We start from the raw sequence: 114,423 nt of genomic DNA, 5'->3' as shown, positions 1-114,423 counted from the left end.
CCTGCGATCGGCTAGATTCCCGGAGAGGCGGGCCTGCCAGTTCCTAGTGGAACTGGCCCTCCTCGGTCGAGCCCTTGAGCGCGGTGGTCGAGCTCTCCGGGTCGACGGTGGTGGCGATGCGGTCGAAGTAGCCGGCGCCGACCTCGCGCTGGTGCTTCGTGGCGGTGTAGCCACGGGCCTCCGACGCGAACTCCTTCTCCTGCAGCTCGACGTACGCCTTCATCTGCTCACGGGCGTAGCCGTAGGCCAGGTCGAACATCGAGTAGTTGAGGGCGTGGAAGCCTGCCAGGGTGATGAACTGGAACTTGAAGCCCATGGCGCCCAGCTCGTTCTGGAACTTCGCGATGGTCGCGTCGTCCAGGTGCTGCTTCCAGTTGAAGGACGGCGAGCAGTTGTAGGCCAGGAGCTGGTCCGGGAACTCGGCCTTGACCGACTCGGCGAACTTCTTGGCGAGCTCGAGATCCGGGGTGCCGGTCTCCATCCAGATGAGGTCGGCGTACGGGGCGTAGGCCTTGGCGCGAGCGATGCAGGGCTCGATGCCGTTCTTGACGTTGTAGAAGCCCTCGGCGGTGCGCTCACCGGTGACGAAGGGCTTGTCGCGGTCGTCCACGTCCGAGGTGATCAGGGTGGCGGCCTCGGCGTCGGTGCGCGCGATGACGACGGTGGGGGTGTTCGCGACGTCCGCGGCCAGACGGGCCGAGGTCAGCGTGCGGATGTGCTGCTGGGTGGGGATGAGAACCTTGCCGCCGAGGTGGCCGCACTTCTTCTCCGAGGCGAGCTGATCCTCCCAGTGGGTGCCGGCGGCACCCGCGGCGATCATGGCCTTCTGCAGCTCGTAGACGTTCAGCGCGCCACCGAAGCCGGCCTCGCCGTCCGCGACGATCGGGACGAGCCAGTTGTCGACCGACGTGTCGCCCTCGACGCGGGAGATCTCGTCGGCGCGGAGCAGCGCGTTGTTGATGCGACGCACGACGGCCGGGACCGAGTTGGCCGGGTACAGCGACTGGTCGGGGTAGGTGTGGCCCGAGAGGTTCGCGTCACCGGCGACCTGCCAGCCGGAGAGGTAGATGGCCTTGAGGCCGGCGCGCACCTGCTGCACGGCCATGTTGCCGGTGAGGGCACCCAGGGCGTTGATGTAGCTGTCGTCGCCCTTGGTCACGCCCTCCCAGAGGATCTCGGCGCCACGGCGCGCGAGGGTGTGGTCCTCGACGACGGTGCCCTGAAGCTCCTCGACCTGGGCGGCGGTGTAGTCACGCTTGATGCCCTTCCAGCGCGGGTTGGTGTCCCAATCCTGCTGGATCTCGGCGGCGGTCCTCGGCTGTCCGACGGTGCTCATTGGCTCCCCGTTCTTCTCTGCGTCGATGTGGATCTGATCGGCCACCAGGCGGCTGAGCGAGGGGTCATCGCTAACCCGATTCGCAGTCCCGGCGTTGCGCCTTCGCCTACTGTGCCACACCTAAAGCTGCAGGCCAAGACGGTCGATGATGCCAAAGCAAGCCATGAAATCACGCCGATCTTGCTAATCCTGCGAAGGTCCAGAGCGAACCTCGCGGGAAAAAGTACGCCCGTACTGGGAGTTTGCGGGCCCCGGCATTCGGGCCCCGTCGCCCGTTCCCGACGGTCCGCCGCCGCCCCGCCGCGCATCACGGGCGCTCCGGTGTGACACACCTCACTGCGAAGCCGTGCGTGAACCGCCGGAACCCGACGGTAGCTGGGCGTCCGCGACTAAACTTCGCTCCATGTCCAAGACCTTCGTGGGGGCACGACTCCGCGGTCTGCGCAAGGAGCGCGGGCTGTCGCAGGCGTCCCTCGCGGAGGCGCTGGAGATCTCGCCGTCGTACCTGAACCAGATCGAGCACGACGTGCGGCCGCTCAGCGTGCCCGTGCTGCTGAAGATCACCGATGTCTTCGGGGTCGACACCTCCTTCTTCAACTCCCAGGACCAGACGCGGCTGATCGCGGAGCTGCGCGAGGTCACCATGGACGTCGACGCGCCGACCAGCACCGACGAGCTGTCCGAGCTCGCCCGCGACCATCCCGGGTTCGCCCGCGCCATGGTCGCGCTGCACCGCCGCTACCTGGGCGCCGCCGACCAGCTGGCGCAGGTCACCGACGGCCGCAACGACCCCGGGGCCCGCGGCGCGATCCCCAATCCGCACGAGGAGGTGCGGGACTTCTTCTACCAGCGGCAGAACTACTTCCACGAGCTCGACGTCGCCGCCGAGGAGCTCACCGCGCGGATGCGCATGCACAACGCCGATGTCCGCACCGAGATCGTCACGCGCCTCGAGGCCGTCCACAACGTGTCGATCCGCCGCCGCGTCGACCTCGGGGAGACGGTGCTGCACCGCTACGACCCCCGCACCCGCGTGCTGGAGATCAACCGGCACCTCTCCACCGGGCAGCAGGTCTTCAAGATGGCCGCCGAGCTCGCCTATCTGGAGTGCGGCCGGGAGATCGACGCCCTGGTCGACGGTGCCGGCTTCGGCTCGGAGGAGGCCGGGCGGCTGGCGCGGCTGGGGCTCGCGAACTACTACGCGGCGGCCGTCGTGCTGCCGTACACGCAGTTCCACGGCGCGGCGGAGGAGTTCGAGTACGACATCGAACGGCTGTCGGCGTTCTTCTCGGTGAGCTACGAGACCATCGCGCACCGGCTGTCGACACTGCAGCGGCCGAACCTGCGCGGCGTGCCGCTCTCGTTCGTCCGCGTCGACCGCGCGGGCAACATGAGCAAGCGGCAGAGCTCCACGGGCTTCCACTTCTCCGCGTCCGGCGGCACCTGCCCGCTGTGGAACGTCTACGAGACCTTCGCGTGGCCGGGCAAGATCATCACGCAGATCGTGGAGATGCCCGACGGCCGCAACTACCTGTGGGTCGCGCGCACCGTCGAGCGGCGGGCGGCGCGGTACGGGCAGCCCGGGAAGACCTTCGCGATCGGCATCGGCTGCGAGCTGCGGCACGCCCACCGGCTCGTCTACGCCCGCGGCCTGGACCTCTCGGACGCCAACGCCACCCCCATCGGCGCGGGCTGCCGCGTCTGTGAGCGCGCCGGCTGCCCCCAGCGCGCCTTCCCCGCGATCGGCAAGGCTCTGGACATCGACGAGCACCGCTCCACCATCTCGCCCTACCTCGTCCGGTAGGGCTCCCGCGGGGCGGTAGCGTCGGGTCATGACACCGCGCGTGACTCCCGGCGGACTCCGCCAGCTCGGCCCGATCAACTACGCCATCGCCCGGATCGGTGCGAAGGCCATCCGCGCCGACGACATGCACCTGTTCTCCACGCTCGGCCGCACCAAGCGGCTGTTCGTCGGCTGGCTCGGCTACTCGGGGATGCTCATGCCCTTCGGCGCGCTGAAGCGCTCGGAGTCGGAGACGGTGATCGTCCGCGTCGCGTACCTGCGCGGGAGCGACTACGAGCTGGGGCACCACCGCCGCATCGGGGCCCGGGCCGGACTCACCGAAGCGCAGTTCGAGCGCATCTTCGACGGCTCCGGCTGGGACGAGCGCAGCGCGGCGCTGCTCGACGTGGTCACCGAGCTGGTCGACGAGAAGGCCGTCACCGACGAGTCGTGGGCCCGCCTCGCGGCGTTCTACGACGAGCGCAGGCTGGTGGAGATCGTCATGCTCGCGACGAACTACGACGGTCTCGCGACCGCGATCGACGTCCTCGGTATCCAGCCGGAGAAGCCCTGATCATGCGACATCGACGCCGCCCGCCGAGCGTGCAGGTGGTCACCACTGACCGTCGCGAAAGTCGAATCCAGCGGCGCATCGCGACGGCATACGTCGCGTCGCGCCGCAGGATTCGACTTTCGGAGGGCGTCAGCGGGTCGCCAGGTACTCCGGGCGACGCGCGTCGGCGGCGAACGGCTCCTGGAGCGCGTTCGACACCGCGTTGAACACCACGAACAGGTTCGACCGCGGGTAGGGCGAGATGTTCCCCGCGGAGGCGTGCAGGCAGTTGCAGTCGAAGTAGAGCGCGCTGCCCGCGCCGCCGGTGATCTGCTCGATGCCGTACTCGTCGGCCATCGAGGCGATGTCGCTCTCCTCCGGCGTGCCGAAGGGCGGCCGGTAGGACTTCAGCGACTCGAGGTGGTACTCGCCGGGCGTGCGCCCCACGCAGGAGACGAACTTGCGGTGCGAGCCCGGCATGATCATCAGCGAGCCGTTGAAGGGCGTGTTCGGCGTGAGCGCCAGCGAGACGCTCACCGCACGCGGGGAGGGCATGCCGTCCTCGGCGTGCCAGGTCTCGAAGTCGCTGTGCCAGTAGAAGGGGCCGCCGGCGAAGCCCGGCTTGAGGTTGACCCGGCTCTGGTGCACGTAGACGTCGTCGCCGAGCAGCTGCCGGGCGACGCCCGACACCTCGTCGCGGGCGATGATCGCCGCGATCTTCTCGCTGAGCTCGTGCACCGCGAACACCGACCGCACGCTGCCGTCGGAGGTCTCGCGGATCACCCGCTCGTCGTCGCCGAGCCGGGTGGTCACGGCGTCGATCTCGGCGCGCACGTCACGGATGTCGTCGGCGCCGAGCACACCCTCCACGCTGCGGAAGCCGTTCGCGGCGAAGTCGTCGACGGCGGTGTCGGACCAGGGGCCGGAGCGGCCGGGCCAGACGACGGGGTCGTGGCGGTCGTGGATCTCGCTCTGGTCGACGCGCGTCGGGTAGTTGTCGGTGAGCGTTGCTGCGTTGTTCATCGATTCCTTCCGTCCGGGCAGTGCGCTTTCCACTGCGTGCCTCGCGGCGAGGACGTGAAGACGGTGACCGATGCCCTTTCTCGACCCGGCGCCGTGGCCACGCCACGCCGCGGTCCCGACCATGCCAGGGTCCGGCACGAGTGTCCAACTCGGCCGCTCAGTCCCACCAGAAGTCCCAGCGCCTCCATTCGCTCAGCCCGGTGCGATAACTGCTGAAGACGTCGTGGCTGTAGTTGTCCGAGCAGAAGGCGTAGTGCTCGTAGGCCAGGGCGTCCAGCTGCGCACGCGTCTCGGGGCGCCGGGTCACCTGGAGCGACATCGTGTCGAGGCCGAGACTCAGGAGGACCGCCCCGAACCGGTCCTCCCAGGAACGGACGACGGCGGTCACGTCACCCGCGTCCAGGTCGGCGTTGACGGCGCCGTCCCATCCGAGCGCGGCGGGAACGTCGGCCGGCCGGGCGACGGGGACCAGGAGCAGCGCTCCGTCCTCCGGAGCGTCGAGCTCGCCGGCCTGCGGGTCGGGCCCGCGCTGCACGGGCGCGAGGCCCGTCACCGGCGGCGGGGAGGTGGGGTCGTCATCGTCGTCGTCGATCGCCGCCGCGTCCTCGGCAGCGTAGCGGAGCACGACGTCGAGCGGGTCGGGGATCTCGGTGACCGGCGGTTCCGGTCGCCCCTCGCGCCACGGCACGTCCGGGTCGGACCCCATGTACTGCTTGGGCACCTGCACCGGCCACAGGCCCGTGCGGTCGAACACGCCCGCGAGCCGGCGTACGAGATCACCGAGCTCATCCGCGGTGAGGACGTCCTCGCTGATCCAGGCCACGGCACGGCCGTCTCCGCCCGATCCGGCCACGGTCCGCCCCCGGGGCAGGTCGATCCCCGCGATCTCCGTGGCGCCCGCTTCCGGAAGGTCTCCTGGTGTCGCACTGAACATGGTGTCGCCCCTCGTGGTGATCGGTCGTGCAGGTTCGTCCCTGCCCACGGACGAACCTAGGAATCGCCGGTAGGCGCCCACCAAAGGCATGCTTACGCCGTGAGCTCGCCGAGGACCGATCCCGGAAAGCACGACGGCCCGGCACCGTCGATCGGTGCCGGGCCGCCGGGAAGCGCGATGGCTACAGGTTGATCATGTGGCCGGCGAGGCCGTGGATGGACTCCTGCAGCGCCTCGGACAGCGTCGGATGCGTGTGCACGTTGCGGGCCAGCTCGTTGACGGTGAGGTCCCACTTCTGCGCGAGGGTCAGCTCGGGCAGCAGTTCGGAGACGTCGGGGCCGATGAGGTGGCCGCCGAGCAGCTCGCCGTACTTGGCGTCGGAGACCAGCTTGACGAAGCCGACGGCGTCGCCGAGGCCCTGTGCCTTGCCGTTCGCCGAGTAGGGGAACGTCGCGGTCTTGACGTCGTAGCCCTCGTCGCGGGCCTGCTGCTCGGTGAGGCCGAACGAGGCGACCTGCGGCTGGCAGAAGGTGGCGCGCGGCATCATGCGGTAGTCGCCCAGCGTCTGGGTCTCCGCGCCCGCGATGGTCTCCGCGGCCACGACGCCCTGCGCCTCGGCGACGTGCGCCAGCTGCAGCTTCGCGGTGACGTCGCCGATCGCGTACACGCCGGGCACGTTGGTGCGCATGTAGTCGTCGATGGCGATGGCGCCGCGCTCGGTCAGGGCGACGCCCGTCTTCTCCAGGCCGAAGCCCTCGACGCGGGGCGCGAAGCCGATCGACATGAGCACCTTGGAGACGGTGATCTCGCCGGGCCCCTTGGGGCCGGTGTACTTCACGACGACCTGCGAGCCCTGGTCGTCGACCGACTCGACCTTGGTGGAGGTCAGGATGTTCACGCCCAGCTTCTTGTACTGCTTGGCGATCTCCTTGGAGACGTCGGCGTCCTCGTTGGGCAGCGCGCGGTCGAGGAACTCGATGATGGTGACGTCCACGCCGTAGTTCTTGAGGACGTACGCGAACTCCATGCCGATGGCGCCGGCGCCCACGATCGCGATCGACGCGGGCAGGTCGCGGGTGAGGATCTGCTCCTCGTAGGTGACCACGTTGTCGGACAACGTGACGCCCGGCAGGAGGCGCACCGTCGAGCCCGTGTCGATGATGATGTTGTCGCCCGTCACCGTCTGGTCGCCCACCTGGATGGTGTGCGCGTCCACGAAGGTGCCGTAGCCGTTGATCTCGGTGATCTTGTTCTTCTTCATCAGGAAGTGAACGCCCTTGACGATCCCCTCCGACACCTTGCGGCTGCGGTCGAACGCGGCCCCGAAGTCGAAGGAGACGTCGCCGGAGATGCCGAACAGCTGCGCCTTGTGCGTGAAGGTGTGCGCCAGCTCGGCGTTCTTCAGGAGCGCCTTCGACGGGATGCAGCCCACGTTCAGGCACACACCGCCCCAGTACTTCTCCTCGATGACCGCGACCTTCTGCCCGAGTTGGGCGGCGCGAATTGCGGCGACGTAGCCTCCTGGGCCGGCGCCGAGAACAACAGTGTCAAAGTGATCAGCCACGGCATTCAGGGTAGCCCTAGTGTGGAGTCCATGGACCAGTACGCATGGCTCGAAGACGTGGAATCCGCCACTGCCCTGGATTGGGCCCGGGAACGCAACGCCGCGAGTACCGCGCGCCTGACCGGACCGCGGTTCGACGAGCTGGAGGCGGGCGTCCTCGCCATCCTCGACACCGACCAGCGCATCCCCTACCCGGTGCGCCGCGGCGAGTACCTGTGGAACTTCTGGCGCGACGCCGATCACCCGTACGGGCTGTGGCGCCGCACGACCCTCGAGTCCTTCCGCACGGACGCCCCCGAGTGGGACGTCGTCATCGACGTCGACGCCCTCCGCGAGGCCGAGGGCGAGAACTGGGTGTGGGGCGGGGCCGCCGTCCTCCGCTCGGAGTCGCCCGACGGTGCGCCGTACGACCGGGCGCTCGTCTCCCTCTCGCGCGGCGGTGCCGACGCGACGGTGGTGCGCGAGTTCTCCATCTCGCGCCGGGAGTTCGTCGACGACGGCTTCTCCCTCCCGGAGGCCAAGAGCCGCATCTCGTGGATCGACAAGGACACCGTGTACGTGGGCACCGACTTCGGTCCGGGCTCGCTCACCGATTCCGGGTACCCGCGGCTGGTGAAGCGGTGGCGCCGCGACACCCCGCTCGGCCACGCGGACCTGGTCTACGAGGGCCACCACTCGGATGTCTCCATCGGCGCCGGCTACGACGACACCCCCGGATACGAGCGGCATTTCGTCTCGCGCGCCATCGACTTCTACAACAGCGAGATCTACCTCCTCGACCCGGACACGCTGGCGCTGGAGCGGATCGACGTGCCGACGGACGCCGATGCGGACGTGCACGAGTCGCGGCTGCTGGTGCGCCCGAAGTCCGCATGGGAACTTCCCGGCGGCGTGGTCGAGCCGGGTGCCCTGGTGGCCTTCGACTTCGACGCCTACCGGGCGGGTTCACGCGAGTACAGCACCGTCTTCACCCCCGACGCGCACACGGCGCTCGCGGGGTACTCGTGGACCAAGTCCTACCTCCTGTTGTCGACGATGCGGGACGTGCGCTCGGAGCTGCACACCCTCGAACCCGGCACGTGGGAGACGCGGGAGACGCGCGGCTTCCCGGAGCTCGCGGAGATCGGCGTCTACTACACCGATCCGCGCGAGGGCGACGAGATCTTCGCCACTGCCAGTGGTTTCACCCTGCCGCCGACACTGTTGCACGGCGAGGCGGGCGGTTCGGTGGAGCCGCTGAAGGCCGCGCCCGCGTTCTACGACACCGAGGGCGTCACGGCCGAGCAGTTCTTCGCCACGAGCGACGACGGCACGCGGGTCCCCTACTTCGTCGTGCGCAAGCCGGCGGACGGTCCGCAGCCGACACTGCTCTACGGCTACGGCGGGTTCGAGGTCTCGCTGACGCCGGATTACACGCCGGTGTCCGGGGTCTCGTGGATCGAGCGGGGTGGCGTCTACGTGCTGGCGAACATCCGCGGCGGCGGCGAGTACGGCCCGGACTGGCACACGGCCGCGCTCAAGGAGAACCGGTTGCGCGCCTACGAGGACTTCGCCGCCGTGGCGCGGGATCTCGTGGCGCGGGGCATCACCACGCGCGAGCAGCTGGGCGCGCAGGGCGGGAGCAACGGCGGCCTGCTGATGGGTGTGATGTACACGCGGTACCCGGAGCTGTTCGGTGCCATCGTCTGCCAGGTCCCGCTGCTCGACATGCGGCGCTACCACCAGCTCCTCGCCGGGGCGTCGTGGATGGCCGAGTACGGCGACCCCGACGATCCCGCGCAGTGGGCGTACATCAGCGAGTACTCGCCGTACCAGAACCTGCCCGACGGTCCGGGGGACCTGCCGGCGCTCCTTGTCACCACGTCGACCCGGGACGACCGCGTGCACCCGGGCCACGCCCGCAAGTTCGTCGCGGCGCTGCGCGAGCGCGGCATCGAGGTGGACTACTACGAGAACATCGAGGGCGGCCACGGCGGCGCGGCCGACAACAAGCAGGCCGCCTTCAAATCCGCCCTCGCGTACGAGTTCCTGTGGCGCGAACTGGGATCCGCGGACCGGTGACGCCCGTCCGCAGTGCGCGCTCGCCGGCGGTCTTCATGGGCGCGATGACGGTGCTGTGGTCCGTCCTGAGTTTGCGCGCGGTGCCCGTCGTCGGTGCTGTGCTCGCGGTGGCGGGCGCCGGGGTGATGGTCAGCGCTGTCGCCCTCGCCCGCGGCCGCGGCCGGGCCGACGCCGCGGCGACGACGGGGCCCGGATCGTCCGGAAGGACCGGCCGGCCGCGGGCAGGGGGCGCATCGCGGTCCGTGTTCCGGACCGCCGTCGCAGCCGAGATCGTGGCCGCGCTGATCGCCGTCGTCTCGCTGAACCGCACCGGTCACTCCCAGTACATCGCACCCGCGATCGCGCTCATCGTGGCGCTGCACTTCTTCGTCTTCCTGCTCGATGGCCCGCAGCCGATGCACGTCGCCACCGGCACCGTCGGCACCGTCGCCGCCGGGACGGCGATCGGTCTCATGGCCGCGGGCGTCGTCACTCCCGGAACCGGCCACGCGATCGCGGGCGGCGCGCTCGCCCTCTGCACCCTCGGCTACGGCCTCGGATTCCTCCGCATCCTTGCGGATTCGCACCGCTCGACCACCGATCCCGGCACCGCCCGGAACTGAAAGGACTCCTCATGCTCGCTGCATTCTCGATCAGCCCGATGGGCGGCGACCAGAGCGCCGACGGCGGCGTCGCCGCGGCGGTCGCGGAGGCGGTCGCCATCGTGCGCGCCTCCGGCCTGCCCAACGAGACGACGTCGATGTTCACCACCATCGAGGGCGAGTGGGACGAGGTGATGGGCGTCATCAAGGCGTGCGTCGACCGCCTCGCGGAGACCGCGCCCCGCGTCTCCCTCGTGGTCAAGTGCGACATCCGTCCCGGGCACACGGGCCAGCTCACCGCGAAGGTCGAGCGGGTGGAGCATCACCTGCGCTGAAGCCGGGCCTCCACGCCGAAGGGCTCGTCGAGGGCGAACCGGCCGGGGCCGGCACCCGCGAGGGCCAGGAGCACCAGGAGCAGCAGCCATTCGGGGCTGTAGAAGAACTGGCTCAGGAAGCCGGTGAAGGTGGTGGAGGCCTCGGTCGCCGCGGGCCACACCGAGTAGTAGATCGCGCCCAGCATGGTGACGGCGAGGCCCGCGGCCGCGAGCCGGGTGAGCAGCCCCAGCACCAGGAGCGCGCCGAGGACCAGCTCCGCCCACGCCGTGGCGGTCGAGGCGAGGTCGGGCTCGGGGATGCCCCAGGCCGCGAAGTCGGCGGCGAACCTCTTCGGGTTCGCCGCCTTGCCCCACCCGCTGAGGAAGAACATCACCCCGACGCTCGCCCGCGTCACCAGCAGCCAGAGGTCCCTCGTCGTATCCACGCCCTCGAAGAGTACGGAAGGTGGGGCACCGTCGCAGCCGACGCGGCCGGGCCGGACGTCCTAGGCCCCACCCCGCACCCGGGTCACGACCACCAGCACGGCCGCGGCGCCGGCGAAGGCCGCGGACCACACCGCGGCCGCCGCCAGGCCTCCCCCGGCGAAGTAGACGGAGCCGATCACCGCCACGCCGATCGCGCTGCCCACCTGGAACATCGTGGTGACCACGCCGCTCGCCTCCGGCGCCCGCTCGGGCGCGACCGACCGCAGGGCGACGGTCAGGATCGGGCTGAACATCGCGCCGAACCCGGTCCCGAGAACCAGCAGCGAGAACGCGAAACCGACTCCCACCACAGCGGATTGCGCCGCACGCCACAGCAGGAGATCCCCGACCGCGACCACGACGGCCCCGGCGGCGACGAGCGGGCCCAGCAGCCGCGCGGGCACCCGCTTCCACCCGATGGTGACCGCGACGAACCCCGGCGTGAAGCACAGGAACCACAGGCCCGAGGCGAGCGGTCCGTAGCCGTGGTCGGCCTGGAGGAACAGGGTCGTGGTGAAGAGGAACCCCGCGTAGTTCGCGAACACCAGTAGCACCACCGCCACGGCGGTCGGGAATCCCTGCGAGCGCACCAGTTCCGCGGAGACCAGCGGGCTTCCACCGCGCCGGGCCACGATGCGCTCGACTCCGAAGAAGGCGGCGAACGCGGGCACGGCGAGAGCGAGCAGCCCGATCACCCACGGCGCCCAGCCGTAGGTGCGCCCGAAGGTCAGCGGCGCGATGAGCAGCAGCAGCGCCGCGGCGCCGGCGACGACACCCCCGGCGTCCATCCGCGTCTGCGGATCCCCCTCGTCGGACGGGAAGTGCCGGCGTAGGGCCAGCAGCAGCACGACGCCGATCGGGAGGTTCACCAGGAAGACGAGCCGCCAGCCGAGGCCGGCGAGGTCGAGGGCCACGAGCAGGCCGCCCCCGACCTGGCCGAGGATGAAGCCCGCCGCGGTCGTCAGGCTGAACATCGACAGTGCGCGCGCCAGCGCGGGGCCGGCGTAGTTCCGTTGGATCAGGCTCATGACCTGCGGCATGATGGCCGCCGCGGTCACGCCCTGCACCGCCCGGGCGGCGATGAGCACGACGGCGTTCGGTGCCAGGCCGCAGACGGCGGACGCGAGGACGAACCCCGTCGTGGCGGCGCGCAGGGCCCGGACGTGGCCGTGGCGGGCGCCCCACCGCGAGCCGGTGATGATGAGCGCTCCGTAGGCGAGCAGGTAGCCGCCCACGACGAACTGCAACTGCGTGGAGGTCGCGGGGAGGTCCCGAGCGATGGACGGCGCCGCGACGTTGACGATCGTCGCGTCGATCATCGGCATCGTCGAGAATCCGAGGAGGGCGAGGAGCTTCGCGGTGCCGCCCCGCGACGCGGGGACGGCGGCGGATTCATCGGTGGCGGTGCGGTTCACGGTCTCGACTCTCCGCATCGGCCCGCGCCGGCACCAGGAGGGGAATCATCCTGGTACCGCCACCACCACCCGGGCGGCGCCGGCCGCCATGACAATCGCGGCGATCCACGGAATGCTGGCACGGTGGGCGGCGAACGGAACGGCGAGTTGGGCGCCTTCCTGCGTGCGCGGCGCGACGCGCTGACACCGGAGGACGTGGGCCTGCCCCGGACCGGTGCCCGCCGCGTGCCCGGCCTGCGCCGGGAGGAGGTCGCGGCCCTCGCCGGTGTGGGCCTCACCTGGTACACGTGGCTCGAGCAGGGTCGCCGGATCTCGGTGTCGACGCAGGTCCTCGACGCCCTCGCGCGACTGTTCCGGCTCACGGGCGAGGAGCACGACTACCTGTACCGCCTCGCGGGCGTGCCCGTGGCCCGCCGTCCGGACACGGCTCCGGCGGACGTGGACGCCGTCACCCGTCGGGTCCTCGACCGGTTCGGCACCAGCACGCCCGCGGCGGTGTTCAGCGAGCGGTACGACCTGATCGCGGGGAGCCCCGCCTTCCACCTGCTGTTCCGCGGGGTCGCCACCACCGCCGGGCTCGAGCGCAACGCGCTGTACAAGATGGGCCGCGCCGCCGATACCCGGCACCCCGTCGCCGATCCCGAGTACCTCGCGGCGATGGTCACCCAGGTCAGGCACGCGTACGGCCGCCACGTCGGCGAGCCGGAGTGGGAGCGGTTCATCGCCGAGGTCACGGGCAGCAGCCCCGTCATCGCGGCGGCGTGGGAGTCGCAGGAGGTCGGCGTCGCCCCGGCCGAGCACCGCTTCCGCTGCCCGCCGGTGGGGTGGATCCGGTTCGCCAGCGCGCGCTACCTCCTCGACCGGTTCGACGGTGCCTTCCTGGCCGTCTACCTGCCCTTCGACGACGAGGCGCAGCGGCAGTTCGACGAGGTGGTCCGCCGCGGCGGCGTCAGCTTCACGTGAAACTCCAGCTCGTGCCATACTGTGACGCATGTTGCTCAAGAGGCGTCAGGTGCTGGTGGGACTGGCAGCGCTGCCCGCCGCCGCGGTCGCCACGTCGCTGACCGTCCCGCACGCCGCTGCGGCGGACGCCGACAAGGCGCTGCTCGACGCCGCCGTCGCGGCCGCACCGACCGCCCGCGAGGTCATCACGGTGGCGGCACCGTCGTTCTCCGCCACCGATGTCCAGGTCTCGGCGTGGGCACAGCTCGAACAGGGCTGGACCAAGGTCTACGGGCCGGTCCCCGGCAAGGTCGGGCAGCAGGGCATCGGCGAGGGCAAGGACGGGGTGCCCCGCACACCGTTCGGCGTCTTCCGGCTCGATCTCGCCTTCGGCCGGCAGGACAACCCCGGCACCACACTGCCGTACACGAAGGTGACGAATCAGCACTGGTGGGACGGGAACGTCAACTCCCCCACCTACGACCGGATGGTCGTGCAGGCCGCCAGCCCCGGGCCCGAGAGCGAGAACCTTTACGACGCCGGCCCCGTCTACGACTACGCCGTGCACTTCGACAACAACCCGAGCCACACGCCGGGCAAGGGCGGCGCGATGTTCCTGCACGTCACCGACGGCAAGCCGACGCTCGGCTGCGTCGCGATCAGCCGCGAAGGCATGATCACCCTGCTGAAATGGCTGGCGCCCGCCCACAACCCGGTCCTGGTCACCGGCCTCGCGGGCTGATCCGTGACCTCGGGCTTGGGGGTGTAGTCGCGCAGAGAAGCGATGCGTGCGACGCATACCCTAGAACCCCCTGGTCAAAGACAGATTTCGCGGATCAGGCTATGCGAGAAACGCATTCCCACCACGGATTCCCTCGCACCGATCACCGATTCCGTCCCGAGCGACGTTCCCGCGCGGTACACCCCACGCGGGTCGTCCCCACGCCACGCCGACTCTCCCGAACGCCGGCCCCCGGTCGACGCCTGCGCGTCGCCGTATGCGTACCGCGGCCAATCCGCGAGAGGCTATGCAGCCCTTGCATGGCCCGATCGTCAAGTTACCGCGCTGACCAGCACATTCACAGGGCATGCGTCGCGCGCATCGCTTCCGTGCGGGACTACTCACCGGCGCGGCGGACTCGGTAGCCGGTGCCCCTCAGCCGCGCGGCAGTGACTGCGCGATCCACCCCGACAGCGCGGGAATCACGGCATCGGGCGAGAGGATCCACTGGTTGTGCCCCAGGGGATCCGAGATCCGGCGGTGCGTCGACTCGGGGAACTTCTCCCCCACGAACCGCGACTGCTTCTCCGACACCAACTCGTCGCCGGCGATCGCGACGGTGAGCACGGGGGTTCGTGTCCCGGCGATGCGCGCCTCGTAGTCCACATCGGCCCCGGAGACGTTGAAGTCCCCGGTCTGCACCAGGTGGTCGAAGTCGCGGACGATGCCCTTCGGGACCTCGCCGAGGCCGTCCGGGCCGGACCAATGGCCCCGTCGAGCGGCGGCGCGCGCGGCGACGGACGTCCCGATCCGGCGCGCGGTACCCGACAGCCCGTCGAGCTTGTAATAGCCCGTGCCGCAGGCGATGAGGATCACCCCGGCCAGGTTACGGCGGGCCCGCGCTGCGTACATGACCCCCATCAGCCCGCCGAGGCTGTGCCCCAGCAGGATCCGCGGCGCGCCGGGGAACTTCTGCCGCGCCAGCGCGGAGACTGCCGGGTAGTCCTCGGTCACCACGTCCTGGAAACCGTGTGTGCCGGTGGCACCGCGGGGCCGCGAATCCCCCTGGCCCCGCAGCTCGGAGACCACGGCGTTGAAGCCCGCGTCGATGAGCCCGCGCCCGAAGTCGTCGAAGTACCCGGCGGGCACGTTCACACCGGGCCAGATCATCAGCACGGGCGCCGCGGGATCGGGCCCGCGGAATATCCGCACGGGGTTCGTCGTCCCGTCCTTGTACGTGAGCGTCGCGACGGTCGGCCGCGCGGTCGACCTCACCACGCGCGCCGTTCCGCCCGCCGCGCCGCGACGGCGCCGAGCCCACCGAAGATCAGTCCCAGCAGCGCCAGCGCGCCGCCGATCGCCGCCTCGGTCACGATCCACGGTGTCAGGCTCTTCGTCACCTGCCCGAGCGCGGCGTCCACCACGGGGCTCAGCCCGCCGGTCCCGCTGCGGCTGGTCACGTACGACGGTGCCGCGACGCACAGCATCCAGGTCACTCCCGCCGCGACCGCGACGCCGAGCCCCAGGTAGAACATCATGAAGCCGCGGCGATGCGCGGCCAGCAGCGCGAGCAGCGCCGCGGCCAGCGCCGTCAGCGGGGCGATCCACGCCGCCGACCGGATGGTGTCGGCGATGGACGCGTACCGTCCGGCCCGGAACAGGTCCCGGTTCGCGCCGGTCCCGGACAGGTCGATGGTGACGCGCTCCGGCACGGTGACCTTCACGTTGTTCGCGGCGGCCACGTCCCGGATCATCGGCGCGAGATCGATCTCCGCGGTGGTGGCGCCGCGCAGCCGCTGTTCCGCGGTGGGCCGCACCAGGAGCCACGTGTGCACCTGGCCCACGGCCTCGGTGAACGCGCCCGGGAACTGCGGTCCGTGCACGTAGGTCGAGACGTACGGCGTGATCGCCTCGAGCGGCGGCCGGGCGTCGCCCTGCTCGGTGAGCAGCCGCTGCACCTGCTGGGCGATCTCCTGCGCCATCGCGTCCTGTACGGACGGATCGCGGCCCAGCGGCTCCATGAGCTTCGTGAACTCGGCGCGGTCGAGCACCGTGTTCTTCGCCCAGGCGGCGGGGACCGCCACGAACGTGGCCGCTATCGCCACGAGAACGAGGAGGAAGGCCGTCAGAGAACGCACGGCCACAACGGTACTCGACGGTGCCGCCGGGCCCGGTCCGCTCGGCGCACGGTCAGTCGCTGATGAGGTCGCGGCCCCGCCCGACGATGAGCGGATCGGGTCCGGTCGCGAGGACGTCCATGTCCTTGTTGTCGTAGTCGAACTTGTCGAGGATGTAGCGCATCGCGTTGAGGCGGGCGCGCTTCTTGTCGTTGCTCTTGACCACGGTCCACGGCGCGTAGTCGGTGTCCGTCGCGGCGAACATCTCCTCCTTCGCCGCGGTGTACGCGTCCCACTTGTCCAGCGAGGCCAGGTCCATCGGCGAGAGCTTCCACTGCCGCACGGGATCGATCTGGCGGATCGCGAAGCGGGTGCGCTGCTCGAGCTGCGTCACGGAGAACCAGAACTTGGTCACGTCGATGCCGTCCTCGACCAGCATCTTCTCGAACAGCGGCACCTGGTGCGTCCAGCGCTCGTGCTGCTCGTCGGAGCAGAAGCCCATGACCCGCTCGACGCCGCCGCGGTTGTACCAGGACCGGTCGAACAGGACGATCTCGCCCTTGGTCGGGAAGTGGTCGATGTAGCGCTGGAAGTACCACTCGCCCGCCTCGCGCTCGGTGGGCTTGACCAGCGCCACCACGCGCGCGCCACGCGGGTTGAGGTGCTCCATGAAGCGCTTGATGGTGCCGCCCTTGCCCGCGGCGTCGCGGCCCTCGAACACGATGACCAGGCGCTGCCCGGTGTCCTTGACCCAGCGCTGCAGCTTGAGCAGCTCGATCTGCAGCAGCCGCTTGTCGCGTTCGTACTCCGAGCGCGGCATCCGCTCCGCGTAGGGGTAGCCCTCGCGCCAGGTGTCGACGACGTGCCGCTCGGGCGTGAGCAGCACGGGATCGTCGTCATCGTCGTCGTTCACGGAGAAGCCCTCGGTCGCCCGCAGGTCCACGATCCGCTGCAGTGCCTCGCGGCCGCTGACCGCGCTCAGGTCGATGCCCACGGGCAGGTCGAGATCCATCACGGGCGGAACGGTACGGGCACGCTCGGACCGGCGGGTGAACGTCGCATGAACGGGCGGTGTGCCACGGTCGGTAAACTGTGCGGAATGCCGACCACCGCCAACCGCGGGCGCCGCCGCGCCGAGCACCTCGGGCCCGAGCGTCGCCGCCCCCAGGTCCTCGACGCCGCGCTGGAGATCGCCGCGCGCGACGGCCTCGCCGCCGTGACCATCGGCACCGTCGCCGATCGCCTGCAGGTCACGCGCCCCGTCATCTACTCCTGCTTCCCGGACCGCGTCGCGCTCATCACCGAGCTGCTCGACCGCGAGACCGAGACGATGATGACCTACGTCCTCACGTCGCTGCACAACGCGCACGGCGAGGATCCCGAGACCGCGTTCATCATCGGCATGCGCGGGCTGCTCGACGCCGTGAACGAGCGGGCCGACACGTGGCAGCTGCTGTTCTCCGGCGTCACCGATCCGGAGGTCGTGCACCGCGTCCGGGGGGCCCGCGCGACGCTGGCGAAGCAGGCCGAGGAGTGGATCCGGCCCGCCCTCGTCCGCTGGTGGGACATGCAGGACCTCGACGAGAAGCTGCCCATGCTCATGGAACTGTTCGTGTCCGCCTGCGAGGCCGCCGTGCGGTCGATGCTCGCCGGCCGCCCCGACGACGCCGGGCCGGGATGGCGCGGCGATTCCGAGCGGATCGGCGCGTTCTACGGCTCCGCGATCTACCGCGCCTTCCACGGCGCCTGACGGTCCGCCGCCGGGCGACGGCCCGCCGTCACCTCACCGGTGCCGGCTCCACGCGGCCCACAGGGCGGCGTACCGTCCGCCCGCGCGCCGCAGCTCGTCGTGCGTGCCCTGCTCCACGACGGCGCCGCGCTCCATCACGAGGATCCGGTCGGCCCGGGCCGCCTGGCTGAGCCGGTGCGCCACGACGAGGGCGGTGCGCCCGGCGAGCGCGGCCTGCGCGGCCTCCTCCAGTACATCCGCGTCGGCGCTGTCCGCGTCGGCCGTGGCCTCGTCGAGGATCGCGACGGTCGGGTCCAGTAGCACGAGGCGGGCCAGCGCGAGCTGCTGCTCGCGCTGCGGCGTCAGGGCGTGGCCGCCGGCGCCGACCACGGTCTCGAGCCCGTCGTCGAGCAGCGCCACCCACTCGGCGGCGCCCACCCGCTCGAGTGCAGCGCGCAGGTCCGCGTCGGAGGCCGACGGTGCCGCCATCCGCAGGTCCTCGGCGAGGGTGCCGGCGAAGACGTGCACGTCCTGCGTGAGCAGCACGGGGGCCGCGGCGTCGGGGAGGTCCGCGAGGTCGGTGCCGCCGATCCGGATCGTCCCGGCCCGGGGCACGTGCACGCCGGCGATGAGCGCAGCCAGGGTGGTCTTGCCCGCGCCGGAGGTGCCGACCACGGCGACCGTCTCCCCCGGCTCCAGGTGCACCGTCACCCCGTCGAGCACGCGGCGCCCGTCGCCGTAGCCGAACGCGAGCCCGTCGACCTCCACGCGGGGCGGGCCGTCACTCACGTCCACCGTCCCCGACGGTGCCGGGCCCGCGGCCTCGTCGTCGGCGAGGCGGATCACGCCGACGATCCGCGCGAGCGAGGCGCCCGCGGACTGGATGTCGTCCATCACCATGAGCAGCGCGCCGATCGGCCCGAACAGCCGCAGGAACAGCAGCATCGCGGTGGTGACCGCGCCGACGGTGACGAGGTCGCCGGCCACCAGCGCGACGCCGAGCAGCAGAATCGCCGCCATCCCGACGAACTCGGCGAGGTTGACCCGCCCGAACAGGCGGTTCTGCACGATCCGCGCGCGCATGCTCCACCGCACGACCCGCCAGGAGCCGTCACCGACACGCAGGCTCGCGCGGTCCATGAGGTCGTAGGCGTGCACGGTGGGCAGGCCTCGGATCGAGCCGAGCATGTGGTGCGCCCGTTCCGCCATGGCGGCCCGCTCGGACCGGTACACCGGGGGCGCGGTCCGCACGTACATGCGGGCGCCGAGCACGTAGACCGGCAGCACGACGAGCACCACGACGAGGAAGCGCCAGTCGAGGGCGGCGAAACCGGCGACCGTCACCGCGACGGAGAAGCCCGAGCGGGCGAGCGCCGGTACGCCGCGGGAGATGGCCTGGCTGACCACGCCGACGTCGTCGGTGGCGCGGGAGACGAGATCCCCGGAGCCGGCGTCCTCGACGCGGGCCTGGGACAGCCGCAGGGCGGCGCCGACCATGGACTCGCGGAGCCGGGCGAGCGCCGTCTCGAAGAGTCGCGCCGAGAGCGCGATGCCGGCGCCGGTGAGGGCCGCGGACGCGATCGCCGCGGCGGCCATGAGCCCGCCGATCCGCAGCACGGCGGGGTACCCGCCCCCGTCGATCGCCACGTCCACCATGGCGCCGAAGCCCCACGGCACCGCCAGGCCGAGCGCCGCCCCGGCGAGCAGCACCACGACGACGAGCGCGAGGGTGCCCCGCTTCCCTGCCAGCAGGCCGCGGGCGTAGCGGAAGGTCTCGGCACCGTCGGCGACGGGCAGCGTGCCGGTGGCTCCGGTCGGGGGAGCGCTCACGCGTGCACCTCCGCTCCGGCCGGGGTCACGGTGAGGACGGTGTCGGCGGCGGCGATCAGCGTCGGCGACGACGTGAAGATCACGGTGGCGAGGCCCTCGCGAGCGGCACCCAGCCGGTCGGCGATAGCGGCCTCGGTGACGGAGTCGACGGCGCTGGTGGGGTCGACGAGCACCAGCGTCCGGGTGTCGGTGGCGAGCGCGCGGGCCAGCGCGACGCGCTGCCGCTGGCCGCCGGAGAGCAGCCGCCCGGCCTCGCCGACCGACGTCTGCAGCCCGTCGGGCAGCACGTCGAGGACGTCGTCGCAGGCGGCGGCGAGCAGCGCCGCGGCGACCCGGTCGGGCGCGCCCCCGGCGGCGACGTTCTCCTCGACGGTGCCCTCGAACAGGGTGGTGGCGTGGGGCGCGACGCGCACCGTCCGCAGCGCCGCGGGCTGGGTGAGCGTGTAGAGGTCGGTGCCGCCGACGGTGACCGTCGCGCCCGGTCGCGGCGCGCCGGTGCGCGCGAGCAGCGCGGTCGCCGCGGCGGTGGTCTCGGCGCCGCACACGACGGCGGTGACCCCGGCGGGCGGGAACTCCAGGTCGACGACGCCCTCCCCGGCGGGGACGCCGGTGACGCGCACGGGGACGTCCTCCCCGTCGTGCGCGTGCAGCACGCCCTCGTCGCGGGCGAAGGGCGCCTGCAGCACCATGAGCACGCGCGTGGCCGAGGCATTGCCCGCGACCCAGAACTTGCCGACGTTGGTGCCCATGGCCTGCAGCGGCGCCATCACCACCTGGGTGAGGCCCACCACGGTGATGAGCTGGCCGACGGTGAGGTCGCCGTGCACGGTCTTGAGCCCGGCGAGCACGCCCACCAGCACGACGAAGACCGCGGCGACGGCCTCCATCGCGCCCACGTACACGCCCTCGGAGCGGCGGGCCCGGATCACCGCGGCGAGGGCGCGGGCGCTCGCGGACCGGTAGCGACGGTCCGCCTCGGCCTCGGCGTGCATGCCCTTGACCACGCGGAACCCGGCGACGAGGTCGGCCGCGGCGCCGGCGGCCTCGCCGGCGGCGCGCTGTTCGGCCTCGCTGCGGGCGCGGAGGGAGCCGCCGGCCTTGTCGAGGCACCACAGCATCGCCGGTGCGCCGAGCAGCACCAGGAGGCCCAGTTGCCAGGAGATGGACAGCAGCACGGCGCCGCAGAAGACGATCGCCGCCAACTCGCCGACGGGGTAGAGCCCGAGCGCGACGGACATGGCGAGGCGCTGCACGTCGGAGGTCGCGATGGACAGCAGCACGCCCGGCGAGTGACCGCCGCCCAGGCCGCGGGGATCGAGGATCCGGTCCGTGACCTGCGTGCGCAGCCGGTGCTGCACGGTGTTCATGCCGAGGAAGCCGATGCGGGAACCGAACCGGAAGCTGAACGAGAGGAACGCGAACAGGACCGCGAGCACGAGCACCCAGCGGAGCGTGGCGGCCCAGTCCCCGGTCCGGACGGCGCGGTCGATGGCGAGGCCCATCACGACGGGAACCAGCGCCTCGCCCACCTGGTGCCCGACGATGAGCAGGCCCGCGGGCAGGGTGCGCGCCCGGTCGCCGAGCATGGTCCGCAGCACCAGCTGCCGCGGCGTGGTGTCGGCGTCCACCGGGATCGGCCGGTGCTCCGGCTGCCGCTCGGGCGCCTCGAAGAACACCGGCAGCCGGCTGCCGGTCCAGTCCGCCACGCTCAGCTCCGCGCGGTCTCGGTGAGGCGGAAGGGCCCCAGCACGGTCCGCAGCTTGTTGCGGGTCTCGGCGAGCTCGGCCTGCGGGTCCGACGCCCCGACGATGCCGCCCCCGGCGTAGGCGCGCAGTCGCGCACCGTCGAGCTCGGCGCACCGGATGCTGACGCGCCAGTGCCCGTCGCCGTTCGCGGTGGTCCAGCCGACGGCGCCGGCGTAGAAGCCCCGCTCGCCCTCGATCTCGGCGATGGCGCGGGCGGCCGTGCGGCGCGGGAAGCCGCACACGGCGGGGGTCGGGTGCAGGGCGAGCGCGAGGTCGAGCGCGCTGGTCGCGGGGTCGGCGAGCCGGCCCTCGATCTTGGTGCCGAGGTGCCACACCGGTCCGGCGCGGGTGACCGACGGCGCGGCGGGCACGTCCAGTTCGGCGCAGAGCGGCGCGAGCGCGGCCGCGATCTCGTCGACGACGTAGGCGTGCTCCTCGCGGTCCTTCTGCGAGTCCAGCAGGCCCTCGGGCGAGGTCGCGGTCCCGGCGAAGGGGTGGCAGAAGACGGTGTTGCCCATGCGGCCCACGAGGATCTCCGGGCTCGAGCCGACGAGCCAGCGGCCGCGGTAGCCGCCGCCGGCGGCGCGCAGGTCCACCGCGAAGGCGTTGCCCTCGAGGTCGCGCTGCTCGAGCGCGGCGGCCACCGCGAGCGGATCGAGCGGGGCGTCGGCCTCGAAGTCGACGGCGCGGGCGAGCACCACCTTCTGCAGCTCGGAGGCGTCGATGAGGGCGACGGCGCGGCGCACCCGGTCGACGTGCTCGGCGGGCGCGGGGTGCTGGGCGGTCTGGGTCAGGGTCGGCAGGTCGGCGGGTGCGCCGCCCGCCGGGCGCCCGGCGCCCGGCGCCGCGTCGCCGAACTGCTCCGGCACCGTCAGCGCGGCGGGATCGTCGAGGTCGAACGGCAGCGCGCCCACCACTGCGGGGGCGGTGCCGGCGCGCAGGGCCGCGGCAGCGGCGTGCGGGTCGACGAAGGTCGCGACGGTGCCGCGGGCGGCGAGGCGCTGACCGGCGGCGGTCAGCAGGAAGTGCGGATGGCCGCTCTCCCCGCTCGTACTCGCCGTCATCGCAGTGCCTCCAGAACCTTGCTCGTAGTCTCCACTCTGCCGCATCGGCCCGCCACATAGGTGAGCGCGTTGGCGTGATCCTGTGCGGAGAAGTCGGCGACGGCGTCGCGCACCACGTAGGGCTGTACGTCGCGCATGAAGGCGTCGAGGGCCGTGGTCATGATCCCGATGTGGGCGTAGATGCCGGCGATGACCAGCTGATCGCGGCCCCAGGCCCGCATCCGCTCGGCGAGGTCCGACTTGGCGAAGGCGCTGTAGCGCCACTTGGTGAGCAGGACGTCGTCGTCGGCGGGGGTCAGCTCCGTGATGATGTCCTGGTTCGCCGTCTTCAGGCCGGGTCCCCAGAAGTCGGTGAGCAGCGCCCGCTCCTCGGGGTCCTGATCGCCGGGCTGCGCCGTGTAGACCACGGGCACGCCGGCCGCGCGGGCCGCGGCGCGCAGCGCCACGATGTTCGGCACGACGGTGCGCAGCGGCTCCGCGTCGCGCTCGAACGGGCCGACGAAATGCTCCTGCATGTCGTGGATCAGCAGGACGGCGCGCGCCGGTTCGACCGTCCAGTCGACGGTGTCGGGGCACTCGATCTCGGGCAGGTCGTAGGCGACCGTTCTGGGCAGGCTCACAGCTTCTCCTCGTTCTTGCGCGCCTCGTCCTCGCGCCGGACGAGGTCCGCCAGCGCGCGCCGCAGTTCGCGGCGACTGATCTTGCCGACGCCCGTCGTGGGGAATTCGGCGACGAACTCCACCCGATCGGGCACCTTGTACTCGGCCACGCCGCGGGCGCGGACGAACTTCTTCACGTCGGGCACGGTGGGCCGGTCGTCACCGGTGAGGAGCACGGCGCAGGTCCGCTCGCCGAGGAACTCGTCGGCGACGGCCACGATCGCCGCGTCGATCACCAGCGGGTGGGCCAGGAGGTGGTTCTCCACCTCCTCCGCGGCGATCTTCTCGCCGCCGCGGTTGATCTGGTCCTTGGCGCGGCCCTCGACCACGAGGTGCCCGCTCGGCAGCCTGCGCACGATGTCGCCGGTGCGGTAGAAGCCCTCGGCGTCGAAGGATTCGGCGTCGACACCTCCGAGGTAGCCGCGGATCGTGTACGGGCCCCGCGTCCAGAGGTGGCCGGGGTCGCCGTCGGCGACGGGCTTCCCGTCGTCGTCGAGCACGCGGACCTCGTCGTCGGGCGAGATGGCGCGGCCCTGGGTGCCCAGGACCAGGTCCTCGGGGTCGTCGTCGCGGGTGTAGTTGACCAGGCCCTCGGCCATGCCGAAGACCTGCTGCAGCCGGCAGCCGAGCTCGGGAGCCACGCGCCGGGCGGCCTCGGGCGGGAACTTCGCGCCGCCGACCTGCAGCACGTCGAGGCTGCTCAGATCAGCCGTCGCGCCGGCGCCGCCACCTGCTCGGGCCTGCAGCCAGAGCATCGCGAGCGGCGGTACCAGGGAGGTCATCGTCACCTTCTCGGCCTCGATCAGGGGGAAGGCCCGGGGCGGTGCCGGGTCGGTCCCGAGCACGACGGTGCCGCCGGCCCAGAGCACGCCGAGGATGCCGGGGCTGCTCATCGGGAAGTTGTGCGCCACGGGCAGCACCACGAGGAAGCGGCTGCCGGGGCCGAGTCCGCAGATCCTCGCGGACTCGCGGACGGAGTACAGGTAGTCGGCGTGCGTGCGCGGGATGAGCTTGGGCACGCCGGTGGTGCCGCCGGAGAGCTGCAGGAACGCCAGGCCCTCGGGGTCGACGGTGGCCGGCGCCCCACTCGCGATCCCGGCGCCGGAGGCGCCGTCGACATCGGCGGCGGTCTCCCCCGCCGTGGCGCCGAACGTCAGGTCATCGACGACGTGCACCTCGGCGCCGGTCTCGGCGGCGACCTCGGCGGCCAGCGCGCGGTGGTCGAAGCGGTTGATGGTCGCCGCGGTGATCAGGGCCTTCGCCCCGGCGGTGCGCACGAAGTGCACGAGCTCACTGCGGCGGTGCGCGGGTAGCGCGAAGACCGGGACCGCCCCGAGGCGGAACAGCCCGAAGAGCACGGTGACGAACTCCGCCGTGTTCGGCAGTTGCAGCACCACCCGGTCGCCGGCGGCGATCCCCGTGGCACGCAATCCCGCCGCGGTCATGGCCGCCGCCGTGTCCAGCTCGCGGTAGCTCAGTCGCACCGGCGCGCCGGCGACGTCCTGGGCGACGAGCGCCTCGGCGTCGCCGAAGCGCTCCGCGGCCTCGGGCAGGAAACCGGCGAAGGTCTCGCCGGTCCAGTAGCCCGCCGCGCGATAGCGCTCGGCGAACTCCTCAGGGAAGTAGCGGGTCTCGGTGCTGGTCATACGGTGGCGCCTCCGTCGACGGTGAGTACCTGCGCGGTCACGTGCCGCGCATCGGGCGAGAGCAGGTAGTCGATCGCGCCGGCGATGTCGTCGGCGTCCGCGATCCGCCCGAGCGGGATGCCCAGCCGGTGCCGGGAGAGGTCTCCCGCGATCGCGGCCTCCGCGGCGGCGGCCCCGCCGAACGCGGTCTGCATGGGCGTGGCGGTGGAGCCGGGGGCGACGACGTTGATCCGCACGCCGCTGCCGGCCAGTTCGAGCGCGAGCGTCAGGGCCGCGTTGTGCGCGGCGGCCTTCGACGCGCCGTACGCGCCCAGGCCGACGCGCGGGCCGTTCCCCGCGTTGGAGCCGACGATCACGGCGGCGCCGGCGCCGCGCTCGGCCATCCGCCGGGCGGCAGCGGTGAGCACGTGGACGGTGCCGGTGAGGTTCACCGCCAGGGCGGACGCCCAGTCCTCGGCGGGGGTGTCGAGGAGCGGCCCGGCGACCAGGATGCCCGCGCAGTGCGCGAGGGCGTCGACGGGGCCGCCGGCCGTCTCGGCGGCGTCGAGCGCGGCGGCGACCGCGTCCGCGTCGGTCACGTCGAGGACGTGCGAGGTGGCGGTGCCGCCCGCCGCGGCGACGGCGCGCGCGGTCGCGACGAGCCCGTCGGCGTCGCGGTCGGCGAGGGCGACGGGGCCGCGTCGCGCGAGCCGCAGCGCGGTCGCGGCGCCGATCCCGGAGGCGGCGCCGGTGATGAATGTGTGCATGTCTCGCTTCCCCGGATCAGCCGAGATAGGCGCCGGAATCGGCGAGGATCTTCGCGGCGGGGTGCTCGGCGCCGTCGGCGGTGCGGACCCGCTCGACGACGAGGGCGGGGTTGCCGCCGCGCCACGCGTCGGGTCCGGCGACGACGGCGATGCCGTCGCCGTCGGGCACGCAGACGCGGCCGGGCGTGCCCCCGTACCGCTTGCTGGACACGGAGGCCGCCGTGATCGCGAGCCGCTCGCCGCGGAAGACGGTGTGGGCGTTCGGGTACGGATCGGATTGGGCGCGGATGAGCCGCTCGATCGCGTCGGCGGGCCACGACCAGTCGATCGCACTGTCGGCGTCGGAACGCTTGTGGAAGTACGTCGCGGCGGCGGGGTCCTGCGGGATCGGCTGCGCCGTCCCGGCTTCCAGCTCTCGGAGCGACCGGGCGACGAGCGGCCCGATCAGGTCGACGGTGCGGTGGAACAGGTCGACGGTGCGGTCCGTGGGACCGACGGCGACCGACTCCTGCGCGATGATCGGCCCCGTGTCGAGTCCTTCGTCCATGAGGTGTGCGGTGACGCCGACGTGGGTCTCACCGTTGATGAGCGCCCAGATCAGCGGCGAGAAGCCGGCGTATTTCGGGAGCAAGGAGTCGTGGATGTTGAGGGTGCCCAGGCGCGGCATGTCGTAGATCGATCTCGGCAGCCAGGTGCGCCAGTTGTTGGCGACGATGATGTCCGGCGCGGCGGCCGAGACCGCTTCGAAGAGAGCGTCGTCGGGCTTCTTCGCGAGGTGCACCGGCACACCCCGCTCGGCGGCCAGCTCCTCGACGGAGTCGTTCCACATCCGCTCGTAGGGATTGTCGGAGACGGGGTGGGTCACGGCGAGCGCGACCTCGTGGCCGGCATCGAGGACGGCGGACAGTGTGCGGTGGCCCCAGGTCTGGAAGCCGAAGGTGACGACGCGCATCATGCTCCCTTCGCGACGGTGGTCAGGTGGGCGTCGGCGGTGATCCCGTCGAGGATCTCCCCGGCGCGGACGGCGACGTTCGACAGCAGCGTCGAGCCGAGGCCGTGCGTGGGTTCGGTGGCGCCCTGGACGTACAGTCCGTCGACGGGCTCGCCGTCGACGGTGAGCCGGTAGTCGCGGCCGACGCTCATCCGCTCGGGCGCGACGTCCCACCCGGCGAGCACGTCGGAGACGCCGATCGAGTGGAACCCGGTGGCGCACACGACGGCCGAGTAGTCCTCACCGGTGGTGGCGTCGGCGATCCGGTCTCGCAGCGTGACCCGCACGCCGGTGTCGGACGCCACCGCCGAGGTGACCACGGTGGCGGGCCGCATCAGCAGCCGGCGATGGCCGGAGACCTTCTCCTGGTACTCGACGGCGTACAGCTCGTTGATGAGTTCGATGTCCACGCAGCCGTAGTTGGTGGTCGCGTGCCGGGCCATCAGCTCGTCGCGGACGCCGGCGGGCGCGCCGTAGAAGTCGTCGACGGCGGCGGGATCGAAGACCCGGTTCGCGTACGGGCTGTCGTCGGCGGGCTGGAAACCGTAGGAGTTGAAGACGCTCTCCACCACGGCGTTCGCGTAGCTGCGGTGCAGGTACTGGGCCACCTCGGCCGCGCTCTGTCCGCCGCCCACCACGAGGAACCGGTGCGGCGCCGCGGGATCCAGGTCCGCGGCGGCGAGGTGCTCGAGCAGCCGGTGGTTGTGGAACAGCCGCGGTCCCGCGGCGGCCCACTCGGGCAGCCGCTCACGCAGGCCGGTGGCCACGACGACGGACCGGGCGCGCAGTGCGCCGTCACCGTCGGGACCGGTGTACCGGACGAGCCAGCGCGCGCCGTCGACGGCGCCGTCCACCGATTCGACGGCGGTCACGGTGGTGCCGTAGTCGATGCGGGCGGCCACGTTCTCGGCCACCCACGAGAGGTAGTCGGTGAACTCCACGCGGGTCGGGAAGAACGTCTGGTGGTTGACGAAGTCCACGAGCCGGCCGCGCGCCTCCAGGTAGCTCAGGAAGGTGAACGGGCTGCGCGGGTTGCGGAGAGTCACCAGGTCCTTGAGGAAGGCGATCTGCATCGTGGCACCGTCGAGCAGCATGCCGGGGTGCCAGGCGAAGGAGGGCTTGCGCTCGAGGATGGTCATCGCGAGCGGCGGCAGGCCGGTCCGGTTCCGCTCGTCGACGGCTGCGGCGAGCCCCAGATTGGACGGTCCGGCCCCGATCCCGACCACATCGGTGATCGCGTGCTGCTGTCCCATGTATCTCCCTCGTCGACGACCTAGATAGGATAGGCATACCTGAAACCAGAGAGTATTCGCCAGTCCGGGAAAGGCTTGTGTCCAGTGACACAGCCACCCCGTAGCAAAGGAGAAACCGTGTTCCGGACCTTCCGACCCGCCCGCGCCGTTGCGGCCGTCGTCGCCACGACTGCGCTGGTCATGGGCGCCGCGGCGTGCGGCACCGGCTCGCCGGCCGACGAGCGCGCCCAGAGCGACGCGGGCTTCCCCGTGTCGATCACATCGGCGCTCGGCACCACCGAGATCAAGGCACGCCCCGAACGCGTGGTCACCCTCGGCTGGGGCAGCACCGAGGCTGCGATCGCCCTCGGCGTGACGCCGGTCGGCATGCGCGACATGACGTCGGAACTCGGCGAAGGCGGCGGCGGGATCATGCCCTGGGTGCAGGAGAAGCTCGGCGACGCCGAGCCGGTCCTGCTGGCCGAGTCGAGCCGGTCGCTGCCGCTCGAGCAGATCGCGGCACTCAAGCCCGACGTGATCCTCGCCGTCCAGTCCGGCCTCACCGCGGACCAGTACGCGCAGCTGAGCAAGATCGCGCCGACGGTCGCGCAGCCGGGCCGCAACTGGCAGACCTCCTGGCAGGACCAGACCACCCTCGTCGGTAAGGCCCTGGGCCGCGATGCCGAGGCGAAGACCCTGATCACGGAGACCGACAAGCGGATCGCCGACGTGAAGGGCGCGCATCCGGAGTTCGCCGGGAAGACGGTCGCGGCGGCCAGCGGCACCACCTCCGACGGCCTGAACTTCTACTTCGACACCGATCCGCGCGTGCAGCTGCTGCAGAGCTTCGGATTCACGGTGCTGCCCGAGCTGGCGTCGCTGCGCGAGGCGACCCCGCCCGGCAAGTTCGCTGCGCCGGTGAGCTGGGAGAACGTACCGAAGTACAACGCCGACGTGCTCACCTCGTGGTACCTGGATCCGGCGAAGCGCGGTGCGACCGAGGGCAACCCGTCGTTCGCGAGCCTGAAGGCCGTGCAGCGGAGGGCCTACGTGCCCCTCACGGATCCGCCGCTCGTCTACGCCGTGAGCTCGCCCAACGTGCTCGACCTGCTGTGGCTGCTGGATCGTTACGTGCCGGCGCTCTCGGCGGCCGCGAAGAACGCGGGCTGACCCCGCACAGCGCCGCCGGGCGGCTCCGTCCGGCGGCGCCACAGCCCTACAACCCCGCGGCCTCGAGGGCCTGTTCGTAAAGGTCGGTCGCCTCGTCGCGGGACTTGCCCGCGGCGAGGGCGTCGGCGAAGACGGCGCGCAGCCGCTCCTCCCCCGCCGCCTCGAACCGCTTGGTCCACGCCTCGGCGTCGTGGCGCCAGTACCCGACGATGTCGGCGCGGTCGCGGGCCCATCCGAGAGCGCGCACGTGCTTCTTGGCGGCGCGGGTGTCCGCCGCCTCTCCGGCCAGCCACAGGTAGCCGTCGGTCGGCAGGTCGACGGTGCGCAGCACCTCCGGCAGGCGGCTCGGCGCGGCGCCGTTGCCGGTGCCGATCAGCTCGATGATCTCGGTTCCGGGACGGTCGGGGAGATAGGCGATCTCGGTGCGGTCGAGGACCTCGGCGATGACGGTGACGTCCACACCGGCCGGGGTCTCCTCCAGGATCCGGGCGAGCGCGGGCAGCGCCGCGAGGTCGCCCGCGAGCACGTGCCGCGCGGCGTCCGCGGCGGGCTCGTACCAGGATCGGGGGCCGGCGGCGAGCAGTCGCCAGCCGGGGCGGGCGGCACGGAACCAGTCGATCGCGGGCCCGTGCCCGTGCTCGGCCACGTCGATCAGCATGCGGCGGGTCGCCGGGTCGTACGCGCGCACGGAGTAGTTGCGGTGACCGAGGCTGCGCTCGGGATCGGCGATCTCCCAGCCGCCGAGCGCGCCGGGATCGTCCGACGGACGGGCACTCAGCTCGGTGCCGTCGGGCGAGAAGTAGAAGGCGATGGACTCGTCGCCGGGCGTGATCGGAACGTATCCCGCGGCGCTGCCGTCACCGACTTCGAATTCGAGGCGCAACAGGTTCTCGGCGACCTGCGAGGTCGCGGTCAGGGTCAGGACGAAATCGTTCCACTTCATGAGTCACTCCGGACGGTCGGGCCGCGTCACGGGTCGAACCCGCTCCGCGGCGAACGGACAGCGGCGTGGTCCGGCACGCGAGACACCCACAAGCAAAGTGTAGGCTTACCTACCTGACCGCACCGCAGATTACCCCAAGGAGACGGTTTCCGATATGTCCACCTCCCCGCTGACCGCACACCGCGTGCGCGCCGATGTCGCCGAGTTGCTGCAGGTGCCCGCTGAATCCATCGCGGACGACGACAACCTCTTCGACCTGGGCCTGGACTCGGTGCGGGTGATGACGCTCATCCAGCGGTGGCGCGATGCGGGCGCCGCCGAGCTGGAGTTCCCCGATCTCGCGGAGCAGCCGGAGCTCGCGCACTGGCAGCGGCTCGTGGCCCGCGGATGAACCCGTTCGACGAGCCGGACGCCGGCTTCCTCGTTCTGCGCAACGCGCTGCAGCAGCGTTCGCTGTGGCCCCGCTTCGCCGACGTGCCCGCCGGCTGGACGGTCGAGTTCGGCCCGGCCTCGCGCGAGGAGTGCCGAGGGCACATCGAGGCCGCGTGGACCGACCTCCGTCCGCAGCGCGCCGACCTCCCCCGTTAGCCGACACACCGCCCAGGAGCCCCCGACGTGACCCTCGCAGAGGCCGCCCCTTCCCCGGCATCGTCCGGCACCGATGCACCGGACCTGCTCCCGCTGACCGCGGCGCAGCACGGGATCTGGAACGCGCAACGGCTGGAACCGGATTCACCGTACTACGTGGTGGGCGACGTGCTGGAGATCGCCGGCGACGCTCCCGTGAACGTCGACGCGCTGCGGGCGGCGATCACGCGCACCGTCGCCGAGGCGGGCAGCCTGCGGCTACGGGTGGTGGAGACGCCGGACGGCCCACGGCAGTGGATCGACGACGGTGCCGTCCCCGCGCCGGACGTCGTCGACCTGCGGGACGAGCCGGACCCGCAGGCCGCGGCCGAGGCGGCGGTCGTCGCCGAGCGCGCCCGGCTGGCGGCGGCCTGTGCCGGGATGACCGACCGGGCCCTCTTCGCCTTCCGCATCCTGCGCCTGTCCGACACCGAGGTCTGGTACACGCAGCTCGGCCACCACCTGGTCTTCGACGGCTACTCGGCCGCGATGCTCTCGCGTCGCGTCGCGGCGCACTACACCGCCCTCGTCGCCGGCGCCGAGCCGCCGAAGTCCCCGTTCGGATCGTTCGCCGAGTTCGTGGCCGCCGATCAGGAGTACCGCGCGAGCGAGCGCCACGAGGCGGACCGCGCCTACTGGCGCGACGAGCTGACGCCCCTGCCCGAGCTGCCGGATCGCCCCGGCGTCGACGGCCCCGCGGGCGAGGTGCACGCCGCCCGGACGGAGCTGCCGCCGGAGGTCTTCGACGCCCTGCGCCGGGTCGCCGGCGAATCGGGCACCACCTGGGGCGAGGCCCTCATCGCCTGTTACGCCGCTTTCCTGCACCGCACGCTGGGCGAGTCCGACGTGGTCTTCGCGATGCCGCTCATGTGCCGCAGCGGCGGGGTCGCGCTCCGCACCCCCGCCATGGCGGTGAACGTGCTGCCACTGCGCCTGCGGGTGCACGGCGACGACCGCCTCGCGGATCTCAGCGCCCGGGTCGCCGAGACCATGCGGCGCATGCGCGCCCACCAGCGCTACCGCGGCGAGGACCTGCCGCGCGACCTGGGCGCCCCGAACGTCGGTGCGCTCCTGCACGGGCGCGGCATCAACCTCAAGGCCTTCGACCTCACGCTCGACTACGCCGGAGCCGCCGGCACCATGCGCAACGTCGCGGGCGGTCCGCCGGAGGACTACGGGCTCAGCGTGATCCCCGTGTCCGGCGCCGGGAGCGGAGCGAGCGGGCCGAATCAGACCGGCGCCGGGAGCGGAGCGAGCGGGCCGGATCAGACCGGCGCCGGGAGCGGAGCGAGCGGGCCGGTTCAGCAGGGCGGTGACGGCCTGCTCCTCGGATTCGAGGTGGACGCGCGCGCGGTGACGCGCGAGCAGGTGCAGGGCCGGCTCGATGCCGTTGTCACGCTCGTCACCGAGCTCTCGTCCCCGGCCGCGCCCGCGGTCGGCGAGGTGGAGCTGCTTCCCGCGTCCGTGCGCACGGCGCTGATCGACCGCTCGCGCACCCCCGCATCCGCGCACGCCGCGCAGGACGTGCCCGCCGCCCTCGACGCCCAGGCCCGGCGGGATCCCGCGGCCCTGGCGCTGGTGCACGGCACCGAGCGCATCACCTTCGGCGAGCTCACCGATCGCGTGCACCGCACGGCCCGGCTGCTCCGGGCCGAGGGTGCGGGCGCCGACGACGTGGTGGCCCTCGCGCTGCCCCGCGGCGTCGACCTGGTGGTCGCGATCCTCGCGGTCCTGGACGCGGGCGCCGCGTACCAGTACCTCGACCCCGCTCACCCCGTCGCCCGGCACACCGAGCTGGTCGCGGACTCGCGCCCCGTCCTTGCCCTGACCGCCACGGGTTCCGTTTCGCCCGAGGGGGTCCCGGCGATTCGACTCGACGGTCCGGAGGCCCGCGCCCGCCTGGCGGGCCTGTCCGGTTCGCCGCTGGCGGCGTCCGAGCTCGCCGCGCCCCGGCATCCGGATCACCTCGCGTACGTCATCCACACCTCCGGTTCCACCGGCCGCCCGAAGGGCGTCGCCGGGCGCGTCGGCGGGCTCACGAGCCTGCTGCGGCATCACCGCGCGACGCTGGCCGACCTGGCGACGGGCCGCGACGCCGGGCGCCGCCTGCGCTGTGCGCACACCTATTCCTTCTCCTTCGACGCCTCCCTCGACCAGCTGCTGTGGCTGCTGAGCGGCCATGCGCTGCACCTGTACTCGACGGAGACCGCGCGGGACGCCGACGCCCTGCTGGCCGCGTACCGCACCGACCGCATCGACGTGGTCGACACCACCCCGTCGATGGCGGCACCGCTCATCGACGGCGGACTCCTCGACGGCGAGCACCGCCCCGCTCTGCTCATCCTGGGCGGCGAGGCGACCGGCCCCGCGCTGTGGCGCCGTATCGCGGACACCGGCGTGCCCGCGGTGAACGTATACGGCCCCACCGAGGCCGCCGTCGACGCCACCGCCGCCGTGGTCGCCGGCGAGACGCCCGTGATCGGCCGGGCCGTCCCCGGCACCGCCGCCTACGCGCTCGACGGTGCGCTGCAACCGGTCCGGGACGGCGAGGTCGGTGAGCTCTACCTCGCCGGGCCGCACCTGGCGCGCGGCTACCTGAATCTGCCGGCTGCGACCGCCGAGCGGTTCGTCGCGGACCCGTTCGGCGAGCCCGGCTCGCGCATGTACCGCACCGGTGACCGGGTGCGCTGGCTGGGCGGCCCGGCGGGCGGCGGTTACGAGTACCTGGGCCGCGGGGACGGCCAGGTGAAGATCCGCGGCTACCGGATCGAACTGGCCGAGGTCGAGACCGCGCTGGCCGCCGTCGCCGGCGTGACGAGCGCCGCCGCGGTGGTGCGCACGGACGGCGGTCGGGACCGCCTGGTGGGCTATGTGACCGGCGCGGTGACGGCGGACGGCGTCCGGTCCGCGCTGGGCGCGGTCGTGCCCGACCACATGGTGCCGTCGGCCGTGGTCGTACTGGACGAGCTGCCGGTGACGATCAACGGCAAGCTCGACCGGGCCGCCCTTCCCGCACCCGCCGTGCAGTCCGGCGGCCGCGCCCCGCGGACCGATCGCGAGCGCCTGCTGTGCGCGGTCGTCGCGGCCGCCTTCGACGTCCCGGAGGTGAGCGTCGACGACGACTTCTTCGGTCTGGGCGGCGACAGCATCAGCGCGATCACGGTGTGCAGCGAGCTGCGGGCGGCCGGCCTCGACGTGCGACCCCGGGACTTCCTCTCCGGCAGCAGCTTCGCCACGCTGGCGGCCGGCGCCACTGAGACCGTCGCGCAGGAGGTGGGGCCCGCCGTCGCCGCCGAGGGCGCGTTCCCCGCGCCGCCGATCGTCGCCGCTCTGCTGGGCCCCGATCCGGCCGCGCGGGACATCGCCGGCTACGCCCAGTGGATCGCGCCCGAGTTGCCGGCCGGTGCCACGGCCGAGACCGTGCGCGCCGCCCTGGAGGCGGTCGTCTCCGCGCATCCCGCACTGCGGCTGCGCCTCTCGGGACCCGCGACGCTCACCGTCGAGGCCGCCGCGCCGCCGCTGGAGGTCTCCGCGGGGGCCGGTACCGTCGAGGAGACGGCGGCCGCGCTGGCCGCCGAGCTCGACCCCGCGACCGGTGTCGTGCTCCGCGGCCGGATCGTGCGCGGCCCCGGCCGCGAGGCCGGCTCCCCGGACCGGCTGGTCCTGGTGATCCATCATCTCGCCGTGGACGGCGTCTCCTGGCGCGTGCTCCTCCAGGACCTGCCGCAGGCGCACCGGGACGTGGCCGCGGGTCGAGCACCGGCGCTGCGCGCGGAGGCGACTCCCTGGCGCGCGCACGCCCTCGCGCTCGCCGAGCAGGGCGAGAACGGCACGTACCGTGGCGAACTCGACCACTGGCGCGCCGCGCTCGCCGACGCGGAGCGGCTCGGCGATCGTTTGCTCGATCCCGCGGCGGACCGGGTCGCCACCGCCGCCGTCACGTACACGCGCACGGAGGCGCCCGTCGCGCTCGCCGTCACCGAGCGGCTCGCACGCGCCTACCGCGCCAACGCGGAGGAGATCCTACTCGCGGCGCTCGCCCTGGCCCTGCGCCTGCGGCGCCGCCGCGCCGGCTGCGCACCGCGGTCCACCGCTACGGTCACCGTCGAAGGCCACGGGCGCGAGCAGGTGCTGCCGGCCGCCGACCTGGCGCGGACCGTCGGCTGGTTCACCGTGGAACACCCGGTCGGCCTGCCCGTCCCGGTCGAGGACGACGAACTCGACGACGCCCTCGCGGGCGGCGGCGCGGCCGGGCGGCTCGTCCGCGCCGTGAAGGAGGCCCGGCGCGGGGTGCCCGGTCGCGGTATCGGCTACGGCGTGCTCCGGCATCTCGATCCCGAGGCCGGTCCGCTGGGCGCGGCACCCGACGTGGTGTTCAACTACCTCGGCCGGTTCGCCACTCCCGACGACGGCTGGCGGCTTCCCGGCGACACCCCCTTCGCCGTGCTCGACCCCGCCGCCAAGGCGCTCGAGCAGGTCCTCGCGATCAACTGTTTCGACGGCGCCGACGGGCTCACCGTCGAGTGGACCGCCGCGAGCGGTGTCCTGGACGCCGCCGCAGTGGTCGAACTGCAGGAGTGCTGGTCCGAGGCCCTGGCCGCGCTCGCCGCGCACGCCGAGCGGATCGGGCCCGACGGTGGCGGCCTCACCCCGTCGGACCTGCCGCTCGTGACGCTCGACCAGGCCGACATCGACCTGTTGGAACGGGACGGGCCGATCGCCGACGTTCTCCCGGCCACGGCGCTGCAGGTGGGTCTGGCGTACCAGTCGCAGTTGCTGGCCGACGGCGAACCGGACGTCTACGTCGTCCAGGCCGCCACCCACCTCGACGGGCCGGTGGACCCGGAGCGGATGGCTGCGGCCGCCGCGGAACTGCTGCGCCGGGTGCCGTCGTTGCGCACGCGGCTCGGTTACACCGCGTCGTCGGACGTGGTGCAGGTGGTCCCGCTGTCGGTCCGCCCGGACTTCACCTACGTCGACCTCACGGACCGCGCCGATCCGGCGGCGGCGTTCACGGAGATCGCCGCGGCCGAGCAGGCGCGCCGGTTCGATCCGTCGACGGCACCGCTCATCCGGTTCCTCCTGTGCCGCACCGGGACCGACGCGCATCGCCTGGCGCTGACCAACCATCACTCGCTGCTCGACGGCTGGTCCATGCCGATCGCCGGCCGCACGCTGCTCGCGATCTACGCCGAACTGGGCGGCGGCCCCGTCGCGCCGGCCTCCGCGCCGCTCGACGGGTACTACCGGTGGCGCGCCGGCCGCGACGTCCCCGCCGCACGTGCGGCGTGGGGGGAGGAGCTGGCCGGCCTGGAGGCGCCGACGCTGCTGGCGCCCACCGGTTCCGGCGCCGCCGATGCCGCGCCCGAGCGCATCCTGGTGGAGCTCGACGACGACCTGACGCACGGTCTCGCGGAGCTGGCGCGCGCCCGCGGAGTCACCCTGACGAGCGTGCTGCACACCGCGTGGGGCCTGCTGCTGGGCCGCCTCACGGGGCGCCGCGACGTGGTCTTCGGCTGCCCCGTCTCCGGCCGCCCGGTGGAGGTGCCCGATGTGGGAACGATGGTGGGCCAGCTCGGCGAGACCATCGCGGTCCGGGTCCGGGCAACGCCCGGGCAACCCGTGGGCGAGGTCCTGGCGGACGTGCACCGCCGCGCGCTGGCCCTCTCCGACCACCATCACCTCGGCCTGGTCGAGATCACCCGCGCCGCCGGACTGGGCGAGCTCTTCGACACCATGGTGGTCACGGAGAACTTCCCGCTCTCCGACCGGCACGTGCAGCCGATCGAGCCCGGGCTCGACCTCACCGGGGTCGACATCACCGACGCCACGCACTACCCGCTCACCGTGGTGGTCCTGCCCGGCGAGCGTCTGACGCTGGGCCTGGGGTACCGCACGGACGTGCTCTCCGAGCGGACCGTTCGGGCGTACGGACGGTGGCTCACCGCGGTGCTGCGCGCCGTCGTCGCGGCGCCCGACACCCCGGTCGGCGCCATCGGCACCCTGCCCGCCGAGGAGCGGGCGGCGATGCTGGCCCTGGGCGACGTGCCCCTGCGCGGGCGGTACGGGCCGCTGCTCGAGGAGTTCGGCGCGCACGTGGCCGCGTCCCCCGGCCACCCCGCCGTCGTGTGCGGGGACCGTCAGCTGACCTACCGGGAGCTCGACGAGGCCGCGAACCGCCTCGCGCATCGTCTCCTCGCCGACGGGGTGCGACAGCAGGACGTGGTGGCGGTCTTCGCCGAGCGCGGTCTGCCCTGGTACGTCGCGGTCTTCGGCGTCCTCAAGGCGGGCGCGGTGTACCTGCCGCTCGACCCGTCGTACCCCGCGGCGCGCCTGCGGTTCCTGCTCGAGGACGCGGCACCGTCGGCAGTGCTGACCTGCGGCGACGTCCCCGAATCGGCCACCGCCTCCGTGCCCGACACGATGCCGGTGCGCGCCGTGGACCCGTGGGACACCGCGGGCGACGCCACCGACCCCGTGCACGCGCGGGCGAGCCTCACCCCGGACGCGCTGGCCTACATCATCTACACCTCGGGCACGACCGGCCGGCCGAAGGGCGTCGCGGTGAGCCACCGCGGCCTGCCCGACCTCATGGCCTTCGTGGTGGAGGTCCTGGGCTTCCGGCCCGACGAACGTGTGCTGCAGACGGGTTCGCCCAGTTTCGACATCTCGGTGCTCCAGGTCCTGGGGCCGCTCATGGCGGGCGCGACCTCCGTGGTCGCGCCGGACGCGGTGCGCGTCCCCGGCGACGAGCTGCTGGAGTACATCGAGCGCCACCGGGTCTCGGTGATCAACCTGCTGCCCTCGTTCCTCGCGGCGATGCCCGACCACGCCGAGGTGGACCCGTCGGTCGTGTTCATGGTGGGTGCCGAGCGGCTCGACCCGGAGCTCGCGGACCACTGGGGCCGGGGCCGGCGCGCGCTGTTCAACTGCTACGGCCCGACGGAGGCGACGATCAACGCCGTCACCTGGCGGTACGAGCCCGACGACCCGGGCCCGTTGCCGATCGGCCGGCCCGACCCGAATCTGCCCTGCTACGTGCTCGACGAGGGCCTCAATCCGGTGGGCACGGGCGTGCTCGGCGAGCTGTACCTCGCGGGCGACTCGCTCGCCCAGGGCTACCTGCACCGGCCCGACCTCACGGCAGCGACCTTCGTGGCGAATCCCTTCGGGGAGCCCGGTTCCCGGATGTACCGCACGGGCGACCTGGTCGCGTGGCGGGAGGACGGCACGCTCTCGTTCCACGGGCGCGCCGACCACCAGGTGAAGATCCGCGGCCTGCGCATCGAGCTGGGCGAGATCGAGACCGCTCTGGCGCGGCAGCCCGGCGTGCGCGCCGCGGCCGTGCTGGTGCGCGACGACCGGCTCGTCGGCTACCTCGTGCGCAACGACGGTGCGCAGCCCGATCCGGAGGCGATCCGGAGCGCGCTCGGCGCGGAACTGCCCGCGCACATGGTGCCGGCCGCGTACGTCGTGCTGGACCGGCTCCCCCTGGGCCCCACGGGGAAACTGGACCGGGAGGCTCTGCCGGCGCCCGCCGCCCGCGCCGATGCCGGCGACGACCGCGCGCCGGCCACCACGGCGGAGGAGGTGGTGCTGGCGGTGTTCCGGGAGCTGCTCGGCGAGGAGGTGCGCCTGTCGGACGACTTCACGGAGCTGGGCGGCGACTCGCTGGTCTCCCTGCAGGTGGTCTCCCGGGCACGGCGCCGCGGCGTCGAGCTCAGCGCCCGGGACGTCCTGGAGGGCCGCTCGATCGCCGGGATCGCGGCGCGCGCGGTGGTGTCCGCGGCCCGGGAGGCCCCGTCGGGCAGCGACTTCGAGCAGTTCCTCGACATCCTGCGGCTCGCCGGGACGGAGAACCCGGACGTGTTCGCCGGGCGTCACCCGGCGAAGGTCGGCGTGCACACCTTCGGCGGCCAGATCCTGGCGCAGGCGATCGTGGCCGCGGGCGCGACGCTGCCCGAGACCGGCGCGGCCCTGCCGCTGCACGCCGCGCACACCCATTTCGTCGAACTCGGCACGGTCACCGAGGATCTCACCTACCGGGTGGCGCGCCTGCGGGACGGCCGGACAGCGGCGAACCGGCAGGTCACCGTCGAACAGGGCGGGCGGATCCTCGCGGTCATGACGCTCGCCTACCAGGCGGACGCGCCCGCCCCGCTGGAGCACGCCGACACCGCCCCCGAGGCGGGCGATCCGCATGCCCTGCCCACGATGGCGGAGCGCTTCGCCGGACACGAGGCGCGGTTGCGCGCCCTCGTGGAGGCGTCGCACCCGATCGACATGCGGTTCGCCTCGGACCCGGTGTGGGTGCGGCGGGGGTCCGAGGACGCCGAGAGCCGGGGCAGGGTGTGGATGCGCACCGACGGCACCCTGCCGGACGATCAGGTCCTGCACGACGCCGCGCTGGCCTGGGCCTCCGATCTGACGGTGCAGGACCCGATCATCGCCCGGCACGGCTTGTCCTGGGGCTACGACCGGGTCGGCGCCGCGACGCTGAACCAGTCGCTGTGGTTCCACCGGCACACCCGGTTCGACGCGTTCCACCTGTTGGTCGTGGACTCCCCCGTCGCGCGCGGCGGTCGGGGCCTCACGACCGGGCACTTCTACGCCGATGGCGAGCTCGTCGCCACGGTGACGCAGGAGGCGATGGTCCAGGTCCTGCCGGACTGACGCCGCGCGGGGCGCGCGACGGTGCGCGCCCCGCACGGACTTCGACGACGACAGCCGCGGCCGGAGTGATCCGGGCCGCGGCTGTCGTGGTGTGAGTGACTACTTCTTGAACATCTTCTCCACGACGTCGAGCGTGGCGATGGCCTTGTCGAAGTCGGGGCGCTGCACCCAGTAGGGCAGGTCGAACGCCCGGTTCGCGGTGAAGGCCGGAAGCGACGCGTAGACGGGCTGCGAGCGCAGCGAATTCGCGTCGAAGGTCTGCCCGCTGAAGCCGACGATGAAGACCGACGGCTGCGTGACCGTGCTGGGCAGCTGCTCCGGCGTGATCTCGTAGGAGTCACCGCCGGCGGTGTACGGCTTGAACTTGCCGCTCGCGAAGATCGGGGCGGGCTCGATGCCCAGCTTGGCGAACTCGGCGGGGACGCCGCGGTTCTCGATCAGGCCGTAGGCCTTGCCCTGCGCGGTCATCGAGAGGAAGGCCACGGGTCCGGGCGGCGGCGTGATGTTCGCCTTCACCTGCGCGACCCGCTCGTCGTACTTCTTCACGGCGTCCTGGTACACCTGCGGCTGGTCGAACGCCTTGGCCAGGAACTCGAACTGCTGGTTCCAGCTCTCCAGCTTGTTGTCGACCACGAGCGTCGGGGCGATCGCCTTGAGCCGGTCGTACGCGTCGCCGGTCTGCTTGAACGGGAACCCGAGCCCGCCGCCGACGATGAGGTCGGGCTTCTCCGCCGCGATCGCCTCGATGTTGTAGCCGCCGGCCGGCCAGTGCATGAACTTCGTTCCCGCCTTGGTGAAGTCGTCCTTCCACGCGTCGAAGGGCTGAGCCTTGGCGGGGTCACGATCGGTGTACTCGGTGACCATCGAGACCACGGGCAGGCCGAGGTCGTACAGGTAGCCGGCGAGGTTGTAGTTCAGCAGCACGACGCGCTTCGGCTTGACCGGAATGGTCACGTCGCCCTTCACCGTGCTGACGGTGCGCGTCGCGGACGCCTCGGTGCCGGAATCGGTCGAGCCGCCACCACACCCGGCGACCAGCCCGACGGCGCACAGGAGGGCGATGAGGTATCGCACGTGCTTGGCCATGAAGTAGCCCTTTCTCATAACAATTAGGACAGGCTTATCAAAACATATGGAAGCGCGGGTTCGGCACCCCACCCCGGTCGAACATGAGGTTAGGGTAACCAAATATTCATCGGTACGGTAGTGCCATGAACCGCGCAGACATCCCCTCCCCGGCCCGCACGGTCTCGCGCACCGTCGCACTCGCCGTCACCGGCCTCGTCCTGATCCTGTTCACGGCTGCGGTGCTGCTGTCCCAGGTCTTCGCCGCGATCTCGGCGGCGGCGGTGTTCACGCCCGGGTGGCGGGCCGTCGGCACCGTCGGTGCACTGGTCACGGGCACCGAACCGGCGCCCGTCGACGTCGCGACGGGCAGCGACCTCGCGTGGGCGTGGCAGTTCCACGCCGGCACGCTCGTCCTCGGCGCGGCCGGCGGCCTGCTGTGGGGCGCGCTCGCCGTCCGGGCCGGCGAACGCGGCGCGGCGGGCGTGGACCGCGCCGCCCGGGTGCTGCGCGTGATCGCGTGCGCCGTGCTGGCGGTCGCGATGCTGCTCTACGGGCTGGCGAAGGTGGTCCCCGCGCAGATGGGACACATGAACCTGCCCGCCCACCAGCTGCGAGCCATCGGCGACACCGAGCCCTTCTCGCTGCTCTGGGGCTACATGGCCGCATCCACGCCGTACACCGTGGTCACCGGCGCGATCGAACTCACCGCCGGACTGCTGCTGATCGCGCCCCGCACCCGCCTCGCCGGCGCCCTGCTGTCCGTCGTCGCGCTGACGCAGATCGTGCTGCTCAACCTGTTCTACGACGTCCCGGTGAAGCTGCTCGCCGCCGAACTCCTCGTGATCGCCGTGGTGCTGGTGTTCCCGCACCGCCGGGAGCTCCTGCGCGCCGTGCTGCCCGCCGCGCCGTCGACCGCGCGGCGCACCGGAACGGTGGCCGCCGCCGTCCTCGCCGTGGTCCTGATCGCCGCCACCGTCGCCGGAAACCTGGCGCGGGTCGACACCATGAACACCCCGCGTGACCCGCGCGACGGGGTCTGGCGGGCCACGACGCTCACGATCGACGGTGCGCCCGCCCTCGCCACCGGCGGCGCGGGCCCCGTCTGGACGTCGATCGCGATCACGCTGCGCGGCACCGCGGACCGTCCGGCGAAGGGCTCGGCGCAGGACAGCCTCGTCACGCAGACCCCCGACGGCGCCGTCACCGCCTGGGGCCTGCGGGCCGAGGGCGACACGTTCACGGTGCGCCGGGGTGCGGGTGCGGCACCCGTCGAGCTGCAGGTCACGACGGTGCCCGAGGGCCTGCGGGTGGCCGGCACCGTCGACGGGCACCGGCTCGACGCGCGGTACCAGCGGCGGGCCCTGGAACGCCGCGGCGGCATCCGATTCGTGCAGGCCCCCTTCGATCGCACACGTCCCCGGCTCTAGTGGCACAGTGGTCTTCCATGGAGCTACGCATCTTCGTCGAACCCCAGCAGGGAGCCACCTACGCCGACCAGCTCGCCGTCGCACGGACCGCGGAGGCCGCCGGATTCGGGGCCTTCTTCCGGTCGGACCACTACGTGGCGATGAACGTCGACGGGGCGCCCGGCCCCACGGACTCGTGGATCACGCTCGGCGCGATCGGCCGCGAGACCTCCACCATCCGCCTCGGCACGCTGGTCACGTCCGCGACGTTCCGGTTCCCCGGCCCGCTCGCCATCTCGGTCGCGCAGGTCGACGAGATGTCGGGCGGGCGCGTGGAACTCGGGCTGGGCGCCGGCTGGTTCGAGGAGGAGCACGCCGCCTACGCCATCCCGTTCCCCGACGTGAAGGAGCGCTTCGCCCGCTTCGAGGAGACCCTCGAGATCGTCACCGGACTGTGGGAGGCTCAGGGCACCTACACCTTCCGCGGCGAGCACTTCTCCCTGATCGACTCCCCCGCGCTGCCCAAGCCGACGCAGAAGCACGTGCCCATCGTGCTGGGCGGTGCCGGCAAGAAGCGCAGCGCCGCCCTCGCCGCGCGATTCGCCGACGAGTACAACACGCCCTTCGTTCCGGTGGAGGAGGCCGCCGCGGTCTGGGGCCGGATCGACGCCGCGGCCGTCGCCGCGGGCCGCGACCCGCAGTCGATCGTCAAGTCGGCCGCGCAGGTCGTGTGCGGCGGGCTCGACGACGCGACCGTCGCGCGACGGGCCGCGACCATCGGCCGCCAGCTGCCCGAGCTGCGCGAGAACGGACTCGCCGGATCCGCCGGAGAGATCGTCGACAAGCTCGGCACCTTCGCCGAGGCCGGGGCCTCGCGGGTGTACCTGCAGGTGCTCGACCAGAGCGACCTCGACCACGTCGAGTGGATCGGCGCCGAGGTGCTGCCGCAGGTCGCCGACCTCTGACCGAGTCACCACAGAAACCGACCCTCAGCTCGGTCCCGCGGAAGTATCTCCGCCGAGGACGAGCTGAGGGCCGGTTCGGTACACGGGTCAGGCGCCGGCGGCCAGGAGGTTGGTCGCGGTGCGGCGCGCCAACGCCATGGTGGTGATCATGGGGTTGACGCCGGAGCAGGTGGGCATGCCGCTGGCGTCCGCGATCCACACGCCGCGGGTGTCGTGCAGCTCGCCCGAGGGACCGGCCACCGAGGTGGCGGGATCCGCGCCGAGCGGGGCGCTGCACATCTGGTGGGCGCTGAACACCGGGGTGCCGCCGGGGCCGATCGGGATCTCGTTCACCTGCGCGATGTACGCCTCCAGGTCGTCCCCGCGGTTCCACGGCGCGAAGCGCTGCCCCGCCACGTAGATCCGTCGCGCCCCGGCGGCCTCCTGCATCCGGATCGAGGCGGCGATGCCCTCGCGGAAGTGCCTGCGATCCAGCTCGTCGTCGAACGGGTACGCGTGCACGGCCTCGCCGTTCTCGTCGATCGTCACCGAGCCGACGCCGCGGTCCTTGACCAGCACCACCCAGTCGGCGCGGTTGCGGTACTGCGCGGCGAGCTCCTTGTGCGCGGCGCCACCCAGCCACGGCACGATGCTCGTGAACAGGCCCGGCAGGTGCTGCACGCACTCCACGAGGAACCCGTAGCCCGCATCGGCGTCGGCGAACTCGGTCATCACGCCCGCCATGGCGGGGCCGTGCCACGGGTCCTGCGGCTCGTCGTAGACGCCGCTGACCAGCGTGGCGGGATGCAAGCGCAGCGTTCTTCCGACAGCCGGGCCGCCGATGCCCGAACGGAGCAGCAGGGCGGGCGATTCCAGGCTGCCGGCGGACACGACGACGGTGGGGGCGTCGATCCGCACCGCGGTCCGGGCGCCGGTCTCCGGGTCGGTGTACGTCGCCTCGACGCCCGTGGCGGCGCCACCCTCGGTGGTGATCCGCTGCACGCGGGTGTTCGGCAGCAGTCGCGCGCCCGCGTCCGAGGCGTCCTGCAGGAAGGTGCGCAGGGTGCCGTTCTTCGCGCCCGTCTGGTCCCCCATACCGCTGTAGGCGCTGCGGACCGGGTCGAACCGGTCGGGGTTCACGTTGAGGTCCACCTTGGTGTAGGTGTAGCCGAGCCCGGCGGCACCGTCGGACAGCCGCTCGTGCGGTCCGTTCTGGAGCGCCACGTCCTGGTTGCAGCCCATCCGGGCGAAGATCGCGTCCAGGTGCTCGTCGAACTCGGGGCCGAGGGCGTCGTGCAGGCCCGCGGCGGCCCACTCCTTGCGGACGGTCTCGGGCGTCTTCAGCGAGTTGGACCAGTTCACGGTGCTACCGCCGCCGACGGTGCCGCCCGCTGCGAGCATGACCATTCCGTCCGAGGAGGGGAAGAAGCCGCCGCGCAGGAACAGCGTCTGATAGGCGAACAGCTCGTTCTGCACGAAATCCGCTTCGTTGCGGTAACTCCCGCCCTCGACCACGATGACCTTCTTGCCCGCCTCCGCGAGGAGCGCGGCGGACACACCGCCGCCGCTGCCACTGCCGACGATCACGACATCGGCGGTGAGGGTCCCGCCCGCGGGGGTGATCGTGGCGAGGGTCTTGGGTGACGCGGGCGGCGCCGACACCGGCCCGGGGTAGCCCATGCCCGCCCACAGCGGGTTGCGGCCCTGCTCGTCCATGAGGCCGTACGCGATCATCGTGGCGAGCTGGCACAGGCTGCTGAGCGCCAGGGCCGCCTCGTCGCCCGACGCAGCCAGCCCGGCGACGATCGCCTCGCGCGCCTCCTGGGTCCCGTCCGTGACGCCCGCGGCGTCGGCGGCGCCGAGCAGACCGGCCAGGCCCGCGAGCTGCTCGTCGGACATGTGACCGAGCAGGTACTCCTCCACGGCGGCGTCGACCATCAGGTCGCTGCCCTTGACCGCCCAGAAGCCGGACGGATCGTCGTCGCGGGGCACGGACGCGACGAACGTGTCGACGAGGGCGGTGAGTGCGGCGCGCGGACGGGGGTCGAAGGCGAAGGCCATCTCGGTACTCCTGATCTCCGGAGGTTTGTTCGGGAGTTCCAATACTGGCTGTGATGTAGGTCATATTCTTGGTGCCATGTGCAAGGTTCTCGCCGACGTTTGTCCGATGGAACAAGGGGTGCCGTGGTGTCGGGGCTGACGGCGCCGGCCCGGGCGTGGCTGACGGAGTTCGCACGGGCGGCGGAGAACGAGCAGGCCCTGGACGCGATGGTGGCCGAGGTCGACGACGCGATCGTCGCGGCACTGCCGGAGATGGACGAGCCGCTGCTGCGCGCCGAATTGGATGCGAGCACCCGCGCCCACTGGCGCGGCGTGCTCGGCAACGCCACGCGCGACACCGTCACGGTGCGCCCCGGCGAGGAGACGCACGACCTCGCCCGGACGATGGCGCGCCGCGGCCTCGAGCTCCGCGTGCTCCTCGCGGTGTACCGCGTGGGGCAGAGCGCGGCGTGGCGGCTGTTCACCGCGACCGCCACGGCGGAGATCCCCGATGCGGAGGTGCGCTCGGAGGTGCTCCTGCACTTCTGGCCGCGCACCACGCAGTGGCTCGACGCCTCCATCGAGCAGATGATCGGTACCTTCGTCGCCGAGCGGGAGCAGTGGCAGCGCGGCGCCCTGGCCCGGCAGACCGCGACCGTCGACGCGGTGCTCGCGGGCCAGGAGGTCGACCCGGCTGAGGCGACCACCGCGCTGAACTACCCCGTCGCTCCGGTACACACCGCATACACGCTGTGGGTCGACGAGGCCGTCGCCGACGCCGACGTCCAGCGGCTCCTCGAACGCGCCGCCGGAGCCGTGCACCGGGCGGTGCGGGGCGAACACCGCCTGGCACAACGCATCGGGACACGGTCGCTGCGCTGCTGGAGCACGGGATCGGCCGTCCCCGACGGGCTCGACCTTCCTCCGACGGTGCGCTGCGCGCTCGGGACCGCGCATCCCGGCGTCGACGGCTTCCGGCGGAGCCACGAGGAGTCCGCGGCCGCACTGATCGTCGCGCGGCGAACCGGCCGGGCCTGCGTGGCCTACCGGGACGTCGAGCTCGCCTGCCTGGCCCACGGCATCGCCGGACCCGAGGCGCCGTCGACGCTGGTGGAACGTGAGCTGGGCGCGCTGGCCGACGACACCGCGACCGCCGCGCGGCTCCGCGAGACGGCGCTCGCCTACCTCGGAGCGGGGTGCGATGCGCGCGCAGCGGGCGCGGCCCTGCTGCTGCACCCCAACACCGTGCGCTACCGGATCCGGCAGGTCGAGCAGGTGATCGGGCATTCGCTCGACGAGCGGCGCGTCTACGTCGAGCTCGCGCTGCACTCGGTGCGCGCCTTCGGCGTCAGCCCTGCAGCGCACCCTTGAGATAGGCGGCGGCGCCGAGGTGCTGGGCGCAGTCGTCGACGATGCTGACCAGCCGCACGGCGACGGTGACCGGCGGGTCCCACGCCTCGTCGATCACCCGGGCGAGCTCGTCCGGGGTGACGGTCGCGAGGTAGCGGGTCGCCATCGCGTCGACATCGCGGAAGTAGCCGATCAGCAGCGCATCGCTGCCGTGCACCTTCGCCGCATCGGCCCGGCTGTGCCCGTATCCGGTGGACTCCGGCGGCAGGTCGAGGCCGAAGCGGCCGTACCAGTCGTTCGCGGTCCAGACCTCCTCGACGCCGGCGATCGGCGCGAGCTGCGCGTCGATCACCCGCGCACTGTGCCAGACCAGCCACGCGATCGTGTTGGCGTCCGGCACGATCCGTCGATTCGCGATGTCCGGGTCGAGGCCCCCGGTGACGTCCTCCGCGTGCTCGCGGATCCGGGCGAACGAGTCGGTGAGCAGGTCCCGTGCAACGTCTGCGTCCATGTCTGCGACGGTACGCCGATTCCGGGGCGAGCAGGCCGACTAGGAACCCACGAGAAGCAGAAGGCAGAAGCCCACGATGAGGAGCAGGAGACCCAAACAGACCGCCAGAATCACGATCTGCGCGACTTTGAAGCCGTTGACCGGCGGCGGAGGCGGCGGAGTGAAGCTGAACCGGCCCGGCGTGCCGGTACCATTCGGCGCGGCGTAGAAGACGGTGACGGTCTGGCCCGGAGCCACCCGGAGCGGGATGCTCGCGGTGCCGAACTGCGTGTTGAACACCGCACTGCCCGGGCTGCCCCCGAAGGCGCTGTAGGCACCCAACTGCACGCTGAGCACGCGGTCGCCCGGCGTGACGGGAAGGATGCTCTCGCCCCAGTTCGACATCCGGGCGACGCTGTCGACGAAGGCGTTCACGGTCACGTATGTCTCGTACTTGATGAACGCGTTCGCCGAGTCACCCGGCATGCAGATCAGGCGGATCCATCCCTGCGCAGGCACTGCTGACAACGCCACATCCACTCCTTCGCCCTCGGCACCGTTCGGTGCGATGAGAACTGCGATGAGAACACGGTGACGCGTAGCCCTTTCGCGGCGCTTACCGCGCGCTGAACGCCGCCGCGCCCGACGGGGACGTGGCGCGGCGGCGTGCCCTGCGGATCAGCCCAGGGAGCGGCCCAGCTGGCGGGCGAGGACGGCGGCGAAGGCGGCGGGGTCGGCGACGGCACCGCCCTCCGCGAGCAGGGCGGTGCCGTAGAGGATCTCGGCGGCGTCCTTGAGCTCCGCGTCCTCGGCCGGCGCCTCCGCGGCGGCGACGCGGTCACGGAGGGACTTCACGAGGTCGTTCTCCGGATTCAGCTCCAGCGTGCGCCGCGTGCGCGGCACCTCCTGGCCGCTGGCCCGGTACATCTGCTCCAACTGCGGCGTGAGGTCGAACTCGCCGCCGACCAGGCAGGCGGCCGACGTCGTGAGGCGCGACGTCAGACGAACGCCCGCGACGTCGTCGGAGAGCACCTCCGCGAGCCAGTCGGTGAGCGGCTCGAAGCCCTCCACCTCCGGCGTTTCGTCACCGAGGTCGGCCTCGCCCTTCGCCACGGAGACGAACCGCTTACCGTCGAACTCGGCGCCCGGCGTCCACAGCTCATCGACCTGGTCGGTGAGCAGCAGGACCTCGAAGCCCTTGGCGGTGAACGCCTCCAGGTGCGGCGAGGCCTCCAACCGTGCCCGGGAATCGCCGGTCGCGTAGTAGATCACGTCCTGCCCCTCGGGCATGCGGGCGACGTACTCCGCGAGACCGGTGGTGCCGGTCTCGCTGAACGTCGACTCGAACGACGATGCCTTGAGCAGGGTTTCGCGGTTCTCCTGATCGTCGAGCAGGCCCTCCTTGAAGACCGCACCGAAGGCGGACCAGAAGGTGTCGTACTTCTCCCGTTCGTTCTCGCGCAGCGCCGCGACCGTCTGCAGGACCCGCTTGACGAGGCGCTTGCGGATCATCACCAGATGCCGGTCGTTCTGCAGGATCTCGCGGGAGACGTTGAGCGACAGGTCCTGCGCGTCGACGACGCCCGCGACGAACCGGAGGTACGGGGGCAGCAGCGCCTCGCAATGATCCATGATGAAGACGCGCTTGACGTACAGCGCGGGGCCCGACTTGGTGTTGCGGTAGAACATGTCGAACGGCGGCATCGTCGGGATGAACAGCAGCGCCTGGTACTCGAACGTGCCCTCCGCGCGGACGGAGATCGTCTCCAGCGGCTCGTCGAAGGCGTGGCTCACGTGACGGTAGAAGTCGGCGTACTCCTCGTCGGAGACCTCCTCCTTCGGCCGCGCCCACAGCGCCTGCATGGAGTTCAGGGTCTCGGGCTCCTTCGCCTCGGCGCCGTCGTCCTCGGCATCGCCGGAATCGGCGGCCTGGGCGGGAATCAGGCGGATGGGGAAGGCGATGAAGTCGCTGTAGCGCCGCACGACCGAGCGCAGCACGTGCTCGGACGTGTAGTCGTGCAGGCTCTCGTCGCCGTCGGCGGCGCGCAGGTGGAGTGTGATCGTCGTGCCGTGCTGTGCGGGGACGTCGTCGCCGGTGAGGTCGGTGACGGTGTACGTGCCGTGGCCCTCGGACTCCCAGCGCGTGGCGGTGTCCTCGCCCGCCTTGCGGGTCACCAGGGTCACGCGGTCGGCGACCATGAACGCCGAGTAGAAACCGATGCCGAACTGGCCGATGAGTTCCGCGGAGGCGCCCTGCTCCTTGGCCTGCTTCGCCGCCTCCAGCTTGCGCTTGAGCTCGCCGGTGCCGGACTTGGCGAGGGTGCCGATGAGGTCGACGACGTCCGCGCGGCTCATGCCGATGCCGTTGTCGGCGATCGTCAGCGTGCGGGCCTCGGGGTCGGTGCGCAGCTCGATGTGCAGGTCGGACGCGTCGGCGTCCAGGTCCTTGTCCTGATACGCCTCCAGCCGCAACTTGTCGAGCGCATCGGAGGCGTTGGAGATCAGCTCGCGCAGGAAGACGTCCTTTTCCGAGTACACGGAGTGGATCATCAGCGACAGCAGCTGATCGGTCTCGGCCTGGAACTGGAGGGTCTCTGCGGTCACGTCGTCGCCTTTCTCTTCTTCACTGACGGTGCCTGCCGTAGATTCTGCCAACCCGACGGTGCGCCTCTGCTCCCGGTCCTCCGCTCCGCGGCGACTCGCCGGCATCTCCGGATGCCGCTGGCCGCCCGCCTGCAACGGCGACCGCGGTACCGGGTCACGGGGCCATGGCCGCGCGGGACGCCGCGGTCGAGTCCATGCGGACGGAGTTCCTCGCCTCCGTCCGCCGCGATGCGTTCCAGCCCGGCACGGACTGATCCGTTCAGATTTCGAACCGGTACTCCGTAGTCGGCTTGTGCCAGATCATCTTCCCTCGCTCGTCGTGCAACTCGCTGTAGCCGCGGCCCACGAACAACTTCTTGCCGTACACGTCGACCACGTAGGTCTGTGGCCCGTACTTCACGTCGTCGTACCGGAAGGGCAGGGGTTTGACGTTGAGCGCTGTGATCATGTGATCGTCGGGTGGGAAGACCCCGTTCTGCCGGCAGATCACGAACTTCTCGTCGGCGGTCTCCGCGATCACCGTGGCGGTCGTCGTCGCAGGGTCGCAGGAGGGACCTCCGACGAACCCGTGCTCGGTGACCTCGCTCGCCGCTGCCGGGGCGGCGGTGACCGCCCCGGCGCCGAGCGCCACTACGGCGGCCGCGATCGCGGCCCGTGCTACCACTGCGTTCCGATTCATGCTCTGCCTCCGTCCGTGTGCGGGTCGCACCGGCGGCTTCAGTGCAGTCGTTCGTGCCCGGAGTATCGATGCACCGCCGAGGTCCGTTACGCGACCCGTGCGCATTCCGAAACCGGCCTCCAAGTGAGTGACGCGGTGACCATTTCGTCATGGCCCAGCAGCAGGCCGGTTTCGGAACGGGAAGGAGGACTCAGAAGTCCATGCCGCCGATGCCGCCGGTCGGATCGACCGGGGCACCGGCCTTCTCCGGCTTGTCGGCGACGACGGCCTCGTTGGCGAGGAACAGGGCCGCGATCGAGGCTGCGTTCTGCAGCGCCGAGCGGGTGACCTTCACCGGGTCGTTGATGCCGGCGGCCAGCAGGTCCTCGTACACACCGGTGGCGGCGTTGAGGCCGGTGCCGGCGGGCGAGTTGCGGACCTTCTCGGCGACGACGCCGGGCTCGAGGCCGGCGTTGACGGCGATCTGCTTGACCGGGGCGTCGAGCGCGACCTTGACGATGTTCGCGCCGGTGGCCTTGGCGTTGCGGACGGCGTCCTCGATGCGGTGCTCGCGCTCCTTGAGCTCGACCTCGGTCGCGGCACCGGCCTTACCGGCCCCTCACTACCGCTCGCGCTCAGCCCTGCACCGTCGGCAGCACGATCATCGACGCGACGTTGACCCCGGCGGGCAGAGCCGCACCCCAGACCACCGCGTCGCCGATCGCGGACGCGGGGATCGGCGGGTTTTCGACGGCGTACTGCCGTAGTGCCGCGGCGGCATCCGGATCGGTGACGCCAGCGCCGAGCTCGGACTCGACCATGCCGGGCTCGATGAGCCGGACGCGAACGCCGCGGGGGCCGAACTCCTCCCGCAGATGGCGCGTCAGGTGCGCCACCGCCGCCTTCGTCGCGTTGTAGACCGAGTACCCCGGTAGCACGATGTGCGCGCCGATGGATCCGATGAGGACGAGGTCTGCCGGCCCGGCCTCGGCGGCGGCGATGAGGTCATTGATCGTCGCTCGGGCCGTGGTGAGCAAGCCGGTGATGTTCGTCGCCACCATCCGATCCCAGTCGCCGGCGTCCGCGGTGTCGAAGGCTGCGGGCAACATCGTGCCGGCATTGGCGACGACGAGGTCGAACCTTCCGACGCGTTCACGGAGATCCGCCACCGCGGCACCGAAGCTCGCACGGTCGGTGACATCGGTAGCGGCGTACGCCGCGCCGGTCGCGGCGGCCAGGTCGGCGAGGCGGTCGGGGCGTCGGCCGATCAGCGCGGTTCGCGCGCCCGCCGCGGCCAGGGCCGCGGCTGTAGCGGCGCCGATACCGCTGCCGGCTCCGGTGATGAGTGCAGTGCGATCAGTCAAAGAGGTCATGTCCGTGACCGTGCCCCGGCCTCGCCGGGCGTGACAGGCCGTGCGGCTGCGGGGTAGTCGCGCTACCTGGCTGGAACCGGCCGAATGGGTAGCGTGAGGCCGGTGGACGAGAACCTGCTCGGCGACTTCCTGCGTGCGCGGCGTGCGCGCGTCGACCCGGCGACGCTGGGGTTGCGCACCATGGGCGTGCGCCGCACTCCCGGTCTGCGTCGCGAGGAGGTCGCCGCACAGGCGGGGATCAGCGTCGAGTACCTCGTACGCCTCGAGCGCGGGCGCGATCGGAGGCCCTCGCCGGCGGTGGTCGCCGCGCTCGCCGAGGTCCTTCAGCTCGACGCCGACGGTGCCGCTCACCTGGCGCAGCTGGCCGAACTCCCCGACGGCCGGGGCGGCGAGGTGGTCGATGAGATGTCGGGTGTCGTACGCCGCCTGCTCGACTCCTGGCCGAACCCGACCATCGTGACCAACTCGCTGCTGGACCTGATCGGCACCAATGCGGCGGGCGAGGAGTTGCACCGCGGCATCGGTCTCCGCGTCGGCGACAACATGGTGCGCTCGCTGTTCCTCGACCCGCGGTCGAGAGAGGTCTTCCTCGATTACGAGACGGTGACCCGGGAGTCCGTCGGCAATCTGCGAGCGCTGTCCGGTCCGAACCCGTCGAATCCTCGACTGATGGCGCTCGTCGGCGAACTCTCGGTGCGGAGTGAACACTTCGCCAGACTATGGGGCGACGGAGAAGTGCAGGCGAAGACGAACGGCAGCAAGGTGATCGCGCACCCGGAGTTGGGCGTGGTGGAACTCGAGTGGTCCACGCTGGAGGTCGCCGCCGCCCCGGGGCAGCTGATCGTCGCCTATCAGGCGCAGGAGGGCACCGCGTCGGAACGCACCCTGGCCGCCCTTGTCACCCGAGTCGCCCGCTCCTCGTAGCTGCGGCGACGAAGGCCTTTTCGAAAGTCGGGTTCTCGGGCCACCGCGGCGATATTTCGGCGGCGATACCCCCGCAGAACCCGACTTTCGAAAACGGGAAGGGCCCGGCACCGTCACAACGACGATGCCGGGCCCTGCGTTCCCTAGCCGAGTGGCAGGACTTAGAAGTCCATGCCGCCCATGCCGCCGGTCGGATCGACCGGGGCACCGGCCTTCTCCGGCTTGTCGGCGACGACGGCCTCGGTGGTGAGGAACAGGGCCGCGATCGAGGCTGCGTTCTGCAGCGCCGAGCGGGTGACCTTCACCGGGTCGTTGATGCCGGCGGCCAGCAGGTCCTCGTACACACCGGTGGCGGCGTTGAGGCCGGTGCCGGCGGGCGAGTTGCGGACCTTCTCGGCGACGACGCCGGGCTCGAGGCCGGCGTTGACGGCGATCTGCTTGACCGGGGCGTCGAGCGCGACCTTGACGATGTTCGCGCCGGTGGCCTCGTCGCCCTCGAGAGCCAGGCTCTCGAAGACGGCACCCGACTGCGCGAGAGCAGCGCCACCACCGGCGACGATGCCCTCCTCGACGGCGGCCTTGGCGTTGCGGACGGCGTCCTCGATGCGGTGCTTGCGCTCCTTGAGCTCGACCTCGGTCGCGGCACCGGCCTTGATGACGGCGACGCCGCCGGCCAGCTTCGCGAGGCGCTCCTGCAGCTTCTCCCGGTCGTAGTCCGAGTCGCTGTTCTCGATCTCGGCGCGGATCTGCGAGACGCGGCCCTCGATCTGCTCCTTGGAGCCGGCACCGTCGACGATGGTGGTCTCGTCCTTGGTCACGACGACCTGGCGCGCCTGGCCCAGGACCTCGAGGCCGGCGGTGTCGAGCGACAGACCGATCTCCTCGGAGATGACCTGGCCGCCGGTGAGGATCGCCATGTCCTGCAGCATCGCCTTGCGGCGGTCGCCGAAGCCGGGGGCCTTGATGGCGACCGACTTGAAGGTGCCGCGGATCTTGTTGACGATGAGCGTCGACAGGGCCTCGCCCTCGACGTCCTCGGCGATGATCGCGAGCGGCTTGCCGGCCTGGATGACCTTCTCCAGCAGCGGCAGCAGGTCCTTGACGGTCGAGATCTTGCCCGAGACGAGCAGCACGTACGCGTCCTCGAGCACGGCCTCCTGACGCTCGGCGTCGGTGGCGAAGTAGCCCGAGATGAAGCCCTTGTCGAAGCGCATGCCCTCGGTGAGCTCCAGCTGGAGACCGAAGGTGTTGCTCTCCTCGACGGTGATGACGCCTTCCTTGCCGACCTTGTCCATGGCCTCGGCGATGAGCTCACCGATGGCGGGGTCGCCGGCCGAGATGCCCGCGGTAGCAGCGATCTGCTCCTTGGTCTCGACCTCCTTGGCGGCCTTCAGCAGGTGCTCGGAGACGGCGTCGACGGCCTTCTCGATGCCCCGCTTGAGGCCCAGCGGGTTCGCACCCGCGGCCACGTTGCGCAGGCCCTCGCGCACGAGCGCCTGGGCCAGAACGGTGGCGGTGGTGGTGCCGTCGCCCGCGACGTCGTCGGTCTTCTTGGCGACCTCCTTGACGAGCTCGGCGCCGATCTTCTCGTAGGGATCCTCGAGCTCGATCTCCTTGGCGATGGAAACACCGTCGTTGGTGATCGTGGGGGCGCCCCACTTCTTCTCCAGCACGACGTTGCGGCCCTTGGGGCCGAGCGTCACCTTGACGGCGTCGGCGAGGGCGTTCAGGCCCCGCTCGAGGCCGCGGCGGGCCTCTTCGTCGAACGCGATGATCTTGGCCATTGCGAAGTGATTCCTCCAGATAGGGGCCGGTTCGGCCCGTACTTTGGACACGTCTTCTAGGTCGATTCGATGCCCGCGACGGACGACCCGGCGTGTCACCTGCGCGGGTTGCGCACAGGGCCCGGTCTCACCTCTTCGACCTAGCACTCACGTAATCCGAGTGCTAAGTCGTTTCTAGCACTCGGCAGGGGCGAGTGCAAGGTCGTTCGCCGCTGGCTGCACGAACCTTTCCTACCCCTGGGTAGGATCCGGTCATGGCAACCCCCGTTCTGGAGTCGAGCGTCGTGATCGACGCGCCCGTGGAGAAGGTCTGGTCGGTCGTGTCCGACCTCGAGGCGATGGGCCGTCGCAGCCCACAGTGCAAGAAGGTGTTCGTGTTCGGCGGCCCGATCAAGCAGGGCACCCGCATGCTGAACATCAACCGTCAGGGCTGGAAGGTCTGGCCCACCAACACCCAGGTCACCGAGTTCACGCCGAACGAGCGCATCGCGTTCCGCGTCGCGGAGAACCACACCGTGTGGAGCTTCACCCTGGTGCCCGACGGCGACAAGACCACCGTCGTCGAGCGCCGCGAGGCGGCCGGCGGCAAGACCACCGCCGTGAGCAGCGTGCTCGTGGGTGCACTCCTCGGTGGCAACGAGGACTTCGAGCGCGGCCTGCTGGTCGGCATGAAGCAGACCCTCTCGCACATCAAGACAGAGGCCGAGTCGAAGTAGCCTCCCGACACGTCAAGGGGCGCACCCGCCGGGTGCGCCCCTTCGTCGTCTGCGGAGTCAGCCGTTGTTCTTGAGGATCAGGTAGGCCGCTCCGATGCCCTGGACCGCCTTCTGCCGCTGCGAGGTGACGACCTCCGCGACGTACCGGCCGACGGCGACCGAGCACCAGGTGAGCTTCGACGTGGCTCCCTCGTAGACGGGGAAGGTCAGGCACGTCGCGCCCGGCGCGCCCGTGACCTTCTCCTCCTCGAAGGCGGGGAAGGCCTTGCGGGTCTCGTCGCTGAACTCGCTCATCACGTGCTGCGCACCCTGCGCGTCCTTGGCCCGGTAGACGGTGTTGCCGCCGCTGCCGACCACGTCGACGCCGGCATCGGCGAAGGTCTTCACCGAGCGGGAGACGTCGGTCTGCCGCAGCACCGCGGACCGCGCGGGCAGCGCGAACCCGCCCTCACCCTTCTCCGGTGCGAGGGTCAGCCGCGCGACCCCCTCGGCGTCGCGCTGCAGCGTGCTCACCTTGTCCAGTGGCGTCGGCCGGAAACCATCGAGCGCCTTGGTCTGCCGGTCGAAATAGGTTCGGATCTGCTCGACGGTGAAGTCGCCGTACACGCCGATCACGTACTGCTTGTACGCGAGAAAGGCGATCGTCGGCCGACCCGCGGTCTCGTAGTCGACCGTGTAGGCGACGGCACCGTCGTAGCCCGGGATCCTCGTCTCCACCTTGGGCCGCCCCGCCTTTCCGGAGGAGTCCTTGTCGGCGGCACGCAGCGCCGGGCCGACGGTCGCTGCCGCATCGCCCGCGTTCGCCATCCGCAGGACGGCGACCTTCGAGCCCCGCTGCCTCTTCTTCGGGTCGTACTTCGTACCCTGCTGGGTGTCGCCCGCCCCCACCGCGACCCAGACCTCGGGCTTCGCGCCCACCGCGTCGGCGACCGCCTGTCCGAACAGGTTCTTCACGCCGAGCTGGATCGATTCCCGCGAGCCGGTGGTCACGTCGCCGCGGAAATGCATCGACGGGTCGATCTCGTGGATGTAGGGCACGACCTCCGCCATCCGGTAGCCCTCGAGCGCCTCCCCGTCGCCCTGGCTCGTCGGACCGATGGTCCGGGGCGTGGTCGCGAACGAGCCGGTCTCCGGCTTCGGCACGCCCGACGGATCGGCGACGGGAGTGCCCGCCACCGTCGACGAGCATCCCGCCAGGAGCACGGACGCCGCCGCGAGCGCCACCAGAGACTTCCTCATGACCATCCTCATTTCGCCTGCTGCAGAATCAGATACGAGGCGCCGATCGCCTGCTTGGCCCGACCTTCCTGGCTGTCGGTCACCTCGGCCAGGTACCGCCCGACGGGCGCCACACAATACGTCCGGGAGTCCTTCGACCCCTTGTAGGTCGGATACGTGAGGCAGCGCCCACCGGGCACACCGCGAACCGCGGCCTCGGTGCCCGCCCGCAGGGCCTTCGTACCGGCGATCGACCGCTCGGCGAGGAGCGCGGCGCCCGCCGCGTCCCGGGCGCGAGAGACCGTGTTCCCCGCATTGGCGACGTAATCGACACCGGCGTCGGCGAAATCCTTCGCAGCACCGGCGATGTCGGTCTGCGCGTTCAAGATCGCCCGCGCCGTGAAGGTCGCCTGGTAGATGGTGGGGCGTTCCTCCGCGAGCGTGTACTGCAACAGGCCGTCGTGATCGCGCGTGAGCGTGGAGAACTTGTCCACGGGCGTCGGGGTGAAGGCCTTGAGCGCGGGGAGCTGCAGGTCGAAGAACTTCTTGATGTGATCGACGGGCCCCGTGGTGTACGCGGAGAGGACGAAGCGCCCGCTCACCAGGAGCGCGACCGTCGCCTTCGTGTCCGCGTAGGACTTCGTGTACGCCTTCGCGCCCGGATACCCGGGGACGGCGACCGGTGCCTTCGGCGTCGGCGTCGAGCCGCTGCTGTCCTTGTCCTCGGCGAGGACCGACGGCGCGGCGACGGCGGATCGCGCCGCCGCCTCGTCCTTGAACCGGAACAGGCCCATGAGCAGGTTGGTCCCCGACGTCGAGGCGTCCGATCCCGGCACCTTGTCCCACGCCGACGTGGTGGCGGCCACCTCGTGGCCGGCGAGCGCCGTTCCGACCCCCTCGCCGTACAGGGACTTACTGACGTCCAGCATCTGCCCGACCTTGGGCGAACGGCCGTAGCGGAGGGCACCGTCGACCTCCGTCGCGAGCGGAATGATCTCCATCATTCGGAAGCCCTCCGCCGCGACCTGGGACTTCTCCGTCATCGGGGCGACCTGCCGAGGGGCGGTCGCGTACGAGCCGGTGTCCGGCCTCGGCACGCCCGACGGATCGGCCTCCGGCGAGCCCGGCACCGTCGTCGAACACCCCACGAGCAGCAGGGCGCCGCCCACCGCGCACAGCGACTTACGCAGCATGGATTCCTCCTCCAAGAGTTCACACAAGTGAACCACGACCCGCTGGGCACGCACTTAAGCCGCGCTAGGGTGAGCCGATGACCGAGCGCAGCCTGCAGGACACCGTCGAGAACCTGATGGACAAGGCCAGGTCGGACCTGGCGGAGCTGGTGGCGCACCCGTCCGTGCACGACTCCCCCGAATTCGGCGCCGAGCCCAACACGGCGTCCGCGGCGTGGGTGGCGCAGGCGTTCGCCGCAGCCGGCATCGAGAACATCGAGCAGATCACCACGTCCGACGGGTCGATCGCGGTCGTCGGGCACACGCCCGCCCCCGACGGCGCGCCGACGGTGCTGCTCTACAGCCACCACGACGTGCAGCCGCCCGGCCCGCGCGAGGCCTGGGACTCCGATCCGTTCACGCTCACCCCCCGGCCCGGCCCCGACGGCGTCGAGCGCTGGTACGGCCGCGGGGCCGCCGACTGCAAGGGCAACCTCGTCGCGCACCTGACCGCGCTGCGGGCGGTCCGCGGTGCGGACGGCTCCTTCCCGGTCGGCGTGCGGATCATCATCGAGGGCTCGGAGGAGGGCGGCGGCGCGGGCCTCGAGGACCTCGTCGCCGAGCGTCCCGAGCTCGCGCGGGCCGACCTCATCGTCATCGGCGACACCGGCAACGTCGCCGTCGGCCGGCCCACGCTGACCACGTCGCTGCGGGGCGTCGCGAGCGTGCGCGTCGAGCTCAGCACCGGCACGTCCGACCTGCATTCCGGCGCCTTCGGCGGCGCCGCGCCCGACGCCATCGCCGCCCTCATCGCGCTGCTCGCCACCCTGCGCGACGGCTTCGGCAACACGACGATCGACGGGCTCGACAGCTCCGCGCGGTGGGCGGGCGAGCCCTACGAGCCGGCGCAGTTCGCCGCCGACGCCGCCATCCACGACGACGCCGCCATCCTCGGCTCCGGCACCATCGCCGACCAGCTGTGGGCACGCCCCGCGGTCACCGTCATCGGAATCGACGCCCCCGCGACGGCCACCGCCGCCGCGGCCATCCAGCCCCGCGCCGCGGCCCTGCTCAACCTGCGCGTCCCGCCGGGCACCGATCCGCGCCACGCCGGCGAGCTCCTCGTCGCGCACCTGACCCGCCACGCCCCCTGGGGCGCGCACGTCCACGCCGTCGTCGAGTCCGTCGGCGAGCCCTTCGCCGCCGAGACCACCGGCCCCGCCTACCGGGTGCTGCAGGAGGCCCTCGTCGAGGCGTACGACGGGGCCGAGGTCGCCTTCAGCGGCCAGGGCGGCTCCATTCCGCTGTGCACGCAGCTGCGCAGGGCCGCGCCGAACGCCGAGATCGCGCTGCTCGGCGTCGAGGAGCCGCAGTGCCGCATCCACGCGCCCAACGAGTCCGTCGACCCCGCCGAGCTGCGGCGCACCGCGCTCGCCGAGGCGCTGTTGCTCACCCGCCTGGGCTCCGCGTGATGCGGTCCGTCGACGAGCACCGCGCCGCCGTCGCCGCGCTGATCCCGCGCCGACGCATCGTCGATCTGGCTCCGGAGCAGGCCGCCGGCCTGACCGTCGCGCGTGACGTCGTCGCGCCGATCTCGCTGCCGCCGTTCACCAACTCCGCGATGGACGGCTACGCGGTGCGCGCCGCCGAGGCCGTCGCGGGCGCCGTGCTGCCCGTCGCGTTCGACGTGCCCGCCGGCCGCACCGACGTGCCCGCGCTCCCGCCCGGGGCCGCGTGCCGCATCATGACCGGCGCCCCCGTGCCCGACGGTGCCGACGCCATCGTCCCGGTCGAGCGGACCGACGGCGGGGTCGAGCGGGTCCGCATCGACGAGACGCCCGAACCGGGCCGGTTCTTCCGCGCCGCGGGCAGCGACATCGCGGCCGGCGAGGTCGCGCTGCGCGGCGGCGAGCGGATCGGGCCGGGCACCGTCGGGCTGCTGGCGGCGCTCGGCTATCCGACGGTCCGCGTCTGCGCCCCGCTGCACGTCGCCGTCCTGTCCACCGGCTCCGAGCTGGTGGAACCGGGCACGCCGCTGCGCCCCGGGCAGATCTACGAGTCCAACGCCCCGATGCTCGCGAGCGCGATCCGCGAGGCCGGGGCCACCGCCGAGGTGCTGCGGTTCGTCGCCGACCACCCGGACGAGCTGCTCGGGCGCCTCGCGGAGCGGCTCGGCGCGGGCGACGTCGACCTCGTGGTCACCAGCGGCGGGGTCAGCGCCGGGGCGTTCGAGGTGGTCAAGGACGCGCTGGCGTCCCGCGGCGTCGCGTTCGTCAAGGTCGCGATGCAGCCGGGCATGCCACAGGGCTGCGGCACCGTCGGATTCGACGACGGTGCGCGGGTCCCCTTCGTGACGTTCCCGGGCAACCCGGTGAGCGCACTCGTCTCGTTCGAGGTCTTCCTGCGGCCCGCGCTGCGCGCGGCGATGGGGCTGCCGGACCGCTCGCGACGCGCCGCGCGGCTCGCCGAGCCCGTCGACTCGATCCCCGGGAAACGCCAGTACCTGCGTGGACTCCTGACGCGGAACGCCGACGGTACCGATTCGGTCTCGGTTCTCGGCGGGCCGGGTTCGCACTACCTACGATGGCTTTCACAGGCGAATTGCCTGCTGGACGTCCCCGCCGAGGTCGAGCATCTGGCCGCGGGGACCCCGGTGGAACTTATTCTCCTGAACGACTAACGAGGAGACATTCATGGTCGCGCAGAACGCAGACACCGTCATGCTCGCATCGGCCAATTTCAGCCCCGGCTGGTTCGCCTGGATCATCATCGGCGGCCTCGCGGGCTGGATCGCCAGCAAGATCATGGGCACCGACAAGGACATGGGCATCATCAAGAACGTGCTGGCCGGCGTGATCGGCGGCTGGCTCGGCGGATACGTGCTGCGCCTGTTCGACGTCCAGACCGGCACCTTCGGGTGGATCCTCACCTTCCTCACCGCGCTCGTCGGCGCCTGCGTGCTCATCGGGGCAGTGAAGCTCGTCACCGGACGCAAGTGATCGCACCGTCGGGTGACAGAATGTCCCCCGACATGAACGCGAACAGAGAGGACGTCAGGTGGCGCGCCGACCTCGCACGCCGGTCGACGGGCATCTGACCGAGCACTCCACCGGCATCGAGCACATCACGGAGCTGATCCGGCACACCGTCCCGCCGCTGCACCCCGCCGGGGTCCCGTTCATCGCGGGCTCCCTCGGGGTGGCCGCGGTGGGCTACCGCAAGAGCTGGATCCGGGTGCCCGCCCTGATCACGGCGGCCGCGTGCGCCGGCTTCTTCCGGCACCCGGCCCGCGTGACGCCCACCGCCGAGGGCGTCGCGGTGGCCCCCGCGGACGGCGAGGTGACCCTCGTGGACCAGCACGTGCCGCCCCGCGAGCTGGGCCTCGGCGATGCGCCGCTTCCCCGGGTGTCGATCTTCCTGTCGGTGTTCGACGCGCACGTCCAGCGCGCGCCGCTGGCCGGCGTCGTCGACTCCGTGGTGCACACCGACGGTGCGTTCCTGCCCGCCGACCTCCCCGAGGCCAGCGACCGCAACGAGCGCACCGCGGTCCGCCTCGCCACCGAGCACGGTCCGGTGGGTGTGGTGCAGATCGCCGGCCTCGTGGCGCGGCGCATCCGCACCGACTGCGCGCCCGGCGACACCCTCGAACTGGGCGAGACCTACGGCATCATCCGGTTCGGCTCCCGCGTCGACACCTACTTCCCCGCCGGCACCGAGCTGACCGTCTACAGCGGCCAGCGCGCGGTGGCCGCCGAGACCGTGATCGCGCGCCTGCCGTGACCGAGTCCCCCAGCGCACCCCACCGCCCCGTCGGCGTCATGATCCTGCCGTCCATGCTGACGGTGGCCGCGCTCTGCGCGGGTCTGACGGGCGTGCGGTTCGCTGCGGACGGCAAGGTCGACCTGGCGATCATGCTGGTCGTGATCGCCGCTATCCTCGACGGCCTCGACGGCCGCGTGGCGCGGCTGCTGGGCGCCTCCACCCGGATCGGCGCCGAGCTGGACTCCCTGGCCGACGCCATCAACTTCGGTGTCACGCCGGCGCTGATCCTGTACTTCGTGTGCTTCCCCGGCTCGCCGGCGGGGTGGATCGTCGCGCTGCTGTACGTGGTGGCGATGGTGCTGCGGCTGGCCCGGTTCAACACCCTCGCCGCCGACCCGACGGCCCCCGCGTACACGAAGGACTTCTTCGTCGGCGTGCCCGCGCCCGCCGGCGCCATGCTGGTCCTCGCGCCGCTCGCCGCCCAGCAGGAATGGGGCGACGGCTGGTGGGTCAGCACCCCGATGGTCGCGGCGTGGACGCTGTTCGTCGCCGCGCTGACCGTCTCCCGGATCCCGACGTCCAGCTTCAAGACGATGACGGTGCAGCCCGCGAAGGCCGCGGGGGTGCTGGTCGCCGTCGCGGGCCTGGCGGCGCTGATCCTGACCTACCCGTACATCGCGCTGCTGCTGGTGATCGCGCTCTACCTGTTGCACATCCCGTTCGCGTGGCGGTCCAAGCGGTGGGTCGTCGCCCGGCCCGAGGCCTGGGACCGCAAGCCCGCGGAACGTCGCGCGATGCGCCGCGAGCAGCGCCGCCCGGTGCGGCCGCACCGTCGCGCCGCGACCGCCGGCCGGGGTGGCCGGCGCACCGCCGCCCGCCTCGGGCTGCGCCGCCCGACCCGGGAGGACTGACCCGGTCCCGTCGCGCCCCGTCGTGGTGCGGCGGGGCGAACTAGTGTGGGGCGGGTGTCGAACCTCTCGCTCACCGTCCGCCTGCAGACCTCGGCCCTCGAGGCGCGACGGGGCATCGTCCGGATCCACCCCGAGGCCCTCGCGGCGCTCGGCCTGCGCGAGTGGGACGGCATCGAGCTGCTCGGCGCGCGCCGCACGGCCGCCGTCGTCGCCGCCGCGCCCGCCGGATCCGCGCCCGGCGTGGCCCTCCTGGACGAGCTGACCATCACGAACTGCGGGCTGCGGGAGGACGCGACCGTCGTGATCTCGCCCGCCACCGTCTACGGCGCGAAGCGGGTGCTGCTGCGCGGCAGCGCCCTGACCCGCAACGCCCTCGACGGTGCCGCCCTGCGGCAGGCATTGCTCGGCAAGGTGATGATGCCCGGCGACAGCGTCTCGCTGTTGCCGCGCGACCTGGGGCCCGGCACGTCGACCGCGGACGCGACGGCGCAGCTCTCGCGGCTCGTCGGGGTCACCTGGACCAACGAGCTGCTCACCGTGGTCTCGGTCGATCCGTCGCCCGGGCCGGTCTCGGTGCAGCCGAACTCCGCGGTCCTGTGGGCCGACGACGACGGTGCCGCGGTCCCCGCCGCGCCGACCACCTCTCCGGGCGCTGCGGTCGTGACCTTCACCGAGGAGGTGCCCGAGGTCGAGACGCCGCCGGTGCGCCCCGTCGCGGACCTGGTCGGCGCCGACGGCGCGGTCCGCCGCCTCACCGAGTGGCTGTCCCTGGCGCTCGACGAGCCGGAACTGCTCGAGAAGCTGGGCGCGCCCGCCCGCCTCGGCGTCCTCATCACCGGGCCCACCGGCGGCGGCAAGGCCACGGTCGCGCGGTCCGTCGTGGCGCCGCGGCCGCTCGTCGAGCTCGACGGTGCGCTGACCGGCGCGCTGGAGCCGCAGGCCCGGCTGGAGCGGGTGCGCGGCGCGGTGAGCCGCGTGCGTGAGGCGGCAGCCGGTGCGGCCGGTGATCCCGACCGGCCGGGCCCCGGCGCCGCGCTGCTGGTGCGCGACGTGGAGGCGCTGCTGCCCGCGACCCGCGAACCCGTCTCGACGATGATCCTCGACGAACTGCGCCGCGCGGTCGCCACGCCGCGCGTCGCGCTCCTCGCGACCACCTCCGCCCCGGGCGAGCTGGACTCACGGCTGCGCGAGCCCGACCTCGCGGAGCGGACGGTCACCGTCGACCTGCCGGACGCGAAGCAGCGCGAGCAGCTGCTGGAACTGCTCCTGCGGGAGGCGCCGACGGCGGACCTGGACCTGCACGAGGTCGCGCTGCGCGCGCCGGGCTTCGTGGCGGCGGACCTCGCCGCGCTGTGCCGGGAGGGCGCGCTGCGGGCCGCGGCGCGGGTGGTCGGCACCGACGAGCGGATCGCCATCACCCAGCCCGATCTGCTGGGCGCGCTCGGCGTGATCCGGCCGGTGTCCCGGTCGGCGACCGAGGAGGTCTCGGTCGGCTCGATCACGCTCGACGACGTGGGCGACATGGTCGAGACCAAGCAGGCCCTCACCGAGACGGTGCTGTGGCCGCTGCGTCACCCGGACACCTTCGCGCGACTCGGCGTGGAGCCGCCGCGCGGCGTGCTGCTCTACGGTCCGCCCGGCTGCGGCAAGACCTTCGTGGTGCGCGCACTCGCCGCGTCGGGGCAGCTGTCGGTGCACGCGGTCAAGGGCGCGGAGCTGATGAACAAGTGGGTCGGCGAATCGGAGAAGGCCGTCCGCGACCTGTTCGCCCGGGCCCGCGGCAGTGCACCGTCGTTGATCTTCCTCGACGAGGTGGACGCCCTCGCGCCGCGCCGCGGTCAGTCGTCGGACTCGGGGGTCGGCGACAAGGTGGTCGCCGCGCTGCTCACCGAGCTCGACGGCGCCGAACCCCTGCGCGACGTGGTGGTCCTGGGCGCGACGAACCGCCCCGACCTCGTCGATCCCGCGCTGCTGCGACCCGGCCGGCTGGAGCGGCTGATCTTCGTGCCGCCGCCGGACGCCGAGGCCCGCGCGGAGATACTGAAGACCAGCTCGCGGTCGATCCCGCTGGCCGACGACGTGAACCTCCCGGCGCTGGCGGAGCAGCTGGACGGGTACTCGGCGGCGGATTGCAGCGCGCTGCTGCGCGAGGCCGCCCTCACGGCGATGCGGCGCGACCTGGACGCGGCCACCGTCACCGCGGCCGATGTCGAGGCGGCGCGGCAGGCCGTGCGGCCGTCGCTGGACCCGGCGCAGGTGGCGGACCTGCAGGCGTACGCGGACCGTCGCGCGACGTAGGCCGTTCCGAAACCGCGCTCCTGCGCGGCCTGGGCGAAGTATTTCGATCGCGAGCGAAATCAAGCGCGGTTTCAGAAGTCAGTGGTGCCGCGATGCCGTCCCTTGCGGACCAGGGCGAGGACTTCCTGGAGAAACGCGGCCCATTCCTGATCGTCCATCACCTCGTCGTAGTCGATCCGGAGCACTCGGTAGTTGCCGACCGTCGAGGTGCGGTCGCGCCTGCAGTCCGCCTTCCGCCGCGCGCCGTTGTGATGACGGTCGCTGTCGCACTCGATGATGAGCCTGTCTCCGACGAGCAGGTCCACCCTGCCCACGCCGGGTATCACCACCTGGGTCCGCACCCCGATGTGCGCGCGGCGCAGCCGGCACCGGACGACCGATTCAGTCCCCGATTCCGCCGCCGGATCCAGCTGGTCCAGCAGTCGCAGCGTCCGCACCGGTGCGCCGGCGAACCACCGCCGGATGTCGGCGAGGTCGACGGTCGGGGTCAGCCGGAGCACGGAGTCCGCGACGGCGACGAACATGTCCGGGTCGAGACAGTTGGCCGCGCAGATCAGCGCCTCGGGCAGTGCGTCGACCGCGGTGATCGGTGTCGCCAGCGCGCGGTGGGCGCGGCACTGACGATCGAACCTCGGTGCGTCCCGATACCGGGACCATCGGGTGTGCAGGCGCCTCTGGTGCGGCGGTATCCATACCCCCGGCCGATGCTTGAGCGCCGAGACGCACGCGACCGTCGCGCCGGCCCGCACGGCCGCGACCACCGTCGCGTCGGCGCCGGGTGTCTCGTACCAGCCGCGACGGATCACCCCGAGCGCCGCGTGCCGGCGCAGTTCGTCGACCTCGGCGGCGTCCACGCCGGCCCTGACCAGCTGTCGGCGGGAGACGACGCCGCCGTTGGCCGCGGCGAGCTCGGCGATCAGATCGTGGGTGTTCATGGGCCGATCGTGCCGGTCGTCCCGCCCTGATCATCCCGACCCGGGTCTGCCCTGTGGACAGAACACGTTAGGTACCCACATCTGTGGAGGAGCGCCGTCCGAAACCGTCGTTCAGCGAGGTCAGGACAGAAATACTTCGCCGCGATCGAATTTCGAGCAGGTTTGTGAACGCGCTACACCTTGCTGACCGCGTAGAAGACGGCGTTGGGCACGGCGCCCGCCTGGACGGAGCTCACGGTGACCACGTAGCCCCGGCCGGAGAACTGCGCGGACTGGGTCGCGTTGTCCGGGGCGCCCGCCCCGGCGCCGAGCGCGATGTAACCGGCGTCGGTGAGCTTGCGCTTCGCGGTGTCGAATCCGCCGTCGCCGGCCTGCACGGTCACGTTGTAGACGGTGACACCGCCCTGCTGCCGCTCCCCCGCGTCGATGAGGTTGCCGTCGACGATCGGCACGTCGGCCTCGGGGAACGATGCGGGCAGGGTGACGGTGGCCGCCGGAGTGTCCTTGGCGTCGTCGCCGCAGCCCGCGGCGCCGAGGAGCAGCCCCGCCGCCGCGAGGGCGCCGAACGCGCCCCGCGCCAGACGCGCACCCCGCGTAGCCGAAGTGATCGGACGATCCGTCAACTGGTCCATGCAGCTCCCCACATGCCTACCGGTAGAATTCGAAAAGAACGACACCCCGCTCATGAAGGACGGAGTGCCCTTGCTTGTCATCCTTGTCTGTTTGTCACTGGCGACCTTAGCCGCACCGATCGTGGTCGGCCGTTTCGGCGCGCGCGGATTCCTGGCACTCGCCCTGGCTCCCGCCGCGGCCCTGGTCTGGATCATCACCGTCTGGCCCGTCTCCGGCGAGCCCGACCGCACGGAGTCCCTGCAGTGGATCCCGGCGCTGAACATGAACGTGGATCTGCGGCTGACGCCGCTCGCGGCGGTCATGTCCGTGCTCGTGCTCGGTATCGGCGCGGTCATCCTCGTGTACTGCGCCGGCTATTTCACCGGCGTCTCGAACACCCGCAAGCTCCCCACCTTCGCGGCCGAACTCGTCGCCTTCATGGCCGTCATGTTCGGTCTGGTGGTCAGCGACAACATGCTGGTCATGTACGTCTTCTGGGAGCTCACCTCGGTGCTGAGCTTCCTGCTCGTCGGCTACTACGCCGAACGCGCCACGAGCCGCCGCGCCGCCACGCAGGCGCTGCTCGTCACCACGCTCGGCGGGCTCGCGATGCTGGTCGGCATCATCGAGCTGGGCGAGCACTACGGCACCTACCTCTTCTCCGAGGTCATCGCCCGCGCCGTCGGCGACCCGTCGACGATCTCGATCGGTGTCGAGGTGGGCGTCGTGCTCATCCTCATCGGCGCGATCAGCAAGTCGGCGATCGTGCCCTTCCACTTCTGGCTCCCCGGGGCGATGGCCGCCCCGACCCCGGTCTCGGGCTACCTGCACGCGGCCGCCATGGTCAAGGCCGGCGTCTTCCTCGTGGCGCTGCTCGCCCCCGCCTTCGCGCACCTCACGTCGTGGCGCGTGATCGTGCTCGGCCTGGGCATCCTCACCATGATCCTGGCCGGCTGGCGTGCCCTGCGGGAGTTCGATCTCAAGCTGATCCTCGCCTTCGGCACCGTGAGCCAGCTCGGCATGCTCATGGTGCTCGTCGGTACCGGCGAACGGAACGTCGCGCTCGCGGGCATGACGATGCTCACCGCGCACGCCCTGTTCAAGGCGACGCTGTTCATGGTGGTCGGCATCATCGATCACGCCACCGGTACGCGCGACATCCGGCGCCTGGCCCGCCTCGGCGACCGGCAGAAGGTGCTGGCCGTGATCGCGGCGCTGGCCGCGGCGTCGATGGCGGGCATCCCGCCGCTGTACGGCTTCGTCGGCAAGGAGGCGGCGCTCGAGACGGTGCTGCACGCGTCGCTGCCGTCGCCGGTCCCCGTGCTCCTGCTGGTGGGCCTGTGCGCGGGTTCCGCCCTGACGGTGGCGTACAGCATCCGCTTCCTCTGGGGCGCCTTCGGCCGCAAAGGGCAGGCCAAGCCGACCAGCGCCGTCGAGAACATGCACGGGATCAGCCCGCTGTTCCTGGCCGGGCCCGCGTTGCTCGCCGTGCTCAGCCTGATCGACGGGATCTTCTCGCCGTGGCTCGATCACGTGCTCGCCGAGTACCCCGACCGGTCCTTCCCGCCCGCCGAGGATCCGTACCATCTCGCGCTGTGGCACGGCTTCACGCTGCCGCTGCTGCTGACCGTGCTGATCATCGCGACGGGCGTCGTCATCGTCCAGCCGCACAGCCCCTTCTCGCGGCTCCGGCGGCGCAACAGCGTGCTGCTCGGCAACGCGGACCGCCTCTACGACGCCACGCTGCGCGGCGCCGACGTGCTGTCGCTGCGCATGACGCAGAGCACGCAGCGCGGTTCGCTGCCGCTCACGCAGGGCACGATCCTGCTGACGCTGGTGCTGCTGCCGGTCCTGGTCCTCGCCTTCGGCACCCGTGCGCGGCCCGAACTGCGGGTGGACGCCTCGCCGCTGTTCCTGTCGATCTCGGTGCTGATGTGCGCCGCCGCGTTCACCGCGGTCGTGCTGCGGAACCGCCTGGCGACGGTGCTCGTCGTCGGCGTGACCGGCTACGGCACGGGCGTGATCTTCGCGATCTACGGGGCGCCCGACCTCGCGCTGACCCAGTTCCTCGTCGAGACGCTGACCCTCGTCGTGTTCGTGCTGGTGCTGCGCAAGCTGCCCGCCGAGGCGCCCATCACGGGCAGCCGCCCGACGCGGGTGGCGCGTGCGCTGCTCGGCATCGCGGTGGCGGCGATGGTCGTCGTGGTGGCGATCGCGGCGCGCGCCGCCCGGGTGGCCGCGCCCGTCGCGGACCGGCTGCCGGAGCAGGCTTACAAGTTCGGGTACGGCCACAACACGGTGAACGTGATCCTGGTCGACATCCGCGCCTGGGATACGTTCGGCGAGATCTCGGTGCTCCTGGTGGCGGCGACGGGCGTCGCCTCGCTGGTCTTCCGGAACCGCCGGTTCGGCTCGGCGCCGCGGGTCAGCCCGGAGGCCGCCGCCGCGGCCGCCGCGGCGCCCGGCACCACGTGGCTGCGGGGCAGCGCGCTCCGCGATCCCCGGCACCGCTCGCTGGTCCTGGAGATCACCTCCCGCATGGCCTTCCCCACGATCATGGTGGTCTCGGTCTACTTCTTCTTCGCCGGGCACAACGCGCCGGGCGGCGGCTTCGCCGGTGGCCTGACGGCAGGCCTCGCGCTGGTGCTGCGCTACCTCGCGGGCGGTCGCTACGAGATCGGCGAGGCCCTGCCGCTCGACGCGGGCCGCATCCTGGGCACGGGCCTGCTGCTCGCGGCGGGCGGCACCATCGTCTCGCTGCTGGCGGGCGCCCCGGCCATGTCATCGGTCGCCTTCGAGTTCACCCTGCCGGTCTTCGGTGACGTCAAGGTGGTGACAGCGCTGATCTTCGACGCCGGCGTGTACCTCATCGTCGTGGGCCTGGTCCTCGACGTCCTGCGCAGTCTCGGAGCGCGCCTCGACCTGGAGGGATCCCCCGCCGACATGACCTCGCCCCTGCCCGTCCAGTCGGGGGGTGGCGCACGATGATCGTCGACATCGGTCTCTTCGCCGCGATCGCCGTCATGGTCGCCACCGGCGTGTACCTGCTGCTCGACCGCAGCCTCACCCGCATGCTGATGGGCATCATCCTGTTCGGCAACGCGGTGAACCTGCTGCTGCTCGCGCTGTCGTCCCCGCCCGGCAATCCGCCCATCGTCGGGTACTTCTCGGAGGGGCGCCTCACCGACGCGGATCCGCTGGCGCAGGCCATGATCCTCACCGCGATCGTCATCACGATGGGCATGGCGGCGTTCATCCTCGCCCTGGCCTACCGCTCGTTCACGATCAACACCGACGACGAGGTCGACGACGACCCCGAGGACACGAAGGTCCTCGAGCGCGACGCCGACATCGCCGCCGACGATCCCGACTACGACGCCTCGGACGACCCGATCACGGGCGCACCGTCGGCCCTGGGCGACGCCTACGGGCCCGACGGCGAGCTGCTCACCCCCGAGGAGCTGGCGCAGGCCCGCGTCGACGTCGTGGACACCGGCGCGCTGCCGCTGCCCAGCGTGCCGCGCGAGAAGCAACTGCCGCCCGTGGAGCAGGAGGGCGAGCGATGATGAGCGAATCGACGATGCTCGCCCTGATCCCACTGCCGACGGTGCTGCCGATCGTCGCCGCCGCGATCACGATGGTGATGGGCCGGCATCCCCGGCTGCAGCGCCTGATCTCGCTGATCTCCCTCGTGGCGATCGTCGCGGTGGCCGCGCTGATGCTGTACTACACGGACCGGCACGGCACCGTCGCGCTGCACGTGGGCGGCTGGGGCGACCGCGACGGCGGGGGCGGCCCGCTCGGCATCACCCTCGTCGCCGACCAGCTGGCGGCGCTCATGGTCCTGGTCTCGGCGATCGTGTTGCTCGGCGTCCTCGTGTACTCGGTGGGGCAGGGCATCCGCGACGGCGACGAGCACCAGCCGGTCTCGATCTTCTACCCCACGTACCTGATCCTGGCGGCCGGCGTGTGCAACGCCTTCCTCGCGGGCGACCTGTTCAATCTGTTCGTCTCCTTCGAGATGCTGCTCGCCGCGTCCTTCGTGCTCCTGACGGTGGGCGGCAGCGCCGACCGGATCCGCGCCGGCGTCTCGTACGTCATGGTCTCGATGGTCTCGTCGGTGATCTTCCTGCTGGGCATCGCCTACGCCTACTTCGCGACGGGCACGCTGAACCTCGCGGACATGGCGATCAAGCTGCAGGACCTCCCGGCCGGCACGCGGACGACGCTGTTCGCGGTGCTGCTGGTGGCGTTCGGCATCAAGGCGGCGGTGTTCCCGCTGTCGACGTGGTTGCCGGACTCCTATCCGACGGCGCCCGCCCCGGTCACCGCGGTCTTCGCCGGCTTGCTGACCAAGGTCGGTGTGTACGCGATCATCCGTGCGCACACGCTGCTCTTCCCGGGCGGCGCGCTCGACGACGTGCTCATGATCGCGGGCCTGCTCACGATGATCGTGGGCATCCTGGGCGCGATCGCGCAGACGGACATCAAACGTCTGCTCTCGTTCACGCTGGTCAGCCACATCGGCTACATGATCTTCGGCATCGCGCTCTCCACCCCGCTGGGCCTGAGTTCGACGATCTACTACGTGGTGCACCACATCCTCGTGCAGACCACGCTGTTCCTCGTGGTGGGCCTCATCGAACGGCAGGCGGGCGCGGCCTCGCTGCGCCGGCTCGGCGGGCTCGCCGCGGCCAGCCCGGTACTGGCGATCCTGTTCTTCCTGCCGGCGCTGAATCTCGGTGGCATTCCCCCGTTCTCGGGCTTCGTCGGCAAGGTCGGGCTCATCGAGGCCGGTGTGCGGCAGGGCTCGGTGCTGGCGTGGGTGCTGGTGGCGGGCAGCGTGATCACCAGCCTGCTGACCCTGTACGCGGTGATCCGCGTGTGGACGAAGGCGTTCTGGCGCCCCCGCTCCGACGCCCCGGAGGGGCAGCTGGCCGTCGCGCACCCGGAGGCCCTGCTCGACGACGCCGACGTCATCGAGTTCGCCGACCGCGAGGACCCGGGCCGGATGCCGATGAGCATGGTCGCCCCGACGGCGGGCCTGCTCGGCGTGGGCCTGCTCATCGCGATCTTCGCGGGACCGATGTTCACCGTGACCGACCGCGCCGCCGAGCAACTCCTCGGCCGGGAGGACTACATCGAGGCCGTGCTCGGCCCGGAGGCCGTCTCCCGCCTGCAACCGCCCGACGGTGCCCCCGTCACCGTCGGCCCTCAGAACCGGCAGGGAGGCGCGCATGGCTAAGCGACTCGTGACCCGGATCCTGCCCGACCTGCGGGACGGCCGCGCGGTGGCGGTCAAGCTCGCCCAGCTGGTCTGGCTCGATGCCGTGTGGGTCATGCTGTGGGGCAGCGTGACCTGGGGCAACATCGCGGGCGGCCTGATCGTGGGGCTCGCGATCCTGCTGCTGCTCCCGCTGCCGCCCGTCCCGGTGGAGGGCCGCGTGCACCTGGGCTCGCTGCTCAAGCTGATCGCCGTCTTCATCGTGGAGATGTTCCGGTCGTCGATCGAGGTGGCGTGGCTCGCGATCCGGCCCGGCGCGATGCCGCTCAGCGCGGTACTGCGGGCGAAGGTCTCGATCAAGTCCGACCTGGTGCTCACCCTGCTGGTCGACATGATGAACCTCATCCCGGGCACGATGGTGCTGGAGATCGACACCAAGCGGCGGCTGCTCTACGTGCACGTCGTCGACGTCAGCAGCGAGAAGGCCGTGCGGCAGTTCTACCGCAGCACCGCGCGCCTCGAGCGGCTGTTCATCGACGCGTTCGAGCGCGACAACGAGTGGCACGCCAGCCCGATGCACGGCATCGATGACGACGAGTACCACCACGTCGCGCCCGGTGCCCGTGGCCTGGCGGGCGACGCGCGCCGGATGGCCGCGCCCGAGATCGCCTACCGCAGGGCGCAGAGCACCGAGGGAGAGGGGAAGCCGTGACCGTCGTCTTCGTCATCACCGGCGTGATCCTCATGGCCGCCGCCTTCCTCACCGCCTATCGGCTGCTGCGCGGCCCGAACACTCTCGACCGGGTGGTCGCGGTGGACGCGCTCGTCGCGATCGCCGTCGGCGGCCTCGCGGTGTGGGCCGCGTACAGCCGCAACTCGTCGGTCATCCCCGGGATCGTCGCGCTCTCGCTCATCGGTTTCGTGGGCTCGGTCTCGGTGGTCCGGTTCCGGGTGCCCGACGATGCGGGGACGGCCCCCTCGCCGCCCGACGAGACGCCGGACATCGCGCCGCGGAACGGGGGTCTCCGATGATCGTCGACGTCGTCTCCTCGATCCTGTTCCTCACGGGCGCCGTCTTCGCCGTGACCGCGGCGATCGGCATCATCCGGTTCCCGGACACGCTGACCCGCATGCACGCGGCCACCAAGCCGCAGACCCTGGGGATGCTCCTGCTGCTGGCCGGCGCGATCGTGCGGATGACCGATTCGGTCGACGTGTGGATGCTGGTGCTGGCCGGGCTGTTCACCATGATCACGGCGCCCGCCGTCGCGCACCGGGTCGGTCGGGTGGCCTACCAGGAGCAGCGGCTGCGCGACAGCACCATCGACCCGGACCAGATGGAGACCGGCAACCGCGACTAGCGACCCGCGGGTCACGTACCGGGGCGGCCGGCCCACCGCATCCGCGACCACGGCACAGCGACCTCCGACGGATCGTCGACGAGTCTCGGCCGCTCCGGTCCGGCCGCATCGGAGTGCTCGGCCAGGGCGTGCAGGTAGCGGTGGCCCGTGTCCGGCAGCACCTGCACGGTGGCGTCGACCGGTGCGCCGTGGTCCTGTTCGTAGTCGGCGGCGACGTGCCCGGCCCCGGAGGAGAGACCGGCGAACAGCGCGTGCTCGCGGAGCAGCCGGTGGGTACCGGCCCGGGCGACGTCGAAGGACACCCAGTGGATCACGTCGTAGAGTCCGTGACGCACGTTGTCGAACGGAATCGAGGAGCCGATCCCGGCGATGAGCATGGCGGGGTCCTCGACGTGCTCCGCGCCGAACGTGACACTGCCGAACGGCTGTACGCCGACCAGTTCCACGGCCAGGCCGGCCTCCTCGAAGCCGAGCCGCAGTGCACCGCTGGAGACGCCCGACCCGACGGGCGCCACGAGCCGCACCGCCGCGGCCCCGTGGGCCGCGAGCTCGGTCGCCGTGTCGCGGGCGATGTCCCGGTACCCGAGGTAGTGCACGGGGTCGTGGTACTGCCTCATCCAGTGCAACGACGGGTCCTGCGCGAGCAGTTCGGTGATGCGCCGGACGCGGCGGTCCTGGTCGAGCTTCAGCGAGGCCGACGGCGGCATCTGCTCGAGGTGCACGCCGAGGGCGAGGAGTTGGAGCCGCAGTCCCTCGTCGATCGTCGTCGATCCGATGATGCGGCAGCGGACGCCCGCCTCGTGGCAGGCCAGCGCGAGCGCGTACGCGTAGATGCCCGACGAGGAGTCGATGACGGTGCCGCCGGGCCGGACCCGGCCCGCGTCGAGTGCGGCGCGGAGGGCGGCCCTCGCCGAGGCGACCTTCATCGACTCGAATCGCAGCAGGTACCGGTGTTCGCCGCCGCGGAGGAGGGCGGGACGGCTCAACACCTCGGCGATGTGCCCGTGGGTCCTCATGCGGCGCGACCGATCGCGATCGGGTCCTCCGCGACGCGGAAGCCCTCGGCCCGCACGCGGGAACAGGCGCGGCGCAGCCGTTCCCGCGGGTGCCCGCGCTCGAACAGCAGGCCCGCGACGTTCCCGGAGTGCGCCACCTGCACCCCGAGCGCTCCCCCGTGCTCGGCCGCGGCGATGAGGCGCTCGAGGCCCGGCTTGTAGTGGCGGCTCTGGTTGAGCACGGCGCTGCGGGTCGCCACTGCGGCGACGCCCGCCGCATCACCGGCGGCGACGGCGCGGCGCAGCAGTGCGCGCAGCACCTCGTACTCCGCCACGTCACCGGTGCCCGTGGGCCGCAGCGCGAGGGTCTCGACCGGCCCGCCGAGCACGCATCGCACCAGGTGCATCGGGGGCAGGGCCTCCCCGAGCTCCTCGATGACGTGGCCGTGCCGGTGCGCGAACAGGATCGGGCGATCGGCCCACAGCGGGTCGGAGGCCCCTTCGGCGGCGACGGCGAGTCGCGCGACCGTGCCGGCATCGAGCTCGGCATCGGCGCAGTCCGCGACCGCGCGGACCGCCGCGAGCACGTCCGCGGTCGAGGATCCCAGTCCCAGGCCGACGGCCGCCGTCCGCGTCACGCGGAGCTCGCCGCCGGTGTACCCGAGCACGCCGTGGGCGCGGAGGTGCGCCAGCGTCGCCGCGGCGGCGCGGCGCGCCTTGACGAGATCGTGTGCGCCGACGGTGGACCGTGCGCGGACGGCGCCGGACGCGTCCGGGGTGAACACCGCCACGGACCCGACGGTGCCGATCGGCACGGTCACGAGGCCGGGGCATTCGCCCGCGACGCGGCAGCGGAACCGGCCCTGCAGGAGTTCGCCGTGGTGGCCGCTGCTCCGCCCGACGCCGCGGCCGCGGGAACCGATGTGTGCCGCTGTCATTCGACGCCCGCCGTCGCGCGGGCCCCGCGCAGCGCGCGCCGGGCGAAGACGACCGCCAGCGCGGTGGCGACGCCGAGGGCGATGCCGACGCCGGCCCAGCCGGCGAGCGCGAGGGCGGCGCCGGCGAGGGCGGCGCCGGCGAACACGCCGACGCTCTGCGCCGCGCCGTTCAGGGACAGGACGGTGCCGCGCACCGGCCCCGCCGCCCGCACCAGCGTCGTGGTCACCGCGGCCGCGATGACGGCGTGCGACGCCGAGACCAGTGCCACCATGAGCCAGGCGACGGCGACGTGGGGCGCGGTGTAGAGCGCCGCCATCGCCGCGGCGGCGACGAGGATCGCGGCCGTCGTCACGCCGAGCAGCCGGTCGGCGCCGCGGTCCTGCATTACCCTGCCGCCCAGGAAGTTCCCGAGGAAGAAGGCGAGGCCGGACGTGGCCCAGACCAGTGAGAACCAGCCGGTGCCGATCCCGAAGCGCTGACCGAAGGCTGCGGCGATGTAGGCGAGGGAGCCCATGAAGGCCAGCGTGCGCAGGAGCGAGACGGTCAGGACGTCGAGTGCGCCGGGTAGGGACCGGACGGTGCGGAACGCCTGCAGGTAGCTCACCGAGGTGTCGCCGCCGCGCGGGTCGCGGCGCCGGGCGATCAGCAGCGCGACCACGAGCAGCACCGCCGTGGTGCCGGCCATGTCGGCGCGCCAACCCCACAGCACGGCGGGCAGCGCGAGCACCGGTGCCGCGAGGACCGCGGTCAGCGTCATGGTGGAGGAGACCAGGGTCGCGGCGCGGGCGGATGCCGACGGCGAGTCGAACCGGTCGGCGGCCATGGCGGCCACCGCGGGGTTGAGGACGGCGGTGCCCGCACCGATCAACAGGCAGAAGGCGACCCAGGCGACGGTGCTGCCCTGGAGCGCGAGGCCGCAGCCCACGGCGAGGACGACCAGCGCCAGCGCGGCGACCGATGACCGGGGCAGCCGGTCCAGCAGGGGCGCCGCCGCGACGCCGACGAGGAGCGCGGCGACCCCGCCGAGGCCGCGGAGTCCGCCGATGAGGTCGACGCCGGCGTGCGCGTCGGCGGCGATGGCGACGAGGAAGTTCGCCATCACCGTGAACGGGACGAGACCCAGCGCGGCGGCGGCGAGCAGCGGCCAGATCGCGCGGACGAGTACCCGATCGGGGAGCGGGCGGTCCGCGGCCGCGCTCACGCGGCACCCCGGTACAGGTACATCGGGGACGCGTCGGCGGAGAACTGCGAGAACGGGAAGTGCTCGGCCGAGAGGGCGCTCAGGCCCGCGCCGAGGAAGGCGCGGGCGACGGCGGCACCGCTCTGCGCGTACACCGCCAGCGGCACGTCGCGCTCCCGGCAGGTCGCGACGATCTCGTCGAAGCTGCCGTTGCCCAGCGTCATCCCCGTCGCGAGCACGGCGTCCGCCTCGGCGAGGACGGCGCGGTGGTCGTCCGCGACCGGGTCGCCCCAGTGCGTGCGCTGCAGGTTCCGGTCCGCGAGCAGCGGCACTCCGCCGCGCTCGCGGATCGCGGCCACCAGCGGATTCACCACGCCGATCAGTGCGACGCGCGCGCCGGGCGCGACGGCGAGCAGCTCCGCCACCGCGGCGTCGCGGGCGATCGCCCGGGCGTCGGGGGTGCCGGTCGGCAGCGTCCGGAGCTCGGCGCGCGGGTCGTCGCGGTGCGGGGCCGCTGCGGCGAGGGCGGCGTCCGCCGCGGCGATCCGCAGCGGCTGCGCCGGTGCGTCGAGCAACGCCGCGAGCGGCTCACCGGAGAGGTCCGCGACCGTGGGGTCGAGCTCGCCCTCCTCGAAGGCGCACGCGCCGAAGGAGTCCCCGACGCGGACGAGGACGTAGCGGTTGCGGTAGCGCTGGTCGCTGCCGGCGAGACGGGTGCCGTGCGCGACGAAGAAGACGCTGCGCGCGATCTCGTCCCCGGCGGCCTCCCTGGCCAGGTCCAGCGCATCGGCGACGGAACCGGGCGCGCTCATCGGGCCGCCCCGCTCTGCTCCAGGTAGTCCGCGAGACCCGCGGCCGCGTCGAGGTTGCGCGGCCCCGCCACCAGCTCGGCGTAGTCCACGACCCGGATGCGGTTCTCGCGCACGGCCGGCGCGTCCTTGATCGGCGACGACTGCCGGAGGTAGTCGATCTTCTGCTGCGCGGGCTGCTTGTCGTAGTCGACGATCACGATCACCTGCGGTTGCGCCTGCACCACGGACTCCCAGCCGACGGAGGTCCACCGGCCGTCCACGTCGTGCGTCACGGAGCGCCCGCCCGCCAGGGAGACCACCTGGTCGGCCGCGGCGCGGCGGCCCGCGGTGTACGGCTCCGCGGTCCCCGAGTCGTAGACGAAGACGGACGGCCGCACCGTCTTGCGGTCGGCGCGCTCCTGCAACGCGCGTTCGCGGGCGCGCAGGTCGTCGACCAGCTTCGTCGCGCGGTCCTGGACGCGGAAGATCGCGCCCAGGTTGGTGAGATCGGTGTAGGTGTCGGCCAACGGGTTCGCTGCGCGCGCGGCGGGCTTGTCGCCGTAGTTGTAGCAGGTCTCCTCCTGCATGTAGCTGTCGATCCGCAGCTTCCCCAGCGATTCCGGCGTGACCCCGCGGGCGGGGCTGAAGCCCGCCTGCCAGCCCGCGAACACCCAGTCCGCCTTGGCGGCTACGAGCGGTTCCTGGGTCAGGACGCCGTCGCTGAGGATCGGCACCTTCGCGTACTCGTCGCGGTACGGGGACTTCGCGATCACACCGTGCACGGTCTTCGGCAGGACGATGCCCTTGATGCGGTCGGTGAGCCCGAGCGCGAACATCTTCTCGATCGCCGAGACGTCGTACGGCACCGCGGCGGTCGGCGACCGGTACTGCTGGTGCACACCGCAGTTGGTGACGTCGACGAGGTCCGTCGTGGATTCTGCGGGCCGCGCACCGCAGGCGGTGCCGGCGAGCAGCGTGCTCGCCGCGACGGTCGCGGCGAGCAGGGAACGGGGAGGCATCGGGGTCGATCCTTTCGATCGGTGGGGTGTTACAGGTCGAAGCGGATGCGCGGCGGTGCTGCGCCGTCCGCGGTGATCACGGGCCGCACGCCGTAGACGTCCGCGATCCGATCGGGTGTGAGGACCGCGGCCGGGGTCCCGGCCGCGACCACTCGCCCGCGGTCGAGCAGCACCAGGCGCTCGCAGCTCTGCGCGGCGAGGTCGATATCGTGGATCGCCGTGACGGTCGTCTTCGTGGTGGCGCGGAGCAGCCGCAGCAGGTCCAGTTGATGCCGCACGTCGAGGTGGTTGAGTGGCTCGTCGAGCAGGAGGACGGGAGTGTCCTGCGCGAGGGCGCGGGCGATGAGGACGCGCTGCCGTTCGCCGCCCGAGAGCCCGAGCACGCTGCGGTCGCGGAGGTGGGTGGCGCCGACCGCGGCGAGCGCCGCCTCGCAGACCCGTGCCGCCGCGGCATCGCCCGCGTCGCCGTGTGCGAACCGGCCGAGCATGACGGTCTCGCTCGCGGTGAAGCCCAGGTGCCCGGTCTCGCTCTGGGTGACGGCGGCGATCCGGCGCGCGCCCTCGCGCCGGCGGAGGGCGCCGAGTTCCTCGCCGCCGACGCGCACGACTCCTGAGGTCGGAGCGATGGCGCGGTAGAGGCAGCGCAGGAGGGTCGACTTGCCGCTGCCGTTGGGCCCGATGAGCCCGATGTGCTCGCCCGCCGCGATGTCGAGCGAGACCTCGTGGAGCACCCGGGAGCCGCCGAGGTCGACGGTGACGCGATCGAGCTCGACCCTCACACGCCACCGCCCAGCAGACCCCCGCGGCGCCGCAGCAGGGCGATGAAGACGGGCACGCCGACGAGCGCCGTGACGATGCCCAGCGGTAGCTCCCGCGGCGCCACCACCAGCCGGCTCAGCAGGTCCACCCAGACCAGCAGCAGCGCGCCGACGACCGGCGCGACCAGGAGCACCGCCCGGTGCGCCGGGCCGACGATCATCCGCACCGCGTGCGGGACCACGAGGCCGACGAAGCCGACGGTGCCCGCCGTCGCCACGAGCACCGAGGTCATGGCCACGATGACGAGGAACAGCACCCGCCGGGCGCGGTGCGGGTCGAGCCCGAGCGACGCGGCCGCCTCGTCGCCCTGTGCGAGGACGTCGAGGACCCCCGCGAGGCGCCCGATGATCGCGCCGCACAGCGCGACCGTCGCGGCAACCAGGGGCAGCACCGACCACTGCGCCCCGCCGAGTCCGCCCAACAGCCAGAACATCACGGACCGCGCAGCGTCGCCGACGGGGTCGAAGAACACGACGGCGCCGGCGAGCCCCTGGAAAGCGAAGGCGAGCACCACGCCCGTGAGCACCAGCCGGACGGGACTGAGCGCACCGTCGGGCGTGCGGCTGAGCAGGTAGACGAGCAGGGAGGCGAGCACGGCCGTCGCGAAGGCCGCCCCGGCGGTGCCCGCGAGCCCGAGCCCCGCGGCGAACCCGGTCGTGACGACGAGGCTCGCGCCGACGGACGCGCCGCTGGAGATCCCGAGGATGAAGGGGTCGGCGAGCGGATTGCGGACGAGGGCCTGGCAGGCGACGCCGGCGATCGCCAGGCCGGCACCGACGAGGGCGGCGAGCAGGACGCGGGGAACGCGGAGGTCCCACAGGATCGAATAGGTGGACGCGTCCTCGCGGGCGAGGGTTCCGCCGGTCAGCGCCGCCCAGAGGAGGCGACGGACGTCGCCGAGCGGCACCGTCGCCGCGCCCTGGGACACCGCGACGGCCATCGACACGACGAGCGCCGCCGCGAGGGCTCCGGCGAGGACGAGCGGGGAGGCGCCGGCGCGACGGCCGAGCGGGGTGGTGAGCACGCGACCAAGTTAACGACAATCATTTTCGTTAACAAAGGCGCATGCGGCCATGGGTGCGCGCCTCCGCGAGGCGCTACGGCAGCACGAGTTCGCCGGTGACCGACCGCACGACGTCGCGGTAGGCGTCGGGGCTGCACACCCCCGCGGCCACGGCGCGCTGCCGCTGATACGAGGCCCCGTGGCGCGGGATCGCGGCGACGGCCTCCAGTTCGCGGGAGCAGCCGAGCCGGCGGGCGATGGGCGCGAGCTGCTCCAGCAGGTCGTCGAGGTCCTCGGTGACCAGGCGCTCGTTGTTGTCGGCGTCCTGGATGATGATGGCGTCCAGGCCGTACCGGGCGGCGCGCCACTTGTTCTCCTGCACGTGCCACGGCGGCAGCGTCGGCAGGGTCTCCCCCGCGTCCAGCCGGGAGTCGAGCCACACGACGAGGCAGTGGATCAGGGCGACGACCGCTTCGAGCTCCGCGAACGAGGACATGCCGTCGCAGATCCGCACCTCGATGGTGCCGAGGTGGCAGGCGGGTCGGATGTCCCAGCGGATCTCGTTGAGGTGGTCGATGATCCCGGTGGTCTTCTGGTCGTGCACGAAGCGCTCGAACTCGCTCCACCGCTCGAACTGGAAGGGCAGGCCCGCGGTGGGGAGCTGCTGGAACATCATCGCGCGGGTGCTGGCGTAGCCGGTGTCGTGGCCGCCCCACATCGGGGAGCTGGCCGAGAGCGCCAGCAGGTGCGGGTAGTGGTTGAGCAGCGCCGAGATGATCGGCAGCACCTTGTCGCGGTGGTTCACGCCGACGTGCACGTGCACGCCCCAGATGAGCATCTGCCGGCCCCACCACTGGGTGCGCGCGATCAGCTCGTCGTAACGCGGATTCTCGGTCAGCTGCTGCGCGTTCCACTGCGCGAACGGATGCGTGCCGGCCCCGAACAGGTCCACGCCCATCGGGTCGGCCGCCGCGCGCACCGCGCGGATCACCGTCGCCAGATCGCCCATCGCCTCCGCGGCGTTGTCACAGACGCCCGTCACGACCTCGACGGTGTTGCGCAGCATCTCGGAGTGCACCTGCGGTGCGAGGTCCGGGTGGCCGGCGCGGATGCCGTCGAACAGCTCCCCGGCGCGACTCACCAGGTCCGCGGTCTCCCGGTCGACGAGGGCGAATTCCCACTCGACACCGATCGTCGGCCGCTGCGACGCCTCGAAGGCGACGGGCTCGATGACTAACCGACCTTGATCACGCCGCAGGCGATGCGCCCGCCGGCGTCGCCGGTGCTGAGGGTCGTCTCGTCCGGCACGGGCTGGCCCGGAACGATGTTGGCGTAGCGCGCCGACGGGATGTTGCCGAAGTTGTCGGGGCCCGCGTGGATCATGAGCGCGTTGCCGTCGGTGTTCTTCTTGATGTCGGCGAGGGTGAAGGCGCCGGTGCTGGTCACGGTCTGACCGGTCCCGTTGGCGTTCACGTAGATCGAGACGAGGTCGCCGGTCATCGGGTGGCCGGAGGCGCCGGGCTTCTGCCAGTGGCCGCCGGCGGAGCCGAAGTTGGTCGCCGAGCCGGGCGCGCCGTTCTTGGCCACCGAGTTCGGCTCGCACTTGCCCACCTCGTGGATGTGCATGCCGTGGAAGCCCGCGGGGAGCCCGGTGACGCGGACGTCGATCACCACGACGCCGTCCTTCTCGGAGAAGGTGGCCTTGCCGGCGCTGCTGCCGTCGGGCTTGACGAGCGAGGCCTCCGCGGTGCCGGCCGACGGTGCGCTCTCGCCCGGCTTGGCCTCCTCACCGTGCGCGCTCGGGTCCAGGCTGCGGACCGGGCCCTGACCGGGCACCGTCGCGCCGGTGACGACCGCGGGCGTCGTGCCGGGCGTGTCCGAGCTCTTCTCGTCCGGGGTGCAGCCCGTCAGGGCGAGGGCCGCCACCGGAAGGATCGCGATCGGGGCGAGGAACTGACGCTTCGTCATCGATGACTCCTTATGGGACGGCTACCGGGGCAGGGCCGCCCTGGGGCTGGTGTTGCCCGAAATCATATCGGGGCCGCTCTCGCGGCGAGGGACAGGTCCCCGCTCCGCCTGTCGCCGGCTACTTTTTCACGACGGCGACGGCGAGCACGCCCTCGCACGCCTCGAGCCCGGCGGGGCGAGCGGCGGTGCCGGAGCCCGGAAGCGCGGTGGAGACCGTCTTCGCGGCGTCCTCGCCACCGTCGTCGAAGTACACGGTGGTGGCGCGCGGCGCGGCGGGCCGGTTCGGCCAGGCCGCGGCGGCCTCGCCCTGCACGGTGAACCCGGCCTTCTTGAGCTTGTCCCGCGTCTCGGCGACCGGCGCCTTGGCGACGGAGATCAGGCACACCGCCGGCTTGTCGGCGGCGGGCTGCGCCGTCTCGGTCGCCGCGGCCTTGATCTTGGCCTCCTGCGCGTTGAGCGCCGCCTGGGGATCGTCGTTGCGGGTCACGAGCCCGTGGACCCCGATGGCCGCGAGGATGATCGCGGCCGAGATCAGGATCATGATGATGGTCCGGATCGGGACGGCGCGGGTGTTCTGAGTGCTCACGACACCCGACTGTATCGGATCACGTGATCTCGAAGCCGAGCTTGCGGGCGGCGCGGGCCCGCTGCCGGCTGGCCCGCACGCGGCGCAGACGCTTGACGAGCATGGGGTCCGCGGCCAACGCCTCGGGCGTGTCGACCAGGGCGTTGAGCACCTGGTAGTACCGGGTCGCGGAGAGCCCGAAGAGCTCCTTGATCGCGTCCTCCTTGGCGCCGGCGTACTTCCACCACTGGCGCTCGAAGGCCAGAATGTCGTGCTCGCGCCTGGTCAGGCCGTCCTCGCCGCGTTCGTCGACGGGCTGCGCATCAGTTCGGTCCGTCTTCTGCGCGGCCGCACCGGCGCCCTCCATGCGTTCCCCTCGCATTCGAAATAACACTTCTGTAGTTCGCTTCAATCTAACCACGGCCGGCGGCGGTGCCACGGGGCTACGGGCGCGTGTCGCGCAGCTCGCGCCCCTTCCGCGCCCGGTGCGCCGGTGCGGCCCGCACCGCCCCCGACTACCGTGTACGGCATGTCCGTTCTCCCCATCGTCATCGTCGGCGACCCCGTGCTGCACACCCCCACGACGCCCGTCGAGCTGGACGCGGACGGCAGGCCGTCGGCCGAGATCGTGACGCTCCTCGACGACATGTACGAGACCATGGACGTCGCCAACGGAGTGGGCCTCGCCGGCAACCAGGTGGGCCGCGACCTGCGGCTGTTCGTCTACGACTGCCCCGACGAGGAGACCCGCGAACGGCGCCGCGGCGAGGTGATCAATCCCGTCCTCACCACCTCGGAGATCCCCGAGACCATGCCGGATCCGGACGACGACTGGGAGGGCTGCCTCTCCGTTCCCGGCGAGTCCTTCCCGACGGGGCGCGCCGACTGGGCGAAGGTCGTCGGCACCGACCGCAACGGCGAGAAGGTGGAGATCGAGGGCACGGGCTTCTTCGCGCGGATGCTGCAGCACGAGACCGGACACCTCGACGGCTTCCTCTACACGGACGTCCTCACGGGCCGCTACGCCCGGCAGGCGAAGAAGTTCATCAAGAAGCAGGGCTGGAACGTGCCGGGCCTGACCTGGGTGCCCGGCACCGTCGAAGACCCCTTCGGGCACTGACGTGCCCGCCGTCGGCGACCGGGTGGTGGTCCGGCGGCTGCTGCCGTCCGGGCAGGCCGCGGACGTGATCGGGACCCTGCTGTCCGACGGCGACCCGCTGCTCGTCCGTGCCGACCGGGACGGCGCGGAGCACGTGATCGCGCGCGCCGAGATCGTCCGGGCGAAGACGGTGCCGCCGCGCCCCGTCCGCGCGAGCGAGATCCGGTCGCTGGACCTGGCGCGGGCCCGGTCGTGGTGGTCGGTCGAGCGGGAGTGGATCGACGGCTGGCTGTGCCGCGCCGCCCCTGGCCTGCCCGGGCATCGGGCGAACGCCGCCGCCCCGCTGCACCCGGACGCCGCGCTCGACCGGCTCGACGGGGTGCGCGCCTGGTACGCCGCCCGCGACCTGCCGCTGCGCCTCATGCTCTCCGAGCGGGTGCTGCCGGGCTCCGCCGGCCTCGCTCCCGTCGACCAGCCGACCGACGTTCTCACCGCACCGGCCGGTAGCGGCGGCGCCGATCCGGGCGTGCGTTTCGCCACCGACCCCGACGCCGACTGGCTCGCGCTCACCGGCACCGCGGCGCCGCTCGTGACCTCGGTCGACGGGGTCGCGCTGTTCGCCGCGCTCGACGGGCCGGACGGTACCCCCGTCGCCGCCGCGCGCCTCGCGATCGCCGCCGACGCCGCGGGCACCGCGTGGGGCGGTATCAGCTCGATGACCGTCGCACCGGAGCACCGGCGGCGAGGACTCGCGACCCGCCTCCTCGGCGCCCTCCGCTCGCGCGCGGCCGACGCGGGCGCGCGCCGGGTCTTCCTCGAGGTCACCCACGAGAACGCTGCGGCGCGGGCGGTGTACGGGGCGGCGGGCTTCGCCCGGCATCACGGCTACCACTACTGGGTCGAGCCGCGATGACCGCGCCGTCCTCCCCGCAGTGGGGCCCGAGCCCGGCCGGGTACCGCCGTTCCGAGATCACCGTCCCGATCGGTCGCGGCGATGCGGACTTCACCCGCGCGGCGCACGACGTCCTGCGGTGGGCCGTGAAGACGCGAAGCGGGTTCACGGTCTCCACCGACGGTCCCGTCGAGCCCGGTCAACGACTCACGGTGACCGCGCGGGTCGCGGGCCTCTCGGTGCGGGAGCCCGTCCAGGTTGTCGACGTCGTCGACACGCACGACCGCGCCGGGTTCTCGTACCGTGCACTGCCCGGACATCCCGTGCGCGGCGAGGAGGCCTTCGTCGTGCACCGGGACGGCGATGTCGCGCTCCTCACGATCCGCTCGCTCACCCGAGCCGCACCGCGAGGCTTCTGGCGCACGGCCTTCCCGGCGCTCCTCGTCGCGCAGCGCGTGGCCCGCGCGCGGTACGTCCGGGCGCTGCGCGCCCCGGGCGGCCCCGGAGCCTAGGTGTGCGCCGCGGAGGTGACGACGTCCTGGTACTGCGGGAAGCGGGTGAGGAAGGAGCGCACGTAGGTGCACACGGGGATCACGCGCCGGCCGCGGGACCGCAGATCATCCAGGACTCCGGAGACGAGGGCACGGGCGAACCCCTGCTTGCCGAACTTCTCCATCACCACCGTGTGCAGCAGGATCACGTCACCGTGCTCGGTGACCTCGTAGCCCTCCACCCCGATGAGCTCGTCACCGGCCCAGAGTTCGTACCGGTCGCGCACCGGATTGTCGAAGAGACGCAACGGCTCCCCCAGTTCCAGCGTGGGCGGGGGAACCTCGACCTTGTCAGCCATGAACACCTCCATGTGATGCGGATCACTCCACCGTACGCCGGAACACCGACAAGTCGGCGCACTCGCGACCGGTGTTTTCACATCCGTCACATTTCTCGATCATGAATATCGAAACGCGGCTACTGTGGATCGCATGACGCTGGTCGCCCGCGGTCTCACGCGGACCTTCAAACAGCACCTCGCCGTCGCGGACGCGACGCTCGCGCTGACTCCTGGCCGCATCACCGGCCTGGTCGGACCGAACGGGGCGGGCAAGACGACGCTGCTGCTCATGCTCGCGGGCCTGCTCCGACCGTCGAGCGGTGTCCTCGAGCTCGACGGCGCGCCCGTCGCGCCCGAGGCACTGCGCACCCGGGTCGGCTGGATGCCCGACGTCTTCGGTACCTGGGATTCATTGACCCCCACGGAGATCCTGACCACCTTCGCGAAGCTGTACGGCGTCCCGTCGGGCGAGGCCCGCACCCGAGCGAAGGACCTGCTGGCGCGCGTGCACCTGACGGAGTTCGCCGACCGCCCCGCCCAGGTGCTCTCGCGCGGACAGAAGCAGCGGCTCGGCTTCGCCCGCGCGATGGTGCACCACCCGCCGATCCTGTTGCTCGACGAGCCCGCCTCCGGCATGGACCCGCGCTCGCGGTTCGAGCTGCGCGACTCGCTGCGCGCGCTCGCCGACAGCGGTGTCGCCGTCCTGGTCTCCTCGCACATCCTGTCCGAGCTCGGCGAGATGGTCGACGACGTGGTGATGATGGCACGGGGCCGCACCGAGGCACCGCCGGAATCCACGGTGACCCGGTGGCGGATCCGGCTGCTCGGCGAACCGCCGAGCGGCGGAACGTATCTCACCTTCGCATCCGAGAATGACGCCGCCGCGCACCTCGCGCAGCGCATCGCCGACGGTGCCGAGGTCGTGGAGTTCGCCCGCGCGACCAACGCCCTCGAGGACTCGTACTTCGCACTGGAGGCTGATCGCACATGAACGGCTTCACACAGTGGTGGCGCACCGTCGGAGTGATCACCGGGCTGGAACTGCGACAGCGCACCCGCGCCACCCGCTGGCGGGTCCTTCTCGGCGCGTTCTTCCTCGTCGTCTCGGCCGTGGTCTTCGGCTCGCTGTGGTTCGCGTTCGCGATGAGCCCGGAGCGAAAGGACTGGGCCTACGACGGTTGGTCCGAGAACCTCTACTTCATCGTCCTCGGCTTCGTCGGCTTCCTCGGTTTGGTGATCTCCCCGACGATGACGGCGACCTCCATCAACGGCGACCGCAAGGACGCGACTCTCGCCGTCGTCCAGGCCACGCCCGCGAGCGGGGCGCAGATCGCCGTGGGCAAGCTGCTCGGCGCGTGGATCGCCTCCTGCGCGCTCCTTCTGGTCGCAACGCCCTACGTCATCTGGGCGATGGTCGAGGCCCCGTATCCGGTATGGGCGTCGGTCCTCGGTGTCGTCGTGGTGGCGCTGCTGTTCCTCAGCTACTGCGGTATCGGCCTGGGCTTCTCAGCCCTGTTGTCGAGACCCATCGGTTCCGCCGCCGTCACTCAGTTGGCGATGCTGTTCCTGTTGATCGGGCTTCCGCTCATCACCGCGATGCTGGTTCCGGCGACGGTCTCCCAGCAGAGCGCGATCCAGACCAGGTTCGAGTACAACGACTCCGACAGCACCGGCCGGTGCACCGAGGTACGCGAGCAGGTCGAGGTCACGCACACCGAACGCATCTGGTGGATCCTGGCACCGAACCCCGCGGTGGTCTTCGCGGATGCCGCTTCGCAGTCCGAGCCGGGCAGGCCGCCGGGCGGCATGCCCCGCCGCTACGCCGACTACACCGGCGCCGAACCCGACGAGACCGCGCTCGGCGAACTCGCTGACGTCGTGTCGGACACCCGCACCGGCCCGAATCCCGACCAGGACCGGACGTGCTCCGAGAAGTACGCGAATCGGTACCCATCCTCCCGGTACGACGACTGGGACACGACCCGGAACGTGGGCCGCACCTGGTACTGGGGTCTGCTGGCGAACCTGGCGCTGGGTGGGATCGGGCTGGCGTTCGCGGCCCGCCGGCTGCGGGTTCCCGCCGCAGACCTGCCCCGGGGCGTACGGATCGCCTGAGACTCCTCGGCAGGTGCGCTACGCTCGGAAGCGCACACCACACGGGAGCTCACCGCAGTGAGCTGAGAGGACGTCTAGAGCGGGCGTCGACCGTACGAACCTGTCCGGGTAATGCCGGCGTAGGGAAGAGGAGTCCCGCATGTCCGTTTCATCATCCACCCCCGTCTCCACCGTCACCGTCGGCCCGATCGAGGGCTCGCAGAAGCAGTACCGCACCCTCCCCGGCGCCGACGGCGGTGCCGATCTCCGCGTGCCGTTCCGGCGCATCGCGCTCACCAACGGCGATCACCACGACGTCTACGACACCTCCGGTCCGTACACCCAGTACACGTCCGAGGACCAGCTGCACGACCTTTCCGAGGGCCTGCCCAAGACCCGCGACGCCTGGAACAAGCCCGCTCCGGTCGACGGGGCGAGCACCCAACTCGCCTGGGCCCGTGCGGGAATCATCACCGACGAGATGCGCTTCGTCGCCGCCCGCGAGGGCTTCGACCCGGAGAGGGTCCGCGAGGAGGTGGCCGCCGGCCGCGCGGTGATCCCCGCCAACCGCAAGCACCCCGAGCTGGAGCCCGCCATCATCGGCAAGGCCTTCGCCGTGAAGATCAACGCGAACATCGGCAACTCGGCCGTGACCAGTTCCATCGCCGAGGAGGTCGAGAAGATGGTGTGGGCCACCCGCTGGGGCGGCGACACCATCATGGACCTCTCTACCGGCAAGGACATCCACGAGACCCGCGAGTGGATCATGCGCAACGCGCCGGTCCCCGTGGGCACCGTCCCGATCTACCAGGCGCTGGAGAAGGTCAAGGGCGACCCGACCAAGCTCACCTGGGAGATCTTCCGGGACACCGTGATCGAGCAGTGCGAGCAGGGCGTGGACTACATGACCGTGCACGCGGGCGTGCTGCTGCGCTACGTCCCGCTCGCCGCGAACCGGGTCACCGGCATCGTCAGCCGCGGCGGCTCGATCATGGCGGCGTGGTGCCTCGCGCACCACGAGGAGTCCTTCCTGTACACGCATTTCAGTGAGCTGTGCGAGATTCTCCGCGAGTACGACGTGACCTTCTCCCTCGGCGACGGCCTGCGCCCCGGCTCCATCGCGGACGCCAACGACGAGGCCCAGTTCGCCGAGCTGCGCACCCTGGGGGAACTGACGAAGGTCGCGAAGTCCCATGGCGTGCAGGTGATGATCGAGGGACCGGGACACGTCCCGATGCACAAGATCGTGGAGAACGTGCGGCTCGAGGAGGAGCTGTGCGAGGAGGCGCCGTTCTACACGCTCGGCCCGCTCGCCACCGATATCGCGCCGGCCTACGACCACATCACCTCCGCGATCGGCGCGGCGATCATCGCGCAGGCGGGCACGGCGATGCTGTGCTACGTCACGCCGAAGGAGCACCTGGGGCTGCCCAACCGCGACGACGTGAAGACCGGTGTCATCACGTACAAGATCGCGGCGCACGCCGCCGACCTGGCGAAGGGGCACCCCGGGGCCCAGGCTCGCGACGACGAACTGTCCAAGGCGCGCTTCGAGTTCCGCTGGGTGGACCAGTTCAACCTGTCGCTGGACCCGGACACCGCACGCGAGTTCCACGACGAGACGCTGCCCGCCGAGCCCGCCAAGACCGCGCACTTCTGCTCGATGTGCGGCCCGAAGTTCTGCTCCATGCGGATCAGCGCCGACGTGCGCGCGTACGCGGAGGAGCACAACCTGGTGACGCAGGAGGACATCGACGCCAAGCTGGCGGCGGACATGGCGGCGAAATCGCAGGAGTTCGCCGACGCCGGTGGGCGCGTGTACATCCCACTGGAACCCTCCCGGGCATGACGACCGGCGCGACCGACCGGACGACGGTGACGGTCGGCGCACCGTCGCGCCTGCCGACCGCCCCGCAGGGCACCGCGCCGCGCCGCGTGCTCACGATCGCCGGATCGGATTCCGGTGGCGGCGCGGGCATCCAGGCCGACATGCGGACGTTCGCCGTGCTCGGACTGCACGCCTGCGTCGCGATCACCGCGGTGACGGTGCAGAACAGCGTGGGCGTGCAGGACTTCCGCGGTGTCGATCCGGCGATCGTCGGTGCGCAGATCCGTTCCGTCGCGGGTGACATCGGCGTCGAGGCCGCGAAGACCGGCATGCTGGCGTCCACCGAGATCATCGAGGCCGTGGCCGCCGCGGCGGACGCCGAAGGCATCGGCAACGGCCGCGCGACTCCCCTCGTGGTCGACCCGGTGGCCGCGTCGATGCACGGCGATCCACTGCTCGCGACCGAGGCGCTGGATGCGCTGCGCACGGTGCTCATCCCCCGCGCCACGCTGGTCACCCCCAACCTCGACGAGGTACGGCTGATCACCGGCATCGAGGTGATCGACGAGGCCACGCAACGCGCGGCGGCGGAGGCGCTCCTCGCGCTCGGCGCGCAGTGGGCGTTGGTGAAGGGCGGTCACCTGCGCGGTAACCCCGAGAGCCCCGACCTGCTCACGGACGGCACCGCATCCGTCGAGTTCACGACTCCCCGCGTCCCGACGGGGCACGATCACGGCGCCGGCGACACCCTCGCGGCGGCGACGACGGCGGCCCTCGCCCACGGCGCGACGATGCCGGCGGCGGTCGAGTTCGGCAAGGCCTGGGTCACCCAGGGGCTGCGCTGGGCGTACCCGCTCGGCGCGGGCCACGGCCCCGTCAACCCGCTCTGGGCCGTGGCACAGGACGGCTGAGCGGGGCCCGCCCGGCGGTATCCTCGGCCCATGCGGTTCCTTCCCCTGCCCGATACCGGCGAGACCCCCGTGCGGGTCATGACCATCGCCGGGTCCGATTCGGGCGGCGCCGCGGGACTGCAGTCGGACCTGCGCACCTTCGCCCTCGCCGGGGTGCACGGCACGAGCGCGGTCACCGCGGTCACCGTGCAGAACAGCCTGGGCGTCACGGGATTCCATCCGATCCCGCCGGAGACGGTCGCGGGCCAGATCCGCGCCGTGGTGGAGGACATCGGGATCGGGGCGGCCAAGACCGGCATGCTCGCCACGGCACGGATCATCGATGCGATCGCCGACACCGCCGAGGAGCTGGGTATCGGCGCCACCATCCCGTTCCTGGTCGACCCCGTGTGCGCCTCACAGCACGGAGACCCGCTGCTCTCTCCGGAGGCTCTGGGGACCCTGCTGCGCCGCCTGTTCCCGCTCGCGCACCTGGTGACCCCCAACCTCGACGAGGTGCGGCTGATCACCGGCATCGACGTGGTCGACGACGCCACGCAGCGCGATGCCGCGCGCGCCCTCCACGCCCTCGGCCCGCGCTGGGCGCTGGTCAAGGGCGGGCACCTCCGCACGGCCTCCACCAGCACGGACGTGCTGTACGACGGTGCCGAATTCCTCGAGTTCGAGGCCCCGCGGCTCGGCACCCGGCACGACCACGGCGCAGGCGACACTCTGGGCGCGGCCGTCACCTGCGCACTGGCGCACGGCTACGCGGTCCCCGAGGCGGTGGCCTTCGGCAAGGAGTGGGTCACCCGGTCACTCGCTGCGGCGTACCCGGTGGGCGCGGGCCACGGCCCCGTCAACGCGTCGTGGCGGCTGCGCGAGCACCCCTGAGCCCCGCCCAGCGGTTCATCGCCGCCACCACGAGCGGCAGCGCGAGCACCACGATGATGAGCCGCAGGCTCTGGACGGTCGCGATGAGCGCCATGTCCGCCTCGGCGCTCCCCGCCGCGCTGGCCACCACGGCGTTGATGCCGCCCGGCGTGGTGGCGAGGTACGCATCCGCCATCGACACCCCCGTGAGCCGCGCGGCGACGCCCGCCAGCAGCGCGACCACGCCGCACAGCACCACGATGCCACCCGCGATCGCGGGCAGCAGGTGGGCCAGCCGGCGCAGCAGCCGGCGGTCGAACATCAGCCCGACCTCCAGCCCGACGACGATGAGCAGCAGCTCCTTGAAGGCGCCCTGCGGCGCGAAACCGCGAGTGAGTTCGGCGCCGCCGATCACCGCCGCCACGAGCATCGGCCCGATGAGCCCGCCACCGGGCAGGTGCAGCTTCCGGCCGAGCCACATCCCGGCGAGCGCGAAGACGATGGCGGTGGACAGGCCCGCCACCTGGTCGCCGCGCCCGACGATCTGCAGATCGAACGACCAGGACTGCGCGGACGCCGTCGTCCCGCCGGCGAGGCCGACCATCACGAACGGCGCCGTGAGGCTGACCAACAGCACCCGCGAGTACTGCATCACGCCCACCACGTCCTTACGCGCACCGAGTTCGTCGCACAGGGTCACCACCGCCGACGACCCGCCGGCCATGATGCCGAGGGTGGCCGTGCGCTGGTCGAGGCCGGACACCCAGCGGCTCAGTACCCACGCCGCCGCGACCGACAGGACGACCGTGAGGACCGAGATCACCAGGAACGGCGTCAACACCGGCCCGACGGCGCGCATCGCCTCGAGGTTGAGGTAGCCGCCGAGCATCACTCCGATGAAGGCCTGCGTCCACCGGCCGACCTCCGCCGGGACCGCGACCTCCCGCCCGATCGCGAGCCGTAGGGCGCCGCCCAGGAGCAGTGCGCCCAGCAGCGCCGGGGCGGGGACGCCCCCGCGCGACAACGCCTCCGCCAGCACCCACGCCGCGACCAGGACCGCGAGGTACCGCACCCCGCGCCGCCCGAGGGTACGCCGGACGAGCCCCGGCGCGGGGTCACTCGCAGGCACGTCCGGGGCGGTCGGCGGGGCGGCGCTGTCGACGGTCACCCCTTGTGTGTAGCACTGCGAACGACCGCGGTGAAGGGACGACGACGAACGTTCACGCGTTGCTTACATACACGGTGTGACCTGCGGCGACACGATGATCGAGTGAGTCATGCATCACGTCGCGCGACGAGTGCGACGCCCCCGGCCCAGAGGGCGCCGACCACCAGGACGAGGTACACGAAGGACACCGGCGGACCCCACGGGAAGCTCTCGTCGAAGAGGACGCCCATGAAGTTCTGCAGGTTCGACAACGGCAGGTAGGGGCCCGCGTCGCGGGTCTGCGGAATCGTCGTGATCACGTTGTCCACGACGAACAGGTAGCCCAGGAGCAGCGTGACGGCGCCCGCGCCGTTGCGCAGCGCGCAGCCCACGGCGACCCCGAGGACCGCCGCGAAGGCCGTCCCCACGGGGAAGGCGAGGAAGGAGGCCGCGCCCGAACTGAGCACCTCGCCGGGCGAACCGTCCACGATCAACCCGAACAGCAGGACCGCCACGACCATCGCCAGGGCGTAGGTCACCGCGCACACCACGGCCACCACGAAGGTCTTGGCCAGCAGCGCCACCCACCGGTTCGGCACGGCGAGGAAGGTGGACCGCAGCGTGTTGTAGCGGATCTCGGTGGTCACGGACAGCACGCCGATGACGGCGGCGAAGGTGATGGCGATGCCCGGCAGGACGAAGAATCCGGAGAGCGGCGCGAGTGCGACGACCCCGATGTCCTCGACGGTCTCGCCGATGTTGCGGATGACCAGCGCCACGATCACGGTGATCGCCAGCGCCGCCGCGCACGATCCGATCAGCAGCCACTTGGTGGCGCGGACCGTCGCGATCTTGACGAACTCGGCCTGCACGGCGCGCACGATCATCCGATGCCTCCCGTCCCGCGGTACTCCACCGCACCGCCCGTGAGCCGCATGAACACCTGTTCCAGCGAGCTGCTCTGCGGGGCGAGCTCGGCCAGCGGCAGCCCCTCCGCGGCGGCGATCTCGCCGACCGCGTCGCTCGTGGCGCCGCGCACCGTCAGGACCGTGCGTCCGCCACCACCCGGCGCGGCCTCCGCCGCGGCGTCGACCGCGAGACCGCGCGACGTGAGCGCCTGGGCGAGCTCACGGTCGCGGGGGCTGCGCACCCGCACCGTGTGCTCGGAGTTCTGCGCGATGAAATCGGCCATCGTGCCGTTCCACACGAGGTGCCCCCGGCCGACGATCACCACGTCGTCCGCGGTGAGCGCCATCTCCGCGAGCAGGTGACTCGAGACGAAGACGGTGCGGCCCTGCGCCGCCAACGATTTCATGAAGGTGCGCACCCAGACGATGCCCTCGGGGTCGAGGCCGTTCACGGGCTCGTCGAAGAGCAGCACGCCCGGGTCCCCGAGGAGTGCGCCGGCGATGCCGAGACGCTGTGCCATACCGAGGGAGAATCCGCCGGCCTTCTTCCGGGCCGCGTCCGTGAGGCCCACCGCGGCCAGGCACTCGTCGGCACGACCGACCGGGATGCCGCTGGCCACCGCGAGCCACCGCAGGTGGTCGCGCGCGGTCCGGTTGGGATGCACCCACTTCGCGTCGAGCAGGGCGCCGACCTTCGTCATCGGCCGGTCGATGGTGCGGTACTCGCTGCCGCCGATCGTCGCGCGCCCGGCGGTGGGGCGGTCGAGCCCGAGGATGCAGCGCATCGTCGTGGACTTGCCCGCGCCGTTCGGCCCCAGGAACCCGGTGACCCGACCGGGCCGCACCGCGAACGACAGGTTGTTCACCGCCTGCACGGCCCCGTAGGTCTTGGTCAAGCCCGCGACTTCGATCATGGATTCACGCTAGCAATTCTCGGGCGGCCCCGCCGCGAGCGTGTCACGGCATGGACTCGGCCCGAACCGGACTCCGCGGAGGGGGCGAGCCATGGGCCCCGCGGGCACCTGCTGACGTGAAGGCGCGGTCCAGCGGACCGGCGCCTCGGCTGTGGTTTCCATCACAGCCGCGAATCGGTCATGCGATGATGAATCACCCGCCGCGACCGCCCGGAGAGACCGATGACCGCCAGCACGATCGACGCCGACGCCACCCGGTCCGCCCTCCGCACCATTCGTACGCGCACAGAACTTCCAGTCGCCTTCGTGGGCCTCGTGGATGACGATCACGTGGTGCTCAACGGCGGCGTCGGCCTGCGCACCCCGGCCCTGAGCGGACTGCCGGTCGCGCGCGGCGCGGGCCTCGGCGGGCACGTCCTGCGCACCGGCCGCCCCACCGCCGTGGCCGACTACGGGACCGCGGGCATCACCCAGCACTATCACGCGCACGTGCAGGCCGAGGGGCTGCGCTCGATGGTCGCCGTGCCGCTCGCCGTGAACGGCATCGTGCGCGCGGTCTTCTACGCCGCGGACCGCCGCGAGTCCACCTTCGGCGACAGCATCCTCGGCGCCGTGGCGCAGACCGTCCGCGACCTCGCGTACGAGCTCCGCGTGCGCGACGAGGTGGAACGACGGATGCAGTTCGCCGAGGCCGCGGCCGCGGAGCGGTCCGCCCTCGGCGGCGTCGACCGAGAACTTCTGCGCGAGGTCTTCTCCGAGCTCCGCGCCCTCGCCGGAGAGATCACCGACGGTGCCGTCCGCTCCCGCCTGGAGGCGGCGTGCGGCCGCATCACCGACGTCGGGCGCCCCACCGAACCGGCCGCGCAGCCCGAGCGCCCCCTCACCGCCCGTGAGCTGGACGCGCTCGCCCACGTCGCCCTCGGATGCACGAACGCGGAAGTCGCGCAGCGCCTGTCGATCAGCACCGAGACCGTCAAGGCGTACCTGCGCAGCGCCGGGCAGAAGCTCGGCACCCGGACGCGATTCGAGGCCGTCACCCGCGCCCGCAGCCTCGGCCTCCTGCCGTAAGGACGCGCACCGTCGAACGCGTACCCCCTTTCGGGGGTACCGGCGGTGTGACCGTCATCACTACCGTTCCTGAGGTCCACCGACCCGAGGAGCACACGTGAGCGCACCCGACCTCCCCGCCGTCCCGAAAGCCCGGCTCCGCCGGGTGGCGATGGCCAGTTCGATCGGCACCACGATCGAGTTCTACGACTTCTTCATCTACGGCACCGCCGCCGCCCTGGTCTTCCCCACCATCTTCTTCTCCGACATGTCGCCCGCGGTCGCGACGCTGGCGTCCTTCGCCACGTTCGCGGTGGCCTTCTTCGCGCGTCCTGTCGGCGCGATCCTGTTCGGGCACTTCGGTGATCGCATCGGGCGCAAGCGCACCCTGGTGTGGACACTGCTCATCATGGGCGCGGCCACCGTCGCGATCGGCCTGCTCCCGGGCAGCGAGACCGGCGTCTTCGGGCTCTTCCCGAACGGCATCGGCACACTGGCGCCCGTCCTGCTCGTCGCCATGCGCTTCCTGCAGGGCTTCGCCGTCGGAGGCGAGTGGGCGGGGGCCACGTTGCTGACCGCCGAGTACGCGCCGAAGGGCAAGCGCGGTCTGTACGCGATGTTCCCGCAGCTCGGCCCCGCCTTCGCGTTCTTCCTCTCGAGCGGCACCTTCCTGCTGTTCACCCTGGTCGCCGGCGACACCAAGAACGCCGACAGCGCGTTCATGACCATCGGCTGGCGCATCCCCTTCCTGATGTCGGCGCTGCTGGTACTCGTCGGCCTGTGGGTGCGGCTGTCGGTCGAGGAGACGCCGGTCTTCACCGCGGTCCGCAAGCGCGCGATGGCCGAGATCCACCGCACCAAGCTGCCCTTCCTCGACGCGATCCGCTTCCAGTGGAAGGAGATCCTCATCGCCGGCGGCGCCCTGGCCAGCCTGTTCTCGCTGTTCTACATGGGCACCGCGTTCCTCACGAACTACGCCACCAAGAACCTGGGCTTCGAGCGCAGCACCGTCCTCACCATGGGCATGATCGCCGCCGTCTTCTTCGGCGTCTCGATCGCCGCCTCGGCGGTGTACTCCGACCGGATCGGCCGCCGCAAGGTCATCATGGCGTCGTGTGCACTGGCCGTGGTGTGGGCCCTCGTGCTGTTCCCGATCCTCGACACCAGGTCACTGCCCATGTACGCGCTCGGCCTGATCGGCACGCTGGTCATCTTCGGCATCGCCTACGGCCCCGCGGGCGCCGCGCTGCCCGAGCTGTTCCACGAGCGCTACCGCTACACCGGCGCGGGCCTGGGCTACAACCTCGCGGGCATCTTCGGCGGCGCCGTCCCGCCGCTGCTCGCGGCACGCCTGGTCGCCGACGGTCGCGTGCTGTGGGTGGGCGTCATGCTCGCCGCCCTGTCCGCGGTGAGCGTCGTCTGCTGCTACCTGATGGTCGAGACGAAGGACCACGACATCGTCGAGTCCTCCCCGGCCGACGCGGACGAGGCACGGCCCGGCGAGGATCTCGCCGCCGTCTGACCGGTCAGCGCGTCCGGGCCCCGCCGAGAAGCAGATTCGTCACCACGCGAGCGCTCTCGGCGGGGCTCGTCACGTCGACGTCGTTGACCATCGCGGCGACGGTGCCGAGCATGTACCCCAGCCAGACCTCCGCGATGTCGCCGGTGCCGAGACTCTCGTGCAGCAGGCCGGCCGCGCGGGCGCGGCCGAGGACCGCCCCGAGCCGGTCCGTGGCCTCGCGGTACAGGCCCAGATAGGTGTCGAACGCCTCGACGTCGACCCCCGGGACCTCGAGCGCGAGGAACCGGAACTCGTCCAGGCGCTCGGCGATGTCCAGCAGGACATCGAGGTTCAGGCCCAGGACCGCGGCCTGCAGCCCCTCCACCGTGACCTCCTCGGGCAGCGCGGCGACCACCGCGTCGAGCCGGCGGAGCAGCACCTCCCGGTTCCGCTCGATGAGGACGGACAGCATGTGCCGCTTGCTGTCGAAGTAGTTGTAGAACGTGCCGTGACTGACGCCGGCGCGTTCGGTGATCTCGCGCACCCCGACCGCGGCGTACCCGTTCTCCACGAATTCGGCGATCGCCGCGTCGAGCAGCTCGGCGGAACGGCCGGCGCCCGGCGACGGCGGGGACGCGGGCGAGGGCGCCGCGTCGTGCGAGGGCGCGAGGGCCGGCAGAGCGGTCCGGGCATCGTCGGACAGGACACCGCTGGCCGACATCCGGACGGCGGCGCGGACGTAGGCGCGGCGCCGTTCGGGATCGTCGCCCCCGGTCAGCGCCATCACCAGGCCCGGTACACCGAGCGCGGGGAGCAGGCGCCCCAGCTGCACGGTCTCCTTCTCGGGGGCCTCCGTGCGGGTCACGATCCAGCCGCGGTCGCGGGCGTGTCCGAGCGCGCGCCCCATCATCGAGTCGAAGGTCTGGTACAGGCCCTGAATGCGGAACCGGAGCTCCTCGTCGACGGTGCCGGACTGCACCATCACGACTTTGAGGATGTCGGGCCGCGAGTCGATGAGGTCGAACAGGCGCGCGGCCACCTCCTCGACCATGTTCTCCGCCGTCTGGAGGTCCGCGCTCGCGGTCACCTCGACGACCCGGTCGGGCTGGATCGCCGTCATCAGCTCGTCGACGCAGCGGTCGAAGACGAGGTCGAGGAGTTCGCGTTTGCCCTCGACGTACCGGTAGAGCGTGCCCTGCCCCATGCCTGCGCGACGGGCGATATCGGCGACGGAAGCCTGCTCGTAGCCCTGCTCCGCGAACACCGCGAACGCGGCGTCCGTCAACTCCTCGCGACGGCGCTCCGCGAGGCCGACCGAGGGCGGCCGGCCGCGGCGCGGCCTGGGGGCCTCCGCGACGCCCGACTCCGGTACCGACATGGTTGAAGATTCTATCCCGCATCCCCTCCATGCAGCTCACGCCACTCTGCGATCTCAACGCCCAACGCCGTCGCGGGGCCGCCGAGGCCGAGTATCTCGCACGCGATCGCCCGCCACGGCGCGGTCGCGTGGAGTTCGCCGAGCAGCGCGACCGTCGACATGTCCGTGCGCCGGCCGAGGGCGTGCTCGGCCTGCAGCATCTGCCCCTCGAACTTGTCGTAGAAGCCGCCCGCCGGGAGAGCCGCGGCGACCATCGCCCGCCGCGCCGTCTCCGGGGTGATGGTCACGTCGCCGTCGTGCAGGTGCCAGCCGACGACGTTGTCGATGTACTCGGCCAGGTCCTCGGCGCCCATCAGGTCGGGGCGGCCGATGAACCCGGCCCGGACCGCGAGCGCGTGCACCCGGTCGGTTCGGCCACGCAGCAGCGCCGTGAACAGCTCGCGTTCGAAGGCGTGCTCCGCGTCGGTCAGGTGCACGGTCATCCCGAAGTCGACGAACCCCGCGCGGCCGTCCGGCAGGATCAGCACGTTTCCGGGGTGCGGATCCGCGCAGAAGCGGCCCGTGCGGTACATCTCGCCGCAGTAGAAGCGGTAGATCGCCTCGCCGATACGATCCCGTTTCTCCTGGTCCAGGGTGGTGGCCGCCGTGAACGGCTCCCCGTCGACGAATTCCGTGACCAGTACCCGGCCGGTACACAGCTCGTCGACGGGCTGCGGCACGACGATACCCGGATGCCCGGCGAAGAGGTCGGCGAAGTAGCGGTGGTTGGTCAGCTCGGCGACGAAGTCCACCTCGGCGAGGACCTGCCGGGCGATCTCCTCGGACAGGGCGGCGGCGTTCGTGGCGGGGATGTACTTGCCCAGCACCTTGAGGAGCAGCCGCATGTTCTTGAGGTCGGCCCGGACCATGGCGTCGACCCGCGGATACTGCACCTTCACCGCGACGGCGCGACCGTCGTCGAGGACACCGCGGTAGACCTGGCCGATCGACGCCGCGGCGATGGGCCCCTCGAGCGCGGTGATGCGGCTGCGGCGCTCCCCCAGCTCCTGGTCGAGCAGCTTCATCATGGCGGCATCGGTCCACCGCGGCGCCGCCTGGAACAGGGGTTGCAGGCGATCCGCGAAGGCCGCCCGGGCCGAGGTGTCCGTGATGCCGATGTCGATGACCGCCAGCAGCTGCCCCAGCTTCATGGCGGCCCCGCGCATGCCTCCGAGCACCGTCACGAGGTCGTCCGCGAGGGCGAGGATCGTCGCATCGCGGGCGTCCCGGTCGGCCTGCTCGTCGCGGAACCGCGACGCGGCCAGGGTTCCCGCCGTCCGGGCGGCATGGCGCACGGCGACGCCGCCGATCTGCGCGCCGCGCCGGATCCGTCCCGACGGTGCCGCCGACGCCGCGTCGCGCCCGCCGGGGGCACGCGCGGCGGGATCACGCCCCGCCACGGCCGCCCGTCGTCCCGGCCATCCGGCCGTCCATCGGGGACGAGGCGACGGCCCACTGACGCTGCGGGATCCGCCCGGCGCCCCGGGCGAGCCGGCCCGCCTCCACCGCGAGCCGCATCGCGGTCGCCATCGCCTCCGGATCGGCGGCGCGGGTGACGGCCGACGCGAGAAGCACGGCGTCGCAGCCGAGTTCCATCGCGAGCGCGGCGTCGCTCGCCGTTCCGATCCCGGCATCGAGGATCACGGGCACCGGGCTCTGCGCCACGATCATCTCGATGTTGTGCGGGTTGAGGATGCCGAGTCCGGTGCCGATGGGCGAGCCGGCGGGCATCACGGCCGCGCATCCCACATCGGCGAGCCGCCGCGCGAGGATCGGATCGTCGTTGGTGTACGGCAGCACCGTGAACCCGTCGGCGACCAGCTCTTCGGCGGCCTCCACGAGGGCCACGGCGTCGGGCAGCAGGGTCCGCTCGTCGCCGATCACCTCGAGCTTCACCCAGTCGGTGTGCAGCGCCTCGCGGGCGAGCCGGGCGGTGAGCACCGCCTCCGCGGCACCGAGGCAGCCCGCCGTGTTCGGCAGCGGCATGATCCCCAGCTCGCGGATCGTCCCGAGCACGCCGCCGCCCTCCGCGAGGCTGGTGCGGCGCAGCGAGACCGTGGTCAGCTCGGTGCCCGAGGCGACGAGCGCCGCGCGCAGATGCTCGAGGTTGGCGCTGCCGCCCGTGCCCGTGATGAGCCGCGAGCCGAACTCGCGGCCCGCGATGACCAGGGGATCGGTCCGTTCAGCCACCCTGGACCGCCGTGAGGACCTCGACGTCGGCGTAGGCGGGCAGCGCCTCGTCCCACCGCGAGCGCGGGTGGACGGCGCCGTTCACGGCGATCGCCACGCCCTTGTCGGGGAGCCCGAGTTGTTCGAGCAGCGAGTGCGCCGACGTCCCGTCGTGCACCTGCCGGTCGTCGCCGTTCACCGTCAGCTCCATGCCTGCACCTCCTGCTGAAGAACCATATCGGCCGCTCGCGCGCCCGTCACCGGGGCGAGCAGCAGCCCGTTGCGTCCGTGGCCCGTGGCCGCGTAGACCCGGCCGCCGAGCGGGGCGATCACCGGCACGTTGCTCGCCGTGGTGGGCCGCAGGCCTGCGGTGACCTCGGCGAACTCGTACTCGCGCAGGAACGGCAGCACCGTGAACGCGTCGTCCAGCAGCTCCACCACGGGGCCGATCCGCACGCCGAGGTCGTGGTCGTTCTCGTACTGCGTCGCCCCCACGACCACCCCGTCGGAACGGGGCACCACGTACACCTGCCGCCCCCGCACGCGGGCACGGACCGTCACCTCGGGCGGCGGCAGGCACGTCGCGCCGCGCCGCAGCCGCACCACCTCCCCCTTGACGGGCCGCACGCCGAGGCCCGGCGCAAGGGCGCCGGAATTCGCTCCGGCGCAGACGATCACAGCGTCGCCGGGGAGGTCGTCGAGGCCGGCGGGGCCGTCCACCGCCTCCGCCCGGAAGGTCACCCCCTCGGTGATGCAGGCCGCGCGGAGCGCCCCGTGCACGCGCCGGTTGTCGACGGCGATCTCCGTGGGAGCCGATGCGGCCGCCCGGATCCGCGGCGCCGCACCGGGAACCGCCCGTGCCGCCGCCGACGGACGCAGTGGGCCGAAGACCGCGGCATCACCGACCGCGGCGGCGATCGTCTCCACGTCGGCGGCGTCGCCGTCGTCGACCGCGAGGTGGACGGTACCGCGGGCGGTGATCAGCGGACCGTCGGCGAAGGGCTGGAGGTCGCGCGCGAATCCCTCCCACAGGCCGAGGGATTCGACACCGAGCCGGTACAGTTCGTCCTCGCCGGGCCAGGCCTCGGAGTAGGGGGCGATCATGCCGCCGGCCACCCAGGAGGCACCTGATCCGGGCTGCGGATCGACGACGGTGACGGTGCTTCCGCGCCGTGCCAGGGTCCAGGCGACGGTGAGGCCGACGGTGCCTCCGCCCACGACGGTCACAGTCTTCTTCACGCCGAAATCCTTCCTTCGCCGGCATTACCCGGATCAGGTCTGACGGTCAGGGGCGCGACGTGCCCCACTCTCAGCCCCGCGGCGGGAGCTCCCGTGTGTGTACGTGCCCCAGCCTACTCCGCCGGGCCTACGCTGTGGCCATGATCTCCCCCCGCGAGCGGCTCGCCTCCGCCTCCCTGTACCTGTGCACCGACGCCCGACGCGAGCGCGGTGACCTCGCCGAGTTCGTGGCCGCCGCACTGCGGGGCGGCGTCGACATCGTGCAGTTGCGCGACAAGGGCTCGGCCGGCGAGCGCGAGTTCGGGGCGCTCGAGGCGGCGCAGGAGATCGAGCTCGTCGCGCAGCTGCGGGAGATCGCACACGCGCACGGCGCCCTGGTCGCGGTGAACGACCGCGCCGACATCGCGTACGCCGCCCGCGCCGACGTCCTGCACCTCGGCCAGGACGATCTGCCGGTGCCGGTGGCCCGGGAGATCGTGGGGCCGGACGTGGTGATCGGTCGCTCCACGCACGACGGTGCCCAGGCCCGCGCGGCCGCCGCGGAGGAGGGCGTCGACTACTTCTGCACCGGGCCGTGCTGGCCCACCCCCACGAAGCCGGGCCGCCCCGCGCCGGGGCTGCCGTTGGTCCGCGAGACCGCCGCGGCGGCGCCCGCCCGGAAGTGGTTCGCCATCGGCGGCATCGACCTGCCCCGGGTGCCCGAGGTGACCGCCGCCGGTGCGGACGCGATCGTCGTGGTCCGCGCCATCACCGCCGCCGCCGACCCCGAAGCCGCCGCCCGCGCCCTCGCGTCCGCCCTCACCGCCGGCTGAGCCGTGGCCCTCCCTAGCGGGACGTTCAGCACCCTCGCGTGTCGTGCATTCCCCGTGTCCATGGACATGGGGAGGTGTCCGCCCCGCTAGGGAGCGCGGGGAGCGGAGCGGCAGCGCGGGGAGCGGAGCTAGTCGTCCGCGAGGGCGCGCACCTGGACCTGCAGCTCCGGCCAGGCGGCGGCGAAGGCGGGGTGCAGCTTGCGGTCCGAGACGGCACCGAGGTGCACCCACTCGAGCGCCGTGGACTCCTCGTTCGGCACCAGTTCGCGCGGCTCGACGAGGCGGGCGAGCACCGTCGTGTAGGTCCAGCCGACCTGAGAGCGGGCGGTGACCACCTCCGAGATCACCTCGAGCGACGTGGGCGGGAGCCCCGTCTCCTCGAACGCCTCGCGCAGCGCCGCGTCGGCGGCGGATTCGTGCGAATCGCGCGCCCCGCCGGGCAGCGCCCACGTCCCGCCCTGGTGGCTCCACCACGCCCGGTGCTGGAGTAACACGCGGCTCTCGTCCGGCGACAGAGCCAACAGACCCGCGGCACCGAACCGGCCCCAGAACCGGGAACCGTCCGGGTCGCGGACCCAGCCGTTCCCGTCACCCAACATGGCACCCACCGTAGCCGAACGACGGGCCACTCGGGGAGACGTCTCTGCGCGTCATCCCGGCTGTGGGAGGGGGCCGCGCGATAGGGTCGAAGGCACGATGTCCGCAGTGGACCGACCCCGGCCGAAGGGCGGAACTCAGGGAAGGAGTGGACGTGACAGCCCAGGCGTCGAAGAACCGGCAGCTGTCGTCCCTGCGCCTCCGATCCTTCCCCGAATCCTCGGTTTTCGCGGAGCTCCGTGAGTTCTTCACCTCCAGCCCCGGCAAGCTCGTCTCGATGGCGATCGTGCTCATCACGATGTGCCTGTTCGCCGGCTGGTTCACCTCCGCGGCGCAACTGTCGCGGACCGAGGTGCTGCAACAGAACCTCGCCGACTACGAGCCCCGCGCGCACGCGGCGCAGGTGCTCTACAGCTCCCTCTCCGCGGCCAACGAATCGGCCAACGCCGCGTTCGTCGCCGGCGGCCTCCCCTCGGACGAGATCCAGAGCAGTTACAGCGTCGCCCTCGCCACGGCGGGGAAGGCGCTCATCACCTCGGCGACGAGCCTGCCGGCCGACGACGGCCGCGCCCACGACAACCTCGACACGCTCGCGATGAACCTGCCCGTCTACACCGGGCTGGTGGAGACGGCACGTACCAACAACCGGCTCGACAACTCGGTGGCCGCCGCGTACCTCGCGACCGCGTCCACGCTGATGCAGGACACCCTGCTGCCGGCGGCGGAGAGCTTCTACCGCGAGGAGACCGAGAACCTTCGCCGCACGCACGACCAGTTCGCGTCGCCGCCGTGGGCGATCTACGGCGTGCTCGGCATCGCGCTGGCGTCGGTCCTGCTCACGCACCAGTACCTCGCGCGGCGCACGCAGCGCCGGGTGAACCGCGGCCTGGTCGTGGCGGCAGCGGCGCTCACCATCGCGATGACCTGGGTGGTGGTCGCCGGCCTCACCTCGTCGACCTACTCGCTGCGCGCCGAGCAACGCGGCACCGCGGCGGTCGACGCGCTCTCCCAGGCCCGCACCCTGACGCAGAAGGCCCGCTCCATGGAGACGATGGGTCTGGTGCAGCGCGGCGCCGGCCGCGGCGTGCCCACCTCGGCCTTCGCCGAGACCCTGCAGGCCGCGGAGGAGGACCTGAAGTCGGTCGGCGACTCCGATCCCCAGATCGCCGCCGCGGTCGAGGCGGCGCGAGCCGACGCGCAGCGCTGGGTCACCGCGCACCAGCAGATCGCCGCGCGCGAGGCGACGGGCGACTACCTCGGCGCGACGCGACTGGCGATCGGCACCGACCCCGGATCGGCCGCGGTCGCCTACCGTTCGCTCGACGGGCACCTCACCGCGGCCATCGACCGGGCCCGCACGCTCTATCGCGACAATGTGAACACCGCCCGCTTCGCGATCGCCTTCTCCGGCCCGGGGGCGTTCGTCCTGTGCGTGCTCGCGGCCGCCGGGATCGCGGCGGGCTTCTACCCGCGGGTCAGGGAGTACCGATGATGCGCCGCGCACTGAGTGGGATCGCCCTCGCGATGACCATCGCGCTGGCGTCGACGGCCTGCGTCGTCTCGGCGCCCGAGGCGCCCGGCGACGCCGTCACCGCGGTCAACCAGCCGGTCCCGGGGTCCGGTGCCGTCGTCCCGGCGGACACCCCGATTCCCCCCGAGGTGTCGATGTGCACCGCGACGCCCTCGCCGTCGGGCCTGCCCGCGCCGGGACAGATGGTGCCGGGCACGACGATGGCCGACATCCAGGACCGCGGCCGCCTCGTCGTCGGCATCGACATCGGCTCGAACCTGCTCTCCTTCCGAGACCCCATCACCGGGGAGATCAAGGGGTTCGACGCCGACATCGCGCACCAGATCGCCGCCGCCATCTTCGGCGATCCGGACCGCATCCACTTCCGCATCCTCTCCACCGCGGAGCGGCAGAAGGCGCTCGAGGAGGGCACCGTCGACGTGGTGGTCAAGACCATGTCCGCCACGTGCGACCGCGCGAAGTCGGTGGCCTTCTCGGCAACCTACTTCATCGCGCAGCAGCGCATCCTCGCCCCGCGGGGCGCCCCGATCAACACCGTCGGCGATCTGTCCAGCCGCCGGGTGTGCGAGGTGCGCGGCACCACGTCGCTCGACCGGGTACGACGACTGGTCCCGAGCGCCACCGTCGTGGCCGCGGACTCCTGGTCGGACTGCCTGGTGATGCTGCAGCAGTCGCAGGTGGACGCGATCTCCACCGACGACGCCATCCTCGCGGGGCTGGAGGACCAGGACCCGAACCTCACCATCACGGGGCCGTCGATGGGGCTCGAGTACTACGCGGTCGGCGTCGGGAAGAACCGGACCGACCTCGTGCGTTTCATCAATGGGGTGCTCCTGCGGATGGCCTTCGACGGGACGTGGATGCGCCTGTACAACCAGTGGTTCGCCCCGTCGCTCGGGCAGGTCTGGTCGGCACCGGCGGCGAGGTACGAGGGGTGATGCACGATGACTGACGACGTCGACGAATCCGAGCACACGCAGGCCCAGGTCGTCACGTTCGACGATGACGAGGAGGAGCAGGGCACCGTCGGCGCGCCCATGGTGGACCTGTTCGACGACACCGAGCCGCCGCCGGTCGGGACGCAGGTCACGGCCGTACCGCCACCCGCCCCCGCCGTCGCGACCGAAGCGACTCCGCGGTTCGGCAACGGGCCGGTGCGCAGCGTGAGCACCACCCGCGTCGCCGCGCGCCGCCGCGTGGGCGGCGGCCTCGTGGAGATCCCCCGGATCACCGAGGTCGACCCGTCCGAGGCGATCCGGACCAACCCGATCATCGCGGAGGGCAAGCGGTACTGCTGGAACTGCCGCAAGCCCGTCGGCCGCGCCCACGACGGTGAGCCCGGGCAACTGATCGGCACGTGCCCGCACTGCGGCGCCCGGTTCTCGTTCGAGCCTGCGCTCAAGCCGGGCGACATCGTCGCCGACCAGTACGAGATCAAGGGCGCGATCGCGCACGGCGGGATGGGCTGGATCTACCTGGCCACGGACCTCAACGTCGTCGACCGCCCCGTCGTGCTCAAGGGCCTGCTCAACTCGGGCGACGCGCAGGCGCAGGCTGTCGCCGTCTCGGAACGACGGTTCCTCGCCGAGATGACGCACCCGTCGATCGTCAAGATCTACAATTTCGTCGAGCACCCCGACCCGGACGGTACCCAGATCGGATACATCGTGATGGAGTACGTGCCGGGCAAGACGGTCAAGGACATCCTGGCCGAGGCCGCCGAGGACGGTGACGCCGGCGCCAAGGTGGAGGTCGAGCAGGCGATCGCGTACATCCTCGAGGTGCTCCCGGCACTCGGGTACCTGCACAGCCTGGGCCTGGCCTACAACGACCTCAAGCCCGACAACATCATGATCAGCGAGGAGGACGTCAAGCTCATCGACCTGGGCGCCGTCGCCCCGCTCGCGGGGTACGGATACATCTACGGCACACCGGGATTCCAGGCGCCGGAGATCGCCAAGACCGGACCGTCGGTGGCCTCGGACGTGTACACGGTCGGCCGCACGCTGGCGGTCCTGGTCGCCAACGTGCCGATGGAGAAGGGCCGGTACGTCGACGGTCTGCCCTCGCCCACCGAGGACGACACCCTCGCGAAGTACAACTCGCTGTACCGGCTGCTGGTGAAGGCCACGGCGGAGGAGCCGGAGGAGCGCTTCTCCTCGGCGGCGGAACTGACCGATCAGTTGCTCGGCGTGCTGCGGGAGTGCCTGTCCACCAAGTCCGGAGAGCCGCGCCCCGGGCTCTCGGTGGTCTTCACCCCGCAGCGCTCGACCTTCGGCGTGGAGCTGATGCTGCGCGCCGTCGATCCCGACCCGGAGGTGCACGACGACCGGCTGCGCGCACCGGAAGTCCTGGCGGCGCTGCCGATTCCGATCGCCAATCCGTCCGATCCGGCCGCGGGGGTGCTCGCGCTGACGATGCGCAGCGACCCCACGCAGATCCTGGACTCGCTGGCCGAGCTGCGCGAGGCGATGGCCGGCACCGTCGAGATCGACCTCGCGGAGGCCCGCGCGCACCTGGAGCTCGGCGAGGTGGACGCCGCCACCACGCTGCTCGATTCGCTCGCCTCCCGCGAGCCGCACCGCTGGCAGGTCACCTGGTACCGCGCCGAGACCGCGCTCATGCAGGGCGATTACGCCGCCGCCTACGACTACTTCGAGACGGTGACCGACCAGGCCCCCGGCGAGGCGGCACCCAAGCTGGCTGCCGCCGTCGCCGCCGAATTCTGCTACGTCTCCGGCGAATCCGATCCCGAGGGGTGGCTGGAACGGGCACGGTGCCGGTACGAGAACGTGTGGCGCACCGACCGCGGCATCATCTCGGCGGCCTTCGGCGCCGCCCGGATGCGGCGCGCGGCGGGCGACATCGTGGGCACCGTCGAGATCCTCGACCAGGTCCCGTCGACGAGCCGGCACTACCACAACGCACTCTGCTCGTCGGTGGTCGCGCTGGTGCACGGCCGTGACCTGGCCGAGGTCACGGAGGCGCAGCTGCACGAGGCGGCACGGCGCGTGCGCACCCTGCCCAAGTCCGAATTCCGCCGGCTGCAGCTACGCGCCCTGGTCCTCGGCGTGGCGCTCGGCTGGGTGCAGCACCGCAACCAGCACGGCCGGCTGGACGGCACCCGCACGCTGCTCGATCACGCCCTCACCGAGCGCGGACTGCGCAAGGCCACGGAGAAGTCGCTGCGCGACATCGCCGCGCTCGCCGAACGCAAACGGCAGCGGCACGCGCTGGTCGATCTCGCGAACGCGATCCGCCCCCGCACCCTTTTCTGAGGCCTCGCTGCGCTCGTGGTGCTCCCTAGCGGGGCGGCCACCTCCCTACGTCCACGGACATGGGGAATGCACGACACGCGGTGGCGCAGCACGCCCCGCTAGGGACCGCTGGCCGACGGTGCCGCACGTCCTGCTACGGAGCGGCGTCGCCCGTGCGGCGGGTGCCGATCGGGATGATGCAGGGGCGTCCGGGCGCGACCGGATCGTCGATCACCCGGGAGTGCAGGCCGAAGGTCTCGCGCAGCATCTCCTCGCTGATGACGTCCGCGGGCGCCCCCTGGGCGACCACCGCGCCGTCCTTCATCGCGATGATGTGGTCGCTGTACCGGATCGCGAGGTTCAGGTCGTGCAGCACCATGACGACGGTCCGCCCCTGGCTGCTGAGCTCGTCGACGAGGTCGAGTACGTCGAGCGCATGCGAGAGGTCGAGGTAGGTCGTCGGCTCGTCGAGAAGCAGCAGGTCGGTGCCCTGCGCGAGGGTCATCGAGATCCACACGCGCTGGCGCTGGCCGCCGGAGAGCGAGTCGACGGTGCGGTCCGCGAGATCGCGGACCCCGGTCTGTTCGAGCGCGGCGTCGACGACCTCGGCGTCGTCGGAGCTCCACTGCCGCAGCCACGACTGGTGCGGGTGCCGGCCGCGGGCCACGAGGTCGCCCACCGTCAGCCCCTCGGGGGCGAGGGGGCTCTGCGGGAGCAGGCCCATCGTCGTGGCGATCTGCTTCGACTTGAGCGTGGCGATGTCGGCGCCGTCGAGGACGACGTGCCCCGACGAGGGCTTGATCAGCCGGGCGAGGGTCCGCAGCAGCGTCGACTTGCCGCACCCGTTGGGCCCGATGATGGTGGTGACCACCCCGGTCGGGATGTCCAGGTCCAGGCCGTCGAGGACCGCGACCTGCCCGTAGCCGGAGGTGACGTTGCGGGCGCCGAGGCGCGACGGTGCCGTCGTCGCGGTGTCTGTTGTGGTCACTTGGCCCCCTTGAGGTTCTGGCGGACGAGGAGATAGACGAGGAACGGCCCGCCCACGGCGGCGGTGATGATGCCCACCGGCAGCGCGACGGAGAACATCGTGCGGGCGGCGAGGTCGGCGCAGGAGAGCAGCGCCGCGCCCATGAGCGCCGACGGGATCAGCGGCGGCGTGGGGAGCCGGGTCAGCCGCATCGCGAGCTGGGGCGAGACGAAGGCGATGAAGCCGATCGGCCCGGCGGCGGCGACGCCGGCGGAGGCGAGCAGGACCGAGGCGATGAGCAGCACCGCGCGGTTGCGGCCGAGCCGCACGCCCAGGCCGAGCGCCACGTCGTCGCCGAGCTGCACGGCGCGCAGCGGGAACGCCGCGGCCAACGCGAGCAGCGCAGCGGGAACGGCGAGGCCGAGCGCGGTCCACACGTCCGACCAGTCGCGACTCTCCAACGAGCCGACGAGCCAGGTCTGCGCGCGCGCCACGTCGCGGATGTCGGCGCGCACCAACATCCAGTCGACGAGGGCCCGCATGAGGAAGGTGATGGCGATGCCGACCAGGATCAGCCGCATACCGTCGACCCCGCCGCGGACGGCGAGGAGGTATACCAGCCCACCCGTGAGGAGGCCTCCGGTCACAGCGACCACGGGGAGCCCGACGCCGTTGTTGAGCGTGGCCGCGAGGGTGCCGGTCGAGGTGACGAGGAAGACGGCGGCCACGCCCGCACCGGCGGTCACGCCGAGGATGTCGGGGCTGGCCAGCGGGTTGCGGGCGATCGACTGAACGATGGCGCCCGACATGCCCAGCGCGGCACCGACCACGAGCCCGACGAGGGCGCGCGGCATGCGCAGCTCCATGACGATGAAGTGCGTGGTCTGGTCGCCGGTGCCGACCAGCGCCTGCAGGACCTCGCCGAAGGTCATCGGGAAGGCGCCGAGGCGGATGCTGGCGCAGAAGGCCACGAAGGCCACGAGGGCGAGGAGCACCGTCACGGCGACGGGCCAGGGCCGCCACACGAAGGAGACGACGTTCCCGAACCGCAGGCCGGGCCGGATCGGCGGCTTGCGTTCGTCGACCGGCTCGAGGGTGGTGCTCATACCTTGACCGCCTTCCGCCACCAGACGAGTGCCACGAAGAAGGGCGCGCCGAACAGCGCCACGACGATGCCGACCTCGAGCTCTCCGGGTCGCGCGACCACACGGCCCACGATGTCGGCGGCCAGCAGCAGCCAGGCGCCCATCAGCGCCGAATACGGCAGCAGCCAGCGGTAGTCGGGGCCGGTGAAGTAGCGCACGATGTGCGGCACCATGAGTCCGAGGAAGGAGATGCTGCCGCAGGCGGCGGTGGCGGCGCCCACGAGCAGCGTGACCGCCGTGATGCCGACGGTCCGCGCGAGGTTGATGTTGAGGCCCAGCCCCTTGGCGACGTCGTCGCCCATGTTGAGCAGGTTCACCGCCGGGCCGTTGGCGAGCGCGAGGACCACTCCGGCGGCGATGAACGGTGCCACGACGGCGATGACGTCGAAGCCGCGGCCGACGACGGCGCCGGCGTTCCAGAACCGGAGGGTCTCGAGCGAGGCGTTGTCGCTGAGCGCGATCGCGGAGGTCGTCGAGCTGAGGAACATCGCCACGCCCATGCCCGCGAGCACCAGCGTCAGCGGCGAGCCGACGCCGCGCCCCAGGCTGGAGAGGCCGAACACGAGGATCGCAGTGAGGGCGGTGCCGAGGAAGGCGAACCAGACGTACTGGATCGGCTGGGTGAGGCCGCCGACGAAGGTCGCGCAGACCACGGCGAACGCCGCGCCCTGGGTGAGGCCGAGGAAGCCGGGATCGGCGACGGGGTTGCGGGTGTGGCCCTGGATCAGCGCACCCGCCAACGCCAGCGCCGCGCCTGCGATGAGCGCCAGCAGGGTGCGCGGCACGCGCAGCGTCTGGATGATGATCGCGGCCTGGTTCAGCTCGGGATCCGCTGGATTCGGCCCGGTGGTGTAGTCGTGCCACAGGCCGTCCCACACCAGCGAGGGCGCGAGGCTGCGGGAGCCGATCGCGAGCGAGGCGATCACCGTCACCACCAGCAGCGCGAGCAGCAGGACCAGCCCGACCAGGCGGCGCCTGCGCCGGGAGGCGCCGGAGGCCGGCCCCGGACGCGCGGACGGAGTGCCCCCGGTCGGGGCCTCCTCAGTCGCAGAAAGGGTCACGACCGTAATGATAGGCTTCCCTTCATTCTAGGGAAGGGGCGGTATGCGTCTGGTCTCGGCGGTGTTCGCCGTGCTGCTCTCGATCACCCTCGCGGCGTGCGGCTCCGCGTCCGACTCGCGTCCCGGCGGTGACGCCCCGCGGTCGCCGCAGCGCGTCGCCTCGCTCGGGCTCGGCGACGTCGACACCCTGCTCGCGCTCGGCGTGGTCCCGGTGATCGTCGCACCCTGGGCGCAGGACGCCAAGGAACCCGTGGGCGAATGGGCGAAGCCCCTGCTACAGGGGAAGAACCCGCAGATGCTGCTCGGCACCGGCACCGCGATGGACACCAAGGCCGTCGAGACGCTAGCCGCGTCGAAGCCCGACGTCATCGTCGCCGTGAACTCGGGTTTCGATGACGCCACCTTCTCGCGCCTCGAGGCGATCGCGCCCGTGATCCGGCGGCCCGCACAGTTCACCGCGTGGGGCGTGCCGTGGGAGGACCAGGTCCGCGCGATCGCCGGCGGTATCGGCCGCGCGGCGCAGGGCGATGCCCTGGTCACCAAGACGCAGGCGACGATCCGCCGCACGCAGGAGCAGCACCCGCAGTACCGGGGGAAGACGGCGGCCACCGTCCTGCCCAAGTCCGATGGGGGCTTCTACGCGTACGCCACCAGCGACGGCCGCGGCCAGGTGCTCACCATGCTCGGCTTCACGCTGCCCGAGACCGTCTCGTCGCTGATCCCCGCCGGCACGTTCTTCGCCGAGATCCCGGCGGAGCGCGTGGACGTACTGAACCTCGACGCCCTGGTCTACCTGGACTACGGCACGAAGGTCGCTGAGGACACCGCGTTCCGCTCACTCGCGGTGAGCCGCGAACACCGGGTCACGACCATCGACAAGACGATCGGCAACGCGATGTCGATGCCGAACCCGGTGACCATCGAGTGGGTGCTCCAACAACTGCCGCCGCGGCTCCCCACCTTCGGCTGACCCGCTCAGCGCTTCGCGACGTACATCCGGGTCTCCTGGGTGCGGCCGCGCAGCACGTCGATGGGGCCGGGCCGCCAGCGCGTGCACTCCGCCGGGTCGGCGGTCTCGACCGCCGGGGCCGAGGCCCAGGGCACCGTCGGATCCGCCTTGGCGTAGGTCGAGAGGCGGGCGGCCTCGTTGACCGGATCGCCGATCACCGTGTACTCGAACCTGTCGGCTGCGCCGACGTAGCCGGCGACGACGACGCCGTGGGTGACGCCGCAGCCCGCGCGGATCTCGGGCACCTCGCGGGCGAGGCGCCGCATCATGGCGCGCGCAGCCGAGAGCGCGGCGCCCGCCGGATCGGTCAGCGGGGCGGGCGCGCCGAAGATCGCGAGCACCGCGTCGCCCTCGAACTTGTTGACCAGGCCGCCGCGGCTGTTCACCTCCGCGACGACGACGCCGCAGAACCGGTTGAGGATCTGGACGACCTCGGCGGCGGGCCGCTCCGCGGCGAGGGCCGTGGAGCCGACGAGGTCGATGAAGATCACGGCGACGGTCTGCTCGACGCCACCCAGCTCGGGCTCGCTCTCGATGGTGGCGCGGGCGACCTGTTCGCCGACCTGCCGGGCGTAGAGGTCGCGCACGCGTTCCCGTTCGCGCAGGCCCGCGGCCATCGCGTTGAACCCGGACTGCAGGTCGCCCAATGAGGTCCCGTCGTAGACCACGACCTCGGTGTCGTAGCGGCCCTCCGACACCCGCCGCATGCCGGTGGTCACGCTCTTCACGGGAGCGGAGACCCGCGAGGACGAGAGCAGGTTGAAGACCATCCCGGAGAAGAATCCTCCGGCGGCGAGGGCGCACATGCTGATCGCGATGCCGCGCACCGTGGCGGCGGGTTCGAACAGCGCGAACAGCGCCACCGTGATGACGCCGAGGAAGGGCAGCCCCGACCCCAGGATCCACAGCCGCAGCGAACGTCCCTGCAGGCTCTGGTGCCGCGGCTCCGGCCGGGTGACGCGCAGCGCGATCGCGGTGACGGGCCGCATGCTGAACTCGGTGAGCACCCGCACCACGCCCGAGGTCATCAGCCCGGCACCGAGCACGACGAGCGACACCTTGGGCACGAGATCCATGTCGACGCGGCCGTACAGCCACCCGAACAGGATCGCGGCGCAGAGCCACGCGAGCATCTCGAACCAGTAGAGGCGGCGCGGCAGGGCCAGGGCGTCGGCGGCCTCCTGCTGCGTCGGCGGATCGTCGCCGCCGGTCCACCGCAGCGAGCGGTACACCAGCCAGAAGGTGTAGAGGTGCCCCACGATCAGGCCCGCCGCGATGTACGACGGCACGGCCACGGTGTTGACGGTGTACAGCTCGGGCCGCTGCACGGAGGGCTCGGGGATGCCGACCACGATGAGCATCGCCGCGAAGCCGCCGCCGAGCAGCGTCGCGGCGGACGAACTGACCGCGATCAGCGCGACGGTGCGGGTCCTGCGCTGCCGGGCGCCCTCCGTGCGGGTACCGAGGAGTGGGGAGCCGTAGTCGGCCCCGTCGCCCTCGATCCCCGCCACGCGCCCGAGGGGCATCAGAGTGCCGCTGCCTCGCGGGCGATCGCGAGCTCCTCGTTGGTCGGGACGACGAGCACGGCCACGGGTGCTCCGTCCGGCGAGATCCGCGTGGGCTCGGTGACGCGGCCCGCGTTGCGCGCGGGATCGACGACGATGCCGAATCTCTCCAGACCGGCGAGGGCGTCGGCGCGGACCTGCGCGGCGTTCTCCCCGACGCCGGCGGTGAAGGTGATCGCATCGGCCCCGCCGAGATCGACGAGGTAGGCGCCGATGTACCGGCGGAGGCGGTGGATGTACACGTCGTAGGCGAGCTTGGCGTGCTCGTCGCCCTGCTCGATGAGCGCGCTCAGGGCGCGGAAGTCGTTCTCGCCGGCGATGCCCTTGAGGCCCGACCGACGGTTGAGCAGGTCGTCGATCTCGTCGATGCTCATGCCGAGCGAGCGCCCGAGGTGCAGCACGAGCCCCGGATCGACGTCGCCGCTGCGGGTACCCATCACGAGGCCCTCGAGCGGCGTGAGGCCCATCGACGTGTCGACGGCGCGGCCGCCGCGGACCGCGGAGGCGGAGGCGCCGTTGCCCAGGTGCAGCACGATCTGGTTCACCTCGGACGTGGGCCGGCCGAGGAACGCCGCGGCCTGCTGCGAGACGTACTCGTGCGATGTGCCGTGGAAGCCGTAGCGGCGCAACGCGTGTTCGGTGGCGAGTTCCCTGTCGATCGCGTAGGTGGCTGCGGCGGGCGGGAGGTCGAAGAAGAAGGCGGTGTCGAAGACCGCGACCTGCTTCACCCCGGGCAGCAGCTCCCGCGCCACTTCGATGCCCTGCGCGTTCGCCGGGTTGTGCAGCGGCGCCAGCGAACTGAGCCGGCGGATCTCCGCGAGAACGTGATCGTCGATGAGCGTCGGCGAGTGGAAGGAGCGCCCGCCGTGCACGACCCGATGACCGACCGCGGCGATACCGGCGGGGGTGCCGGCACCGTCGGTGAGATCGAGCCCCCGGCCGGCGAACTCCTCGAAGACCTGCCGCAACGCGGCCTTGTGGTCCGGCACCTCGGTCTCGCCGATCCGCTCGACGATGCCGCCGTGCACCACCTCCCCCGTCTCCGGGTGCAGCAGTTGGTACTTCAGCGACGACGAGCCGGAATTGAGGACCAGGACGGTGCCCGCGACGCCGCTCATGCCCGCCCCTCCCCCGCCGTGCGCTCCGCCGCGAAGGCCTGGGCCTGGATCGCGGTGATGGCGACGGTGTTGACGATGTCCTCGACCAGCGCGCCGCGCGAGAGGTCGTTGATCGGCGCGTTGAGACCCTGCAGCACCGGTCCGATGGCGACGGCGCCGGCGGACCGCTGCACGGCCTTGTAGGTGTTGTTGCCCGTGTTGAGGTCGGGGAAGACCAGCACCGTGGCCTTGCCGGCGACCGCGGAATCGGGCATCTTCGACGCGGCGACGCCGGGATCGACGGCCGCGTCGTACTGGATCGGCCCCTCCACCAACAGCTCCGGTGCGCGCTCGCGGACGAGCGCGGTGGCGGCCCGCACCTTGTCGACATCGGCGCCGGTGCCGGATTCGCCGGTCGAGTAGGAGAGCATCGCGACGCGCGGATCGATCCCGAACTGGGCCGCGGTCTGCGCCGAGGAGATCGCGATGTCGGCCAGCTGCGTCTCGGACGGGTCGGGCACCACCGCGCAGTCGCCGTAGGCGAGCACCTTGTCCGCCAGGCACATCAGGAAGATCGACGACACCGTCGAGACCCCGGGCTTGGTCTTGATGATCTCGAAGGACGGCCGGATGGTGTGCGCGGTGGTGTGCGCCGCGCCGGAGACCATGCCGTCGGCCATGCCGAGGTGCACCATCATCGTGCCGAAGTAGCTGACGTCGACCACGGCTTCGGCGGCGCGCTCGAGCGTCATGCCCTTGTGCTTGCGCAGCTCGTAGTAGGCCTGGGCGAATTTGTCGACGAGATCGGTCGCGCGTTTGGGGTCGATCACGTCGGTGTTCCCGAGGTCGACACCCAGCTCCGCGGCGCGGGCCCGCACGCGCGACTCCTGGCCGAGGATGGTCAGGTCGGCGACCTCGCGCTGCAGCAGGCGCCCGGCGGCGCGGAGGATCCGGTCGTCGCCGCCCTCGGGCAGCACGATCCGCTTGCGGTCGGCGCGGGCCCGGGCGATGAGGTTGTACTCGAACATCTGCGGGGTCACGACGCCCGGGTTGGAGACCTGCAGGGCCTCCAGCAGCGCGTCCGAGACGACGTACTTCTCGGTGAGCGCGATCGCGAGATCCACCTTGCGCTCCGAGCCGGGGCCGACGCGGCCGCGGGTCTTCGCCGCGAGCCGCGCCGTCTCGTACGTCCCGTGCTCGACGGCGATGATCGGCACGTTGGGCTTGAGGCCGTCGACCAGCGCCGCGGTCATCGGGTGCGGCATGTACCCGCCGTTGAGGATGATCCCGGCCAGCGACGGGAAGCCGTTGGCGCGGTGCGCGGTGACCATGGCGAGCAGGACCTCGGATCGGTCGCCCGCGGCGATCACGGCCACGCCCTCGGTGATCCGCTCGAGGCTGTGCTCGGCCGTCATCCCCGCCACGAGCACGGACATCGCCTCGCGGGAGAGCAGCTCCGGGTCGCCCCAGAGCAGCTTGCCGTCCATGGCCTCCATGAGCTCGCCCATCGTGGGCGCG

The 114,423-nt window shown here is 72.0% G+C and carries 101 protein-coding genes, 1 pseudogene and 2 riboswitches (1 of these 104 only partly in view); of the genes and pseudogenes, 44 read left to right on the top strand and 58 right to left on the bottom strand.

What is annotated here, in order from left to right; genetic code table 11:
- Positions 1–43 precede the first annotated feature (43 nt).
- The gene (gene aceA, locus ELY19_RS11115; protein WP_126196252.1) at positions 44–1,336 is read right to left on the bottom strand and encodes an isocitrate lyase; all 1,293 of its coding nucleotides are present in this window, start codon (positions 1,334–1,336) and stop codon (positions 44–46) included.
- A gap of 403 nt (positions 1,337–1,739) precedes the next feature.
- Here aceA and ramB point away from each other — a divergent pair, with 403 nt between their 5' ends.
- Entirely contained in the window at positions 1,740–3,140 is a 1,401-nt protein-coding gene (ramB, locus tag ELY19_RS11110; protein ID WP_126196251.1) for an acetate metabolism transcriptional regulator RamB, read from the top strand.
- Positions 3,141–3,168: 28 nt separating this feature from the next.
- Positions 3,169–3,693, top strand: coding sequence for a carboxymuconolactone decarboxylase family protein (locus ELY19_RS11105; RefSeq protein ID WP_126196250.1), 525 nt, complete (start codon positions 3,169–3,171; stop codon positions 3,691–3,693).
- A 129-nt stretch (positions 3,694–3,822) separates the two neighbouring features.
- Here the strand turns inward: ELY19_RS11105 and thpD are convergent, their stop codons facing one another.
- The 3 genes from thpD to lpdA all read right to left on the bottom strand — a co-directional run bounded on the left by thpD (position 3,823) and on the right by lpdA (position 7,193).
- Positions 3,823–4,695 (bottom strand): ectoine hydroxylase, encoded by an 873-nt coding sequence (gene thpD, locus ELY19_RS11100; protein WP_126196249.1) that lies wholly within the window; start codon positions 4,693–4,695, stop codon positions 3,823–3,825.
- 157 nt (positions 4,696–4,852) lie between these two features.
- Positions 4,853–5,629 (bottom strand): DUF4253 domain-containing protein, encoded by a 777-nt coding sequence (locus ELY19_RS11095; RefSeq protein WP_164711581.1) that lies wholly within the window; start codon positions 5,627–5,629, stop codon positions 4,853–4,855.
- Between the two features lie 181 nt (positions 5,630–5,810).
- On the bottom strand, positions 5,811–7,193 hold the full coding sequence (gene lpdA, locus ELY19_RS11090) for a dihydrolipoyl dehydrogenase (RefSeq protein ID WP_126196247.1): 1,383 nt from the start codon (positions 7,191–7,193) through the stop codon (positions 5,811–5,813).
- A 30-nt stretch (positions 7,194–7,223) separates the two neighbouring features.
- Here lpdA and ELY19_RS11085 point away from each other — a divergent pair, with 30 nt between their 5' ends.
- The 3 genes from ELY19_RS11085 to ELY19_RS11075 are packed head-to-tail and all read left to right on the top strand — an operon-like array spanning position 7,224 to position 10,170.
- The gene (locus ELY19_RS11085) at positions 7,224–9,254 is read left to right on the top strand and encodes a prolyl oligopeptidase family serine peptidase (RefSeq protein WP_232015609.1); all 2,031 of its coding nucleotides are present in this window, start codon (positions 7,224–7,226) and stop codon (positions 9,252–9,254) included.
- Entirely contained in the window at positions 9,224–9,856 is a 633-nt protein-coding gene (locus tag ELY19_RS11080; protein WP_126196245.1) for a hypothetical protein, read from the top strand. The genes ELY19_RS11085 and ELY19_RS11080 overlap by 31 nt, the downstream gene beginning before the upstream one ends.
- A gap of 11 nt (positions 9,857–9,867) precedes the next feature.
- A complete protein-coding gene (locus ELY19_RS11075) occupies positions 9,868–10,170 on the top strand; it encodes a thiamine-binding protein (protein ID WP_126196244.1) in 303 nt (100 codons plus the stop codon).
- Here the strand turns inward: ELY19_RS11075 and ELY19_RS11070 are convergent.
- Together ELY19_RS11070 and ELY19_RS11065 are read right to left on the bottom strand one after the other, a co-directional pair.
- Complete coding sequence (locus ELY19_RS11070; RefSeq protein ID WP_126196243.1) at positions 10,158–10,595, bottom strand: DoxX family protein; 438 nt, start codon at positions 10,593–10,595, stop codon at positions 10,158–10,160. The genes ELY19_RS11075 and ELY19_RS11070 overlap by 13 nt on opposite strands.
- Positions 10,596–10,655: 60 nt before the next feature.
- Positions 10,656–12,050 (bottom strand): MFS transporter, encoded by a 1,395-nt coding sequence (locus ELY19_RS11065; RefSeq protein WP_164711580.1) that lies wholly within the window; start codon positions 12,048–12,050, stop codon positions 10,656–10,658.
- Between the two features lie 123 nt (positions 12,051–12,173).
- Between ELY19_RS11065 and ELY19_RS11060 the strand changes: the two genes are divergently transcribed.
- The gene (locus ELY19_RS11060) at positions 12,174–13,013 is read left to right on the top strand and encodes a helix-turn-helix transcriptional regulator (protein ID WP_164711579.1); all 840 of its coding nucleotides are present in this window, start codon (positions 12,174–12,176) and stop codon (positions 13,011–13,013) included.
- Between the two features lie 28 nt (positions 13,014–13,041).
- Positions 13,042–13,734 carry a L,D-transpeptidase family protein gene (locus ELY19_RS11055; protein WP_197716014.1) on the top strand — a complete coding sequence of 231 codons (693 nt, stop codon included), beginning with the start codon at positions 13,042–13,044 and terminating at the stop codon, positions 13,732–13,734.
- A 414-nt stretch (positions 13,735–14,148) separates the two neighbouring features.
- Here the strand turns inward: ELY19_RS11055 and ELY19_RS11050 are convergent, their stop codons facing one another.
- From ELY19_RS11050 to ppk2, 3 genes are read right to left on the bottom strand one after another with little or no spacing between them, the layout of a single operon-like run.
- Positions 14,149–14,991, bottom strand: coding sequence for an alpha/beta fold hydrolase (locus ELY19_RS11050; protein ID WP_126196240.1), 843 nt, complete (start codon positions 14,989–14,991; stop codon positions 14,149–14,151).
- Entirely contained in the window at positions 14,985–15,851 is an 867-nt protein-coding gene (locus ELY19_RS11045) for a hypothetical protein (RefSeq protein ID WP_126196239.1), read from the bottom strand. The genes ELY19_RS11050 and ELY19_RS11045 overlap by 7 nt, the downstream gene beginning before the upstream one ends.
- 52 nt (positions 15,852–15,903) lie before the next feature.
- Positions 15,904–16,842, bottom strand: coding sequence for a polyphosphate kinase 2 (ppk2, locus tag ELY19_RS11040; RefSeq protein ID WP_126198796.1), 939 nt, complete (start codon positions 16,840–16,842; stop codon positions 15,904–15,906).
- An 87-nt stretch (positions 16,843–16,929) separates the two neighbouring features.
- Between ppk2 and ELY19_RS11035 the strand changes: the two genes are divergently transcribed.
- Positions 16,930–17,580, top strand: a complete 651-nt coding sequence (locus ELY19_RS11035) for a TetR/AcrR family transcriptional regulator (RefSeq protein WP_126196238.1) — start codon at positions 16,930–16,932, stop codon at positions 17,578–17,580.
- A 33-nt stretch (positions 17,581–17,613) separates the two neighbouring features.
- On the opposite strand, the gene ELY19_RS11030 is transcribed toward ELY19_RS11035, so the two are convergent.
- Genes ELY19_RS11030 through ELY19_RS10995 form a run of 8 tightly spaced genes read right to left on the bottom strand, consistent with a single transcriptional unit; the run spans position 17,614 to position 27,493 of the window.
- Positions 17,614–19,389 (bottom strand): ABC transporter ATP-binding protein, encoded by a 1,776-nt coding sequence (locus ELY19_RS11030; protein ID WP_126196237.1) that lies wholly within the window; start codon positions 19,387–19,389, stop codon positions 17,614–17,616.
- The gene (locus ELY19_RS11025) at positions 19,386–21,095 is read right to left on the bottom strand and encodes an ABC transporter transmembrane domain-containing protein (protein ID WP_227966734.1); all 1,710 of its coding nucleotides are present in this window, start codon (positions 21,093–21,095) and stop codon (positions 19,386–19,388) included. The genes ELY19_RS11030 and ELY19_RS11025 overlap by 4 nt, the downstream gene beginning before the upstream one ends.
- Before the next feature lie 2 nt (positions 21,096–21,097).
- A complete protein-coding gene (locus tag ELY19_RS11020) occupies positions 21,098–22,198 on the bottom strand; it encodes an isochorismate synthase (protein ID WP_126196236.1) in 1,101 nt (366 codons plus the stop codon).
- Positions 22,195–22,818, bottom strand: coding sequence for an isochorismatase family protein (locus ELY19_RS11015; RefSeq protein ID WP_126196235.1), 624 nt, complete (start codon positions 22,816–22,818; stop codon positions 22,195–22,197). Before ELY19_RS11015 ends, ELY19_RS11020 begins: the two co-directional genes overlap by 4 nt.
- Positions 22,815–24,503, bottom strand: a complete 1,689-nt coding sequence (locus ELY19_RS11010; RefSeq protein ID WP_126196234.1) for a (2,3-dihydroxybenzoyl)adenylate synthase — start codon at positions 24,501–24,503, stop codon at positions 22,815–22,817. The genes ELY19_RS11015 and ELY19_RS11010 overlap by 4 nt, the downstream gene beginning before the upstream one ends.
- Positions 24,500–25,249: an SDR family oxidoreductase gene (locus ELY19_RS11005; RefSeq protein ID WP_126196233.1), complete on the bottom strand. Its 750-nt coding sequence runs from the start codon at positions 25,247–25,249 to the stop codon at positions 24,500–24,502. The genes ELY19_RS11010 and ELY19_RS11005 overlap by 4 nt, the downstream gene beginning before the upstream one ends.
- 16 nt (positions 25,250–25,265) lie before the next feature.
- Positions 25,266–26,201, bottom strand: a complete 936-nt coding sequence (locus tag ELY19_RS11000) for a methionyl-tRNA formyltransferase (protein ID WP_126198794.1) — start codon at positions 26,199–26,201, stop codon at positions 25,266–25,268.
- Positions 26,201–27,493: a lysine N(6)-hydroxylase/L-ornithine N(5)-oxygenase family protein gene (locus tag ELY19_RS10995; protein WP_126196232.1), complete on the bottom strand. Its 1,293-nt coding sequence runs from the start codon at positions 27,491–27,493 to the stop codon at positions 26,201–26,203. The genes ELY19_RS11000 and ELY19_RS10995 overlap by 1 nt, the downstream gene beginning before the upstream one ends.
- Before the next feature lie 117 nt (positions 27,494–27,610).
- Between ELY19_RS10995 and ELY19_RS10990 the strand changes: the two genes are divergently transcribed.
- Positions 27,611–28,642, top strand: a complete 1,032-nt coding sequence (locus ELY19_RS10990) for an iron-siderophore ABC transporter substrate-binding protein (RefSeq protein WP_126196231.1) — start codon at positions 27,611–27,613, stop codon at positions 28,640–28,642.
- Positions 28,643–28,688: 46 nt separating this feature from the next.
- On the opposite strand, the gene ELY19_RS10985 is transcribed toward ELY19_RS10990, so the two are convergent.
- The gene (locus tag ELY19_RS10985; RefSeq protein WP_126196230.1) at positions 28,689–29,585 is read right to left on the bottom strand and encodes a siderophore-interacting protein; all 897 of its coding nucleotides are present in this window, start codon (positions 29,583–29,585) and stop codon (positions 28,689–28,691) included.
- Positions 29,586–29,739: 154 nt separating this feature from the next.
- On the opposite strand from ELY19_RS10985, the gene ELY19_RS10980 reads away from it, so the two are divergent.
- From ELY19_RS10980 to ELY19_RS10970, 3 genes are read left to right on the top strand one after another with little or no spacing between them, the layout of a single operon-like run.
- On the top strand, positions 29,740–29,976 hold the full coding sequence (locus ELY19_RS10980; RefSeq protein WP_126196229.1) for a phosphopantetheine-binding protein: 237 nt from the start codon (positions 29,740–29,742) through the stop codon (positions 29,974–29,976).
- Entirely contained in the window at positions 29,973–30,173 is a 201-nt protein-coding gene (locus tag ELY19_RS10975; RefSeq protein WP_126196228.1) for an MbtH family protein, read from the top strand. Before ELY19_RS10980 ends, ELY19_RS10975 begins: the two co-directional genes overlap by 4 nt.
- Before the next feature lie 27 nt (positions 30,174–30,200).
- A complete protein-coding gene (locus ELY19_RS10970) occupies positions 30,201–38,885 on the top strand; it encodes a non-ribosomal peptide synthetase (RefSeq protein ID WP_126196227.1) in 8,685 nt (2,894 codons plus the stop codon).
- 99 nt (positions 38,886–38,984) lie between these two features.
- Here the strand turns inward: ELY19_RS10970 and ELY19_RS10965 are convergent, their stop codons facing one another.
- A complete protein-coding gene (locus ELY19_RS10965; RefSeq protein ID WP_126196226.1) occupies positions 38,985–39,971 on the bottom strand; it encodes a Fe2+-enterobactin ABC transporter substrate-binding protein in 987 nt (328 codons plus the stop codon).
- A 125-nt stretch (positions 39,972–40,096) separates the two neighbouring features.
- On the opposite strand from ELY19_RS10965, the gene ELY19_RS10960 reads away from it, so the two are divergent.
- Both ELY19_RS10960 and ELY19_RS10955 read left to right on the top strand, forming a co-directional pair.
- On the top strand, positions 40,097–41,380 hold the full coding sequence (locus ELY19_RS10960; RefSeq protein ID WP_126196225.1) for a hypothetical protein: 1,284 nt from the start codon (positions 40,097–40,099) through the stop codon (positions 41,378–41,380).
- Positions 41,381–41,397: 17 nt separating this feature from the next.
- The gene (locus ELY19_RS10955) at positions 41,398–42,324 is read left to right on the top strand and encodes an LLM class F420-dependent oxidoreductase (protein WP_126196224.1); all 927 of its coding nucleotides are present in this window, start codon (positions 41,398–41,400) and stop codon (positions 42,322–42,324) included.
- An 87-nt stretch (positions 42,325–42,411) separates the two neighbouring features.
- Here the strand turns inward: ELY19_RS10955 and ELY19_RS10950 are convergent, their stop codons facing one another.
- A complete protein-coding gene (locus ELY19_RS10950; protein WP_126196223.1) occupies positions 42,412–44,364 on the bottom strand; it encodes a GMC family oxidoreductase N-terminal domain-containing protein in 1,953 nt (650 codons plus the stop codon).
- Between the two features lie 126 nt (positions 44,365–44,490).
- Here ELY19_RS10950 and ELY19_RS10945 point away from each other — a divergent pair, with 126 nt between their 5' ends.
- Entirely contained in the window at positions 44,491–45,714 is a 1,224-nt protein-coding gene (locus tag ELY19_RS10945; RefSeq protein ID WP_126196222.1) for a PucR family transcriptional regulator, read from the top strand.
- On the opposite strand, the gene ELY19_RS10940 is transcribed toward ELY19_RS10945, so the two are convergent.
- The 6 genes and pseudogenes from ELY19_RS10940 to ELY19_RS10915 form a co-directional block, all read right to left on the bottom strand.
- A complete protein-coding gene (locus ELY19_RS10940; RefSeq protein ID WP_126196221.1) occupies positions 45,692–46,204 on the bottom strand; it encodes a mycothiol transferase in 513 nt (170 codons plus the stop codon). The genes ELY19_RS10945 and ELY19_RS10940 overlap by 23 nt on opposite strands.
- Before the next feature lie 39 nt (positions 46,205–46,243).
- Positions 46,244–46,723 carry a hypothetical protein gene (locus ELY19_RS10935; RefSeq protein WP_126196220.1) on the bottom strand — a complete coding sequence of 160 codons (480 nt, stop codon included), beginning with the start codon at positions 46,721–46,723 and terminating at the stop codon, positions 46,244–46,246.
- Positions 46,724–46,861: 138 nt separating this feature from the next.
- Entirely contained in the window at positions 46,862–48,733 is a 1,872-nt protein-coding gene (htpG, locus tag ELY19_RS10930) for a molecular chaperone HtpG (RefSeq protein WP_232015625.1), read from the bottom strand.
- Between the two features lie 313 nt (positions 48,734–49,046).
- The gene (locus tag ELY19_RS10925) at positions 49,047–49,466 is read right to left on the bottom strand and encodes a hypothetical protein (protein ID WP_126196219.1); all 420 of its coding nucleotides are present in this window, start codon (positions 49,464–49,466) and stop codon (positions 49,047–49,049) included.
- 190 nt (positions 49,467–49,656) lie between these two features.
- A pseudogene (locus ELY19_RS10920) lies at positions 49,657–50,055 on the bottom strand (TCP-1/cpn60 chaperonin family protein); the annotation flags it as partial.
- 25 nt (positions 50,056–50,080) lie between these two features.
- Complete coding sequence (locus tag ELY19_RS10915) at positions 50,081–50,818, bottom strand: SDR family oxidoreductase (protein WP_126196218.1); 738 nt, start codon at positions 50,816–50,818, stop codon at positions 50,081–50,083.
- A 102-nt stretch (positions 50,819–50,920) separates the two neighbouring features.
- Between ELY19_RS10915 and ELY19_RS10910 the strand changes: the two genes are divergently transcribed.
- On the top strand, positions 50,921–51,742 hold the full coding sequence (locus tag ELY19_RS10910) for a helix-turn-helix domain-containing protein (RefSeq protein ID WP_126196217.1): 822 nt from the start codon (positions 50,921–50,923) through the stop codon (positions 51,740–51,742).
- Positions 51,743–51,903: 161 nt separating this feature from the next.
- Here the strand turns inward: ELY19_RS10910 and groL are convergent, their stop codons facing one another.
- On the bottom strand, positions 51,904–53,526 hold the full coding sequence (groL, locus tag ELY19_RS10905) for a chaperonin GroEL (RefSeq protein ID WP_126196216.1): 1,623 nt from the start codon (positions 53,524–53,526) through the stop codon (positions 51,904–51,906).
- A gap of 254 nt (positions 53,527–53,780) precedes the next feature.
- Between groL and ELY19_RS10900 the strand changes: the two genes are divergently transcribed.
- Positions 53,781–54,242, top strand: coding sequence for an SRPBCC family protein (locus tag ELY19_RS10900; protein ID WP_126196215.1), 462 nt, complete (start codon positions 53,781–53,783; stop codon positions 54,240–54,242).
- Between the two features lie 57 nt (positions 54,243–54,299).
- On the opposite strand, the gene ELY19_RS10895 is transcribed toward ELY19_RS10900, so the two are convergent.
- Both ELY19_RS10895 and ELY19_RS10890 read right to left on the bottom strand, forming a co-directional pair.
- Positions 54,300–55,481 (bottom strand): DUF7373 family lipoprotein, encoded by a 1,182-nt coding sequence (locus ELY19_RS10895; RefSeq protein ID WP_126196214.1) that lies wholly within the window; start codon positions 55,479–55,481, stop codon positions 54,300–54,302.
- 8 nt (positions 55,482–55,489) lie between these two features.
- Positions 55,490–56,653, bottom strand: coding sequence for a DUF7373 family lipoprotein (locus ELY19_RS10890; RefSeq protein ID WP_126196213.1), 1,164 nt, complete (start codon positions 56,651–56,653; stop codon positions 55,490–55,492).
- A 77-nt stretch (positions 56,654–56,730) separates the two neighbouring features.
- On the opposite strand from ELY19_RS10890, the gene ELY19_RS10885 reads away from it, so the two are divergent.
- The 6 genes from ELY19_RS10885 to ELY19_RS10860 are packed head-to-tail and all read left to right on the top strand — an operon-like array spanning position 56,731 to position 63,603.
- A complete protein-coding gene (locus ELY19_RS10885) occupies positions 56,731–58,104 on the top strand; it encodes a M20/M25/M40 family metallo-hydrolase (protein WP_126196212.1) in 1,374 nt (457 codons plus the stop codon).
- A complete protein-coding gene (locus tag ELY19_RS10880) occupies positions 58,104–59,312 on the top strand; it encodes a molybdopterin molybdotransferase MoeA (protein WP_126196211.1) in 1,209 nt (402 codons plus the stop codon). Before ELY19_RS10885 ends, ELY19_RS10880 begins: the two co-directional genes overlap by 1 nt.
- Before the next feature lie 13 nt (positions 59,313–59,325).
- A complete protein-coding gene (locus ELY19_RS10875; protein ID WP_126196210.1) occupies positions 59,326–59,631 on the top strand; it encodes a GlsB/YeaQ/YmgE family stress response membrane protein in 306 nt (101 codons plus the stop codon).
- A 58-nt stretch (positions 59,632–59,689) separates the two neighbouring features.
- Positions 59,690–60,412 carry a phosphatidylserine decarboxylase gene (locus ELY19_RS10870; RefSeq protein ID WP_126196209.1) on the top strand — a complete coding sequence of 241 codons (723 nt, stop codon included), beginning with the start codon at positions 59,690–59,692 and terminating at the stop codon, positions 60,410–60,412.
- A gap of 38 nt (positions 60,413–60,450) precedes the next feature.
- Positions 60,451–61,305, top strand: a complete 855-nt coding sequence (locus tag ELY19_RS10865; RefSeq protein ID WP_126198792.1) for a CDP-alcohol phosphatidyltransferase family protein — start codon at positions 60,451–60,453, stop codon at positions 61,303–61,305.
- 54 nt (positions 61,306–61,359) lie between these two features.
- Positions 61,360–63,603, top strand: a complete 2,244-nt coding sequence (locus ELY19_RS10860; protein WP_126196208.1) for an AAA family ATPase — start codon at positions 61,360–61,362, stop codon at positions 63,601–63,603.
- A 71-nt stretch (positions 63,604–63,674) separates the two neighbouring features.
- Here the strand turns inward: ELY19_RS10860 and ELY19_RS10855 are convergent, their stop codons facing one another.
- Both ELY19_RS10855 and ELY19_RS10850 read right to left on the bottom strand, forming a co-directional pair.
- Positions 63,675–64,538, bottom strand: a complete 864-nt coding sequence (locus ELY19_RS10855) for a DUF559 domain-containing protein (RefSeq protein ID WP_126196207.1) — start codon at positions 64,536–64,538, stop codon at positions 63,675–63,677.
- Between the two features lie 173 nt (positions 64,539–64,711).
- Positions 64,712–65,170 carry a hypothetical protein gene (locus ELY19_RS10850; protein WP_126196206.1) on the bottom strand — a complete coding sequence of 153 codons (459 nt, stop codon included), beginning with the start codon at positions 65,168–65,170 and terminating at the stop codon, positions 64,712–64,714.
- A 70-nt stretch (positions 65,171–65,240) separates the two neighbouring features.
- Between ELY19_RS10850 and ELY19_RS10845 the strand changes: the two genes are divergently transcribed.
- From ELY19_RS10845 to mnhG, 6 genes are read left to right on the top strand one after another with little or no spacing between them, the layout of a single operon-like run.
- Entirely contained in the window at positions 65,241–68,138 is a 2,898-nt protein-coding gene (locus ELY19_RS10845; protein ID WP_126198791.1) for a Na+/H+ antiporter subunit A, read from the top strand.
- Positions 68,135–68,716, top strand: a complete 582-nt coding sequence (locus tag ELY19_RS10840) for a Na(+)/H(+) antiporter subunit C (protein ID WP_126196205.1) — start codon at positions 68,135–68,137, stop codon at positions 68,714–68,716. Before ELY19_RS10845 ends, ELY19_RS10840 begins: the two co-directional genes overlap by 4 nt.
- Positions 68,716–70,395, top strand: a complete 1,680-nt coding sequence (locus ELY19_RS10835; protein ID WP_126198790.1) for a Na+/H+ antiporter subunit D — start codon at positions 68,716–68,718, stop codon at positions 70,393–70,395. The genes ELY19_RS10840 and ELY19_RS10835 overlap by 1 nt, the downstream gene beginning before the upstream one ends.
- Entirely contained in the window at positions 70,388–71,086 is a 699-nt protein-coding gene (locus tag ELY19_RS10830) for a Na+/H+ antiporter subunit E (RefSeq protein WP_126196204.1), read from the top strand. Before ELY19_RS10835 ends, ELY19_RS10830 begins: the two co-directional genes overlap by 8 nt.
- Complete coding sequence (locus tag ELY19_RS10825; RefSeq protein WP_068522910.1) at positions 71,083–71,406, top strand: monovalent cation/H+ antiporter complex subunit F; 324 nt, start codon at positions 71,083–71,085, stop codon at positions 71,404–71,406. The genes ELY19_RS10830 and ELY19_RS10825 overlap by 4 nt, the downstream gene beginning before the upstream one ends.
- Positions 71,403–71,735: a monovalent cation/H(+) antiporter subunit G gene (gene mnhG / locus ELY19_RS10820; RefSeq protein ID WP_126196203.1), complete on the top strand. Its 333-nt coding sequence runs from the start codon at positions 71,403–71,405 to the stop codon at positions 71,733–71,735. The genes ELY19_RS10825 and mnhG overlap by 4 nt, the downstream gene beginning before the upstream one ends.
- Before the next feature lie 11 nt (positions 71,736–71,746).
- On the opposite strand, the gene ELY19_RS10815 is transcribed toward mnhG, so the two are convergent.
- The 11 genes from ELY19_RS10815 to napA form a co-directional block, all read right to left on the bottom strand.
- Positions 71,747–72,751 carry a pyridoxal-phosphate dependent enzyme gene (locus tag ELY19_RS10815; RefSeq protein ID WP_126196202.1) on the bottom strand — a complete coding sequence of 335 codons (1,005 nt, stop codon included), beginning with the start codon at positions 72,749–72,751 and terminating at the stop codon, positions 71,747–71,749.
- Complete coding sequence (locus ELY19_RS10810; protein WP_126196201.1) at positions 72,748–73,668, bottom strand: GHMP family kinase ATP-binding protein; 921 nt, start codon at positions 73,666–73,668, stop codon at positions 72,748–72,750. Before ELY19_RS10810 ends, ELY19_RS10815 begins: the two co-directional genes overlap by 4 nt.
- The gene (locus tag ELY19_RS10805; RefSeq protein WP_126196200.1) at positions 73,665–74,870 is read right to left on the bottom strand and encodes an MFS transporter; all 1,206 of its coding nucleotides are present in this window, start codon (positions 74,868–74,870) and stop codon (positions 73,665–73,667) included. The genes ELY19_RS10810 and ELY19_RS10805 overlap by 4 nt, the downstream gene beginning before the upstream one ends.
- Positions 74,867–75,661 (bottom strand): Rossmann-like domain-containing protein, encoded by a 795-nt coding sequence (locus ELY19_RS10800; protein ID WP_126196199.1) that lies wholly within the window; start codon positions 75,659–75,661, stop codon positions 74,867–74,869. Before ELY19_RS10800 ends, ELY19_RS10805 begins: the two co-directional genes overlap by 4 nt.
- Positions 75,658–76,659 (bottom strand): ABC transporter substrate-binding protein, encoded by a 1,002-nt coding sequence (locus tag ELY19_RS10795; protein ID WP_126196198.1) that lies wholly within the window; start codon positions 76,657–76,659, stop codon positions 75,658–75,660. Before ELY19_RS10795 ends, ELY19_RS10800 begins: the two co-directional genes overlap by 4 nt.
- Positions 76,660–76,688: 29 nt before the next feature.
- A complete protein-coding gene (locus ELY19_RS10790; RefSeq protein WP_126196197.1) occupies positions 76,689–77,438 on the bottom strand; it encodes an ABC transporter ATP-binding protein in 750 nt (249 codons plus the stop codon).
- Positions 77,435–78,502, bottom strand: coding sequence for a FecCD family ABC transporter permease (locus ELY19_RS10785; protein WP_227966732.1), 1,068 nt, complete (start codon positions 78,500–78,502; stop codon positions 77,435–77,437). Before ELY19_RS10785 ends, ELY19_RS10790 begins: the two co-directional genes overlap by 4 nt.
- Before the next feature lie 73 nt (positions 78,503–78,575).
- A complete protein-coding gene (locus ELY19_RS10780; RefSeq protein WP_126198788.1) occupies positions 78,576–79,712 on the bottom strand; it encodes a glutamate--cysteine ligase in 1,137 nt (378 codons plus the stop codon).
- Positions 79,713–79,714: 2 nt separating this feature from the next.
- Positions 79,715–80,449 (bottom strand): superoxide dismutase[Cu-Zn], encoded by a 735-nt coding sequence (sodC, locus tag ELY19_RS10775; RefSeq protein WP_126196196.1) that lies wholly within the window; start codon positions 80,447–80,449, stop codon positions 79,715–79,717.
- Between the two features lie 118 nt (positions 80,450–80,567).
- Positions 80,568–81,035: a LytR C-terminal domain-containing protein gene (locus tag ELY19_RS10770; protein WP_126196195.1), complete on the bottom strand. Its 468-nt coding sequence runs from the start codon at positions 81,033–81,035 to the stop codon at positions 80,568–80,570.
- 19 nt (positions 81,036–81,054) lie between these two features.
- Positions 81,055–81,381: a nucleoid-associated protein NapA gene (napA, locus tag ELY19_RS10765; protein WP_126196194.1), complete on the bottom strand. Its 327-nt coding sequence runs from the start codon at positions 81,379–81,381 to the stop codon at positions 81,055–81,057.
- Positions 81,382–81,543: 162 nt separating this feature from the next.
- Here napA and ELY19_RS10760 point away from each other — a divergent pair, with 162 nt between their 5' ends.
- Genes ELY19_RS10760 through ELY19_RS10750 form a run of 3 tightly spaced genes read left to right on the top strand, consistent with a single transcriptional unit; the run spans position 81,544 to position 83,517 of the window.
- The gene (locus ELY19_RS10760) at positions 81,544–82,134 is read left to right on the top strand and encodes a peptide deformylase (protein ID WP_126196193.1); all 591 of its coding nucleotides are present in this window, start codon (positions 81,544–81,546) and stop codon (positions 82,132–82,134) included.
- A 1-nt stretch (position 82,135) separates the two neighbouring features.
- Positions 82,136–83,026, top strand: a complete 891-nt coding sequence (locus tag ELY19_RS10755) for a GNAT family N-acetyltransferase (protein WP_126196192.1) — start codon at positions 82,136–82,138, stop codon at positions 83,024–83,026.
- Entirely contained in the window at positions 83,023–83,517 is a 495-nt protein-coding gene (locus tag ELY19_RS10750) for a DUF1990 domain-containing protein (RefSeq protein WP_126196191.1), read from the top strand. The genes ELY19_RS10755 and ELY19_RS10750 overlap by 4 nt, the downstream gene beginning before the upstream one ends.
- On the opposite strand, the gene ELY19_RS10745 is transcribed toward ELY19_RS10750, so the two are convergent.
- Positions 83,514–83,855, bottom strand: coding sequence for a GNAT family N-acetyltransferase (locus tag ELY19_RS10745; RefSeq protein ID WP_126196190.1), 342 nt, complete (start codon positions 83,853–83,855; stop codon positions 83,514–83,516). The two genes, ELY19_RS10750 and ELY19_RS10745, sit on opposite strands and share 4 nt — an antisense overlap.
- 133 nt (positions 83,856–83,988) lie before the next feature.
- Between ELY19_RS10745 and ELY19_RS10740 the strand changes: the two genes are divergently transcribed.
- The 5 genes from ELY19_RS10740 (at position 83,989) to thiD (ELY19_RS10720) (ending at position 89,543) form a co-directional block, all read left to right on the top strand.
- Complete coding sequence (locus ELY19_RS10740; protein ID WP_126196189.1) at positions 83,989–84,828, top strand: ABC transporter ATP-binding protein; 840 nt, start codon at positions 83,989–83,991, stop codon at positions 84,826–84,828.
- Positions 84,825–85,952: an ABC transporter permease gene (locus ELY19_RS10735; RefSeq protein ID WP_126196188.1), complete on the top strand. Its 1,128-nt coding sequence runs from the start codon at positions 84,825–84,827 to the stop codon at positions 85,950–85,952. The genes ELY19_RS10740 and ELY19_RS10735 overlap by 4 nt, the downstream gene beginning before the upstream one ends.
- Positions 85,953–85,983: 31 nt before the next feature.
- Positions 85,984–86,096: riboswitch (TPP riboswitch) on the top strand.
- Positions 86,092–87,780 carry a phosphomethylpyrimidine synthase ThiC gene (gene thiC / locus ELY19_RS10730; protein WP_126196187.1) on the top strand — a complete coding sequence of 563 codons (1,689 nt, stop codon included), beginning with the start codon at positions 86,092–86,094 and terminating at the stop codon, positions 87,778–87,780. Its footprint overlaps the riboswitch before it by 5 nt.
- Positions 87,777–88,670: a bifunctional hydroxymethylpyrimidine kinase/phosphomethylpyrimidine kinase gene (thiD, locus tag ELY19_RS10725; RefSeq protein ID WP_126196186.1), complete on the top strand. Its 894-nt coding sequence runs from the start codon at positions 87,777–87,779 to the stop codon at positions 88,668–88,670. Before thiC ends, thiD (ELY19_RS10725) begins: the two co-directional genes overlap by 4 nt.
- A gap of 30 nt (positions 88,671–88,700) precedes the next feature.
- The gene (gene thiD, locus ELY19_RS10720) at positions 88,701–89,543 is read left to right on the top strand and encodes a bifunctional hydroxymethylpyrimidine kinase/phosphomethylpyrimidine kinase (protein WP_126196185.1); all 843 of its coding nucleotides are present in this window, start codon (positions 88,701–88,703) and stop codon (positions 89,541–89,543) included.
- Here the strand turns inward: thiD (ELY19_RS10720) and ELY19_RS10715 are convergent.
- From ELY19_RS10715 to ELY19_RS10705, 3 genes are all read right to left on the bottom strand, one after another.
- Positions 89,509–90,690, bottom strand: coding sequence for an AbrB family protein (locus ELY19_RS10715; protein ID WP_126196184.1), 1,182 nt, complete (start codon positions 90,688–90,690; stop codon positions 89,509–89,511). The two genes, thiD (ELY19_RS10720) and ELY19_RS10715, sit on opposite strands and share 35 nt — an antisense overlap.
- A 107-nt stretch (positions 90,691–90,797) precedes the next feature.
- On the bottom strand, positions 90,798–91,556 hold the full coding sequence (locus tag ELY19_RS23475; protein WP_164711578.1) for a hypothetical protein: 759 nt from the start codon (positions 91,554–91,556) through the stop codon (positions 90,798–90,800).
- Positions 91,553–92,491 carry an ATP-binding cassette domain-containing protein gene (locus ELY19_RS10705; protein ID WP_126196183.1) on the bottom strand — a complete coding sequence of 313 codons (939 nt, stop codon included), beginning with the start codon at positions 92,489–92,491 and terminating at the stop codon, positions 91,553–91,555. Before ELY19_RS10705 ends, ELY19_RS23475 begins: the two co-directional genes overlap by 4 nt.
- A 222-nt stretch (positions 92,492–92,713) precedes the next feature.
- Between ELY19_RS10705 and ELY19_RS10700 the strand changes: the two genes are divergently transcribed.
- Positions 92,714–93,559 (top strand): LuxR C-terminal-related transcriptional regulator, encoded by an 846-nt coding sequence (locus tag ELY19_RS10700; protein WP_126196182.1) that lies wholly within the window; start codon positions 92,714–92,716, stop codon positions 93,557–93,559.
- A gap of 151 nt (positions 93,560–93,710) precedes the next feature.
- Positions 93,711–95,060, top strand: coding sequence for an MFS transporter (locus tag ELY19_RS10695; RefSeq protein WP_126198787.1), 1,350 nt, complete (start codon positions 93,711–93,713; stop codon positions 95,058–95,060).
- A 4-nt stretch (positions 95,061–95,064) separates the two neighbouring features.
- Here the strand turns inward: ELY19_RS10695 and ELY19_RS23470 are convergent, their stop codons facing one another.
- From ELY19_RS23470 to thiO, 5 genes are all read right to left on the bottom strand, one after another.
- Positions 95,065–96,417: a TetR/AcrR family transcriptional regulator gene (locus tag ELY19_RS23470; protein WP_164711577.1), complete on the bottom strand. Its 1,353-nt coding sequence runs from the start codon at positions 96,415–96,417 to the stop codon at positions 95,065–95,067.
- A gap of 11 nt (positions 96,418–96,428) precedes the next feature.
- On the bottom strand, positions 96,429–97,784 hold the full coding sequence (locus tag ELY19_RS10685) for an ABC1 kinase family protein (protein ID WP_322745661.1): 1,356 nt from the start codon (positions 97,782–97,784) through the stop codon (positions 96,429–96,431).
- A gap of 58 nt (positions 97,785–97,842) precedes the next feature.
- Positions 97,843–98,646 (bottom strand): thiazole synthase, encoded by an 804-nt coding sequence (locus ELY19_RS10680; RefSeq protein ID WP_126196180.1) that lies wholly within the window; start codon positions 98,644–98,646, stop codon positions 97,843–97,845.
- Positions 98,639–98,836, bottom strand: coding sequence for a sulfur carrier protein ThiS (thiS, locus tag ELY19_RS10675; protein ID WP_126196179.1), 198 nt, complete (start codon positions 98,834–98,836; stop codon positions 98,639–98,641). The genes ELY19_RS10680 and thiS overlap by 8 nt, the downstream gene beginning before the upstream one ends.
- Positions 98,827–99,864, bottom strand: a complete 1,038-nt coding sequence (gene thiO, locus ELY19_RS10670; protein WP_126196178.1) for a glycine oxidase ThiO — start codon at positions 99,862–99,864, stop codon at positions 98,827–98,829. Before thiO ends, thiS begins: the two co-directional genes overlap by 10 nt.
- A riboswitch (TPP riboswitch) is annotated at positions 99,858–99,969 on the bottom strand. (Overlaps the previous gene by 7 nt.)
- Positions 99,970–100,004: 35 nt before the next feature.
- Here thiO and thiE point away from each other — a divergent pair.
- A complete protein-coding gene (thiE, locus tag ELY19_RS10665; protein ID WP_126196177.1) occupies positions 100,005–100,676 on the top strand; it encodes a thiamine phosphate synthase in 672 nt (223 codons plus the stop codon).
- Positions 100,677–100,804: 128 nt separating this feature from the next.
- Here the strand turns inward: thiE and ELY19_RS10660 are convergent, their stop codons facing one another.
- On the bottom strand, positions 100,805–101,275 hold the full coding sequence (locus ELY19_RS10660) for an NUDIX hydrolase (protein ID WP_126196176.1): 471 nt from the start codon (positions 101,273–101,275) through the stop codon (positions 100,805–100,807).
- A gap of 152 nt (positions 101,276–101,427) precedes the next feature.
- Between ELY19_RS10660 and ELY19_RS10655 the strand changes: the two genes are divergently transcribed.
- From ELY19_RS10655 to ELY19_RS10645, 3 genes are read left to right on the top strand one after another with little or no spacing between them, the layout of a single operon-like run.
- Complete coding sequence (locus ELY19_RS10655) at positions 101,428–102,765, top strand: GlnX family signal transduction membrane protein (RefSeq protein WP_126196175.1); 1,338 nt, start codon at positions 101,428–101,430, stop codon at positions 102,763–102,765.
- Complete coding sequence (locus ELY19_RS10650; protein WP_126196174.1) at positions 102,762–103,742, top strand: glutamate ABC transporter substrate-binding protein; 981 nt, start codon at positions 102,762–102,764, stop codon at positions 103,740–103,742. The genes ELY19_RS10655 and ELY19_RS10650 overlap by 4 nt, the downstream gene beginning before the upstream one ends.
- Before the next feature lie 6 nt (positions 103,743–103,748).
- Complete coding sequence (locus ELY19_RS10645; RefSeq protein ID WP_126196173.1) at positions 103,749–106,082, top strand: serine/threonine-protein kinase; 2,334 nt, start codon at positions 103,749–103,751, stop codon at positions 106,080–106,082.
- A gap of 133 nt (positions 106,083–106,215) precedes the next feature.
- Here ELY19_RS10645 and ELY19_RS10640 read toward each other — a convergent pair whose 3' ends face one another.
- From ELY19_RS10640 to ELY19_RS10630, 3 genes are read right to left on the bottom strand one after another with little or no spacing between them, the layout of a single operon-like run.
- A complete protein-coding gene (locus ELY19_RS10640; protein ID WP_126196172.1) occupies positions 106,216–107,049 on the bottom strand; it encodes an ABC transporter ATP-binding protein in 834 nt (277 codons plus the stop codon).
- Positions 107,046–108,134 carry a FecCD family ABC transporter permease gene (locus tag ELY19_RS10635; protein ID WP_126196171.1) on the bottom strand — a complete coding sequence of 363 codons (1,089 nt, stop codon included), beginning with the start codon at positions 108,132–108,134 and terminating at the stop codon, positions 107,046–107,048. Before ELY19_RS10635 ends, ELY19_RS10640 begins: the two co-directional genes overlap by 4 nt.
- Positions 108,131–109,234, bottom strand: coding sequence for a FecCD family ABC transporter permease (locus ELY19_RS10630; RefSeq protein WP_126196170.1), 1,104 nt, complete (start codon positions 109,232–109,234; stop codon positions 108,131–108,133). Before ELY19_RS10630 ends, ELY19_RS10635 begins: the two co-directional genes overlap by 4 nt.
- Before the next feature lie 43 nt (positions 109,235–109,277).
- Here ELY19_RS10630 and ELY19_RS10625 point away from each other — a divergent pair, with 43 nt between their 5' ends.
- Positions 109,278–110,204 carry an ABC transporter substrate-binding protein gene (locus tag ELY19_RS10625; RefSeq protein WP_126196169.1) on the top strand — a complete coding sequence of 309 codons (927 nt, stop codon included), beginning with the start codon at positions 109,278–109,280 and terminating at the stop codon, positions 110,202–110,204.
- A 5-nt stretch (positions 110,205–110,209) separates the two neighbouring features.
- Here the strand turns inward: ELY19_RS10625 and ELY19_RS10620 are convergent, their stop codons facing one another.
- The 3 genes in view from ELY19_RS10620 to pta are tightly spaced (each overlapping or abutting the next) and all read right to left on the bottom strand, a layout consistent with a single transcriptional unit that may run on beyond the window.
- Positions 110,210–111,769 carry an adenylate/guanylate cyclase domain-containing protein gene (locus ELY19_RS10620; protein WP_126196168.1) on the bottom strand — a complete coding sequence of 520 codons (1,560 nt, stop codon included), beginning with the start codon at positions 111,767–111,769 and terminating at the stop codon, positions 110,210–110,212.
- On the bottom strand, positions 111,769–112,926 hold the full coding sequence (locus ELY19_RS10615) for an acetate kinase (RefSeq protein WP_126196167.1): 1,158 nt from the start codon (positions 112,924–112,926) through the stop codon (positions 111,769–111,771). Before ELY19_RS10615 ends, ELY19_RS10620 begins: the two co-directional genes overlap by 1 nt.
- A protein-coding gene (gene pta, locus ELY19_RS10610; protein WP_126196166.1) for a phosphate acetyltransferase crosses the window boundary here: on the bottom strand, positions 112,923–114,423 show its 3' portion. 623 nt of this gene lie beyond the right edge of the window; 1,501 of the gene's 2,124 nt are visible here — the last part of the coding sequence; its start codon lies off the right edge, out of view; its stop codon occupies positions 112,923–112,925. The genes ELY19_RS10615 and pta overlap by 4 nt, the downstream gene beginning before the upstream one ends.

The organism is Tsukamurella paurometabola (assembly GCF_900631615.1).
GTDB lineage: Bacteria > Actinomycetota > Actinomycetes > Mycobacteriales > Mycobacteriaceae > Tsukamurella > Tsukamurella paurometabola_A.
The sequence above is the reverse complement of the archived record's forward strand: the minus strand, read 5'-3'. Positions and strand labels throughout refer to the sequence as shown.

Excerpts from the sequence above, each read along its gene's own strand:
- aceA (WP_126196252.1), bottom strand. The coding sequence starts at position 1,336 with ATGAGCACCGTCGGACAGCCGAGGACCGCCGCCGAGATCCAGCAGGAT.
- ramB (WP_126196251.1), top strand. The coding sequence starts at position 1,740 with ATGTCCAAGACCTTCGTGGGGGCACGACTCCGCGGTCTGCGCAAGGAG.
- ELY19_RS11105 (WP_126196250.1), top strand. The coding sequence starts at position 3,169 with ATGACACCGCGCGTGACTCCCGGCGGACTCCGCCAGCTCGGCCCGATC.
- thpD (WP_126196249.1), bottom strand. The coding sequence starts at position 4,695 with ATGAACAACGCAGCAACGCTCACCGACAACTACCCGACGCGCGTCGAC.
- ELY19_RS11095 (WP_164711581.1), bottom strand. The coding sequence starts at position 5,629 with ATGTTCAGTGCGACACCAGGAGACCTTCCGGAAGCGGGCGCCACGGAG.
- ELY19_RS11085 (WP_232015609.1), top strand. The coding sequence starts at position 7,224 with ATGGACCAGTACGCATGGCTCGAAGACGTGGAATCCGCCACTGCCCTG.
- ELY19_RS11075 (WP_126196244.1), top strand. The coding sequence starts at position 9,868 with ATGCTCGCTGCATTCTCGATCAGCCCGATGGGCGGCGACCAGAGCGCC.
- ELY19_RS11055 (WP_197716014.1), top strand. The coding sequence starts at position 13,042 with ATGTTGCTCAAGAGGCGTCAGGTGCTGGTGGGACTGGCAGCGCTGCCC.
- ppk2 (WP_126198796.1), bottom strand. The coding sequence starts at position 16,842 with ATGGATCTCGACCTGCCCGTGGGCATCGACCTGAGCGCGGTCAGCGGC.
- ELY19_RS11035 (WP_126196238.1), top strand. The coding sequence starts at position 16,930 with ATGCCGACCACCGCCAACCGCGGGCGCCGCCGCGCCGAGCACCTCGGG.
- ELY19_RS11020 (WP_126196236.1), bottom strand. The coding sequence starts at position 22,198 with ATGACGGCGAGTACGAGCGGGGAGAGCGGCCATCCGCACTTCCTGCTG.
- ELY19_RS11010 (WP_126196234.1), bottom strand. The coding sequence starts at position 24,503 with ATGACCAGCACCGAGACCCGCTACTTCCCTGAGGAGTTCGCCGAGCGC.
- ELY19_RS11005 (WP_126196233.1), bottom strand. The coding sequence starts at position 25,249 with ATGCACACATTCATCACCGGCGCCGCCTCCGGGATCGGCGCCGCGACC.
- ELY19_RS11000 (WP_126198794.1), bottom strand. The coding sequence starts at position 26,201 with ATGCGCGTCGTCACCTTCGGCTTCCAGACCTGGGGCCACCGCACACTG.
- ELY19_RS10995 (WP_126196232.1), bottom strand. The coding sequence starts at position 27,493 with ATGGGACAGCAGCACGCGATCACCGATGTGGTCGGGATCGGGGCCGGA.
- ELY19_RS10985 (WP_126196230.1), bottom strand. The coding sequence starts at position 29,585 with ATGAAGTGGAACGATTTCGTCCTGACCCTGACCGCGACCTCGCAGGTC.
- ELY19_RS10980 (WP_126196229.1), top strand. The coding sequence starts at position 29,740 with ATGTCCACCTCCCCGCTGACCGCACACCGCGTGCGCGCCGATGTCGCC.
- ELY19_RS10975 (WP_126196228.1), top strand. The coding sequence starts at position 29,973 with ATGAACCCGTTCGACGAGCCGGACGCCGGCTTCCTCGTTCTGCGCAAC.
- ELY19_RS10965 (WP_126196226.1), bottom strand. The coding sequence starts at position 39,971 with ATGGCCAAGCACGTGCGATACCTCATCGCCCTCCTGTGCGCCGTCGGG.
- ELY19_RS10960 (WP_126196225.1), top strand. The coding sequence starts at position 40,097 with ATGAACCGCGCAGACATCCCCTCCCCGGCCCGCACGGTCTCGCGCACC.
- ELY19_RS10955 (WP_126196224.1), top strand. The coding sequence starts at position 41,398 with ATGGAGCTACGCATCTTCGTCGAACCCCAGCAGGGAGCCACCTACGCC.
- ELY19_RS10950 (WP_126196223.1), bottom strand. The coding sequence starts at position 44,364 with ATGGCCTTCGCCTTCGACCCCCGTCCGCGCGCCGCACTCACCGCCCTC.
- ELY19_RS10940 (WP_126196221.1), bottom strand. The coding sequence starts at position 46,204 with ATGGACGCAGACGTTGCACGGGACCTGCTCACCGACTCGTTCGCCCGG.
- htpG (WP_232015625.1), bottom strand. The coding sequence starts at position 48,733 with ATGATCCACTCCGTGTACTCGGAAAAGGACGTCTTCCTGCGCGAGCTG.
- ELY19_RS10925 (WP_126196219.1), bottom strand. The coding sequence starts at position 49,466 with ATGAATCGGAACGCAGTGGTAGCACGGGCCGCGATCGCGGCCGCCGTA.
- ELY19_RS10915 (WP_126196218.1), bottom strand. The coding sequence starts at position 50,818 with ATGACCTCTTTGACTGATCGCACTGCACTCATCACCGGAGCCGGCAGC.
- groL (WP_126196216.1), bottom strand. The coding sequence starts at position 53,526 with ATGGCCAAGATCATCGCGTTCGACGAAGAGGCCCGCCGCGGCCTCGAG.
- ELY19_RS10900 (WP_126196215.1), top strand. The coding sequence starts at position 53,781 with ATGGCAACCCCCGTTCTGGAGTCGAGCGTCGTGATCGACGCGCCCGTG.
- ELY19_RS10895 (WP_126196214.1), bottom strand. The coding sequence starts at position 55,481 with ATGAGGAAGTCTCTGGTGGCGCTCGCGGCGGCGTCCGTGCTCCTGGCG.
- ELY19_RS10890 (WP_126196213.1), bottom strand. The coding sequence starts at position 56,653 with ATGCTGCGTAAGTCGCTGTGCGCGGTGGGCGGCGCCCTGCTGCTCGTG.
- ELY19_RS10885 (WP_126196212.1), top strand. The coding sequence starts at position 56,731 with ATGACCGAGCGCAGCCTGCAGGACACCGTCGAGAACCTGATGGACAAG.
- ELY19_RS10880 (WP_126196211.1), top strand. The coding sequence starts at position 58,104 with ATGCGGTCCGTCGACGAGCACCGCGCCGCCGTCGCCGCGCTGATCCCG.
- ELY19_RS10875 (WP_126196210.1), top strand. The coding sequence starts at position 59,326 with ATGGTCGCGCAGAACGCAGACACCGTCATGCTCGCATCGGCCAATTTC.
- ELY19_RS10865 (WP_126198792.1), top strand. The coding sequence starts at position 60,451 with ATGATCCTGCCGTCCATGCTGACGGTGGCCGCGCTCTGCGCGGGTCTG.
- ELY19_RS10855 (WP_126196207.1), bottom strand. The coding sequence starts at position 64,538 with ATGAACACCCACGATCTGATCGCCGAGCTCGCCGCGGCCAACGGCGGC.
- ELY19_RS10850 (WP_126196206.1), bottom strand. The coding sequence starts at position 65,170 with ATGGACCAGTTGACGGATCGTCCGATCACTTCGGCTACGCGGGGTGCG.
- ELY19_RS10840 (WP_126196205.1), top strand. The coding sequence starts at position 68,135 with ATGATCGTCGACATCGGTCTCTTCGCCGCGATCGCCGTCATGGTCGCC.
- ELY19_RS10835 (WP_126198790.1), top strand. The coding sequence starts at position 68,716 with ATGAGCGAATCGACGATGCTCGCCCTGATCCCACTGCCGACGGTGCTG.
- ELY19_RS10830 (WP_126196204.1), top strand. The coding sequence starts at position 70,388 with ATGGCTAAGCGACTCGTGACCCGGATCCTGCCCGACCTGCGGGACGGC.
- mnhG (WP_126196203.1), top strand. The coding sequence starts at position 71,403 with ATGATCGTCGACGTCGTCTCCTCGATCCTGTTCCTCACGGGCGCCGTC.
- ELY19_RS10815 (WP_126196202.1), bottom strand. The coding sequence starts at position 72,751 with ATGAGGACCCACGGGCACATCGCCGAGGTGTTGAGCCGTCCCGCCCTC.
- ELY19_RS10810 (WP_126196201.1), bottom strand. The coding sequence starts at position 73,668 with ATGACAGCGGCACACATCGGTTCCCGCGGCCGCGGCGTCGGGCGGAGC.
- ELY19_RS10800 (WP_126196199.1), bottom strand. The coding sequence starts at position 75,661 with ATGAGCGCGCCCGGTTCCGTCGCCGATGCGCTGGACCTGGCCAGGGAG.
- ELY19_RS10795 (WP_126196198.1), bottom strand. The coding sequence starts at position 76,659 with ATGCCTCCCCGTTCCCTGCTCGCCGCGACCGTCGCGGCGAGCACGCTG.
- sodC (WP_126196196.1), bottom strand. The coding sequence starts at position 80,449 with ATGACGAAGCGTCAGTTCCTCGCCCCGATCGCGATCCTTCCGGTGGCG.
- napA (WP_126196194.1), bottom strand. The coding sequence starts at position 81,381 with ATGGAGGGCGCCGGTGCGGCCGCGCAGAAGACGGACCGAACTGATGCG.
- ELY19_RS10760 (WP_126196193.1), top strand. The coding sequence starts at position 81,544 with ATGTCCGTTCTCCCCATCGTCATCGTCGGCGACCCCGTGCTGCACACC.
- ELY19_RS10750 (WP_126196191.1), top strand. The coding sequence starts at position 83,023 with ATGACCGCGCCGTCCTCCCCGCAGTGGGGCCCGAGCCCGGCCGGGTAC.
- ELY19_RS10745 (WP_126196190.1), bottom strand. The coding sequence starts at position 83,855 with ATGGCTGACAAGGTCGAGGTTCCCCCGCCCACGCTGGAACTGGGGGAG.
- ELY19_RS10740 (WP_126196189.1), top strand. The coding sequence starts at position 83,989 with ATGACGCTGGTCGCCCGCGGTCTCACGCGGACCTTCAAACAGCACCTC.
- ELY19_RS10735 (WP_126196188.1), top strand. The coding sequence starts at position 84,825 with ATGAACGGCTTCACACAGTGGTGGCGCACCGTCGGAGTGATCACCGGG.
- thiC (WP_126196187.1), top strand. The coding sequence starts at position 86,092 with ATGTCCGTTTCATCATCCACCCCCGTCTCCACCGTCACCGTCGGCCCG.
- thiD (WP_126196186.1), top strand. The coding sequence starts at position 87,777 with ATGACGACCGGCGCGACCGACCGGACGACGGTGACGGTCGGCGCACCG.
- thiD (WP_126196185.1), top strand. The coding sequence starts at position 88,701 with ATGCGGTTCCTTCCCCTGCCCGATACCGGCGAGACCCCCGTGCGGGTC.
- ELY19_RS23475 (WP_164711578.1), bottom strand. The coding sequence starts at position 91,556 with ATGATCGTGCGCGCCGTGCAGGCCGAGTTCGTCAAGATCGCGACGGTC.
- ELY19_RS10705 (WP_126196183.1), bottom strand. The coding sequence starts at position 92,491 with ATGATCGAAGTCGCGGGCTTGACCAAGACCTACGGGGCCGTGCAGGCG.
- ELY19_RS10700 (WP_126196182.1), top strand. The coding sequence starts at position 92,714 with ATGACCGCCAGCACGATCGACGCCGACGCCACCCGGTCCGCCCTCCGC.
- ELY19_RS10695 (WP_126198787.1), top strand. The coding sequence starts at position 93,711 with ATGGCCAGTTCGATCGGCACCACGATCGAGTTCTACGACTTCTTCATC.
- ELY19_RS23470 (WP_164711577.1), bottom strand. The coding sequence starts at position 96,417 with ATGTCGGTACCGGAGTCGGGCGTCGCGGAGGCCCCCAGGCCGCGCCGC.
- thiS (WP_126196179.1), bottom strand. The coding sequence starts at position 98,836 with ATGGAGCTGACGGTGAACGGCGACGACCGGCAGGTGCACGACGGGACG.
- thiE (WP_126196177.1), top strand. The coding sequence starts at position 100,005 with ATGATCTCCCCCCGCGAGCGGCTCGCCTCCGCCTCCCTGTACCTGTGC.
- ELY19_RS10660 (WP_126196176.1), bottom strand. The coding sequence starts at position 101,275 with ATGTTGGGTGACGGGAACGGCTGGGTCCGCGACCCGGACGGTTCCCGG.
- ELY19_RS10650 (WP_126196174.1), top strand. The coding sequence starts at position 102,762 with ATGATGCGCCGCGCACTGAGTGGGATCGCCCTCGCGATGACCATCGCG.
- ELY19_RS10645 (WP_126196173.1), top strand. The coding sequence starts at position 103,749 with ATGACTGACGACGTCGACGAATCCGAGCACACGCAGGCCCAGGTCGTC.
- ELY19_RS10635 (WP_126196171.1), bottom strand. The coding sequence starts at position 108,134 with ATGAGCACCACCCTCGAGCCGGTCGACGAACGCAAGCCGCCGATCCGG.
- ELY19_RS10625 (WP_126196169.1), top strand. The coding sequence starts at position 109,278 with ATGCGTCTGGTCTCGGCGGTGTTCGCCGTGCTGCTCTCGATCACCCTC.
- ELY19_RS10620 (WP_126196168.1), bottom strand. The coding sequence starts at position 111,769 with ATGCCCCTCGGGCGCGTGGCGGGGATCGAGGGCGACGGGGCCGACTAC.
- ELY19_RS10615 (WP_126196167.1), bottom strand. The coding sequence starts at position 112,926 with ATGAGCGGCGTCGCGGGCACCGTCCTGGTCCTCAATTCCGGCTCGTCG.